This is a genomic window from Asticcacaulis tiandongensis (genome assembly GCF_006475605.1).
Classification (GTDB): domain Bacteria; phylum Pseudomonadota; class Alphaproteobacteria; order Caulobacterales; family Caulobacteraceae; genus Asticcacaulis; species Asticcacaulis tiandongensis.
This window is the reverse complement of the sequence record NZ_SSBC01000010.1, coordinates 748,450-861,666: the sequence shown is the minus strand read 5'-3', so window position 1 is coordinate 861,666 and position 113,217 is coordinate 748,450. Positions and strand designations below refer to the sequence as shown.

Here is a 113,217-nt window from a genome sequence, read left to right as displayed (position 1 = left end):
AATACGAAGCGTCACCTGAACCGTTCCGCAAGGTGCAAAAGATTTCCAGACGATAGTGAGTGCGTCCATGCGTTTGGCTGTATTTGATGTAGATGGCACCCTGATCGACAGTCGGGCCTCTATCTTTCGGGCGGCGGTTGAGGCGGCGCACCGTATCAATATTGAGCCGCCGACCTATGATCAGGTGCGTGGCATTGTTGGCCTGTCTTTGTTTGAGGCATTGGAGGCCATGCGGCCAGACCTCGATCCGGAAACCATTGCCGCCTATACGCGTGAGTTTCAGAACGCCTTTATCACCTTCCATGCCGAGCCGGATTTCAGTGAAGACCTCTATGCCGGTGCGCAGGAAACCCTTTTGCGCCTCAAAAATGATAACTGGCTGATCGGCATGGCGACAGGTAATTCGCGGCGCGGGGTGACGCGGATACTGGCGCATTATGGCTGGGAAGATATTTTCGATGTCACCTTCTGCGCCGACGATGGGCCGTCAAAGCCCCATCCGCATATGCTGGAATGTAATATGAAGGCGTTGGGCGTCGGGGCGCACCAGACATTGATGATCGGCGATGCCACCTATGATATCCGTATGGCGCGGTCCGCCGGTGCCTATGCGGTGGGCGTGTCGTGGGGCTTTCATACGGTGTCCGAACTTGAGGCCGCAGGCGCGCATGAAATTGTCGATGATTATACGGCGTTGAACCGGACGCTGGATCAGTTTTCATCTGAAGTTCTGAAAGCAAGTCTCTGATATGACTGACTATAAGGCCGAAGCGCCGTCAAAGCGTGTGGATCAGTTGGGCAATCGCCCGAAGCGCTTCTGGAAAGAGGTAGCCTTTGCTGCCATCAGTGGCGGGTTTGCGGTGTCACTTGATAAACGTGCAGTCAAAACGCCAAAGGGCGAAGTGCTGAGCCTGCCCAATCCGGCGGTAGCGGCGCTGGTGGCGCGTGAGTGGGAAGCGGTTGAGGACTATGTGGACTATGCCGCCATGCCCCTGACGCGGCTGGGATTTGCGGCTATTGATCACCTTAAGGACGCAGAAGGCGCGGTGGCCGAGGCGTCGCGTTATGCGGAAACCGATCTGGTGGCCTATCCGTCAGACTATCCGCAGGCGCTGATTGAGCGGGAAGCGGCGGCGTGGGAGCCGGTCATTGGCTGGCTTAAGGCAGAACTGGGACTGGAGATCGTTCAGAACCGCTCGATTATGCATAAGCCGCAACCTGAGGCTACGGTTGCCGGTATCGGGGCGTTGGTTGCGGCGGCGACGCCCTATGAGCGGGCAGGGCTGATGGCGGCGACGCCCTTACTCGGGTCCGTGGTGCTGGCGATTGCCCTGTGGAAGGGACATTTGAGTGGAGAGGCGGCCTTTGAGGCGTCGCGCGTCGGTGAGGCCTTTCAGGTCGAAACCTGGGGCGATGATGCCGAGGCCCGTCAACGGGCCGAGTCGCACAAGGCCGATGTGATTAGCCTTGAGGCGTGGTTTAAGGCCTTACGGTAAGAATACCCAGCCGTCCTTTAAAAATCCTCCTCCCCATCGCAGGCGACAGGGGGGAGAAAAAATCAGAGGGCGACCTCATAGGCGGCTTCGGTGCTGGCCGCGATGTCCTCAAGCGTCACATCGGGGGCCAGTTCGATCAGGCGCAGGCCTGAGCCATCGGGTTTGACCTCAAACACCCCAAGCGTGGTGATAATCAGGCTGACGACGCCGGTGCCGGTCAGGGGCAGTTCGCAGGCCTTAAGCACCTTGGATTCACCGTGTTTGCTGGTGTGTTCCATGACCACAACGACGCGTTTGACGCCCGCCACCAGATCCATCGCTCCGCCCATGCCCTTGACGAGCTTGCCGGGTATCATCCAGTTGGCGATATCGCCGTTTTCGGCTACTTCCATCGCTCCTAAAATGGTCAGGTTGATGTGACCGCCACGGATCATGGCGAATGAGTCCGATGATGAAAAATAGCTGGTTTCATCCAGTTCGGTGATGGTCTGCTTGCCGGCATTGATCAGGTCGGGATCGACCTCATCATCATAGGGAAAGGGCCCCATGCCCAGCATGCCGTTTTCCGATTGAAAGGTGACGGTCATGCCTTCGGGGATATGGTTGGCCACAAGGGTCGGAATGCCGATCCCCAGATTGACGTAATAGCCGTCCTGTAATTCTTTGGCGGCGCGTTTGGCGAGGTCGTCTCTTGTCCAGACCATTATACACTCTCCTTTTGTGCGCTGTTATCTTGTGCTAACGCTTCGCTTCTTGAGCGCGTGGTGCGCTGCTCAATACGTTTCTCGAACGTGCCCTTGACGATGCGATCGACATAGATGCCCGGTGTATGGATGTGGTCAGGATCAATTGAACCCGTGGGTACGATTTCCTCGACCTCGACGACCGTGACCTTACCGGCAGTGGCCATGATCGGGTTGAAGTTACGTGCCGTCTTACGGAAGATCAGATTGCCGCGTTCGTCGGCCTTCCAGGCCTTGATGATCGACAGGTCAGCCACAAGGCCGGTCTCAAGGATATAGCGGCGTCCGTCGAAGGTCTTTTCTTCCTTGCCTTCGGCCACCAGTGTGCCGACGCCTGTAGCGGTATAGAAGGCGGGGATGCCCGCACCACCGGCACGGATGCGCTCGGCCAGAGTCCCTTGCGGGTTAAACTCAAGCTCAAGCTCACCCGACAGGTACTGACGCTCAAATTCCTTGTTTTCGCCGACATAGGACGAGATCATCTTTTTGATCTGGTGGGTGTTGAGAAGCTGACCCAGACCGAAGCCATCGACACCGGCATTGTTGGAGATAACCGTCAGGCCCTTGACGCCGGAATCGCGTACCGCGGCGATCAGGTTTTCCGGTATGCCGCACAGGCCAAAGCCACCGGCCATAATCGTCAGGTCGTCGCGCAGAAGTCCTTCGAGGGCCTCCGCAGCGGAATTGTATATCTTGCCGGATGTTCCCATCAGGGCGCTCCTCCACAGGTCGTAATTTGACTTGCACCGAGCCTAGTCCCGCATTGAAACTCTGTCATCCTAAAGATGATGCGGTGCAATAAAAATAAATGAAATGCATATTTGGAGAGTAGAGGATGGAAAGCACACGCTTCACCATCCTCATAGAATTCTAGTTTTTCAGATCGAGATAGTTGATCGGGCCGTCCGGCGTTGAGGTGTTGCCGGTATCGCTGGTGTCGGGCACATAGCTGACCACCATGCCGCGTTGCAGATCGGCATAGGGGGTAAGCGGCGCGGTGCCGCCATTGACGCGGGCGCGATAGACCTGCGTATTTTCCATGACGCGCATCATATAGTTGCGCGTCTCGGTGAAGGGGGCGCATTCGATGAACCACAGAGGATCGGCTTGAGCACCGCGCGGATCGCCGCAGTCATTGATCCACTGGGCGGGACGTCCGGGGCCTGCATTATAGCCTGCGGCAGCCATGATGTAGGAGCCGCCGAAACGGTCAACCAGTTCCCCTAAGTGATAGGCCCCGAGCGACATATTATATTCCGGCTCATAGAGCATGGCGTCGGAATAGCTTAAGGACATGCGCCGCGCTACGGCACGGGCGGTCGGCGGGATAAGCTGCATCATGCCGCGCGCATTGGCGTGTGAGCGCACATTGGGGTCGAAGCCCGACTCCTGACGGGTGATCCCGAGGACAAAGGCGGCTTCGGGGGATTTTACAGCAGGAATGGCGCGGATCGGGTAGGCGCGTTCAGGTAGATAAAAGCCGCGCTGCATCGAGACACGGGCGACACGCATAGAGACGTCCGGTGAGGTATTGGCCTTGGTCAGATCATAAAGAAGCGCCATTTCTTCGGTATTGGGCAGCATGTCATCAAGCGCCAGAACCATGCTGTTGAACAGGTCGCGCTCACCCGATTGCGCCAGCAGACGCGCGGCCTTGACGAGGTCACGGTTCTCAAAACGGGCACGGTCTTCGGGTGTGGGGACGGGGTCCTTACCGATATCAAGGGTTTTGATGCCTGCTTTTTCCGCAGCCAGCTGACCGTAGAAGGCATAGATGAATTGGCCACCTGCGGCATAGGCCTGATGGGCGAGGACAGGATCGCCCGCCTGACCGCGGGCCTCATAGGCGCGGCCAAGCCAGTAATATGCCCGTCCCTGTGTGATCGGGGTGGTGCCGGCCTCACGGATTTTCTCGAAATGACCGACCGCCAGATCGGGGCGGTTGAGGCGTGTCAGGGCGATCCAGCCAGCGAAGAATTCGGCCTCGGCTTTTTTCTCACCATTGGGGAAACCGCCGCCTTTCATGGAATCGTAGGCGGCCTGATAGTTGCGGTTTTTCACGGCGCTGCGGAAATAGCTCAGGCGCTCGGTCCACAGGTTGTTAATGGCTGCAGTCGAGGCCGGGGCTTCGGGCAGGTCGGCCATCAGGCCATAACCGAGCGTTTCCATCTTGGCGCGGCGTAAGAAACGCGCACGTTCATAGGCGAGCACCGGATGGCGGGGATTGGCGGCTGAGGCCGCTTCATAAAGGGTTGTGCCACGGCTTGAGCCGGAACGCAGGGCCATTGCGGCTTCGGCCACCTGACGGGAGCGGTCATCGACATAGGCCAGCATGCCTTGCGTGGCCGGGCCTTGCGCGCCCAGAAGCAGGGTGTTGAGGCGGGCCTTATGGTCATCGGCGCTCAGGTGGCGACTGAACTGGGTATAGAAGCGATCCTGATCGGCGCGTTCAAAGGCCTGATCGCGCCACCAGGATTTGGCCAGCGCCTGCGCCTCTGCGGTCTTGCCTTCACGCTCATAGGCGCCGATCAGGGCAATGGCGCCGTCAACGCTCTGGGGCGGAGCACCGGTAAACCAGTCGATGATCTGGGCGCTGGTCAAACCGGAGACAATAATTTGTTTTTCGGCGGCAATCTGGCGTTTTGATTCGCGTGGCCAGCCCCACAGGTCGCGGCGGGCGGCATCAAGGGCGGCAAAACCGTAGATATTGGCCCCGTCACCGTCGATAATGGCCCACTGGATGATCTTGCGGGCGACCGGATCGGGCAGGGAGGCGCGATAGGATTCGGCCAGTGTGAAGTTCTTTGATTTTACCGCCGCCAGAGCCGTGGAAAAACTGGCATTTTCGGCCTGTGCGGCCTGAATGGCCTGATAGGGTTGCGGGCCAGAGGGCAGAACTGGGGGGGGGGCTTCCTGCGCGGAAACAGGCGTCATGGCCATACCCGCCAGAGCGGTTACCAGCAGGGCCTGACGGTAGTTTTTAGGCGCAGAGAGTCTGAAAATCATGGTTTTAATATCCGTATTAATGCCTGATCAAATTATGGGTTTTAGCTGTCTATAAAGGCCAAGAATGGGCAGGTTTGGCAAAAAGCGCAATGAGATGTGTCGTCTTGTACCTATTTCCTGTACAAAGTCGTTGCAGCGCGTTCAGGGAAGTCTTAAGGCAAGGGACATATGCTTTGCTGCTTAACGGAATAGGTCTTATGTCCAGCGCTCACACTCCACTGTTTCATGGCGTCATTACCGCTATTGTAACGCCCTTTAAGGACGGACAGGTGGACTATGCGGCGTTTAAAGCGCTGGTGGAACGCCAGGTTCAGGCCGGTGTGCACGGGATTGTGCCGGTCGGGACGACCGGTGAGACCTCGACACTCAGCATGGAAGAGCACAAGGAAATCGTGCGCCTGTGTGTTGAGACCGTGGCCGGTCGCGCAAAGGTCATCGCCGGTGCCGGTTCTAACAATACGGCTGAGGCGCTTGAACTTAGTCATTATGCCAAGACGGTCGGAGCCGACGCGGTTCTGGTGGTTGCGCCCTATTACAACAAGCCGTCGCAGGAAGGGCTTTATCAGCACTTCAAGGCGATCAATGATGCCGTGCAGGTTCCCATTCTTTTGTACAATGTACCGGGGCGTACGGTCGTCGATATTTCCAACGACACCGTAAGCCGTCTGGCGAAGTTGCCTAATATTGTCGGCATCAAGGACGCAACCGGCGATATGGTGCGCATGAGCCAACTGCGCCTGACGGTCGAGGAAGGTTTCTCGTTCATATCGGGCGATGATCCGACGCTCTTGGGCTATGTGGCGCATGGTGGGCATGGGGTCATTTCGGTGACATCGAACGTCGCCCCTGAAGCTATGGTGGCATTGTATAATGCCTGCGTGGCCAATGATTTTGCCGAGGCGCGGCGCATTCAGGATCAGCTGATTACCCTGCATAAGGTGTTGTTCAATGACGCGTCGCCGTCACCGACCAAATATGCCCTGAGCCGTTTGGGTCTGACAACCGATGAGGTGCGTTTGCCGATTACGCCGTGTGCCGAAGCCGTGCGGCCTCAGGTTGATGCGGCGCTGAAACTGGCAGGGCTGTAACATTGGCTGAAAAAGACCAGAGCAATTACAAGATCATCGCCGAAAACCGTCGCGCGCGATTTGACTACTTCCTTGAGAACTTTACCGAGGCAGGGATCGTGCTTACGGGCACCGAGGTCAAGTCGCTGCGTCAGGGGCGGGCGAATATCGCCGAGTCCTATGTGTCAGTTGAGGCGGGTAATGAACTGTGCCTGATCAATGCCGATGTGCCGCATTACGGTTTTGCCAACCGCTTCAATCATGAGCCGCGCCGTATCCGTAAGCTGTTGCTGCACCGGCGTGAGATTCACCGTTTTATCATTGCGGTGCAGCGCGAAGGCATGACCATCGTGCCGACCAAGCTCTATTTCAACGATAAGGGCATGGTGAAGGTCGAAATCGCGCTAGCCAAGGGCAAGAAGCTGCACGACAAGCGTGAAACCGAAGCCAAACGCGACTGGGGCCGCGAAAAGGCGCGCATCCTCAAGGATCATGGCTGAGCAGGGTCGCGGACCCTGCACCCGTTAGACCAGAGGTTAAACGCAGGTCATCTGTATATGTTCGGGTGTGTGTATGACGTTGGGTTTTCCCCCTCCGTCGCGGACTTCGCGCGCCCAACGCTGGCGAAAGCTGTAATTTCGCTGGCGCTATATCACTGTAAACGGGGAGGGGGGTAACGAATGGAAGATGTCACATACCTCGGGGCAAACGGGTGCAGGGCCTGAGGCCCTGCTAGTCTTCGAACTCGTCAACAAATTTCGGGGTTGAGCCTTGTGCGCCGCCACCGGCCTGGCGCGGGCGACCGATGACACCGGCCAGATCGGCCAGATCGATGAAGGTATCGGCCTGACGGCGCAGTTCATCTGAGGTCATGGGGGGCTGGGATTTAACGGTAGAGATAACCGTGACGCGGCAGCCTTTGCGCTGGACGGCTTCGATCAGGCGGCGGAAGTCGCCGTCACCGGAAAACAGCACCAGATGGTCGGCGCTTTCGGCGATTTCCAGCATGTCGCAGGCGATTTCAATATCCATATCGCCGCGCCAGCGTTTACGACCTTGCGCGTCTGTATATTCCTTGGCGGTTTTGGTAATCAGGGTGAAGCCGTTATAGTCAAGCCAGTCCACCAGCGGACGGATGGGGGAGTAGTCGTCACCTTCGACCAATGCTGTGTAATAATAGGCGCGGATAAGAATGCCCCGCTTGCGGAACTCATCGAGGAGCTTGCGATAGTCGATGTCAAAATTAAGCGCCTTGGCGGCCGAATAAAGATTGGCGCCATCTATAAATAGGGCAATTTTGTCCGTAGGATAGAAACTCATCTTAAATTACTTTCTTAAAAATAAAACCGGATAAAATGTCCCTAACCCATTACCATATAACACCGGATTCTGAACAGGGTATTTTCATCGCCTATGGTGCAAATTTGCCCTGGGGGGGGCATTCTGCAATGCAGGCATTGGTTAATGTCGTCAAGCAATTACAAAGCGAAAATATTAGCGTAAAAGCAGTATCAAGTCTGTGGCAATCCGAGGCCTGGCCTGATCCAGCAGACCCACCCTATATGAATGCAGTGCTCAAGGTGGAAACCTCTGATTCACCGGAACAGCTTCTGGAATATTTGCATAAAATCGAGGCAGAGGCAGGGCGTGTACGCTACACATCTGATCACAAAAACGTCAACGCACCTCGTACCCTCGATCTCGATATGATCGCCTATCATGATCAGGTGATCTCAGGCGACGGGTTGATCGTGCCGCATCCGCGCGCCCATGAACGCGGCTTTGTCATGGGGCCGCTGGCGGAGATTGCGCCTGACTGGGTGCATCCGGTGCTGAAACGCACCGCATCCGACCTTTATGCTGAGGTAACGGTCGGACGTGATGCGCATATTGCCGAGACGACGGACGAGATCAGAGTTTCATATTCCTGATGCGCAGGGCGTTGGCGATAACTGAAACTGAGCTTAAGGACATGGCAACCGACGCAAGGATGGGCGACAGCAACAGACCGAAGGCCGGATAAAGGATTCCTGCGGCAACAGGTACACCCAGCGCATTATAACCAAAGGCAAACCACAGGTTCTGACGGATATTGGTCATGACGCCGTGACTCAGTTTACGGGCGCGGACAAGGCCGTTCAGGTCTCCTTTGAGCAGGGTTATGCTTGCGCTTTCCATAGCGATGTCGGTGCCATTGCCCATGGCGATGCCAACCGTCGCCGCGGCAAGGGCAGGGGCGTCATTGACCCCGTCACCGGCCATGGCGACCTTGCGGCCCTGAGCGATAAGCGATTGCACGACCTCGGCCTTACGGGCGGGCAGGACATCGGCTTCGACGGCGTCAATCCCCAGTTCACGGGCTACAGCACGCGCAGTCAGTTCATTGTCACCGGTCAGCATGACGATATGCAAACCTTCGGCCTTCAGCGCTTTCAGGGCTTCGGCCGTGGTCGCCTTTATGGGATCAGCGACGACGGCAATGCCTGCGGGCCGGTTGTCGGCCAGTACATAGATGACGGTCTGACCGGCTTCGCGATAGGGGCGTGACAGGTCTTTGAGGGCCTTATCATCGTGACCGAAATCGCTGAGCAGGGCGGCATTACCCAGCGCCAGTGATACGCCCTCGACGATGCCAGTGACGCCCTTGCCGGTAGGGGAGTCGAAGTCCTGAGCTTCGTGCAGCGGCAGGTTTCTGGCCTTTGCCTCCTCGACAATGGCGTTGGCAATCGGGTGTTCGCTTAACCGCTCAAGCGAGGCGATCAGCGACAGCAGATGGTCTTCGTCACGGTCGCCAATGGTTTTGACGGCGATCAGTTTGGGCTTGCCTTCGGTCAGGGTGCCGGTCTTGTCGATCAGCAGGGTATCTACGCTTTGAAAGGCCTCAAGCGCTGCAGCGTCACGGATCAGGATGCCGGCGCGGGCCGCGCGGCCTGTACCTGCCATGATCGACATAGGCGTCGCCAGACCCAGCGCACAGGGGCAGGCAATAATCAGAACGGCAATGGCATTAAGCAGCGCAAAGCTTAGTTTCGGTTCCGGCCCGACCCACCCCCAGATAGCAAAGGTCGCTATGGCAATAGCGATGACGGCGGGGACAAACCACGCAGACACCTTATCGGCCACGCGCTGAATGGGGGCGCGGGAGCGTTGGGCCGAAGCGACCTGAGCGACGATTTGCGACAGGAGGGTATCGCCGCCGACGCGAGTGGCGGTCAGGGTGAAGCTGCCCATCTGGTTGACCGTGCCGCCGGTGACGTGTTCACCTTCGGACTTTGATACCGGCATGGATTCGCCGGTAATCATCGACTCATCGACATGCGTCCGTCCGCTGAGGATTTCGCCGTCGGTCGGGATTTTTTCGCCCGGCCGGACGCGTAAAATATCTCCGGCATGGACATGACCGAGGGGTATGGTTTCCTCAAGGCCGTCCTTCAGGCGTGTCGCGGTTTCCGGTGCCAGACGCAAAAGGGCGCGGATAGCGTTGCCGGTCTGGGCGCGGGCCTTAAGCTCCAGCACCTGACCGAGCAGGACAAGGGTGGTGATGACGGCGGCGGCTTCAAAATAGACATGGGTAGTCTGCCCTGTGCCGGAAAAAAGATCGGGGAACAGGGTGAGCATGACGCTATAGGCCCAGGCCACCCCTGTGCCGATAGCAATCAGGGTAAACATATTCAGATTGCCGGTGCGGATAGACTGCCAGCCCCGCTGAAAGAAAGGCGCACCGCCCCACAAAACCACTGGCGTGGCCAAAATCAGTTGCCCCCAGTTCGACAGGCTGTGGCTTATATGGTGTTCCCAGCCAAAGACGTGTGACCCCATGACCCATATGAGCACCGGCAGGCTTAGGGCGGCGGATACCCAAAATCTCAGGGTCATGTCCTTGAGTTCAGGATTTTCCTGCTCTTCGAGGGTCACGACATCCGGCTCCAGCGCCATGCCGCATTTCGGGCAGGTGCCGGGGCCAAGCTGACGCACTTCGGGGTCCATGGGGCAGGTATAGATCAGTTCATGGGCATTGGCCGGTGGGGGCGCGGCGGGTGTGGCGTGATGGCCTCCGCAGCAGGACTTGACCAACTCAGGCTCAGGTGTGTGACAGCTATGGGACTTGGGGTCATGTGACATCAGGACGGGCCTATTCGTATTTTCTGAGGAGCGACAGGATTTCTTCGATCTTCTGATCGCGCTGGGCATCGTCATGGCCTGACTGTTTCAGGCAGGCGTGCATGTGGGTTTCAAGCACCGAAAGCTCGATGGTTTTCAACGCGCTGCGCACGGCCTTAAGCTGCGTCAGAATATCGACACAGTAGCGGTCTTCCTCGATCATACGTTTGATGCCGTCGATTTGCCCTGAGGCGCGGTTCAGACGCGAAAGCTGGGATTTATGAGACGGATGTGCGGCCAAGATAACGGCTCCTGATTATACCCTTGGGGGGTATATGGGCCGTTAAGGCGCAAAAGGCAACCGGTCGTTTTGACGCAGCAGGTCAGCTGTCGTCGGAATGTACCGGCAACCAGCCGTAATCAGTTAGGGATTCCAAAGGTTTATAGCGCGCCTTGTAATCCATCTTGGGGCTGTTCTTGACCCAGTAACCCAGATAAACATAGGCATAGCCAGAGCGCTGGGCCTGAGCGATATGATCAAGGATGATGAAGCGTCCCAGTGAGCGGCTCATGTGTTGCGGGTCATAGAAGCTATAGACCATCGACAGGCCGTCATTAAGCGCATCAACCAGAACCGCACCGACCAGACGCCCCTCAAGCCGGTATTCGATGATGTGGGTACGCACCAGTGTGTCTTCGATCATGGCCACCAGATCGGGCCAGGTCATGTCCATCATGCCGCCGTCAGGGTGGCGCGAGGCCAGATAGGCCTGAAGCAGTTCATAATGTTCGCGGGTGGCTTCGGCCTCAACGAAGTGGCGGGTCAGATCGCTGTTGCGTTTGACGATGCGCCGGTCAGTGCGGGTGAGGCTGTAGTCCTTGACGGGGATGCGCACCGACTGACAGGCGCGGCAGGCCGGACAGGCGGGACGATAGGCAATGTTTTGTGAGCGGCGGAAACCTATGGCCGACAGCTGGTCGTTGACATTGATAGCCTCAAGCGGCGGCAGGTGGACAAACACCTTCCGTTCTTCCTGACCTTCCAGATAAGGACATGGCCCCGGAATGGTCAGATAATATCTGAGCTTTCGTCCGGGAAAATGCTCACTCATGATAAATCAAATACCTCATGGCCCGCGAGACGAGTCTGCGCTCTGACGACATCAGGCCATGAGAGCCTAAATTCGGGCTTCTGAGAAGTGTCTTTGAACAGTCTTTTTTATAAATAGTCCGTTACAGGCGCGGATTATCCGGCAAAACGGGCGCTTCACGCAACAGGACGATAGTAATGCGGCGGTTGCCGGCCAGAGTCGGGTCGTCGGGATAGAGCGGTTCCTTGGCGGCCTTACCGGATACCTGATAGATGCGATCCTGATCGACACCTGAGGCTTGCAGGATCGAGCGGGCGGCATTGGCGCGGTCAGCAGACAGTTTCCAGTCCGAATCGGCTGAGGCGGCGTTTCGGCTGGCGCTGGTGTGGCCACTGATGGTGACGCGGTTAGGGAGTTGGTTGATGACCTGAGAGACTGCCCGCAGCAGGGTCTGGGCATGGGTATTGGGCTGGGCGGCGTTGGCACGGAACATCGGTCGGCCTTCCTGATCGATGATCTGGATACGCAGGCCCTCGGGGGTCTGATCAACAAGAATGTTTTTGGACAGCTCCGTCAGTTCGGGCATGTCCTGAAGCGCCTGACGTAAGGATTCGGCGGCTGACCGGAATGAGGCTTCCTCCCGCTTTTGCAGTTCTTCGCGCAACAGGTCTTCGGGGGTTTGCGACAGGTTGGCGTTATGAGCTGCGGTGCCATCGCGGTCCTGCGCATTTGGGGCTTCGGGGGCCATTTGCTCGATAAAGGCCATGGAACCTTCGGATTTCACGCCATCCTGTCCGATGGCCGTGCCACCCAGAATCCCGCCTGAACCGCTGGTCGACTGAGAGACGCTGGCGGGTGCAAAATAGTCGGCAATACCGCGCTTCTGTTCGGGGGATGTCATATTGATCAGCCACATCAACAGAAAGAAGGCCATCATTGCGGTCACGAAGTCGGCATAGGCGACTTTCCATGCGCCGCCGTGGTGCCCACCACCGACGACCTTTTTAACTTTTTTGATGACAATCGGATTGTCGCGCGCGGCCATGAGCAGTTCTGTTTAAGGTTTATATGGCTAAACTTATGCAATATTAATCTTAACAGGGGGTTGACCGGCAGGCCTTCGGCAAGCTGTGATGGTTTTGCGGCCATCTCTCTGTAGCCAATAGGGAAAACGCCGCCTATATTGGTATGAACGCGCCTGAGGCTGTGACCTTGTGCGTATGGAAAACGGCAAAGAGGCACGTATTGAGCAGCGCAGACCATCCGGTGACGGAACGCCCCTTAACGGATCATCTGGCCTATCGTCATGTGCTCGGCACCTTTGCCACGGGCGTGGCGGTGGTGACGGTGCTGACACCGGACCCTGAAGGCAATGACCGGGTCATGGGTATGACGATCAATTCTTTTGCGTCAGTGTCGCTTGAGCCAAAACTGGTGCTGTGGTCGCTGGGGCTTACGTCCGAGCGCTATAAAATCTTTGCCGAGGCTAAAAGCTTCGGTATCAATATACTTACGGCGGATCAGCAACCTCTCGCAGACCGTTTTTTCCGGGAATATCCGTTTGTGCGAGATAATGAGACCCTTACGCATCCTGCCGAACCTTTGCATCTGCATGAGTCTCTGGCCTGGGTGAAATGCCGCCAGTATGAGACGCGCGTGCTGGGGGATCATCTGGTGATTGTCGGTGAGGTTGAACATTTTGCCCAGTCCGAGCAACATTTTGGCGGGCATGGCCTGACCTATTTCCGTGGACGTTACGGCCAGACCCATCCGGTTAAATCCTAAAAGAAAAAGGCATTCCATGCGTATTCTGTTTGCGGGCTTAGGCGTCATGGGGGCGCCCATGGCTTCTCATCTGCTGAAAGCCGGTTTTGAGGTCGTGGGCTATAACCGCTCACCCGCCAAGGCCGAGTCGTGGGCGCAGGCTTCGGGGGCTGCCTGTAGTGCGGATTTCGAAGCGTTGGTTGAAACGGCGGATGTCCTTATTTTGTGTGTCGGGCGTGACGAGGATGTGCGCGATCTGGTGACACGCGCCTTACCGCGACTGAAGGTGGGGGCGCTGATTATTGATCACACCACAACCTCGGCCAGACTGGCGCAGGAACTGGCGGTTCTCAGCCGCGAAAAGGGGCTGCATTTTGCTGATGCGCCGGTGTCCGGCGGTCAGGCCGGTGCCGAAAGCGGCCAGTTGAGTATTATGGTCGGCTCAGAAGCGGCGCAGTTTGAGCGCATCGTCGAACTGACAAAACCCTACACCAAATCGATTATCCGTATTGGTGAGGCGGGGGCTGGACAGATGGCCAAGATGGCCAATCAGATTGCCATTGCCGGTGCCGTTCAGGGTGTCGCCGAGGCGCTGCATTTCACCAAAAGTGCGGGACTTGCGCCTGATCTGGTGTTTCAGGCGATTTCAGCCGGTGCGGCGGGGTCATGGCAGATGTCGAACCGCTGGGCGAGTATGGCCGAAGACAAATATGACTTCGGCTTTGCCGTTGACTGGATGCGCAAGGATCTGGGGATTGCGCTCGATGAGGCGCGCTTAAACGGGGCGCATCTGGCGGTCGCCGCTCTGGTCGATCAGTTTTATTCCGAGGTGCAGGCCATGGGCGGGGCACGCTGGGATACATCCGCCCTGCATGCCCGCCTTGAGGCCAGAAGGTCTAAGTAAGAGGGGTGCTCTAAGCCTGAGGGTTGAGCAGGTTTTGCGCCTTGGCGCGGTCTTCTACGGTGAGTTTGGGTTCCATCGCTTTTAAGGCCGCGTCGGCGTTTTCGTGTCCGCTTTGTTTGGCAAGGTTGAACCACACATAGGCCATGGCGTTGTCAACATTGCCGCCTTCGCCGTTCATCAGCATAACCCCAAGGTTAAACATGGCGTCAGGTTGCCCGCGTAAGGCGGCCTGTTCAAACCATTTGCGGGCGGCGAAGGGATCCTTGTCTAGACCTTCACCGGAATAAAATGAAGCGCCAATGGCGTTCAGGGCATCGGGCTGACCCTTGATGGCGGCTTCCTTGTAATAGACCAGGGCCGTTTCCGGATTATGTGGCAAGCCGCCTTCACCGAGATCATAGCGATGCGCCATCTTGTACAGGGCCTCGGCGTGGCCGTTTTTGGCTGCCTCCTGATACCATCCACTGGCCAGTTCTTGATCAGAGGTGACACCATCGCCGGCCTCATACAGTCGGCCCAGATTGTATTGTGCCGGGCCGTAACCCAGTTTTGCCGCCTGCTCATAGGATTTAAAAGCGCGCTTAATATCTTTAGGGCCGCCGTAGCCGGATTCATACATGCTGGCGACTGTATTCCCTGCGGGGACAAAGCCTATATATTCGGCTTTTTGATACCACTTGCGTGCCTCTGCGGAGTCTTTGGGAACGTCATGCCCGGTCATATAGATGCGCGCAAGCGTCGTTATAGCGTCTGCCCGAACGTCCATATAGTCTGGATTTTCAGGGTCAAAACCATGACGGTCCTTTTGCGGATTAAACGGAATATTGGCGACGGCCTTAAACCATTTGATGGCTTCGGGCGTGTTTTTTTCAGTGCCCATGCCCATCAGGTGCATCTTACCCAACATGAAGGCAGCGTTCTGATAGCCGATCTTATCCCACGCGGCTTTAAATAGTTTCAGCGCCGCAGGGTAATCTTCGGCATCAAAGGCAGTAAAAGCGTCGCGCAAAGTGGTGTCGTTGCGCTGAATAAAGTTGCGTCCGGCGGCAAACGCTCTATCGGCAGGGCCGCAGGAAGATATCGTGGCGGTATCGTCCGAAGACATTACGCTATTTTCGACATCTGTCGTTGATTGGTAATTTGGATTGCGAGATACATCGCCGTAGGGACTGGATTCCCTGAAGCGGCCCGTACCGTCGTTGTACTCCGACTCCAGATGTCCGAAACTTTGAAGGTAGTTGAGCATCACGTCATCCTGATTTGGATTGTAATCATCCATGAAGGCACAGGATCGCGAAATGTTTGGCGATATCATCAGCTCTTTGGGGTCGGTAGAGGGCAGGGCCTTCTTTCCGACAATCGTGACCTCAGCCGTCGTATCCGACGGCGCGCCGGTCGCAGTCGAGTTTTGGGACAGAGCAGGCAGGGGTAAACACAGGGCAGCGAGCACAGTCGCGCCAGTGAGGTGTCTGAAAATATGCATGGTCCCCTGCCTTGGCTTATACTTTGTTGTTTATCAGCAGACTTAAAGGCAGGGTTGTGCTGACGTCAAGCGGAATTGGCTTTATGTGCACATAGATGATTATTTCATCTTTTCAGCCGCGTAACGCGCAAAATAGGTCAGAATGCCTGAGGCTCCGGCACGCTTGAACGCCAGAAGCGTCTCAAACATCGCCTTGTCATGGTCGGCATAGCTTTTTTCCACGGCGGCCTTGATCATCGCATACTCGCCGGACACCTGATAGACAAAGGTGGGCACGCGGAAAGTCTCGGACACGCGCTGAACAATATCGAGATAGGGCAGGCCAGGCTTGACCATAACCATATCGGCGCCTTCTTCAATATCCATCGCCACTTCGCGCAGGGCTTCGTCGCTGTTGGCTGAGTCCATCTGATAGGTTTTCTTGTCACCTTTCAGAGCATTGGTGCCGACCGCATCACGGAAGGGGCCATAAAAGGCCGAAGCGTATTTGGCGGCATAGGACATGATCAGCTTGTCGCCTAGACCGCGCGCCTCGAAGGCTTTGCGGATTTCACCGATGCGCCCGTCCATCATGTCCGACGGGGCGACGATATCGGCACCGGCCTCGGCCTGAACAATGGCTTGCTGGATCAGGATTTCAATGGTTTTTTCGTTGTGTATCCGTTCCCCCTCAAGGATGCCATCGTGGCCATGTGAGGTGAAGGGATCAAGCGCGACGTCGACGATCAGGCCAATATCCGGCACGGCAGCCTTAATGGCGCGGCAGGTTTGCGCGATCAGACCGTCAGGGTCGTAAGCGGCCTTTGCATCGTCACTGCGCAGGCGGGCATCAATATTGGGGAACAGGGCAATGGCCGGAATACCGAGATCACGGGCATCGCGGGCGTCCTTGACGGCCTCAGCGATGCTCAGGCGGTCAACACCGGCCAATGAGGCAATCGGGTCACGGGCCTTATCCTTATCGTGGACAAAGATCGGCCAGATGAGGTCGGCGGGCGACAGGCGTGTTTCGGCCACCAGATCGCGCACCCACGGACTTTGACGCAAACGACGCGGGCGGGCCAGAGGATAGGCACCGGTGATCGGGGAAAACGTCATGAACTCAACCTCGTAAAACTTAAGGTCGATCTAGGCTTTGACGAAGCGTTTGCCAATGGGTTTGTGATCATTAAGGCGTAAAAAGCCACGAATGGACGCGAATACCATCCACAGTGTTGCCAGTACGGTGAGGCCTGCCGAGATGCAGAAACCGGCAACAATCGCCAGCATGCCCGGAACAGACAGGCGGCTCATATCAAGACGGGTGAGGTCAAATTGCAGGGTCTGCCAGTTGGCGATGCCAGTCTGGCTTAAGATCAGATTAGCAAAGCTGAAGATGGTGAAACCGGTACAGAGCACGGCGATGAAGGTGGCCAGTGCCCAGATGACAAAAGCGACCCAGAAGCTTTTGATTTGATACCGAAAATGGGTCTGTACAAAGGTCGAGCAATTATTCTTTTTGATATAGGCCAGTCCGACGGCAATCAGGGCGGTCAGGCCCAGTGATAGCGGGCTTAAACACATAAGCACATAGATGATAAACGCGAGATTGCGTTCATCTGTTTCCAGCGCACTCAAGGCGTCGACACGTTGTGAAAACGGATTGTCCATAGTGGCTTTAGGTGAGGAAACGCTCATTGTACGGTGTCCTTTTGGGGGCTACGCGTAGATTTAACAATCGCGCATAATCGCAAAAAAAACGCCGCATGGCAAATGCGGCGTTAATTATGGGTAGGGTGGAACGGATTTAATGGTATGATTTAACCGTTTCTACCTCTTCGCGCACCCCAAGAACCACGCCGGTGCGCTGATGCAGGCTATGGGGTACGATATCAAGAATCCGGTCGCGGCCATCGGTGGCCATGCCGCCTGCCTGTTCAATCAGGAAAGAAAAGGGCGCTACCTCATAGAGCAGGCGCAGCTTGCCATTTTCAGAGCCTTTGCGTGTATCGGTCGGGTAAACAAAAACACCGCCACGCGTCAGGATACGGTGCAGGTCGCCAACCATCGAGGCCAGCCAGCGCATATTGAAATCCTTAGCGCGGGGGCCGGTCTTTCCGGCGAGACATTCCTCGACATAGCGACGTACAGGCGGATGCCAGTGGCGCTGATAAGCCATGTTTATGGCAAATTCAGCGGTTGATTCGGGCAGGCGTACCGACGGGTTGATCAGCACCCACGCACCGGTATCGCGGTTAAGCGTAAAGGCGTGCACACCCTGACCCAATGTAAACAGCAATGTCGTCTGCGGGCCATAGATGGCATAACCGGCGGCCACCTGTTCCTGACCGGCTTTCAGGAAGTCGGCTTCGGTCACTTCGCCTGAGGGGGATGGCAGAACGGAAAAAATAGTGCCGACCAGACCGTTGACGTCGATATTGCTTGAGCCGTCAATCGGATCAAAGGTCAGGAGATAATCGCCTTTTGACGGCAACGGGTAGATAGTGTCCATCTCTTCGGAAGCCAGCGCGCTGACGAGGCCATCCCAGCGGGCGGGCTCAAGCATCAAGTCATTGGCAATGACATCCAGTTGCTTCTGGACTTCGCCCTGCACGTTTTCCTGTGCCAGTTCGCCCTGAAGATTATTGAGGGCACTGTTATTGACCGTCTGGCCAATGTCGCGGCAGGCCTCGGCAATGTTGATGATCAGCTGGCGAAGGCTTGCGGGAGCCTCAAGGGTATCAAGGAAGGCGGGCAGATATGTGGGCATTTTTATTATCGCTGATGAGGAAAGATTTGGCTGAGGCTTACACCAAAGGCCAAAGGATTGCACCCGTATTGCACCTATGTCAGAGCGGAATGTCTCTCAAGGCGCGGATTTGCTGGCCACTGGCGTCAAAATTGGCCGGATCAAGCCAGGTTTCGAGGCGGGCGCGTACCTGTGGCCATTCTTCGGCAATGACGGAATACCAGGCGGTATCACGGCGACCTTCGCGGGCCACCTGTGCGTTGCGGAAAACGCCTTCGAAGGTAAAGCCCAGACGCTGTGCGGCGTGGCTTGAGGGCCAGTTCAGCTGGTTGCACTTCCATTCATAGCGGCGGAAACCGTGATCGAAGGCGTGTTTCATCATCAGGTACATGGCTTCGGTGGCGGCGGTTGAGCGCTGAAGCAAGGGTGAGAAGGTCACGCCGCCGATTTCGACACTGCCGTTATGCAGGTCATAGCGCATGAAGCTGGCGTGGCCCACGGGGGTGTTATCTTTCAGTATAGTGAAGGTCTGCAGGCCCTTATTGTCCTGCCAGTCCATGATGCCGTTATGAACGTCTGAGGGGCTTTGATAGGGGCCATAGGGCAGATAGCTCCACATGCGCCCGTCATCGCGTGCGTAGGCCTTATACAGGTCGTCAGCATGGTCAATGGCATAAGGAATGACGCGGCAGGTGCGGCCTGAAAGGTCCGTGTCCGGCAGGCGCGCACAGCCTTTCCAGTCCGGCACTGCCTTGCCGATCGGGTCGCCAAATTGGTTTTCACGCACGCCGAGAGACGGGCTTAGGGTGTCATAGTTTAAGGGCATGAAGCGTTTCCGGTTATTATGGAGCGGCTTTTACCGTCCGGGCGACAGGCTTGCAATCTGTTGCGGAGCAAATTCAGAATGATTTGCATGAGCTAAATTAAGGGTTTGCCTGCGTCATTATGCGCACGGTTCAGCGACAGAAAAAACAGGCGAAAGGCGTTTGTTTATGGCATAAGCCCTGTTCAAGGTAGGGATAAAAGCCTATATCCTGACCTTAAAGATCACGGGCTATAAGCCCGATAACGATGTACCGAGGGCCTGTGGACGTGAAAACGCCCGCGGGTATAGATCGCAAATGGATTACTCTGCCGCCTTTCAGGCCGCTGTTGATACGGTTCGTTCCGAAGGCCGTTACCGCGTTTTTGCCAACCTCAAGCGCAAAAACGGTGATTTCCCGCGCGCCACATGGGCAAAGGAAGACGGCACGGAGCAGGACGTGGTTGTCTGGTGTTCCAATGACTATCTGGGGCAGGGGCAAAACCCTGTCGTCCTTGAGGCCATGCACACAGCCATTGATGAAACCGGTTCGGGTTCCGGCGGAACGCGTAATATTTCAGGCACCACCTGGTATCACAATGAACTTGAGGCCGAACTGGCCGACCTGCATGGCAAGGAGGCCGCGTTGGTCTTCACCTCGGGCTATGTGGCCAATGATGCGACCCTTTCGACGCTCTATAAGGTTCTGCCGGGGCTGATCATCTTTTCGGATGCCTTCAACCACAATTCGATGATTACCGGCATCCGTAACGGCGGCGGACAAAAGCACGTCTATCGTCATAACGATCTGGAACATCTTGAGGAACTGCTTAAGGCGGCTCCGGTCAATGCGCCCAAGCTGATTGCCTTTGAGTCGGTCTATTCGATGGATGGCGACATTTCGGACATTGCCGGTACGATTGCGCTGGCGAAGAAATATAGCGCCCTGACCTATATCGACGAAGTGCATGCGGTGGGCCTTTATGGTGAACGCGGGGCCGGTGTGGCCGAGCGCGACGGCGTCATGGATCAGATCGACATTATCGAAGGCACATTGGGTAAGGCGTTTGGCATGATGGGCGGCTATGTTGCCGGTTCAGCGGCCTTTGTTGACGCCATGCGTCTGTGGGCACCGGGTTTCATCTTTACGACCTCTCTGCCGCCTACGGTCATGGCCGGTGCCACGGCGTCGGTGCGTTACCTGAAAGAACATAATGAGCGCCGCGTTGCCCATCAGGAACGCGCCCAGACATTGATGCGTCGCTTCCGTGAATGCGGCATTCCGGTTCTGCCGTCGGTGTCGCACATCGTGCCGGTGCTGGTCGGTGACGCCAAGCACTGCAAGATGATCTCGGACATGCTACTCAATGATTTTGGTATCTATGTTCAGCCGATCAACTATCCGACCGTGCCTAAGGGCACCGAGCGTTTGCGCTTTACGCCGTCGCCTGATCATGACGATGCGATGATGGATGCGCTGGTTGAGGCTATGGACAAGCTGTGGGCCCATTGTAATGTGGCGCGTATGCCTGCGGTGGCCTAGAGACTATTTCAAAAGATCGTTTTCTGGCCTGCAAAGACGCATCTTCTGCGCTTCCGATGCTCACGTACTCAAGTACGCTGCGCTTCGGTTCTCGAAGAAACGCCTTTTAGTCACAGACTCCAAACTTTTGAAACACTCTCTTAAACAACCGATAGATTTTTTGTTTCTGACTCCGGTAAATGACATGACCTGTCGTTTGCCGGAGTTTTGCTATGCGGGCCTTGATGCTTATGGGCGTGTTATCGTCATTAATGTGCGCCTGTTCGCCGCGCGATGATACGGAAACGGTGGTCAGCAGCGTGGCGGTGCCTGACGCGTCTCAGGTGGCCGAGGCCGTATGGCGGACTGAATCCGTCCCTGCGGAATGGCGTGGTCTGTGGGCTGCCGGTAAATCAGACTGTGAAACAGGTGAAAGCCGTCTGGTGATTGAGGGTGACAGGCTCATCTTCTGGGAAAGTTCGGGGCGGGTCATCCGTGCGACCGGACAGGGGGATCAGATCACCATAGAGGCGGAGATGACGGGGGAGGGAGAGGTCTGGAAAGACAGTTTCCGGTTTGTAAAATCCGCTGACGGGCAATATATTGACATGCTGCTGGACGATGGGGCCGCTTTCAGGCGTCATCGCTGTTAATTGAACGGTTGCTCCGATGTCCGAAATATTGCTCGAATATCATCGTAACGGCGCCTACCTGAAGGTGATCGCGGTTGACGCTGAAACCGGTGAGGAGGTCAGCGCCATGGGGCCTGCCAATGATCCGGTGTCGGTCAAAAATCTGGCGATACAGAAACTGAAAAACAAGCTTCAGACACTTAAGCCGCCGCGCACCGGATATTGGGCCTGAGGGGCTGAAAATTAGGCTTGGAATCGTGCGCGTATAGGCTATACAGGCCGCAATTTCGCGTTACCAACGCTATATATAGCGTTGCCACACCCTAACATACAGGATTATGCCCGTGACTAGTTTTGTCCCCAAAGGTTATTTCAGCAATGATCTGGCGACTGCCGATGCCGATGTTCTGGCGGCGATTACGGGCGAACTGACGCGTCAGAAGGATCAGATTGAGCTGATCGCCTCTGAAAATATCGTCTCGAAAGCCGTCCTTGAGGCGCAAGGTTCGGTGCTTACCAACAAATATGCCGAAGGCTATCCGTCACGCCGTTACTATGGCGGTTGTGAGTATGTCGATGAGGTTGAGCGTCTGGCTATTGAACGCGCCAAAAAGCTGTTTAACTGTGCCTATGCCAATGTGCAGCCGCACTCTGGGGCCAATGCCAATCAGGCGGTGTTCTTCACGCTGCTGCAACCGGGCGACACCTATATGGGCATGGATCTGGCCTGTGGCGGTCACCTGACGCACGGTTCGCCCGCCAACCAGTCGGGCAAGTGGTTCAATGTTGTTCCCTATGGTGTGCGCGAAGACAACCACCTGATCGACTATGATCAGGTCGAAGCTCTGGCCAAGGAACACAAGCCGAAGCTGATCATCGCCGGTGCCTCGAACTACAGCCGTCACATTGACTTCAAGCGTTTCCGCGAAATCGCCGACAGCGTCGGGGCCTATCTGTTTGTGGATATGGCCCACTATGCCGGTCTGGTGGCCGGTGGTCAGTATCCTGATCCGCTGCCGCACGCCCACGTGGTGACAACGACGACCCATAAAACCCTGCGTGGCCCGCGTGGCGGCCTGATCCTGTCCAACGACGAAGCACTGGGCAAGAAGATCAACTCGGCGGTATTCCCCGGCCTTCAGGGTGGGCCCCTGATGCACGTCATCGCCGGTAAGGCCGTGGCCTTCGGTGAGGCGCTTCAGCCGGAATTCAAGCAATATGCCGCTCAGGTCGTGGCCAATGCCCGTGCACTGGCCGAAACCCTGATCGAACGCGGTCTGGGGGTTGTTTCCGGCGGCACCGACAGCCACGTCCTGTCGGTTGATCTGCGCCCGAAGGGTCAGACCGGCAAGGCGACCGAAGCGGCCCTTGAGCATGCCTTCATCACCTGCAACAAGAACGGTATTCCGTTTGACCCGCAACCCTTCACCATCACCTCAGGTGTGCGTCTTGGGACGCCTGCGGGCACAACGCGTGGCTTCCGTGAAGACGAGTTCCGCACCATTGGTAATCTGATTGCCGATGTCGTGGACAGCATGGCCTCCAACTCCGGTCAGCCGGATGAAGCCGTTGTCGCAACGGTACGTGAAAAGGTAAAGGCCCTGACCGCGCGTTTCCCGATCTATAGCTAAAGGTAAAAACTGATGCGCTGCCCTTTCTGCGGACATCCTGAATCTCAGGTCAAGGATTCCCGTCCCTCCGAGGATGGGGCAGCCATTCGCCGCCGCCGTTCCTGCCCGGAATGTGCCGGACGCTTTACGACGTTTGAGCGCGTGCAACTGCGTGAGCTGATGATCGTCAAGCGCTCAGGCCGCCGCACGCCCTTTGACCGTGAAAAACTGGAACGCTCCATTGCCATCGCTACGCGCAAGCGTCCGGTGGAGCAGGAGCGCGTCGACCGCATGGTGTCGGGCATTGTCCGCCAGCTTGAGAGCCTCGGTGAGACCGATATCGGTTCCGAAGTGGTCGGCGAACTGATTATGAAAGCCTTGCGCAGCCTCGATGAGGTGGCCTATGTGCGCTATGCTTCGGTCTATCGCGACTTCCGTCAGACCTCGGATTTTGCCGATTTCCTTAGCCACGAAGGCTTCGATAATGAGACGCCGGACGGGCCGTCCCAGATCAAACGCGGCTTAGGCGAGCAGGATCTGTCGCCCACGGATGATGCATAGGCGGTGGAGGCTCTGAACCGCCCCTTTGTCACGCTGAAACTGGCGACGACGCTTGACGGACGTATTGCGACCCACACGGGCGACAGCCGCTGGATTACCGGCGAAGAGGCGCGGCGCTGCGTGCATGAATTACGCGCCAATCATGATGCGGTTCTGGTGGGTATTGAAACCGCCCTTAAGGATGATCCTGAACTGACGGTGCGTCTGGCGGGCTATGAGGGCTATCAGCCGACGCGGGTTATTCTTGATTCCAAAGGGCGTCTGCCCCTGTCTTCCAAGTTGGTGCAGACGGCACGGGTTATTCCGACCTGGGTGATTACGACCCATGATCTGGCGCCTGAAATACTGGCGGCCGGTGTGCGTCAGATCAAGGTAGCCTCTCATCACCAGCGGGCCGACCTGATGGCGGCGCTTGATGCCCTGTGGCAGAACGGTATTGAACGTCTGTTTGTTGAAGGCGGGGCGGTGGTCGCCACGGCTTTTGTCAAGGCTGACTGCGTGGATCGTCTTGAATGGTTCCGCGCCCCCTCTATCTTAGGAGGGGACGGGCGCGCTGTGTTCGGTTTTCTGGATATTGCGGCGATTGCCGATGTGTTTCGTTTCACACGTGTAGGGCTTCAGGCCGTCGGCAATGACCTGTGGGAAAGCTATGAGCGGGAAGAGTAGATGTTTACCGGCATAATCACGGATGTAGGCGAGGTCGTTTCTATTGTACGCCATTCCGGTGGCGCACGCTTTGAAGTCAAAAGCGCCTATGATCTGAGCAGCATCGATATTGGGGCGTCCATTGCCCATGCCGGGTGCTGCCTGACGGTGGTCGAAAAGGGCAATAGCCGCTATGCGGTTGAGCTGTCGCACGAGACATTATCACTCACGACGCTCGATAGCTGGAAGGTCGGCCATAGGGTTAATCTGGAACGCGCCCTGAAAATCGGTGACGAACTGGGCGGGCATGTGGTCGCCGGTCATGTGGATGGCGTGGCGGAACTTGTGTCGATTACGGTTGATGGTGACAGCCATCGCCTTAAGATACGTGCGCCGAAGCCCTTGCATCGTTATATTGCCCCCAAAGGCTCTGTGACGCTGGATGGCATATCCCTGACAGTCAACGAAGTTGAGGATGATGTGTTTGGCGTCAACATCATTCCGCATACCTGGGCCTATACGACACTGGGACAAATGCGCGAGGGCGGTAAACTAAACCTTGAGATTGATCTGATGGCGCGTTATGCCGCCAGATGGCGCGAAACGGCCTGATCCTATGCGTTCACGCATTTTGGGCGCTCCGGAGATATGAGTACTATGAGCTTTCCCCCATTGACCACCGGCGAGGTGTCGTTTGATCCCGAAAATCCCATTTCGGCGATTGAAGATATTCTTGAAGACGCGCGCAACGGACGTCCCTATATTCTGGTAGATGCCGAAGATCGTGAAAACGAAGGGGATATCTGTATTCCCGCCCAGATGGCCACGCCTGCCGTGGTCAATTTCATGGCCCGCTTCGGGCGCGGCCTGATCTGTCTGGCCCTGACGGGTGAGCGGGCCAGAACCCTGCGTCTGCCGCCGATGGCTGCGGAAAACGGGGCGCGTAACGGCACGGCCTTTACGGTGGCGATTGAGGCGAAGGAAGGCATTACGACCGGTATTTCGGCCCATGACCGTGCACACACCGTGGCTGTGGCCATTGATCCGACCAAAGGCCCCGATGATATCGTTAGCCCCGGACATGTGTTTCCGCTGGTGGCGCGTGACGGCGGCGTGCTGGTGCGCGCCGGCCATACCGAGGCGGTCGTCGATATTTCGCGCATGGCCGGACTTTATCCCTCTGGGGTTATCTGTGAGGTCATGAATGATGACGGGTCGATGGCGCGTCTGCCCGACCTCATTCAGTTCGCCCAGCTGCATGGCCTGAAGATTGGTACGATTGCCGACCTGATCGCCTATCGCCGCCGCACCGAACGCTTTGTCGATCGGGTGCTTGAGCGCAGTTTCGAGAGCCGCTGGGGCGGGACGTTCCGCCTGTTTGTCTATCGTAACCGCCTTGATAATTCTGAGCATCTGGCGCTCGTCAAGCATCAGCCGACCCCGAACAAGCCGACACTGGTGCGCATGCACCAGCTTGATATTGCTTCGGATGTCTTGGGGGCCGTCAACGGGGATCGTTCCGGACGGGTCGAAAAAGCATTGGAAAAGCTGGCGGAATATGATGGCCCTGCGGTCATGGTCATGCTGCGTGACCCTGATCCGACCGTATTGTCGGCACGGTTTTCCGTGGACGGGTCTGAGGGATCAGGCTCAAGGGGCTTGCGCGATTACGGTGTTGGTGCGCAAATCCTGCTTGATCTTGGTGTGCGGGACATGATCGCGCTCAGTGATTCCAACCCGCGTCCGGCCGCTCTTGAAGGGTATGGCCTTAAAATTATTGACTGGAAGGCTTTGGGTTAAACCATGACCATTGAAACCCCTTTGCGTGTTCTGATCGTGGAAAGCCGTTTTTATAACGACATTTCCGATGAACTTTTGTCGGGGGCCAAGGCGGCCCTTGAGGCCTATGGTGCCGACTATGATGTCGTGACGGTTGCCGGTGCTTTTGAGGTGCCCGCCGCCATTTCCATGGCCGAGGAAGCCTCGCGTCGCCCCGCAGGCCGGGCCTATGACGGCTATGTGGCGCTCGGTTGCGTTATTCGTGGTGAAACCACGCACTATGATTATGTCTGTAATGAATCGGCGCGCGGGCTGATGGATCTGTCGGTGCGTCAGCTATTGTGCATCGGCTATGGTATCCTGACGGTTGAGGATGAGGCGCAGGCCTGGGCGCGGGCGCGTCGCTCCGAAGGCGATAAGGGCGGCACGGTCGCCAAGGTGTGTCTGGATATGATTGGCCTCAAGAAGTCCCTGATGAGCGGAGGCGCACATGGCTGAGGCGCCCCAAAGTCTTCAGGCGGTTATTGAACAGCTTAATGCCGCAGACAAGAAACACTTGAGCCTCAAGGACAAGCGCGCACGCACCGTGGCGCGTCTGGTGCTGGTGCAGGCGCTGTATCAGATGGAACTGGCCGGAACCGGCGTTGAGTCTGTCATCCGCGAATTTTCGGATTTTCGCTTTGATGGCGATATCGAGGGCGAAACACTCGGGGCCGCAGATGAGGCCTTCTTTGCCGAAGGCCTGCGCAGCGTTGTTAAGGAACAAACCGAAATCGACGGTCTGATTTCCGAGCATCTGGCGTCCAACTGGCGGCTTGAGCGGGTGGATACCACGGTGCGGGCGATTTTGCGCGCCGGTACATGGGAACTGAAGTTCCGCACCGACATTGGCAAGGAAGTCGTAATCAACGAATATGTTGAAATCACCAAAGCTTTTTTTGGCGATCACGAAGCCCCCTTTGTCAACGGCGCATTGGATGCTATAGCCAAGGTTGTACGTACGTAGCCATGATCTGAATGTGTGGTTCAGGTCGGAGGATGTCGTTATGGAACCCGATCACAGCGAATTCGGTATTATAAATCAGCTCTTTAAACCTCTGGCGGGCATTAATGCCGAGGCGAGGGGGCTGATCGATGATGTCGCCGTCCTCAGTGCGCGCGAAGGGTTTGACCTTGTGGTCACCACCGATGCCATGGTTGAGGGCGTGCATTTCCTTTCGACCGATCCGCTGGATCAGGTGGCGCGCAAGCTGTTGCGGGTCAATATCTCCGATCTGGTGGCCAAGGGCGCGGCCCCTTATGGCTATCAGCTTCTGACCGCCTGGCCACGTGGGATGTCCTATGAGGCCAAGGCCCTGTTTGCCTCAGGTCTTAAGATCGATCAGGAACTGTTTGATTTTGATCTGTTTGGCGGGGATACGGTTGCCACTGACGGGCCATTATTGCTCTCCATTACCGCCTTTGGCCATGCCCCCAAGGGGCGTACCCTGTCACGTGCGGGGGTGAAAGACGGCGACCACCTGCTTGTGGCAGGAAATATCGGCGACGCGCATCTGGGCTTACGTGTTCTGAGGGGCGAATTTGATGAACTGAGTGAGGCCGATCAGGAAGAACTGGTGCGGGCCTATCGATTGCCGGAACCACGCGATGATCTGGCGGATATTGTGTTACGTCATGCCCATGCCTCGATGGATATTTCCGACGGGCTTCTGGCGGATGCGGCGCATCTGGCGAAGGCCAGCGGTGTGGATATCACTATCGATCTTAATCGGGTGCCGACCTCGCTGGCGGCCCGGGCGGCTATCCGGCTTGGGGCGTCACCGCTTGATCTGGTCAGCGGCGGTGACGACTATCAGATATTGTGCAGCGCCAACACCAAGGGGGCCGAAGTTCTGCGCGCGGCAGGATTTACCGATATCGGCGCTTGCGTAAAATCCGAGACGCCTGTGGTACGGCTTTATTCGGATAACCGGCTGGTGGACACCGATGTCATGGGTTTTGTTCACCCCCTTTAGAGCTTTTCAACCATTAAGGTCTAAGCTTGCGGCATGAGCCGATTTATAGACCGCCGTGCCCTGATGATGGCTTTCGTTGCCCTGTGTCCCTTAGGGGCGCATGCCGCAGCCCCTCCGAAGAAAGAGGGCGCGGGCAACAAAAAATATGTACGCCTTGCCCCCGTCGCCTTGCCGGTCGTTTTTGACAGGCGGGTCGTCAACTATGTGTTTGTCAGCATTGATGTACATCTGACGCCCAAGGCTGATCAGATGAAAATAACCACGCAGGAACCCATGTTGCGTGATGCGCTGATACGCGCGGCGCATCGTCATTCTTTTGCAACGCGGGAAAAGCGTGACCGGATCGACGAAGCCTTGTTTGAACCGGTGATGATCGGTGAATTCAGCCGTATTACCGGTAAAGGCACGATTAAATCCGTTGAAATCACGATGCAGAACCCGCAACGCCGCCAGCAATAGGTGTTTCCGTTTGCGGGTTTATTGCTGCAATGCAGTAATAAATGATCTCAATTTCCACTGATTATTATTTAAATTCCACGACTTGCGCCACTGCATAAGTTTTGGCACTCTCGCGCACCGGTCACGGAGCGTAATGGGGCGACTCATAAACTCTGTGCGGCTAGTAAGTCCTGAGTTTTAACGGTGATCTCTATCGATTTTTGCCCGAAAGACTTCAGAAAAAGTATGTGTTGCGTGTTCAGGCCTTTCGAAAGCGGGATGACCTTCATAGAAATAACCATCCTGTTTTGAGTGTTACACAAAAAAGTATGGTGGCAATCGAATGTCACCGCATACATACAGGGGTTTAGAATGTCCAATCAGTTATCGCTGGTCATTGTGGCCGGTTTGATCGGTTTGCTCTATGGCGTTTTTCAGACATTTCGTCTGCTGAAACAGCCTCAGGGCAGCGACCGGATGCGTGAAATTGCCGCCGCCATTCAGGAAGGCGCTGCGGCCTATCTCAAGCGGCAATATACGACCATCGCCATTGTGGGGGTGGTCATTTTTGTATTGGCGTGGGTGTTCCTGGGCCGTTATGCGGCCTTTGGCTTCCTGATCGGCGCGGTACTGTCCGGTGCGGCGGGCTATGCGGGAATGCTCATTTCCGTCCGCGCCAATGTCAGAACCGCCGAGGCAGCCTCAAAAAGCCTTGCGGGCGGGTTGAACCTCGCCTTTTCCGCCGGTGCGATAACGGGGCTGTTTGTCGCTTCGGGCGCATTACTGGGCGTGGCGGGCTATTACGCCGTTCTGACGGAGGGACTTGGGTTTGATACCTCAAGCCGTACCGTGGTCGATGCGCTGGTGGCGCTGGGCTTCGGGGCATCGCTTATTTCGATCTTCGCGCGTCTGGGCGGCGGTATCTTCACCAAGGGCGCCGATGTCGGCGGCGATATGGTCGGTAAGGTCGAGGCCGGTATCCCCGAAGATGACCCCCGTAACCCCGCTACCATCGCCGATAATGTCGGTGATAACGTCGGTGACTGCGCGGGCATGGCGGCGGATCTGTTTGAAACCTATGCCGTGACGATTGTGGCAACCATTGTTCTGGCGACCATCTTCTTTGCGACGTCTGATGCCTTGCAGCCTCTGGTGCTGTTGCCTCTGGCTATTGGGGGGGGCTGTATCCTGACCTCTATCGCGGGGACATTCTTTGTGCGTCTGGGTAAATCTCAGAACATCATGGGGGCCTTGTATAAGGGCCTGATTGCCACGGGAATTTTATCCATCGCAGCACTGGCGGCGGTGATCCATTATCTGCCCGGACTGGGCTTTGATCGGGTCATCGAATATACGGCGGGCGGCGCAGCCCACAGCTTTACCGGCCTGCACCTGTTTTACTGCGGACTGATCGGGCTAGCGGTGACGGCGGGCTTTGTCGTGGTGACCGAATATTATACGGCCACGGGCAAGCGGCCTGTGGTGTCGATTGCGCAGGCCTCCGTCACCGGTCATGGCACCAATGTTATTCAGGGGCTGGCGGTATCGATGGAATCGACAGCGGTTCCGGCGCTGATTATCGTCGGCGGGATTATTTCCTGTTATCTCATGGCAGGGCTGTTCGGGATTGCCATTGCGACCACCACCATGCTGGCGCTGGCGGGCATGATTGTGGCGCTTGATGCCTTCGGGCCGGTCACCGACAATGCCGGTGGTATCGCGGAAATGGCAGGACTTGATAAGGAAGTGCGCCATACGACCGATGCGCTCGATGCGGTGGGTAACACCACCAAGGCGGTCACCAAGGGCTATGCCATCGGATCGGCAGGACTTGGGGCGCTGGTGCTGTTTGCCGCCTATACCTCCGATCTTGGCTATTTCGCGGCCAATGCCGAACCGGGCAGTATCTTTGAAGGGCTGGGGGAACTGACCTTCTCACTGTCTTCGCCGTGGGTCGTCGTAGGGCTGCTGATCGGGGGCTTGCTGCCTTATCTGTTTGGCGGCATGGGCATGACGGCGGTGGGCCGCGCCGCGCAGGCCGTCGTTGAGGAGGTCAGGCGTCAGTTCCGCGAGGACAAGGGCATCATGGCGGGCACCTCAAAGCCTGACTATGGTCGTGCCGTGGACATGCTGACCAAGGCGGCGATCCGCGAAATGATTATTCCGTCATTGTTACCGGTATTATCTCCGCTGGTGCTGTTCGGGGTGGTTTACTGGATTGGTGGCGCGGTGCCGGCGTTTGAAGCGTTGGGCGCTATGTTGCTTGGGGTGATCGTCACTGGTTTGTTCGTGGCTATTTCGATGACCTCGGGCGGCGGTGCCTGGGATAATGCCAAGAAGTCCTTTGAAGACGGTTTTGTCGATAAGGACGGCGTCAGGCACCTTAAAGGGTCTGAGGCGCATAAGGCTTCGGTGACCGGTGATACGGTCGGTGATCCCTATAAGGACACGGCGGGGCCTGCGGTCAATCCGATGATCAAGATCACCAATATTGTGGCGTTGTTGTTGCTGGCGGTGCTGGCACATGGTTGAGCCACACTGGTGGTCTGCAAATAATCATCTTCCTGCGAGACGCTGCTCACGTACTTAAGCGCGGCGTTTCTCGGAAGCTAATCATTTTCGCCACACCATTGTGGCTCAACGAAACAGCCTCCGGAGTATTCCGGAGGCTGTTTTCTATTTTAGCCAGTTTTCGATATCCTTGATGGCGCGGAGGCTCATCAGGCGTTTTTTAGCGCGGCCGCGATCCTTGGGCGGGATTTTCTTGCCGTCTTCGTCGACCTTGGGGGCCTCAAGCGGCGGCAGCAGACCGTAATTGATGTTCATAGGCTGGAAAGAAGACTTTTCATCCGCCAGATGACCGCCGGTGATGTGACCCACCAGCGCGCCCAGTGCCGTGGTTTCCGGCGGGGCCTCAAGCGTTTCACCCTTGGCTTCAGCCGCCGCGAAACGACCCGCCAGAAGCCCCATAGCCGAACTTTCGACATAGCCTTCGACGCCGGTAATCTGACCGGCGAAACGCAAGGCAGGCAGGGATTTCAAACGTAAGCTTCGATCCAGAACCTTCGGCGACTGGATAAAGGTGTTGCGGTGCAGGCCCCCCAGACGGGCGAACTGGGCGTTTTCAAGGCCCGGTATCATGCGGAAGACATCGGTTTGTGCGCCGTGCTTCAGCTTGGTCTGGAAGCCGACCATATTATACAGGGTGCCCAGCGCATTATCCTGACGCAACTGGATGATGGCGTGGGGTTTGACCGTCGGGTTGTTCGGATCGGTCAGGCCGACCGGCTTCATTGGACCAAAACGCAGGGTTTCGCGCCCGCGTTCGGCCATGACCTCGATCGGCAGGCAGCCATCAAAATAGGGGACGTTTTCCCATTCCTTGAACTCAGCCTTGGGGCCATCGAGCAGGGCATCGATAAAGGCTTCGTACTGGGCCTTATCCATCGGGCAATTGATATAGGCCGCCGTTTCACCTGACGGGCCTTCCTTATCGTAGCGCGATTGCTTCCAGGCGATGTCCATATTGATCGAGTCAAAATGAACAATCGGTGCGATAGCGTCAAAGAAGCTCAGGTGGTCGTGGCCGGTGAGGGCGGCGATCTCTGCCGACAGGGCATCGGAGGTCAGCGGGCCGGTGGCGCAGATGACGCTATGCCATTCGCCGCGCTCGATCTTACCCTTAAGGTCGGTGACTTCTTCGCGCGTGATGGTTACCAGCGGGTGGGCCTCAAGCCTTTGGGTCACGGCTTGTGAAAAGCCGTCACGGTCAACGGCTAAGGCCCCGCCCGCGGGTACCTGATGGGCATCGGCGCAGGCCATGATCAGCGAATTGGCCTTGCGCATCTCCGCGTGCAGAAGACCAACGGCGTTATATTCCCAGTCGTCGGAACGGAAAGAGTTGGAGCAGACCAGTTCCGCCAGACCATCCGTATGATGCGCGTCGGTGCCACGCACGCCACGCATCTCATGAAGAATAACCGGCACGTCCGCCTGAGCCAGTTGCCAGGCGGCTTCGGAGCCTGCAAGGCCGCCGCCAATAATATGTACAGGGTTTGTCATGCGCCACCTCATAGCCTTTGGAGGTGAGGGGGGCAATAATCAAAAGCAGACGCGCATCTTTATCCAAAAACCGTTTCACACTTTTTGGGATGCGCTTTACAAGCGAAAACGGTTGTACAAATACAGGCAATGAGTGTCACTATGCAGTCTGCGGCTACGGGGCTTTGGGGGAAGATGAGTTTCGCAAAATCGTTTAATCTGTGGCAGGCGCTGAAAGCCTCGGTGGCCTTCGTGCCTAAGGCATGGGGGCAGGCCTGGCTGGCGCTTGTGGTTCTGTTTGCCCTCGTGGTTGCCGGACAGACGGCTTTTGTTGCGGCGGGCGGTGTCTGGGGGCAGAGAGCCATCATTCTGGCCGTGCTGGTCTTTCAGTTTGTCGTCACTGGCGCGCTCTATCGTATCGCTCTGTTTGGCCGTTATGCCAGAACCGAAGGGCTGGGATTTGGCGGTGTGCAATTCGCCAAACCTGAGTTGCGACTGATCGGGGCGGGGATTCTGGTCAGCCTGTTCTGGCTGATGGTGTTTGTCATGCTCTGTGTGGTGCTGGCGCTGTTCCTCAGTGCAGCGGGGCTTGCGGAGCGGGCAGGCTCGCTTGAGGGGCTGATGCGTGAGTTTGTCACCGGTCCCCAGCCACAGGGCGCTATTCTGCTGATGACCGTCGTTGTTATCATGTTTGTGTTGATCACCCTGTCAATCAAGCTATGGCTGCATCAGGCGGCGACCATTGGTGAGCGTCAGGTGGTGTCGCTCAATGCCTTAAGCCTGTCTTCGGGCCAGACGCTAAAACTGTTTGCCGGTTATTTTCTGCTGACCCTGCCGTTTGTGCTCATTGGCGCGGTCGTACCGGCCACATGGGGACAGGTCAGCGTCTGGTTCAATCTGGCGCTGGGGATCGGCCTGTTCTGGCCGCTGACGGTGGGTTTTTTCGCTTCGGCCTATCAGCAGATCGTTGCCCTTCGGACAGACGCCGCAGACTAACCGCCGATGATATGCAGCAGGTCGCGACCATTGCGGGGCTGTGCCGGACGGGCATTGCTGCCTATCAGGCGCTGATAGACGTCAATCTGTTCAGGGCTGATGCTCAAAGGCGAGGCCGCGACAAGCCATGTCACTTCTTCGGTGCAGGGCGGGGCGGTCAATGACCCCGCATAGGCGTAAAATTCCTCGGTCGCTGGCATCAGGTCGCGGGCATTGAGGAGTACGTCCGGAATGGCCACCGGTGCCCCCGGATCGGTGGGCAGGAACGTCCAGATGGGGGCCAGCATCGGGTCGGCTACGCCAATATCGGACATAACTGAGACGATCAGGGTCTGGCCCTTATCGTTTTCATGCACGAATTGGGTCTCAAGCGCTGCCCGATGACCATTGATGATGTGTTCGGACGGTGTGCGGAAATGGAAGCTTTTGAGCTTGTAGCTGATCTTGTCCATCACCAGTGCGCCGCCGTTTGACGGGCTTACCTGAATGAAGCGTCCGGTGTTCTGGATAGTGGCGGTTGAAGACAGATAATCCAGCGTCAGCTCGGCGACCTTTGCCGGTGGAAAGCCGGTCAGATCAATCGGCGACTGACGTTTTCCCTGACCGCAGGTGACCGAATCGCCGCCGAGGCGCGCCCAGTGTTCGGGGCCGTTGTCACCTGAGTAACTCCAGTCATCCAGTCTGGGGCCAGCGGGGGCGGTGCCTTGGGCCTCTGTGGCCTTAGGCGCATCGGGCTTGCTACAGGCGGTAAGGGCCAGCAGACAGACAGCGGTGGCCATAAGGGCAGGGCGCATGGAGAATTTCCGACTCAGGTAAGGGTTCCTGACCAGTAATGCCGCAACAGGGTTAATGAGGCGTTAGAGGCGGACGGTTTGCCCCCTCCGCCTCGACAAGCTCGGCACCTCCCCCGTTCGCGTAGCTCACAGGGGAGGATAAAGAGATCACGCTTCGGCGTTCGCGGTTTCACCTCTGGGCAATTGGGTGCAGGGCTCTAGGCCCTGCCGGTCGCGGTGGCGGGCGAGGATGTCCTTAAGGTATTTGCCCGTCCATGACGCGGGGTTATTCGCCACCTGTTCCGGTGTGCCGAAAGCGACGATTTCACCGCCACCGTCACCGCCTTCGGGGCCAAAATCGAGTATCCAGTCCGCCGTCTTGATGACATCGAGATTGTGCTCGATGACCACGACTGTATTGCCGTTGTCCGCCAGTTCATCAAGTACCTCAAGCAGCTTACGCGTATCTTCGAAATGCAGGCCGGTGGTCGGTTCATCGAGGATATAAAGCGTCTTACCGGTCGCGCGTTTGGACAGTTCCTTGGACAGCTTGACGCGCTGGGCTTCACCGCCGGACAGGGTCGTCGCCTGTTGGCCGATCTTGATATAACCAAGGCCCACCCGTTGCAGGGTTTTCAGCTTGTCGCGGATCGTCGGCACGGCCTTGAAGGCCTCGGCCCCTTCGTCCACGGTCATATCCAGCACATCGGCGATGGAATGGCCCTTGAAGGAAATATCCAGCGTCTCACGGTTATAGCGCTTGCCCTTACAGACATCGCAGGTGACATAAACATCCGGCAGAAAGTGCATCTCGATCTTGATCAGGCCATCGCCGGTACAGGCTTCGCAGCGCCCGCCCTTGACGTTGAAGCTGAAACGACCGGGGCCATAGCCGCGCGCCTTGGATTCCGGCAAGCCTGCATACCAGTCACGGATCGGGCCGAAAGCACCGGTATAGGTGGCGGGGTTGGAGCGCGGGGTGCGGCCAATCGGCGACTGATCGATTTCCACGACCTTATCGAAATGCTCAAGGCCTTCAATGCGGTCGTGCGGGGCCGGATTGGCGGAGGCATTGTTCAGGCGACGCGCCGCCGCCTTGTGCAGGGTTTCGAGGGTAAAGGACGACTTGCCGCCGCCTGATACGCCAGTGATACAGGTAAAGACGCCGACGGGAATCTCACCCGTCACGTTTTTCAGGTTGTTACCGCGCGCGCCAATCACCTTGAGCATCTTCTTTTTGTTGATCGGGCGACGATCCGGTACGGCGATTTCACGCTTTCCGGTAAGGTATTGACCGGTAAGAGAGTTCGGGTTGGTCTTGATGTCTTCGGGCGTGCCTTCGGCGACGACCTGTCCACCGTGCACACCGGCGGCCGGGCCCATATCGATGACATAATCCGCCGTCAGAATCGCGTCTTCGTCATGTTCAACCACAAGTACGGAGTTGCCAAGGTCACGCAGGCCCTTGAGGCTTTCCAGCAGGCGGTCATTGTCGCGCTGATGCAAGCCGATGGAGGGTTCATCAAGCACATAAAGCACGCCGGTCAAACCCGAACCGATCTGTGACGCCAGACGAATACGCTGTGATTCACCGCCGCTAAGGGTGCCGGAATTGCGCGACAGATTAAGGTAATCCAGACCCACCGCATTGAGGAAGCTCAGGCGATCAAGAATTTCCTTGAGGATGCGCCGCGCAATATCCATCTGCTTTTCGCTTAAGTGGTTTTCCAGATCGGCGAACCATTCGTGAGCGTGACGGATCGACAGTTGCGAGATTTCGGCAATGTCGCGCGCCGTGACCTTGACGGCCAGTGCTTCGGGCTTCAGGCGTTTGCCGCCGCAGGCCTCACACGGGGTTTCGGCCTGATAACGGCTCAGGTCTTCGCGCGCCCATGAGGAATCGGTTTCGCGCCAGCGGCGTTCCATATTGGGGATGACGCCTTCAAAGGGTTTGGAGACGTCATAGCGGCGTGAGCCGTCCTCATACACGAACTTGATCTTTTCGGAGCCGGAACCGTACAGGATCACCGCCTGCACACCGTCGGGCAGGGTGTCCCACTTGGTGCTGACATCAAAACCGTAATGCACCCCAAGGCTTTGCAGGGTCTGGGCATAGAGGGGGGATGAGCCTTTCGACCAGGGCGCAATGGCTCCGTCTTTTAGAGTGCGTGACGGGTCAGGCACCACAAGGTTTTTATCGAAGCTGAGCTTGACCCCCAGACCGTCACAGGTCGGACAGGCACCAAACGGATTATTGAACGAAAACAGGCGCGGTTCGATCTCGGCAATGGTAAAGCCCGAAACCGGACAGGCGAATTTTTCCGAAAAGATAATGCGCTTAGGCTCGTCTTCACCTTCGGCCTTGTCGGCAAATTCGGCCACCGCCAGACCGTCGGCCAGACGCAAGGCCGTTTCGAGCGAGTCGGCCAGACGCTGCATTAACCCGTCTTTGATGACCACGCGATCAACCACCACGTCGATGTCATGCTTGTATTTTTTATCCAGCTTCGGAGCGTCTTCGATGGCGTAATATTCACCGTTTATCTTCAGACGCTGAAAGCCCTGACGCTGAAGATCGGCAATTTCCTTGCGGTATTCACCCTTACGGCCACGCACAAAGGGGGCCAGCAGGAGGATACGTGTGCCTTCGGGCAGGGCCACCAGCTTATCGACCATCTGGGAAATGGTCTGGCTTTCAATGGGCAGGCCGGTGGCAGGCGAATAGGGGACGCCGACCCGTGCCCACAGAAGGCGCATATAGTCGTGGATCTCGGTGACCGTGCCGACGGTTGAGCGCGGGTTTTTCGAAGTCGTCTTCTGCTCAATCGAAATGGCAGGCGACAGGCCTTCGATCAGGTCAACATCAGGCTTGGACATCAGCTCAAGGAACTGACGCGCATAGGCCGACAGGGATTCCACATAGCGGCGCTGACCTTCGGCATAGATGGTGTCAAAGGCCAGAGACGACTTACCCGACCCTGAAAGGCCGGTCAGCACCACCAGTTGCCCACGCGGAATATCGACATCAACCCCTTTGAGGTTATGTTCACGCGCCCCTCTGATTTTGATGAAATCCTGTGATGGCCCCTTGAAACTGCTATGCGGGGCGTCGTGCGTGGCCATGTCTGATCCGAAATCCTGATTACTTAAAGCCCTATATAGAAGCTTATACGGCATCTAAAAAGTGTCAGCAGAGCGGAAAAGTTTTCCATATGTTTTGTATAGCAAAAAAATACCCCGACGCGCGGGCATCGGGGCAGTTACAGGAGGTTGGGTAAAATCTTTATCGCGTCAGGCGGATATTGGTCAGGGACGCACCGGCTGAGGCTTCGACCTGACCGCTGGCTTCGGGATCAAGCCGCCATTTGGTCTGATTGAGCGTCAGTTGCCATGACACCAGCGTCATATGGTGGCTGCTCATCTGAGATTTGGAATTATAGGTGACGCGGCGGCTGGGCAGCCAGATCAGGCCGTTCATTTCGTTGGAGCGGGCGTCATTAAGAATGAAGTCCGAAGTACCAAGGCCCGGCTTTTCGAAGATCAGTATATTCTTGTAGGTGCCTGATGACGGCGCTTTGAGGTTAAGTGCCACATCCGAATTGAACTGGATTTTCGACTGGTCGGCAAAATAGAAGGTCACACCATCGCCGGTCCAGTTGCCGCCATTGACGTTCCAGCCGCCATTTTGAATAACATAGAGGCCGGGGTTCAGCTTAATGTTGGGGCCGCCATTGAAATTCGTCCAGCCGCAATAGGTGCCCGGATTGAGGGTCTGGGTGCCACCATTGATATTCAGATTGCTATGTTGGCAGCTTCCGGCATTTACGGTCGGCAGCTTACCGGCATAGGGGTCGGGATGCGCATCGCATTTCAGTTCAACATTTTTCAGCCCGCGATGATTATCGAGCACGGTAGAACTGGCGACGCAGATTTTCTTGAAATCGAGCTTGATGCCCGAATTGAAAACCGCGGCTTCGCGAGCTGTTGAACGAACATGAATCTCACATTCAGGTGCCACAATATCAGGGCCTGAGTTGACGCGCAGAGTCTGAGAGCCATTCGGATCAAGCACATAGACGCACGGGCCTGCGGTCTTGCCCTTTACCGGCGTGCCCTGAGCGGTCGCGGTGACACTTAAGGGGATGGACTTAATCCCCAATAGGTTCAGGATCGTCGTCGGTGACTCAAATGACGCATTGCCGGTCAGGCTGTTTTCTCCGGGGGTATAGCGGGGGGTTATGCCACTGATATTATCCGGCAGATTGGTCTGGAATACCTTTGCCGCCTCGGTCTGACGGTTCGCTTCGGGGTGACGCAAGCCGGTTAAAACCGAGGCGTCCATCGCATCCTGAAGCTTGCTTTTAAGATTAACCGCCGAATAGTAATCGAGCGCACCGCCCGCAAGCCCCAGAAGTGACATGGCAGATATGCCGAAAATAATGGCAACATTGCCCTTATCGGATGCTTGAAAACGCTGGATTATACGGGGCAGACGCAGACGCATGTGTGGTATCCGGATAAGGTTGATGCATATCAATTATCCGAACGTCATGAAAAACCGGTTAAGCCCTATGGTTATAAATAAATTAAAAATTCTTAATAGGCATCAGGCCTTGTAGCCGCCAGTTAGCGAATGCGACTTCGCTGTTTTCGGCGTGGCGGCTGGGCCATAGCCTGTGGCGGTGCGGCCCTTTTCCCCCATGTCTTCGGCAATGGCCAGTAATATGCCTTCGGAGATGGTTTTAGCGGCCTCAACGGCCTGGGCATGGCGAGCGGATATATCCATGAAGGTTTCGGTCGCGGCCTTGAGGGCGGCCTTGTTTTCCGCGCTGATGTCGGCCAGCAGGGACGGATTGTTCTTAAGACGCAGGGTTTCCTGACGATAATGCGACGACAGGGTGCGGGTATCTTCGACCGAGCCTGCCAGTTCCTGCGGTTTGTGCGCCTCAAGAAGGTCGATTTCAATTCGCAAGCGTTCGCTCAGGCGCTGCGTCAGCAGAATAAGATGTTCGGCGCGTTCATTGGCGGAAGACATGCTTAAGACTCCTGAAGGGCTAAGAGCTGCTTTTGTACCTGATCGGCGATGCCTATGCCGCCGGAACGTACCATCTGCTGGGCGATGGCATCGATATAGAACGAGCGGAACATTTCCTCGCCATTGCCGCCACCGAACATACCGTCTGTCTCGAGGCCTTCAAACATCGGACGCAGCATATTCGACAGCACCATGGTTTCAAACTCAGTGCCGGTCTGTCTGGCCCCTTTGCGTTGCAACTGGGAGGCCTGAAGGTTCAGTGAGGTGTCGGCGGTTACGGGGCTTGAGTAGCTCATATTACATCACCTCTATGTCGGCCTGAAGCGCACCGGCGGCCTTAAGGGTTTGCAGGATCGAGATCATGTCGCGTGGTGACACTTCAAGCGCGTTCAGACCCGCCACCAGATCGGACAGCGCGACCGTGTCATCCAGTATATGCAGTTTGCGCCCGCGCTCTTCTTCGACAGAGACCTGACTGTCGGGGACAATCGCCGTCTGCCCCTGTGAGAAGGGGCCGGGCTGACTGACAAAGGGTTGTTCGTTAATACTGACCGTCAGATTACCCTGCGCAATGGCGACGCGGGAAACGCGGACATTACCGGTAATGGCGATGACGCCATTGACCTCGTCAATCACCACCTTGGCAGGCGTATCAACCTGTATCGGCAGGGCTTCAATTTGCGACACAAAGCCAGACATCGAGGTGTTGGCCGGTGCGCGAATGGCCACAATGGTCGGGTTTTCCGCATAGGCTGTGCCGGGGAAGCGGCCATTAATGGCCGCTGCGATGCGCTGGGCGGTGGTGAAGTCGGGATTTTTTAAGGTCAGGCGCACAATCGGCAGGGCATCAAGCTGAAAGCCAAGCTCGCGTTCGATGACACCGCCCGAAGCAATGCGACCGGCCGTCGGCACGCCCTTGATGATGCTGGAACCTGAGGCCCCACCGGCTGAGATGGCACCGGTCTGAACCGTGCCTTGCGCCACTGCATAGGCTTCGCCATCGGCCCCGAGCAGCGGGGTCACCAGAAGCGTGCCGCCCAGAAGGCTTTTGGAATCGCCCATGGCTGATACGGTCACATCAATGCGTGACCCCGGCGCAGCGAAGGGCGGCAGTTCCGCCGTAATCATGACGGCGGCGGCATTTTTGGTATTCAGATTGGCGTCGCGGATATTGACGCCCATGCGCTCCATCATGCCCTCAAGGCTTTGTTTGAGCATAGGCGAGTTACGGACTGTGTCACCTGTGCCGTTCAGGCCGACGACAATGCCATATCCGATCAGCTGGTTTTTACGCACGCCCTCGACGTCGACAATATCCTTAATGCGTGAGGCCGCCTGCGCCTGATAAACAGGCGTCAGCATCAGCAGGGCAGACAAAAGGGCGGCTATAAAGCGCATGTCGGGTTTCCGTTCGGACGTTAACCATAATGGTGCGCTAAGGGTATGCAGGGAGTGTGCCACAGAAAAATGTTCATTTTCCTAAATAAAATCAGTGGAAAAATTAGTTAATGTGCCTGGGGGTGGGTGGCTGTGCCGGGTATCGGATTCCCATGGGAAGAAAATGCCGGGCGTTAACCGCTGATCAAGTATGTTGTGGCATTCTTAATCTATTCCGCGCGACAAAACCTGCGCATTAAACGCCAGAATGGCCCTGTTACCCGCTATGTCATCCATATATGGGGCATCCATGTCGCTTAAAATAAACGGCCTGACAGGAGCCGGCGTTGCATCGTCGGCTTCCGGCACGGCTAAGGCTTCCGGTAATTTTTCTCTTAAAGGCGCAGCGAGCGCCCGAAGCGCTTCGGCACCGTCTGCGGCCTCAGCTGCTATGAGTCTGGGGGGCATTGACGCTATTCTGGCCTTGCAGGGCGAAGATGATGTACTTCAGGGGCGCAAACGCCGTCAGGTGCGCCGCGCCGGTGATATTCTCGACAAGCTTGAGGAGTTGAAAATCTCGCTTCTCGGGGGCGTGATCAATGACCACGCGCTGATCACCTTGCAGAAAATGATCGAGGCAGAACGTGAAGAGGTTGATGATGCCCGCCTTCAGGGGGTGCTGAATGAGATCGAGACTCGCGCCTATGTAGAGCTTGCAAAGCGCAAGTTAATGTAATCTATCTTTTCTGAACGGTTGGTTTTTCACAAAATCTTGATTGTACGCCTTTGATTCACGGGCTATAAGCCGCGCGAAACCTCATGGCCTGTTTCTTGCTGAGTATGTGGCAAAAACGGCATGAACACATATAATGCGGGGCGTGGTAATTGAGATGAGTGCTGACGACATTTCCAAGCCGGTGGATACCTATCGTCCGGCAGACGACGAAGACTATATGAACGAGCGTCAGCTCGCCTATTTCCGTAAAAAGCTGCTGACTTGGAAAAACGAGATTCTCGCCGGTTCGAAAGAGACGGTTTCCGTGATGCAGAAGGAGACGGAAAATCATCCGGATCTGGTGGATCGGGCGTCTTCGGAATCGGATCGGGCGCTGGAGCTGCGCACCCGTGACCGCCAGCGCAAGCTGATCTCCAAAATTGACGAAGCCATTTCGCGCATTGACGACGGTTCTTATGGTTTCTGCGAAGAAACCGGTGAGCCGATCGGTCTGGGTCGTCTTGAGGCGCGACCGACCGCTACCTTGTCGATCGAAGCCCAGGAGCGTCACGAGCGTTCCGAGCGCGTCCATCGCGACGACTGAGGCAGGGCCTCAGGCTCTGCACCCGTAACAAAGATCAGGTCAGGGTGGATGATGCCGCGCATCAGAAACCAGACCTTTTCTCTTTTAGTCATTGGGCGTATGGAGAGCACCTCTGTGCGCCTTTTTCTTTTCTGGACTTGTACCCATGACCGTTAAGGTTCGTTTCGCCCCTTCGCCCACCGGCCGTATCCATGCCGGTAATGTCCGTGCCGCCCTGATCAACTGGTTGTATGCGAAGAAGCATCAGGGCGTGTTCGTCCTGCGGATCGACGATACCGACCTTGAGCGCTCAACGCAGGAAAACGAAGATCTGATCGAAACCGACCTGAAGTGGCTCGGTCTTGAGTGGGGAGAACGCTATAACCAGTCAAAGCGGTTTGACCTGTATCAGAAGGCGGCCGACACGCTGAAGGCGGCAGGGCGTTTGTACCCCTGTTATGAAACGGCGGATGAACTGGATCGTCGCCGCAAGGTGCAGCTGTCGCGCGGCCTGCCGCCGGTCTATGACCGCGCCGCGCTGAACCTGACCGATGCTGAAAAAGCCGCCTTTGAAGCCGAAGGCCGCAAACCCCATTGGCGCTTCAAGCTTGAGGGCAAGCGCGTCGCCTGGGAAGACCTTGTGCGAGGTCATTGCGAAGTCGATACGACGTCGATGTCCGATCCTGTACTCATCCGCGAAGATGGCGCATTCCTCTATACCCTGCCGTCGGTGGTTGATGATCTGGATATGAAGATCACGCACGTCATTCGCGGCGAAGATCACGTCGCCAATACCGGCACTCAGCTTGAGATTTTTGAAGCGCTGTCGGATTTCTTTGGTGCCGCCAACCTGCCGACCTTTGCGCACATGACGCTTCTGGTTGGCGCGGACGGGGAGGGGCTTTCCAAGCGTCTGGGGTCTTTGTCGATTTCGGAAATGCGCGCACAGGGCTATGAGCCGCTGGCGGTGACCTCGCATCTGGCGAAGATCGGCACTTCTGATCCGGTGGAGCCTTCGGAATCGCTTGAGGCTCTGGCGGCCTTGCAGGATTTCAGCAAGATGGGCCGCGCACCGGCGCGTTATGACCTTGAGGAACTGTTGCGTGTAAATGCTGGCATTTTGCAAGCCATGGCCTATGCGGAGGCGAAACCACGCCTTGGGGCGGTAAACGCTGATCTGGGTGAACTGTTCTGGGACACGGTGAAGCCGAACCTCAGCCTGTTTAAGGATGTGGCCGAATGGGCCAATATCGTCAGCGGTGAGATTGCGCCGGTGATTGAGGATGCTGAGTTTGCCGCAAAGGCGCTTGAGTTGCTGCCCACTGACTATGGCCGCGACAGCTGGAGCGCGTGGACAGGCGCCATCAAGGACGCGACAGGGGCCAAGGGCAAATCCCTGTTCATGCCCCTGCGTCTGGCCCTGACCGGAAAGCCGCATGGGCCGGATATGGGCGCCATAAGCTTCCTGATCGGGCGTGAAAAGATCGCTGCGCGTCTCAAGGGGTAAAGCGTTGACCTCCCTCCTGCCGTGCGGGAGGGAGATAACAAAGACCTAAAGCATCTTGCGCGTGTCGATGCTTTCGTCGTGGCAGCTCATTTCTGAAACCGCATCGAGAATCTGTTCGACCGTCTCCACGCTCATATAGGTGTGCCGGAAAGCCTCAGGCGTGAAGCCTTTTTCTATGGTGTGGTTGACCAGCGCGAAGAAATCTTCCCAGAAGCCGTTGCTGTTAAGGAAGATGATCGGCTTTTTATGCAGATCGAGACGACGCCAGCTTAACAGTTCGATCACTTCCTCAAGCGTACCGACCCCGCCCGGCAGCACGACAAAGGCGTCAGCTTCGTCAAACAGACGCATCTTGCGTTCGTGCATAGTCTGAACGACTACGGTTTCCACATCATCATAAAGCCGTTCGCGGCTGCGCAGAAATTCCGGCATGATGCCGATAACGCGCCCGCCGTTTTCATGCGCCCCGCGCGCACATTCGCCCATCAGGCCGACACCACCGCCGCCATAGACAAGCCGCAAACCGTTTTCAGCAAAGGTCTTACCTAGCGTATAGGCCTCAATCTTGAAACGCGGTTCCACATTATCGGATGAGCCGCAATAGACGCAGATGGAGCGGATCGGGCGTTGGGCTGAACAGGGGGACGGCAGGATGCCGGGAGGAATCTGAACGGGTTTGGAGCCTGTGTCGGCCATGTAAAATCTATCCTGAATATATGCGGCGTCCGTAGAAAACGGCGATAGTATCATCACCTTGATTCTATGGACATTATAACGTCCATAAGCTTATATGGCTTTGGTTGCAAAAATTTGAAGGGGTAATTTACCCCGCCTATGGCCCGTAAATATGGCATTTCCTCCGCTGAAACTGAGCCCCGCCTTTCTCCTGACGGCCTTTGGTCTCCTGACGGCCTGTGGCCTGCTGACCCTGGCGGGCTGCGGGCCATCGGGGGCTCAGGCCGATAAAGATACGCCCTATCTCGCGACGTCCATGGGCTATAGCCGCACGCCTGAGATCACCCATATCGTCATAAACCCCGAAGGTGAGTTACAGGTAAGTGGCATTGCCGTGCCGCAGGGGCGGGTGCGCCTTGTGGCAGCGGATGGCCGTGCCATCGGCGTGACGGCGGATGCGCAAGGGCGGTTTACCGCTGAAGTGCCGCAGGGCCCGGGCGGAAGTCTTTATACGCTGTTGATGGAAAGTGGTGGGCGTTTGATTCAGGCCGAAGGCACCGTCTTCGTTCCGGCACAGTCTGCGGCCACCGATGATCCGGGGGCGGTCTTCTTACGCGAAGGGGCCGCGACCTTACCGATGTCGGCGCGCTCAGGGCTTCTGGCGGCGCTTGATTATGATGCGGGCGGTGGCATGGCGGTGTCTGGCCGTTCCCTGCCGGACATTGTCATTGAAGTGCTGGTCGATGGCCAGACGGCGGCGCGCACCCGTACCGATGCGACAGGGCTTTATCACGCGCTCATCCCGCCCGCTAACCGCAGTATCGGCAGCCGGTTTCAACTGAGTGTGCGTGGGGCGAATAATACTGAAAACCGCATGGTCACCCTAAAGGCGCCGCAAGCCAACCGTATTGAGGCTGAGGACGGCCAGTGGTATGTACACCGCGGCCTGTCCGGCGGCGGAGCCCAGACAACCGTGGTGTTTTAGGGGCTGCATTGATCCCGTGGGTTCATGTGCAAACGCCACCCGTCCTGCTGTGCCGGATTATCTGTAACTATCGGGTGAGAGATTTCGGAGGCTTGCCTCAACGATCTGCTTCTGAAAAAGAATGGCTCCCCGGACAGGACTCGAACCTGTGACAAGTCGATTAACAGTCGACTGCTCTACCAACTGAGCTACCGGGGAACATCAGCAGCGTGGTGAGCGCCTATAGCAAGCCTTTGATCCGGAACGCAAGTGCCTTGCGCAAATTATCCACGAATTATGCCAAAATAAGAAAAAGCCCGAAAAAAAATCTTTCGGGCCTTAAAAGTTTGGTGATGGTGGTGTCTTCAAAAAATCTAAAGACAGCCTGTGATCGCCTGATTTGCGTTAATGTAAGGTTAATTTGTATCCCTGTTATGTGAAGCGTGTTCAGAACTCCTTAACCGGTTCATTTTCTAAGTACGGCGTGGACTGAAGTAACCGGATCAAGTTTATGACATTGCCGCCGATCAAAGCCCGCATCAGGGGGCTGTTTGCTGTATTTCTTATTGTGCTGGGGGCTGTCGCTGTTATGGCGCTGTCGCATCAGGCATTTGTCATCAGTGAGCTGGAGGCTCTAAGGGATGGCAATGCGACGGGGGTAGGCGGGATTGAGGCTGTCTTGGCGCAGTCGCAACAGTTTTCGGCAGGCATCTGGGTCGTGGCTGTTGCGGTTGGTCTGACGGGGCTTGTGGCGGCTGTTTATTTTGACCGTGAGGTCTTTACCGCCCTTGAGCGTATGAGCCGTCACATGTCGCGCTTTGCCGAGCGCGACTTCAGTTCAGACATAACCGGCGCACACCGCAGCGATGAGATTGGTGCCATGGCACGGGCCTTGGGTGTGTTTCGTGAAAATGGCCAGTCCCTGATGGCGCATGAAGCGGAAAATGCCCGCCGTGCTGAGGTTCAGGCAGCGGAACGTCAGGCCGTGCTTCGGGACATGGCTGAAAGCCTGCAATCTCAGGTCTCGGTGCTGATAGCTACCCTGCGTCAGGTGTCGGCTGAGATGAGCGCTTCGGCCGGTCAGATGAGCGGATCGGCGCTTACCGCCATGCAGCGGGTTGAAAACGTCACCACCACCGCCGAAAGCACATCGGCCCATGCGCGGCATGTGGCGCAGACGGTGCAGGGCCTTTCTGATACGGCTGCCGATATCGCTCAGGCGACCGAAGCCTCATCTGATGTGTCCTCGCGCGCCTCCGAAGAAGCGCAGCAGACGGCGGAAATGATGGCGCGACTTGGCCGCAGTGCCGATGAAATCAGCGCCGTAGTCGATATTATTTCGGGCATTGCCCGCCAGACCAATCTGCTGGCGCTCAATGCCACCATCGAAGCCGCTCGGGCCGGTGAGGCAGGGGCGGGCTTTGCCGTTGTCGCCTCAGAGGTAAAGACGCTGGCGCAGGAAACCGAAAAGGCGACGCGCGACATAACCGATAAGGTGCAGCACATTCAGGCCAATACGCTTGAGGCGGTGACCGCGATTGATAATATTGTGGGCACAATTCAGACCTTGCGCGCCTCATCCGAAGATATCGCCCGCTCGGTAGCCGGTCAGCAGGCGGCCACGCGTGAGATTTCAGAAACGGCGGACAATCTGGCGGCGGGCTCACGTTCTGTCGGTCAGGACATTGAGGCGGTGCAGCATGTGGCGTCGGAAACCCATGATGCCGCTGAGGCCGTCAGCCGTCAGGCCGAGGCTGTGCGCGCGGCCTCTGAAGGGGTAAGTGCGGCCATTGATGATTTTATCCGGTCGTTAAGGGCGGCCTGATTGTAGTCTGAACTGCGGCGTTTTAACGCTTATGTCAGTTTTCTGTAGAAATTTTCAGCAAAGGCGTTGCGGTGTCGTGGCTGATCTGATAGCTGGACGAACCGCAAAATTTGCCGCCTTCGGGGCGGGCAGATACAAGTGAGGCCTGATGGCGGAGCGGTTACGCAGCGGATTGCAAATCCGTGTACCCCGGTTCGAGTCCGGGTCAGGCCTCCATTCTTACTCAGCAAAATAGTTATCATGAAAATTTGCTACGGTTAGGTGCGCCTGTATTGCCGCCGCCGTCCTGACCGCCTATAAGCGCCTCAAGCCGTCATTAGTAAGGGATCCGGTCGGATGGATTATTTCACAGCACGTCAGCACATGGTCGAATCGCAGGTGCGGGTTAATGACGTTACCGATCCGGCCCTGCAAAAAGCCATGCGTCACATTGAGCGTGAGCGCCTTGTGGCTCCGTCTCAGGCCTTTGCGGCCTATGCAGAGGTAGAGGCCCAGATCGCCCCCGGTCGCGCCCTGATGCGCCCGCGTGATATCGCCAAGCTGCTGCACGCTCTGAAACCCGAAGCAGGTCAAAAGGTTCTGGCCATTGCCGCGCCCTATGCCGCAGCGGTGCTGGCCCATGCCGGTCTTAAGGTCACCGCACAGGAAGGCGATGCCCGCGTGCTTAGCGTGATCGAGCCTTATCTGACCGAGCTTGGGGTAGAGACGGTCACGCAGGACCTGAAAACCGCTGCCGAAGGGGCTTATGACCTGATCATCTCCGAAGGGGCTGTCTCAGAGGTTCCGGCGGGCTGGACTGATGCTCTGGCCATGGGCGGGCGTCTGGCGGTCGTGGTGCGCACCAGTGCCATTGGCAAGGCGAAGCTCTTTAGCCGTATCGCCAGCGGTGTGTCGGAAACTGACGTGTTTGATTCGTCGCCGTCCATTCTGCCCGGTTTCGAAGCAAAGCCCGCTTTTGTATTCTGAAAAATCCGTAACTCGCCAAAGCGGATTTGTTCTGTCATTAGTGCTTGCGGTAATAACAGGGACACTCTCATGCAGGGCGCAAGACATAACCGGCTGAAATTCAAATGGCAGGGGGCTTTGAGCCTGCTGGCGCTGATGAGCGCTATGGCGGTATCGCCTGTTAATGCCGAAAGTCTGGCTGACGCCATCGCGCAGGCCTATGCGCAGAACCCGACCCTGCAACGCGCGCGTGCCCTGCAGCGGGCCAATGACGAAAACTATGTACAGGCCCGTTCCGGTCTGGGGCCATCCCTTAGCCTCGGGGCCGATATCGGCTATCAGGACCCGGGGCTACAGGGTACGAAATCAACCACCGGTCTTAGTTTGTCCGCCAGCCAACCATTGTTTAGCTCAGGCGGCCTGACCTCTGGCCTGAATGCGGCCGAAGCTGACGTGCGCGCTGGTCAGGAAGACCTGCGCACCATCGAATCACAGGTGCTCCTGCAGGTCATAGACGTCTATACCGCCGTGCGCCGCGATCAGGAGGCCCTGCGCATCCAGCAGGAAAGCTATGCGGTCCTCAATCAGCAGCTTGAGGAAACCCGCGCCCGTTTTGAGGTCGGTGAACTGACCCGCACCGATGTGGCGCAATCCGAAGCGCGTCTGGCCGCAGCCTCGGCGGCTGTATCGGCGGCGCAGGCGAAGCTTGATGCCAGTCGTGCCGCCTATGTGGCGATTGTCGGTCAGTCACCGGTTGCCCTTGATCCTGCACCGGCCTTACAGGTGCCAAACGATTTCACGCAGGCCCTTAACCGCGCCGAAAACAACAATCCGTCCTTGCGTGCTGCGCAATACAGCGAAGCCGCCGCACGGTCACGTGTCTCTCAGGCCCGTTCCGGTCTGGGGCCGAATGTCGGTTTGACGGCCTCCTATGGCGTCAATGCGCCGACCAATGATTTCCGTGATTTAGGAAGCCGTGATGTGGCGACCGCAGGCATACGCGTCACCGTGCCTTTGTTTACCTCGGGACTCAATAGTTCACGTGTGCGTCAGGCATCGGAAAACTATAATGCCCAGCGCATTTCGGTCGAACTGAGCCGCCGTGAGGTTGTGCAGCAAACCGCGACCAACTGGGGCAATATGAATGCCGCCCGCGCCGGTGCCTCGGCTAATCGCGAGCAGGTGCGCGCCGCCTCTGTCGCTGCCGAAGGGGTGCGTCTTGAGCAGGGTGTGGGACTGCGCACCAATATCGAAGTACTGAATGCCGAGCAGGAACTGCGTCAGGCGCAACTGGCGCTGATTGATGCCGAACGCTCCGAATATCTGGCCTCGGCGCAGCTTCTGGCGGTCACCGGTGACCTCAGGGCCGATGCGCTGGTGGCGGGGATTGAAACCTATGATCCAGCGGCGAATTTCGACGCGGTCAAAAATAAAGGCGCCACACCGCTGGAGCCTTTGATTCGCGCCGTCGACGGTCTGGTGGTGTCTGGCGAATAGGGTCGGCGAGCCTTAGGGGCGTTTACAAGCCTGTTATACATAGGAAAATAACCTGTAAGGCGAACTTCCCCGCCTGAAATCGCGCTTAAAGGTTGCCAAAAACCCCCAAGCCATGTCTTTATGACGCAGGTTTATTCTCATTCGAGTGATTCACGACATGTCCGATCAGTCCGCGCACGAACCTACTATGGAGGAAATCCTCGCTTCCATCCGCCGGATTATTTCGGAAGATGATGCCGCGCCCGAAGACGAGGCACCGGAAGCCGTTGAGGACACGCCTGAGCCTGCCGTGGAAGCGGCCCCTCAGTATGAGCCGGAGCCACAAGAAGAGGTGTCTTTTGACGCTGCACCTGAGGACGAAGACGTGCTGGAACTGACGACACCTATCGAAGACAGCCGCCCCTCCATGTCTATTGGCGATATTGACGCCTATGAGCCTATGGCCGCCGCTGCCGCCGTGGCCGCGACCGCTTCGGCCAGCAGCCTCCTGTCGGAACGCTCGGCCGCTTCGGCGATTTCGGCCTTTGGTCAACTGACCTCCTCAAGCGCCCTGCCGCGCGAAGGCCGCACCATAGAAGACCTGCTGACCGAGCTTCTGCGTCCGATGCTGAAAGACTGGCTTGACTCAAATCTGCCTGCCGTGGTCGAATCGGCGGTGCGTGAAGAGGTGGAGCGGTTGGCGCGCCAATCGCGTCGCTAGATTATGGCACGACGTTAAAATCACGCTTTCACTCTGTTAAGTTCACGGCGTCCTGTGTTAAGGACGCCGTTTCTGTTTGTACTCTTACGCCTGGTTAATACCCGATGCTGGAAAAAAACTTCGATCCGAAAACCGTTGAGCCGCGTCTCTATGAGAAGTGGGAACAGTCTGGCGCGTTTAAGCCGCGTGAGGATGAAGAGGCCGAACCGTTTTCCATCGTCATTCCGCCCCCCAATGTGACAGGATCGCTGCATATCGGCCATGCGCTGAACAACACGCTTCAGGACGTTCTGATCCGCTTTGAGCGTATGCGTGGTAAGGCGGCCCTTTGGTTGCCAGGTACCGACCATGCAGGCATCGCGACTCAGATGGTCGTTGAGCGTCAACTGGCGGCAGGCAATATGAACCGCCGCGATATGGGCCGCGAAGCCTTTGTCGAAAAAATCTGGGAATGGAAAGCGGAATCGGGCGGCGCGATTGTGCGTCAGTTGCGTCGTCTGGGGGCGTCGTGCGACTGGTCGCGGGAACGCTTTACGCTGGACGAGGGCCTGTCGGATGCGGTGCGTAAGGTGTTTGTCACCCTGCATAAGCAGGGTCTGATCTATCGTGACAAGCGTCTGGTCAACTGGGACCCGCATTTCCAGACGGCGATTTCCGACCTTGAGGTCGAGCAGAAAGAGGTCGATGGCCATTACTGGCACTTTGCCTACCAACTGGCGGATGGTCTGACCTATCAGCATCCGGTTAAGGATGAAGAGGGCAATGAGACGTTTGAGACGCGCGACTATATTGTCGTGGCGACGACGCGGCCTGAAACCATGCTGGGTGACACCGCTGTGGCCGTGCATCCTGAGGATGAGCGGTATAAGCATCTGATCGGTAAGGACGTTATCCTGCCGATCGTTGGTCGTCGTATCCCTATCGTTGGCGACGACTATGCCGACAAGGATAAGGGCACCGGCGCGGTCAAGATCACACCGGCACATGATTTCAACGATTTCGGCGTTGGCAAGCGGCATAATCTTGAGGTCATCAATATTCTGACGCCCTTCGCTACCCTGAACGATGAGGTTCCCGAAACCTATCGCGGCAAGGATCGTTTTGTTGCGCGTAAGGAAATCGTTGCCCGAGCTGAGGCCGAGGGCTGGCTGAAGGGGATCGAGAAAACAAAGCATATTGTCCCGCACGGCGACCGTTCCGGCGTCGTCATCGAACCCTTCCTGACCGATCAGTGGTATGTCAATGCCGCCGAACTGGCCAAGGAAGCGCTGGCGGCGGTCGAGGATGGCCGCACGGTGTTTGAGCCTAAGAACTGGGAAAAGACCTATTTCGAATGGCTGCGCAACATTGAGCCGTGGTGCGTCTCGCGCCAGCTATGGTGGGGTCATCGCATCCCCGCATGGTTCGGGCCGGACGGGCATATCTTTGTCGAAATGTCTGAGGCAGAGGCTAATGCTGCTGCCATTGCCCATTATGGCAAGGCGGTTGAACTGACTCAGGACGAGGACGTTCTCGATACCTGGTTCTCATCGGCGCTGTGGCCGTTTTCGACCATGGGCTGGCCCGATGAAAACGCGCCGGATTTCCAGAAATTCTATCCGACCCACACCCTGATTACCGGTTTTGACATCATCTTCTTCTGGGTTGCCCGCATGATGATGATGGGCCTGCACTTTACCGGCAAGGCTCCGTTTGAGCGCGTCTTCATCAATGCCCTTGTCCGCGACGAGAAGGGGCAGAAGATGTCGAAGTCCAAGGGCAATGTGCTCGACCCGCTGGTGCTGGTCGATGAGTATGGCGCTGACCCGCTCAGGTTCACGCTGGTGGCCATGTCAGGGCAGGGGCGTGACATTAAGTTAGCCAAGCAACGCATTGAAGGGTATCGTAATTTCTCCACCAAGCTGTGGAATGCGCACCGCTTTGCCCAGATGAACGAATGCGCCACGGTTGACGGGTTCGATCCCGCGACGGTGAACCTGACGCTCAATCGCTGGATACGCGGCGAGACGCACAAGACCATCAAAACGGTCACCGAAGCCCTTGAGGCCTGCGCCTTCGATGACGCGGCCAATGCGCTCTATAAGTTCGTGTGGAACGTCGTCTGCGACTGGTATGTCGAACTGTCAAAGCCAATTCTTAATGGCGACGATGCGGCAGCTAAGGCCGAAACGCAGGCCATGACGGCCTGGGTGCTCGATCAGTGCCTGATCCTGCTGCATCCGGTCATGCCGTTCATCACCGAAGAACTGTGGGGGGCGACGGGTACAAACCGTGCCAATGATCTGATTACCGAAAGCTGGCCCGTTTATGACGCGGCGGCTATTGATGCGGCGGCCGATAAGGAAATTAACTGGCTGATCGACCTGATCTCGGAAGTCCGTTCGGTGCGCTCGGAAATGAACGTACCGGGTTCGGCCAAGGTGCCACTGAGCCTGACCGGTGCCAATGGTGATACGCAAAACTGGATCGGCACGCACCGCGACCTGATCCTGTTTCTGGCACGTCTGTCAGAGGTGGGTGTTTCCGATAATGCCCCTGCGGGCTCCATACCGTTTGTGATTTCTGAGGCTACGGGGCAACTGAGCATTGCTGAATTCATAGACCTTCAGGCCGAGACCGCACGTCTCGCCAAGGAAATCGCTGCGTTCGACAAGACTATCGACGGCACGCGTCGCAAGCTTGATAATCCTGAGTTTGTGCGCAAGGCACCTGACGAAGTCATTGAAGAAAACCGTGAGCGCCTCAGCGATGCCGAAAACGGTAAGGCCCGCCTGAGCGCGGCGCTGGAGCGGCTCAAGGCGGCCCTTTAGGCTCTATCATCCTCCCCTGCAAAAAGCGGGGGAGGACGCGGCTCTATCCGCCGCCACTACTCTTGATAAAGCTCTCCACCAGAGAGCCGCAAACCAGATACCAGCCGTCCACCAGCACAAAGAAAATCAGCTTGAACGGCAGGGAGACGATGACCGGCGGCAGCATCATCATCCCCATGCTCATCAGCACCGAAGCAACCACAAGGTCGATGACCAGAAATGGCACGAACAGCAAAAAGCCGATTTCAAACGCCGTCTTAAGTTCGGAAATCATGAAGGCGGGGGTGACCACCGACAACGGCAGGTCAATGGCCTGAGCCGGACGTTCAGTCTTTGACAGGCGCACAAACAGGTCAAGATCCTTAGGCGAAACCTGTGACAGCATGAAGACCTTGACGGGTTCGGACGCTGCATCAAACCCCTGCGCCAGTTCCATTTCCTGATCCATCAAGGGACGGATACCCTGATCATAGGCCTGCTGATAGGTGGGGGCCATGACGATGGCCGACAAAAACAGGGCCAGTGAAATCAGCACGGCATTGGGCGGGCTTTGTTGCAGGCCAATGGCGGTTCTGAGCAGCGACAAGACGACCACAATGCGCACAAACGACGTGGTCATGATGACAATGGACGGCGCAAGCGACAGAACCGTCAAAAGACCGATCATCTGAATGACGCGCGCGGTCAGGGTGCCGCCTTCGCCGAGATCAAGATTGATCGACTGCGCCAATACATCGGTCGGGAAAATCATCAGGGTAAAACCGGCTATGCCTGCCAGCAGGATCAGCAGATAGGTCAGTTTTGACGGCGATTTAGGCGGCGTTTTAAGGGCGCGGACGGCGGTCATTATTGCACCGGCCCCTTCGACGTAACTGTGGGCGGGGCGGGGGGACGTGGCTTAGGCAACTGACGTGGTTCGATAAGTTCACGGCCTTCCCCCAGAAGCAGCAGGCGCTCCTCATCGTCGATGCGCACCAGAACCACACGCCGTGCCGGATCAAGCACAAGGGTTTCGACAATCTGCATACGCCTCTGGCCGCGCTCAGCCTGAAGCTTGGCCAGCCATTGCGGCGCATAACGGCGCAGCACATAGGCCAGACCGACAATCAGCCCCAGAACAATCGCCAGTGCGAACATGCCGCGTAAAATAGACAGAAAATCCATCTGGGCAGGGCCCCCTTCAGACAGTGGTCATGGTTAATGCGGAATTAATCTTAAAGACTTCGTTAACCAAAGGATGGGCATTATTTGCCGAATAAGCCTAGTTAGGCTGAGTCGCCGTTTTCAGGTAAGGAGGGTATAGCGTGAATCTCGACAAGATTGGTCTGTTCGGCGCCCTGCAAACCAAGATGGGCTGGCTGGGGGAGCGGCAAAAGGTGGTGGCGCAAAACGTCGCCAATGCCTCAACGCCGGGGTTTCGCCCGCGCGACCTCAAGCCGGTGGATTTTGCCGCCGTTCTGGCTGGCGACACCCAGAATAATTCAGTGCCTTTACGCCTGACCAATGCCGGACATATGGACATACAGGGCGGGTCGTCAGCGCATCGTTCAGTCATATCGCCTGATTCGGAGACCACTATGGACGGAAATCAGGTCGTCCTTGAGGAGCAGATGCTCAAAATGGCCGAAAGCCGGATGCAGTTTGAAGCCGCTATCGGTTTTTATCAGAAATCACTTGGCCTGATCCGCATGGCGGGCAAGGCTCCCGGTAGGTAGAGGTTAAGATATGGCCATCAACAAGACCCCGCCGTCCAATCCGGTCATGTCCGTCGCCGCCAGTGCGCTTAAGACGCAGCAGGCGCGGATGCGCATTGTCGCGGAAAATATCGCCAATGCCGATTCGACCGGCCTGACACCGGGGGCTGACCCTTACCGGCGGCGGATTCCGGTCTTTGAGACGCGCAATATCGACGGGGCCATGGGCGTCAAGCTGGCTCAGGTCAGGCCCGATGATTCGTCCTTTACACTGGCCTATGACCCGAGCCATCCGGCCGCTGATGAAAACGGCTACGTTAAGAAACCCAATGTTTCGACCCTGATCGAATCGATGGATATGCGCGAGGCGCAGCGCGCCTATGAGGCCAACCTCAATGTCATCGAAACCGCGCGTTCGATGGATCAGAAAATTCTCGACCTGCTGAGAAGGTAAGTAAATGACACCGCTTTATGCTGCCAAAGCCTATGGGGCCGTTATGGGGCAGGTCTCTCCGTTAGGGGGGACGGCACAGCCGACACAGGTCGCTTCTGATTTTTCAAAAATGCTTCAGGGTGCGATTGAGCAGACCCAGAAAACGACGGCTCACGCGGAAAACATGATGTTGCAGCAATCGCAGGGCAAGGCCGAACTGATTGATGCGGTCACCGCGGTAGCCTCGGCAGAAGCCTCATTAGAAAGTGTCATTGCTATTCGTGATCAGGTGATTTCCGCCTATCAGGAAATCCTCAGGATGCCGATTTAGCGATTTATTAATGGCGTATTAACCATTGAGTGGGTAAAAACTGCCTATTGGTTTTTGAGTCTCCAGCGGCGGGTCAGCGGTTATGACAGGCAATGAAGTTTTAGGGGTAGGGCGCGACGCGATCTGGCTGGTAATCCAGTTATGTGCGCCGATCATGCTTGTCGGTCTGGTCATCGGTGTGGTGGTCGGCCTGTTTCAGGCCCTGACCCAGATTCAGGAAGCGACCCTTGTATTCGCCCCAAAGATCATCGCCATCTTTGTGGCTCTGCTGCTGTTTCTGCCGATGATGGGCGTATTGCTGTCCGGCTTCATGACCGAAATGGCCACCAAGATCGCCAGTATGTAAACCCCTAGAATCGGCGCAAGACAATGGTTATGATACCCCTTGCGCCCACGCCTGATTTCGCCACTGAGGTGACATCGTTTTTTGGCTCGTCCCAGACTGTCTGGGGCGCAGGGCTGGTGTTTTTACGGATCGGGGCGATTGCCATGCTGCTGCCCGGCATAGGCGATCAGGCCGTACCGCCGCGGGTCAGACTATCCTTTGCCTTTCTGTTTACGCTTATCCTGCTGCCGGTCCTCAGGCCGCTGATTCCGCCCTTGCCGCCGACCATGGGGGCAATGGCCGGACTGGTTATCCATGAACTGGTTATCGGCCTGATGCTCGGGATGCTGATACGGGTGTTTATTGCGGCTCTGGCCATTGCCGGTGAGATCGTATCGCTTCAGACGGCCCTGTCCTTTTCCCAGACGGCCAATCCGGCACAGGCCCAGCCGGGCACAACCTTGTCGACCTTTCTGGCGCTGCTGGGGCTGGTGCTGATCTATGCTACAGGTCTGCACCATCTGTTCATCATGGCCATGGCCGATTCCTACAAGATTTTCTCCATCGTCAAGCCGGTGATGGTTGGTGATGCCAGTAACCTTATGGTGCGCACCATGTCCGATACGTTCTTGCTGGCGGTGCAGCTGACGACCCCGCTTCTGGTGTTCGGGCTGGTGTTTAATATTGCCGCCGGTTTCATAGGCCGCATCATGCCGGCCTTTCCTATCTTCTTCGTCGCCGCCCCTTTAAGTATCCTGTTTGGCCTGAGTATTTTCGCCATGGGCCTCGGGATTACCGGCGTGGTGTTCATTGAGCATTACGAAGAATTCCTCAGACTGCTGGTCAGGAGTTAGGCCATGGCTGAGGAGAACAAGGACGATAAAACAGAAGAGGCCTCGCCACGCAAACTTGAGCAGGCGCGGAAAAAAGGCGATGTCGGCAAATCCGCCGACCTGCCGCAGGCACTGTCCCTGATCGGCGCCTGCGCCATTATCGCCTTTTATGGGGATATGATTACCCTGTCTCTGGCTGAGACGCTTCAGGTGTTTCTGGCCATGCCGCATCAGCTGCTGGGCAGCCTGAGGGGCGATGGCGGGCTGGCGATCACCCAGCATCTGGTGTGGAAGGTTATGCCCCTGATCGGGCTGGTCATGCTGGCGGCCATTCTGTTGGGGGTCGGAGGCAATGTGCTTCAGATCGGCTTCCTGATGGCGCCCGAACGCATCAAGCCGTCATTGAAAAAGATAAGCCCGATCGGCGGATTTAAGCGGCTTTTTGGCGTCGATGCTTTAATTCAGTTTGGTAAGACACTGATTAAACTGATTGTGGTTGGCTTTATCGCCTGGCTGATTCTTAAGGGACGGGCAACGGATATGGCGGGCCTGACGGGGGCGTCGCCGCTTATGGTGCTGCCCTATGCGCGCGATGCCTTTATGGCTCTGGCGCTGGCGGTCTGTCTGTTTTTGCTGGTCGAAGGCGGGCTTGATTATTTCCTGCAAAAATACCGCTTTATGCAACGGCAAAAAATGTCGATGACCGAAGTGAAGGACGAATACAAGCAGACCGAAGGTGATCCGCACGTCAAGGCGCGTCTGCGCCAGATACGTATGGAGAAATCACGCCAGCGTATGATCGCCAATGTCCCCAAGGCAACAGTGATCATTACCAACCCGACCCATTACGCTGTGGCACTGCGCTATGATGCCATGGATGCCCCGACACCCTTATGCGTGGCCAAGGGCGTGGACGCACTGGCCCTGAAAATCCGTGAGGTTGCTGGTGAGCACGATGTACCGATTGTCGAGGACCCGCCTCTGGCGCGCGCGCTCTATGCGGCGATCGATGTCGATGAATTTATCCCCGAAGCCCATTTTCAGGCGGTGGCGAAGATCATTGGTTTTGTCATGGTGCGCAAGCGGCGCGGCTATTGAGATAAGCTAAGGCGCGGCATGTGTGCCAAAATGGGCTAATATGATCCGTGATTCGTTTATTAAGGGCTTGAGCTTGACCACGACACCGCAATCCGCCGCGAAAACGGCTTCATTTTCTGAGCGCTTGCAGGAAATGGCCAGTCCCCTGACGCTAGGGATTATTGCCGCGGTTGTGGTGACGGCCTGCGCCGCGTTCTGGCTGGTGTCGGGCGTTCTGCCTGCGGGGGTTATTATTGCCGTGCTGCTGATCGCTGTGGCGGTGGTGGTGTCCTTTGGCCTGTTTGCCTTTTCGACCGATGACGGTTTTGCCGCCGACGAAATCAAGCTGCAAAATCTGGCCGATGCGCTTCTGGAACCGGCAGTGATCGCAGGCTTTGACGGTCGCATACTGGCGGCTAATACTGCCTGGCGCGATGCGGGCGGTCAGGTGCGCCGCTTACCCAAGGGGGAGGAGGCTCCGGCCCTGTTTGTCGCCTTACGCGAAGCCAAGTCGCTCGGCACGGGACGGGCGCTGGTACGTCTCGGCGGGTTTGATTTTGAGATGATCGCCTCGCGTCTGGGCGAAGATCAGGTGCTGGTGCGGGCCGCTTCCCAAGGTGTCTTGGGTAACGGGCTTCTGCTCGGCCACGAACAGGCATCTGTTGTCGATGAAACCCCGCCGATAGAGGCTTTTCCGGCCCTGTCTGAGCCAGGACCTACGCTTTCCGCGCCTGCTTTTGAAGGCTATTCAGCACCCTTTGGACAGGCCCTGCTGAAGGGCACCGATGTCTTTGGTGCGCGCATCGTAACGGTCAACAGCGTTTTTGCACACCTGCTGGGTAAGCCTGAGGCCGAACTGATCGACCAGCCATGGGGCGCCTTGCTGGAGGCTGCCTCACGCGAAGAAGCCCAAAGCCGTCTTGACCTCGGGAAAACCGGGCCAATCGACATCAAACTTCAGAGTCATTCTGACCTGCCGCTTCAGATGTTCGTCGCTCAGGCCAATGACAGCTATATGATCTGGCTGTTTGATGTGTCCGAACAAAAGCAGTTAGAACAAAGCTTTGCACAGGTGCAGAAGATGCAGGCCATCGGACAGTTTGCCGGTGGCGTTGCCCATGACCTGAATAACCTGCTGACCGGCCTTAAGCTGCGCGTCGAAGACCTGTTACATAATCACCCGCTGGGTGATCCGTCCTATACGGGCCTGAATGAAATCCGTCAGATCAGCGTGCGGGCCGAAGACCTTGTACGCAAGCTTCTGGCCTTTAGCCGCAAGCAGACCGTGCGGCGTGTAAACCTCAATATCGGTGAACTGATTTCGGAATTTGAGGTTCTGCTGCGTCGCCTGATGCGCGAAGATGTCAGGCTTGAGACGGAATATGGCCGTGACCTGCCCGACATCCATGCCGACAAGGGGCAGATGGAAATGGCGGTCATGAACCTTGTGGTCAATGCGCGTGATGCCCTGCACGCCACAGGCGGGGGCAAGGTTAAAATCCGTTGTGGCTCTCTCTCGCAATCCGAAGCCATAGCGCAGGGCTGGGCCGATGCCCCGCCACAGGGCGCGGCGCTCATTGAGGTAACGGACAATGGCCCCGGTATCACGCCGGACATCATGACCAAGGTGTTTGAACCGTTCTTTACCACCAAGCCGTTGGGCGAAGGGACGGGGCTGGGGCTGGCGACGGTCTATGGTATTGTCAATCAGGCCGATGGCCATATTGGCCTGAGTTCGGTGGTCGCCCCCGAAGACGGGCATGGCGCGACGTTCAAAATCTTCCTGCCGATCCGTATTGAAACCCACAAACCGGAGGCGGCTCAGGCACCGATTGTCGAAAAGCCGAAAGTCACCCCCAAAGACCTGTCGGGGGCCGGGCGTATCCTGTTCGTCGAGGATGAGGAAATCGTGCGCGGCATTGCTGCCCGTCTTCTGCGTCAGCGCGGCTATGAGGTCACCGAGGCTGCCGACGGCGAAGAGGCACTTGATATCATCACAGACGGAGAAAAGTTCGACCTGCTGATTTCGGATGTCATCATGCCGGGCCTCGACGGGCCGTCCATGCTGAAGAAGGCCCGTCCGCTGCTGGGGGATATTCCGGTGATGTTTATCTCAGGCTATGCTGAGGCCGAATTCTCTGATCTGCTTGAGGATGAGCAGGGGGTGTCTTTCCTGCCTAAACCCCTGGATATAAAAACCCTGGCCGAGCGGGTTAAGGAGCAGCTTTCAGTTTAAAACGACTGCTATTCAGCCCGCTTGCGGGCGCGTTCGTCAGCCCATGCGGTGATAACCTCAGAGATGATGCTCAGCACGGACGGAAAACGTGTCGCCAGTACACCGGCGATGACGGCCGCCACAGAGGCAAGCACGGGGGATTCGCCCTTGAAGGCGTCAATAATGCGCGAAATATGTACGACTGAGGACTGTGTGTAGGCGGCCTGTGCCTGCTGGTTCATGAAGGCCTGCCGACGCTTCTTTTGTGCCTTGTTCAGGTGGTTGACCACCACATAGATAATCAGGGGCACGATCATGCCCGCCCCAAGCGCCACCGGCCCCCATACAGGCCCGAGCCAGATTTTCAGGGCGTTGAACAGGCCGATGCTGGCCCATCCCAATCCGATAACGGCAGCGGCCACCACCAGCGCCATCGTAATCAGGCTATCGCGGAGGTCGCTCAGTTGTTCGGAAAGATTAAACATGACAAGCCCTTATATGTTCGGATAAATATGCGCTCATTCTGCCCCGAACAGATAAAAAAACAATAATCAAGGATCAAAAAACCAATGAAAACCTTGGGTGCCGGTCTGTGGCACATGCTGGGCGTGCTCAGTGGTGTGGGCTATTGGGTGTTAAATCTGCTGTTCATCTGGGGCGGCTTTATCCTGCTGGGCAGTGAGCCGCCGGTGGGGCAGGCGACACTGGCCTTTGTTGTCGCTCTGTTTGTCATACGCCTCTATGTCGCCCGCAAGGTGCCTGTCAGGGTGCTTAATGTCCTTAGCTGTCTGGCCTTTGGTCTATTCGCCCTTGGGGTGAATATCTATCATCATCACAATAGTGCCTGCGGCGTGGCGATACATCCGGACGGGCGGCAAGAGCGTATCTGTCTGTAGAAACTACATTGACAGCCTGTTGTTTTCGCCTATCACCCCAAGCTCATGAAGCCGCCCTCCAGACAGTCTACCCGTAAAAACCGTAAGGCCATCGCCCGCCAGTCGCCGCAATATAAGGCGGCCATGGAGGCGCGTGAGGCGTCAGGCCGCGTGAATTACAAACAGCCGCGCAAGCTGAAGGCTATCGATAAGCCCATTCCGCTTGGTGATGAGGAAATCGTCTGGGTCAGATCGATGCTGGTCTATGAAGACGCCTCGGTGATGGGCTTTAACAAGCCGACCAATCTGTCGTCTCAGGGCGGGCGTGGCAATTTCCATAATCTCGATGATTTGCTATGGGCCTTTGCCAAATCCAACGGCAAGAAACCACGGCTGGTGCATCGCCTTGATCGCGACACCTCAGGCATTATTGTCGCGGCTAAAACCAAACCGGCGGCAGCCTTTTTAGGCCATGCCATTGCGTCGCGTCAGGTGCATAAGACCTATCTTTGTGTCGTCGGAAACCCGCAAAACCTCAAGGACGAAGGCCGCGTTGATGTGGCCTTGCGGCGTGAAGAAGAGGGGCGTGAAGCCTATAGCCGCGTCTGTCCGGCCGATCACCCCGATGCCCTGACAGCACGCACGGACTACCGTGTGTTAAAGCGCACCCCTGAGGCGGCACTGGTTCTGTGTGAGCCCTTTACGGGACGCATGCACCAGATACGGGTGCATATGGCGCATCTCGGTAGTCCAATCGCCGGTGATGTGCGTTATGGCGGGGCCTTGTCACTGGGGGGGATGGCTATACCGCGTCTTTTGCTGCATGCGCGTGGCTTTGCCTTCCCGCATCCTGACGGCGGTCATAAGCAGCTTGAGGCCCCCTTAAGTGCCGACATCCGCCGCATTTGCCTTGAGTTTGATCTGCTGGATCAGACCGATATCTGGTAAGCCATAAACGTGAGATCTGTTAACCACGCCTTTTTTTCAAAAATTAAGCCCGTCCGCCTATAGATAGTAACGGCGGGTATTCCCTCTGAGTTCAGAAAAAAGGCCTGAATATAGTTTTTCAGGCTGGATTTATGGTGAGCAAGGCTCTGATTTATCAGGGTAATGCTGGCCCTGTTTTTGCTGTGTGTGCGTTAAATGACGGCAATTGTCCCATTATCTTTGCGGAAAGCAAAGCTGATCGGCGCAATAAAAGGCATAATGGAATGGGAAAAAAGCAGTTCTCCGGCTTTTTGACGCGGCTTAATGAAGGCTATGGCGCGCTGAAGGCAGAGCAAAGGGGCAATGCGGCCCTTATATTTGGCCTGTCGGCAATGGTGGTCTGTGCGGCGGCAGGGGGCGGTATTGACTTTGCCCGTGTTCAGACCGAACGCAGTCATATTCAGGACGCTGCCGATGCGGCGGTGCTGCGGGCCACGGCCATGCCGAGAGCCTCTCAGACAGAGCAGGAAGCCGCCGCCAATCATGTGTTCCACACTACTTTTCTGGGTGAGCAAAAAAGCCGTGCCCATGTGGAAATCACTAAAACAGAACTGACAAAAACCACTACGGGTAACCGGACGGATATTACCTATACGACCCATGCGCTTGTGACGCCTTTATTTCTGGGGCTGATCGGTATGGGCGAAGGCTTGCCGGTTACGGTGGTGTCCAAAGCACAGGCGCAACTGCGTAAATCCGAAATCGTTCTGGTACTTGATACGACCGGCTCGATGGCCAACAATAACCGCATGACCAATCTGAAATCCAGTATTGGTACGGTTCTGGCGGGTATGCTGAGCGAAAAGGGCACCAACACCAGCGGCACCAAGGTCGCGGTCGTGCCGTTCAGCACACAGGTGAAAATTGCACCGGCAACGGATTTGAGCTATATTGATTACGGTCAGGTGAGCGCCAGTTGCACGAACCTCAATGATAACTATTGCGAATCCATGCATCGGGCCTTGTCAGAGATTTGTGACGATGCCAGCAATGTTTCGAGCTGTAAAAGCACGGCACGCTTTTTTACGCGTGAAGTTAAAAACGGTTCCCGCATAGACTACTATGTGATCGTCAAGGCCAACGAGAAATCGGGTAAGAACTACAAGATATATACCTATAACCGTACCGAGCGTGTTCAGAACGGTACGCGTACCGTAACAGAGGATGCGGGGTCGGTGGTCACCAAAAGTAGTCTTAACGATTACAACTCAAATCCCAGTAATTTCAATCAGATATCGTCGTCCAATGTCGCCGTTAAGGCTGACAATAGCACGGGCTATGATGCCACGCTGGCCAAAGCGCCATTCCCAGCCCTATCGGCCAACCGATCGGCCTGGACAGGCTGTGTTTCCGACCGTGAGCAGCCTTATGATGTGTCCGAGGCCTCACCGACCGTCGGTGTGGCGGCGACCCGCTATCCGGCGCGCGCCTGTAAGGATGCCGGCGATACCAAGCTGAAGCCGATTATGGGACTTACCGAAGACATAAAAAGCGTAAGCGATCATGTGAATTCCCTGCAATCGGATGGCTATACCAACATCTCCATTGGTGTGCAGTGGGGCATGGAAGTCCTGTCCCGCAATATGCCCTATAGCGAAGGCGTCAATTTCAGGGATGAAGAAACCCTGAAATACATGATCCTCGTCACCGACGGGGAAAATACGGAAAACCGTTGGGAATCGCGGAGTGGGGGCAGTACATCGAAGATCGATGCCCGTACCAAGCTTGCCTGCGAAGCGGCACGGGCCCAAGGGATCACGGTCTTTGTTGTCCGCGTGATGGAAGGCAATACCAAACTGCTGCGCGAATGTGCCTCAAGGCCGGAATATTTTTATGATCTCAAAAGCGCGGATCAGTTAGGTCAGGCCTTGCTTGATGTTTTCAACACCATGAAAAAGACCCGCCTGACACAGTAAGACCTTCAAAAAGGCGGCTGAGGATGTTAATCGAAAAACGGTGCGGGTGAGCCTGCGCCGTTTTTTGTTTTGCGGAGCCGGTGTATGAGTCAGAAAATTGACTGGAACGAACTGTTCTTTTCGTCGCATGGGCGCATACGCCAGACGCCGTTTATTATCGCTCTGGTTCTGCTGTTGCTGGCGGTCTGGCTTTATGAGGCCGTTGCCGTCGATGCCCTCAGGCTGCTGACCTTCTGGATTGTCTATCCGTTCCTGTTCTATGTCGCCGCCAATGTGCTGTCGAAGCGCCTGCATGACCGCGGGCGTTCCGGCTGGTGGTCAGCCGTGATTCTCGTTGCCTTTATCATGGTCTGGCCGGTGCCGTCGACGGTGTCCGATGCGCTGGGTGTGGCCGTGCTGTTGTGGGCCTTTGTTGATCTGGTGCTGATGCCCGGTGAGCGCGGCTTTAATCGCTATGGCCCGCCGCTGCGTCCTGAGATAGTGCTGGAAACGATTTAAGCCTCTGAGACTGGCCCGAAACGGGCCACAAAGCTTTGTTTCAGGGCGTAATCCACCTCATCCATCGTCACCGGCAAGCCCAGATCCACAAGGCTGGTGACCCCGTGCTCAGAAATACCGCACGGCACTATGCCTGAGAAATGGCTGAGATCGGGTTCAACATTCAGGCTGATGCCGTGGAAGCTGACCCAGCGCCTGAGCTTGATGCCGATAGCGGCAATCTTGTCTTCCGGTGGCGGTATGATCCCGCGATCGCGACGCTCGACCCACACCCCGACACGACCGTCACGAATATGGCCTTCGACATTAAAGGCCGACAGGGTGTCAATAATCCACCCCTCAAGCGCCTGCACAAACGCCCGCACATCCTTGGTGCGGCGATTGAGATCAAGCATCAGATAGACAACCCGCTGACCCGGCCCGTGATAGGTGAATTGCCCGCCGCGCGCGCTCTCGAACACGTCGAATCGCTCAGGCTCCAGCAAATCCTCACGCTTGGCCGATAGCCCCGCCGTATAGAGCGGCGGATGCTCAACCAGCCAGACCAGTTCCGGTGCATCGCCTTTGTGGATGGCCTCAACGCGTGCCTCCATAAAGGCCACCGCGTCGGGATAGCTGACCTTATCGCGCGCCACGCGCCATTCCGGCAAGGCGGCGTCTGAAGATTTTAAGAAAAAATCAACCTTGTTACCAAGGTTTAACCTGTCATCAAGCATGTTGGTCAAGAATGGTTTTTCGCGGAGCATCAGGCTCCCTTATATGGTGGTTTGAAACCCTTATGTCGAGTGTAATGTCAAATCAGGTCAGTGCGGTGCCGGTCGAAATATCCGTGCTTCTGGGGCGTAGCGTCCTGCCGATGCAGCAATTGCTGCGCATGGGTCGTGGCGCCGTGATACCGCTTGATGCGCGTGAGCACGACGAGGTGTGGATACTGGCCAACAACCATCCGGTCGCACGTGGCGAAATCCAGATTTTTGAAGAAAAAATCTCCATCGTCGTTACCCGTCCGGCGGATGTCTATGACTTTATGGCCTTGGGAAGTTAGGTTCCGATTCAAGGCCGTAAGAAAAAAATATCATCAAATTCGGGGATAAGCTGTTTTTGGTGCTTCACAAACACTACAATGATTGGTACATGGCGCGCCTTCCGATACGTGCGGTCGTGGCGGAATTGGTAGACGCGCAGCGTTGAGGTCGCTGTATCGCAAGATGTGGAAGTTCGAGTCTTCTCGACCGCACCATTCGGAAGTTAAAGAAAGCGCCTGACAAGGGCGCTTTTTTTGTGCCCAATATGCTGGCAACAGGGTGCGTAATGATGAAATTTTTTATACCTATTTTGGCTGTGGCCAGCTTGCTTATAGGCGATATGTCTGTCGCGCAGGCTGAGGGCGATACTCAACGGGGTGTTGATACTTCGGCCGTAATTGACATGGCGGAAGCCGGAAATGTCTGCGCGCAATATGTGGCGGCTGTTTTATATAGTGAGGATGCGTCAGAGTTTGCTGACTCTGAGGAAGAGCTTTGGCTTATTAAGGCGGCTGATAACGGAATGGCCAGGGCTCAGTACAGGCTGGGATTACTATACCTGGCTGTAGCGAACACAGAGGCGGACGGTGAAAAAGCGCGCAAATATTTGCATCAGGCGGCAGAGGGGAGAGAGGTTCAGGCTCAACGTTTTCTGGCTGGCTACTATGACGCTCCGCACATAGCCAGACATGAGGAGGCCACCTATTGGTGGCGTAAAGCTGCCGAGCAAGGCTTAATAATAGCGCAAACTGAACTGGGGCTGCGGTATGAAACAGGCACCCATGTAACCCAAAGCTATGAGGGGGCAGCAAAGTGGTACCTTGAGGCCGCCAGTCAGGGAGATGTAACGGCTATGGGGCAACTGGGGCAGATGTACTTAACCGGTACAGGTGTAGATAAGAATGAATCTAAAGGACGTGAACTGATAGCGGCCTCCCAGTCGGAAGAAAACTACCGTAAATCAATAATTTTAAGCTTGGGGAGCACCGAAGCAGATGTTGATTTTTTAGCTCGTTACGCCGCTATGAAGGCGGACGACACTGAAGAATCCCAACAATCGGTATTTAATGAGGTGAGAGCTGAAGCCGAGAAGGGCGCATCAATGGCGAAGTTCATGCTCGGGCGAATGTACATTTCAGGTTTTGGGACGGAACAAGATATTGGTAAAGGCGTGTCTCTGATCTGTGAAAGTGGTGTTTAGGTGTAAATTTGGTCTTGGTTATAATTCTTAGTTAAGCATAGAGATCCTCGTCACAGAGTGATGAAACAGGTTGCAATCTTTGAAGATTCAGGTGATTCTGACAAAGATTTTAATGCCTTATTTTTAAGCCTTTCAGGGGAGGGTGGTTTCATGTCTCAAAAACCCGGCCCTGAAACACTCGATCATAGAACACCTGACCATAAACCAGATGACGACCTGCGTTTCATTTCGCTGAAAAGCCTGACGGAGGCGGAAATCGCCGAAGCGCGGCTTCAGGATGATGATCTGCCGCCGCTCAATACCCCCGAAGACATCGAAGATTTCGCCCTTCAGGACGACTACGCCCTTAATCCGCAATATATCGCGCTGGTGATCGATTCGGCGGATCGCGGCGACGGGATGCGTCTGCGTGAACTGCTTGATGCGCTGCATCCGGCGGATATTGCCGATCTGATGGGCTTTTTGTCTGCCGATTATCGTGAGCAGGTGATCCCGTGGATACCCGCCGACCTGCTGGCTGAGGTCTTGCCCGAACTTGATGACGGCATCCGCGAAGAGGTGGTCGAAAACCTCCGTCCCGATGATCTGGCCGAGGTGCTTCAGGAACTCGATTCCGATGACGCCGCAGCGGTCTTTGAGGACATGGAAGCCGATCAGCAAAAGGCGGTTCTGGCGGCCATGACCGAGGCTGATCGTGAGGCCATGGTCACGTCCTTGTCGTTCGAGGAAGAAACCGCCGGTCGCCTGATGCAGCGCGAAGTCGTGGCGGCGCCTGATTTCTGGGATGTCGGTCAGGCCATAGACCATATGCGCGCCCATGCCGCCGATCTGCCGGAACTGTTTTTCGACGTCTATGTGATTGATCCCGGTCATCGGCCTATCGGGGCCTTGCCGGTGTCGCTCCTGATGCGCACCGCCCGCGATACGCCCTTGTCGGCGGTAATGGAACCGGTGACCGAAATTCAGGTCGATGTCGATCAGGAAGAAGTCGCCTATATTTTCGGTAAATATCACCTGATTTCCGCTCCGATCGTTGATGCCGGCGGGCGTCTGGTCGGTCAGATCACGGTCGATGATATTGTTAATATCATTCAGGAAGAAAGCCGCGAAGACATTCTGGCGCTGGGTGGGGTTTCCGAAAGTGAAGGCCGTGACGCCGATCTCTGGGAAATGGTCAGGGCGCGTCTGCCGTGGTTGTCGCTCAATCTGCTGACGGCGTTTTTTGCCTCATGGCTGATTTCTTTGTTTGAGGCCGAGATCACCAAACTGGTGGCTCTGGCGGTTCTGATGCCGATTGTGGCCTCTATTGGCGGTAATTCAGGCACGCAGGCCCTGACGGTTTCCGTGCGCGCCCTGTCGTCACGTGAACTGACGACCGCCAATGCCATAAGAACCGTATGGCGCGAGGTGCGGGTGGCTCTGGTCAATGGTGTGGCTATTGCCCTGTTGCTGGGGCTGGTGGCGGGACTGTGGTTCCACAGTCTGCTGTTGGGGCTGGTGATTGGTCTGGCGGTGGTTATCACCCTGACCGCGGCAGCATTGGCGGGCACGCTGGTGCCCCTGACCCTGTCGCGTCTGGGGCGTGATCCGGCGGTCGCCTCGCCGATTTTTGTGTCGGCGGTAACGGACTGCATGGGATTTTTCAGTTTCCTGGCGCTGGCGGCAATAATTCTGTTGTAAATCGGCGCGACCCTATGGTCAGTTGCAATGGTTAACCCTGAATCCGAAGCGTGGCGTGCAAAGGCCCATGCCTTGCTATAGACAGGGCTTAACCTGTAGGGGTGTTCCGTTTTGGGTCAGGATGAGTGATGAGAGCGCGACATAAAGTCTCCCGCGCCGGAGTCGAGCTGATCAAGAGTTTCGAGGGGTTGCGTCAAAAGGCGACACGTCTGGTCGACGGTCGCTGGTCTATCGGCTATGGCCACACCTATTCTGCCCGCGAAGGCGCAAACGTTACCGCCGAAGATGCCGATGCCCTGCTGCGCTTTGACCTGTTGCCTGTGGTCGATGGTCTGAATAATCTTGTGCATACGCCGATCAATCAGAACCAGTTTGATGCGCTGGTGTCCTTTGCCTTTAATATTGGCATCGAAAATCTTGTGACATCGGATGTGTTGCGCCGGATCAATGAGGGGCGCATCACCGAGGCCGCTCAGGCCATGGATAATTGGACAAGTGCGGAATATAACGGTCAGACCTATGTGCTGGCGCCGCTGGTACGGCGTCGGGCGGCGGAAAAGACCCTGTTTCTGACGCCTGATGACGGTGGTGTTGAAATTGACGCCGATATGATCGCACCGGGGGCCATCAGACCGTCCATGCCCGCGCCCACAGCTCCGGTGTCGCCGCCCGTGAAGCCCGTTATTGTACGCGTGGCCGACATTGCTGAGACCCCTGTTCAGGACAGTTACGCCGCCCGTCGTCAGGCCGATCAGGACGCCGCCCTTCAGGCCGAGTATCTGCGTCTTGAGGCGCAGAAAGCGGCGGAGCTGAGACAGGCCGAACGGCTCAGGGCCGAAGCGCAGCAACGCGAAGACGAGCAGCGCCGCTATGAGGCGCAGCGCTTTGAGCAATTGCGGCTGGCCGAGGAAAACCGCATCCGTGAGGAGGTCTTAAAACGCGAAGAGCTGTTGCGGCAGGAAACCCTGCGTCAGGCGCAGGCACTGGCGGCGGCGCGTATCGCTGAGGAGGCCCGCCTTGAGGTGCTGCGCCGTCAGGAGGCCGAACGGATTGAGCGCGAACGCTTTGCCCGTGCAGAGTATGAGCGTTTAGAGCAGGCCCGTTTAGAGGAAGCCCGCTTGGATCAGGAACGCCTTGAGGCTGAGGCCCGTCTGCGTGCCGAGCAGGAGGCACGTGAGCGTGACCGACAGGTCGCCGAAGCGCAGGCTGCCGAAGCTCTGAGACTTGAGCAGTTGCAGGCCGAAGAAGCCGCTCAGGAAGCCGCCGCCCAAGAAGCGGCTCAAGAAGCGGCACAAGAGGCGCAAAGGCTTGAGGCTGAGCGTCTTGAAACGGAACGTCTCGAAGCTGAACTTGTGGCGGCGGAAAATCTGGCCCGCGAACAGGCGGCGGCAGACGCTGCGCAAAAGGAAGAAGAGGCCCGCAAGGCCGAGGCGGCCGCGGCTTTGATGCGCCTCTATTCGCCCTATGCCAATATGGGCGGCACACTCGTTAAGCTGCATAATGACGGGGATAAACCGGACCCTGTACCGGCCCGGATACTGTCAATGACCATGCCTGCGCCATCAGTCGCCCAAACACCGGAAATCCAAACAGATTCGCAGCAAGCGGCGTTTGAACTGTCGGCGCAACCGCTGACGGATGCGGATTCCGGCGCAGAGACACAGGTTGATGTGGTCGCGCCGGCATCCAAACCGGTTATTCCTGTGCCTGCCGATATACCTGTTGTGCCACACTGGCGCGATCAGTTGCAGCGTCCCTTGCCCGGCCAGACAGCGCCAGAGTCAGCGCCTGCATCACAGGTAACCGAGGTGCCGGCACCGGAGCGCACCTCCCTGATGGTGGACTATGTGCCGTCCATGTCGGAGCAAACCGATCCGGTATTTGATGACGATGACGACTGGATAACCGAAGACGGGCGTGTGGCCCTGTCGGCGGATGAGGCCAATGAGGAGGGAGGGGGCCAAAGCGTCTGGAAGATGTTTACCTCGACCCTGTTGTGGATCATCAGCTCGGTGGTCGGTCTGGCGGCGCTTGGGGGGGCGACAGCGTCCTATTATCAGTCTCAGAGCGACGTCAATATAGGGCAGGGGCAGAGTGAGCAGTTCACCGTTATCTCAAGCGTTCTGGCGGTCATTGGCATTATCTGCGTCTGCGTTTCGGTCTATCTGATCCTGAAACGTCTGGGGGGCCTTAAGGATTAAGCGACACGCAGGCAGCAACAAGGCAAAAAAAACGGCGGAGACTGATCTCCGCCGTTTTCATTTTTTAAGCGCCCATATAGGCAGGTAACCAGCTTTCGTGCGCCTGTTTCAACGCCTCAAGCGAAAGCGAGGCCGCACCGGCCAGCACCAGATCGGTTCCCGTCGCAACGCCGACCGTCTGGGCCGCAACACCGGCCTCAGCGGCCCGTGCCAGCACCAGATGTGCCGAAGCTTCATCAACTGCCACCAGATAACGTGCCTGATCTTCGGCAAAGGCAAATACGTGGTCTTCGAGGTCAGTCGGGTTTTTCAACTCGATGCCGACATTTGACGCCGCCGCCACATCAAAGGCTGCCGTCAAAAGCCCGCCGTCAGACAGGTCGTGGACGGCCTTGGCGGTTTTGGTGTGGATCAGGCTGCGGACGAAATCACCGTTCAGCTTTTCCAGTTCCAGATCGACCGGTGGCGGTGCGCCTTCCTCAAGGCCATGCACTTCACGCAGATAGATGGATGAACCAAGCTCACCCTTGGTATCACCAATGAGGATCAGGACCTGACCGTTTTTCAGGCTGTTGAAGCCGATACGGTTCTCATAGTCTTCGATAAGACCCACAGCACCAACCGTCGGGGTTGGGGGAATAGCGACGCCGTTGGTTTCATTATACAGCGACACATTGCCCGACACGACGGGGAAATTCAGCACGCGGCAGGCTTCGGCCATGCCGTCAATCGCGCGGACGATCTGGCCCATGATCTTCGGACGCTCAGGGTTGCCGAAGTTCAGATTGTCGGTGATGGCGATCGGGTCAGCACCCACGGCGGTCAGGTTGCGCCACGCTTCGGCCACGGCCTGCTTGCCACCCTCATAAGGATTGGCCTGAACATAGCGCGGTGTGACGTCAGACGTAACCGCCAGCGCCTTCTTGGTGCCGTGGACGCGTACGATACCGGCATCGGCACCGGTGGCGGAATCGGCCAGCGTGTCAGCCATGACGTGACGGTCATACTGCTCCCAAAGCCAGCGCTTTGAGGCCATGTCAGGGCTTTTGAGGATGGTCAGCAAGGCATCACCGACGGGAGCCACCGGCACGCGCGTCAGAGGCGCCTGCGTGTCAGGCTCGACCCACGGACGGTCATAGAGCGGCGCATCGTCCGACAGCGGACCCAGCGGCAGATCGCAGACGACTTCGCCCTTATGCGTCAGGACAATATGGCCAGAAGTATTGGTTTCGCCGATCACGGCGGCATCCAGACCCCACTTTTTGAAGATACGATAACCGTCTTCTTCGCGGCCGGGCTTGAGGATGGCCAGCATGCGTTCCTGAGATTCCGACAGCATCATCTCATAGGCGGACATGTTTTCTTCGCGCTGCGGCACCTTGTCGAGATCAAGCGTGATCCCCAGTCCGCCCTTACCGGCCATTTCGACCGATGAAGACGTAAGACCGGCGGCGCCCATATCCTGAATGGCGGCAACGGCACCTGAAGCCATCAGTTCAAGCGTCGCTTCAATCAAAAGCTTTTCAGCGAACGGATCGCCAACCTGAACCGTCGGGCGCTTTTCTTCGGAGTCCTCGGAAAATTCAGCCGAAGACATGGTCGCACCATGAATGCCGTCGCGACCGGTTTTCGAGCCGAAATAAACCACCGGCAGACCGGGTTCCGGCGCAGCAGAATAGAAAATCTTGTCGGCATCAGCCAGACCCACGCACATGGCGTTGACCAGACAGTTGCCATTATAGCCCGAATGGAAGTTGGTTTCACCGGCGACCGTCGGCACGCCGACACAGTTACCGTAACCGCCAATACCCGCGACCACGCCTTCGACGATACGCTTGGTTTTGGGATGGTCAGGCTCACCGAAACGCAGGGCGTTCAGAAGCGCCACCGGACGCGCACCCATGGTGAACACATCACGCATGATGCCGCCAACACCGGTGGCTGCGCCCTGATAGGGTTCGATATAGGACGGATGGTTGTGGCTTTCCATCTTGAAAACACAGGCCAGCTTCTGGCCATCGGGGCCTTCACCGATATCGATAATACCCGCATTTTCACCGGGACCGCAAATGACCTTGTCGCCCGTGACGGGGAATTTCCTGAGGTGCAGCCGTGAGGATTTGTACGAGCAGTGCTCCGACCACATGACCGAGAACACCCCCAGTTCAACATAGTTCGGCTCACGGCCCAGACGGTCGAGAATGACCTGATATTCGTCGGGCTTAAGACCGTATTCGGCGGCGTATTCAGCGATGGTTTTGGTGGTGCTCATGATGGTCAATTGTCTCGGAAACTCAGGCGCTTTGCAAAAGACGTTGCAGGCTGTGGAACAGGGGGGCCCCGTCGGCCGAACCCAGTGAGGGTTCAAAGGCGCGGTCAGGGTGTGGCATCATACCCAGAACATTGCCCGCCTTGTTGACGATACCGGCAATATTGTTGATCGAGCCATTAGGGTTTTCCACATAGCGGAAAACGACCTGACCATTGTCTTCGATGCTCTGAAGGGTGTCGGCATCGGCAAAGAAATTGCCATCGGCATTGCCTTGCGTCATCCAGATCGTCTGTTCGTCGCCATAGGCCGACGTGAAGCGCGTATTACGGTTTTCAATCGTCAGTTCAATCGGCTTGCAGATATATTTCAGACCGGCATTGCGCAAAAGCGCACCGGGCAGAAGCCCGCTTTCACACAGGATCTGAAAACCGTTACAGATACCTAAGATTGACACACCGCGTTCAGCCGCCTTAGCGACCTCGGCCATGACCGGTGATTGCGAGGCCATCGCCCCGCAACGCAGATAGTCGCCATAAGAGAAGCCGCCGGGAACGACAATCAGATCCAGACCTGAGGGCAGGGCGGTTTCCTGATGCCAGACCATATCGACGTGACCACCGGTAGTGGTTTCCACCGCTACCTTACAGTCGCGGTCACAGTTCGAACCGGGGAAAACGAGCACGGCGGCTTTCATATTACGCAACCTCAATACGATAGGATTCGATAACCGTGTTGGCCAGAAGCTTTTCGCACATGGCCTTGACCTCGGTTTCGGCGGCGGACTTGTCGGACGCCTTCAGATCGAACTCAAGCACCTTACCGACGCGAACGTTTGACACGTCCGTCCAGCCGAGGCCACCGAGTGCGCCCTCAACGGCCTTGCCCTGAACATCCAGAACGCCATTTTTCAGAAAAATATGAACCTTAGCCTTCAGCGTCATTGCCAAAGCCTCCTTCAATAACGCGGGGCATGTCGCCCATGATACCTAAACGCTTGGCCACTTCGGCATAGGACTCGATAACATTACCCATGTCGCGACGGAAACGGTCCTTGTCGAGCTTTTCGCCCGAGGTCGCATCCCACAGACGGCAGGAGTCGGGGCTGATTTCGTCCGCCAGAATAACGCGTGAGAAGTCGCCTTCAAACACACGGCCATATTCGATCTTGAAATCGACCAGAGTGATGCCAACTGCCGCGAACATGCCCGACAGGAAGTCGTTGACACGTAGGGTGGTCGCCAGAATGTCGTCAATTTCCGGTGTCTGCGCCCAGTTAAAGGCCGTGATATGCTCTTCGGTGACCATAGGGTCTTCGAGGGCATCGTTCTTATAATAGAATTCGATGATCGACCGCGGCAGCTGCTGGCCCTCAGGGATACCAAAGCGCTTGGCAATCGAACCGGCGGCGACGTTACGGCACACGACCTCAAGCGGAATGATCTCGACTTCGCGGATCAGTTGCTCACGCAGGTTCAGGCGCTTGATGAAGTGGTTTTGCACGCCGATATTCGTCAGCTTGGTCATGACGAATTCGGAAATGCGGTTATTGATGACGCCCTTACCCTCAAGCACAGCTTTTTTCTGTGCGTTAAAGGCGGTGGCATCGTCCTTGAAATATTGCACAAGGGTGCCTGGCTCAGGACCTTCGTACAGGATCTTGGCCTTGCCTTCGTAGATTTTTTTGCGACGGGTCGTCATAACGGCCATCTCCGGTCAATGGGCTGAAAGGGATCACGGGGCATTCCGAACTGTCCGTAGTCGTCATATAGTGACGACAGGGATTTTACGAAAGCTGATCCGGAAAGAGCCTTTCAAACGGCTGGGGGCATCCTAAGGGATGCGGACTGAGGCTGCAAATAATCAAAATCTTTTACGATGTAAATGACGGTTTGTGTTGCTTATGGACTTTGCGCAGATTAAAACCATCAATGTAACTGAGGTTTTATCGCTATGACTACATTTGATGATCGTTCCAAGGGTTTTGAGGCACAGTTTGCCCATAGCGCGGAGCTTGAGTTTAAGGCGGTTTCCCGCCGTAACCGGCTGGTAGGCCTGTGGGCCGGCGAAAAAATGGGTCTGACCGGCGACAGCCTTGAAAACTATGCCAAGGCCGTCGTGCGCGCCGATTTTGAGCAGCCCGGCGAAGAGGATGTGATTCGCAAGGTTCTGGGCGACCTTAAGGCCTCGAACCTGACGGTGTCCGAAGGCGAAGTCCGCACCAAGGTCGCCGAATATCTGGCGCAAGCCCGCGAAGCCCTTAAGGGCGAGCAAGAAGGCTAAGTTTTTCGCTAACTGGATTCTAAAAAAGGCTCCGCAATGCGGAGCCTTTTTGTTATGTGTTTGGCTCTCATGCTCCCCCAACAAGTTAGGGGAGCATGAAAGATTCAACAGTCACTGTCGTTTGGTCTTTATCCTGAAAAGCACCGTCTACCTCGGGGCTGACGGGTGCAGGGCCTGAGGCCCTGCCTAGCGTTTCTTCTTTTTACCCTTTGATTTTTCGGTCACGCCCTTGGGGCGACCACTTTTACCCTTCGGCCCACCTTTGCCGGGGGTACGGCGGAGTGTCTCGGTGCGTGACCTGACCCCCAGGCGTGGACGGGGGGCATTGGGATCGGGGGCTTCCGGCTCGGAAAGGGCCGTGAAGACCAGACCGCCGGTCATGGGCATGGCCTCTTTCAGTTCCACCTCAATCGTCCGCCCCAGCCGCCAGCGGCGGTGATGGCGTTCCCCCACCAGCGCATGGGCCTTGTCGTCGTGAATGTAATAGTCGTCATGCAGGCTGGAGGCCGGAATGATGCCGTCCGCACCGGTCTCCAGCAGCTTGACAAACATACCAAAGCGCGTGACGCCGACGATGCGGCCCTCAAAAGTCGCGCCGACCTTGTCCTCAAGGAACGAGGCGACATAACGCTCAATGGCTTCGCGTTCGGCCTGCATCGACCGCCGTTCGGTGGTGGTGATATGTTCCGCCGTATCAGCCAGCGTCTTCATCTCATAGTCCGTCAGGCCATCATCCCCAAGCTTCAGTGCGCGGATCAGGGCGCGGTGCACCGTAAGGTCGGCATAGCGACGAATAGGTGAGGTGAAGTGCCCGTAACGGTCGAGATTAAGCCCGAAGTGACCGGCGTTTTCCGCCGAGTAATGGGCCTGCATCTGGGTGCGCAGAACGACTTCGTTGATGATGTCGGCGTGCGGCCCGTCCTTTTGCGCATCAAGCAGCTTGTTAAACCGGTCGGTACGCGGCGGTTCGCCCTTGTTCCACGGCAGACCCAGCGTCGACAGAAAGTCAGCCAGATTGCCGACCTTTTCCAGCGAAGGCGGCTCATGCACGCGGTAAATCAGCGGCGAGCGGTGCTTCTCAAGCGTTTCTGCGGCCGAGACATTGGCCTGAATCATCATTTCTTCGATCAGGCTGTGGGCCTCAAGCTGGACGCGCGGCGTAATGGCAATGACGTTGCCCTCAGGATCCAGTTGCACCTTGCGTTCGGTTGAGGTGATGTGCAGCGGCTGACGCACCTTGCGGCCCTTCGACAGGCAGGCGTGCGCCGCCCATAAAGGTTTCAGAAGCGGCTCAAGCAGCGGCGCGGTCTTGTCGTCGGGGTTACCGTCGATGGCGCTTTGGGCCTGTTCGTAACTCAGCTTCGCCGCCGAACGCATCAGGCCACGCACGAATTTATGGCTGATTTTCTTACCCGAAGCATCAAACACCATGCGCACGGCTAATGTAGCGCGATTTTCGCCTTCCTGCAGCGAGCACAGCCCCGCCGACAACACATGCGGCAACATCGGTTCCACGCGATCGGGGAAATAGGTCGAATTGCCCTTTTCCCGCGCGTCACGATCCAGTGACGAGCCTGATTTCACATAATGGGCGACATCGGCGATGGCCACCCAGACAACATAACCACCCGCATTGGCCGGATCATCATCCGCATGCGCATAGACGGCATCGTCATGGTCCTTGGCGTCTTGCGGATCGATAGTGATGAACGGCAGGTCACGCAGATCGGTACGCTTGCCCAGATCAGGCGCTTTCGCCTCTTCAGCTTCTTTGACCGTCGAGGTCTGAAAACCGACCGGCAGGCCGTGCGCATGGATAGCCATGATCGAGGCGATGCGCGGACTGTCTTCCTGTCCGATCACCTCAAGCAATTTGGCCGGTTTTGGGCCATAACGATGGGTGCCACCTTGCGGCGACGCCATGACGACATCGCCGTCCTTCAGGTCATCCAGATTGCCGGCCACCAGCACAAAACTATCGCGCGATTTGCGATCCACGCTTTCGAGGCGGTACTCCTTGATCTTGCCACGCTTGCCGATACGCACCACACCGACCAGCTTCGGCGCGCCCTGATCAAGAATTTTCACCAGATGCGCAATCCATTCGTCGTCGGCTTTCTCAAACCGCACATAGATGCGGTCGCCGAGCGTTGGCGGAGTCTGGGCGACAGATTTTTTCAGCGGTGCCAGCCGGGCCAGAGGGGCCTTGCCCGCCTCATCCTTGCCCCAGCGCACCCAAAGTTCGCCATCGACATCGCGTTCCACGACCTCGGCCACGCCGGTTTCCGGCAGGACGCCAACGGCTGAGAAGGTCTTGCGGCTCTGTTTGTCGATCTTACCTTTTTCGGCCAGCGCTTTCAGGCGGTGACGCAAGAGGCGGCGTTCTTCGCCCTTAAGGCCGAAATGTCTTGCCAGCGCCGATACATCGACATCGCGTGAGGTTTTCAGCACCTCAAGCAGGGTATCATCATCGGGTAAGCCCTGAGGGCTGCGCGGCATAAGGGGAAGTTTACTCATGAGTCGAAGTGTACAGACTTTGCCTCAAAGACGATAGCTATTTTGGCAGGGCAGGGTCTTGGACCCTGCACCCATCAGCCCCGAGGCAAGTGGCGCTTTCCAAACCAACAAAAACCCCCGCCGGATTGCTCTGGCGGGGGTTAATTGTATTCAAGGCTGACACCTGCGCCCTGTTACGGGTGCAGGGTCGCGACCCTGCTTACTGGACGATTTTCGCCACGACGCCGGCGCCGACGGTACGGCCACCTTCACGGATAGCGAAGCGCAGCTTCTCTTCCATGGCGATCGGGGTGATCAGTTCAACATCAAGCTCGGCGTTGTCGCCTGGCATGATCATTTCCACGCCTTCCTTCAGGTGAACGATACCGGTCACGTCCGTCGTACGGAAGTAGAACTGAGGACGGTAGTTCGTGAAGAACGGGGTGTGACGGCCGCCTTCTTCCTTGGTCAGGATGTAGGCTTCAGCAACGAACTTGGTGTGCGGGGTGATCGAACCTGGCTTGCAGAGAACCTGACCACGCTCAACGTCTTCACGCTTCGTACCGCGCAGCAGAACGCCAACGTTATCGCCAGCTTCACCTTGGTCAAGCAGCTTGCGGAACATTTCAACGCCCGTGCAGGTCGTCTTCTGAACCGGACGGATGCCGACGATTTCGACTTCTTCACCGACCTTAACGATACCGCGCTCAACGCGACCGGTCACAACCGTACCACGGCCCGAGATCGAGAACACGTCTTCAACCGGCATCAGGAACGGCTGGTCGATAGGACGTGCAGGTTGCGGGATGTAGTCGTCAACCGTTTGCATCAGCTCGAGAACGCGCTGCTCGCCGATTTCAGGGTTCACACCGTCGGTAGCGGCCTTAGCCGAACCCTTGGTGATGGGGATATCGTCGCCTGGGAACTGATAGGAAGACAGAAGTTCACGAACTTCCATTTCAACGAGTTCAAGCAGTTCTTCGTCGTCAACAAGGTCAACCTTGTTCATGAACACGACCAGAGCCGGAACGCCAACCTGACGGGCCAGCAGGATGTGCTCGCGGGTCTGAGGCATAGGGCCGTCAGCAGCCGAAACCACCAGAATAGCGCCGTCCATCTGAGCAGCACCGGTGATCATGTTCTTCACGTAGTCGGCGTGGCCCGGGCAATCCACGTGGGCGTAGTGACGGTTAGCCGTCTCATATTCCACGTGTGCGGTGTTGATGGTGATGCCGCGTGCTTTTTCTTCAGGAGCCGCGTCGATGTCGGCATAGTTCTTGGCGACGGCGCCGCCGGACTTTGCCAGCGTCATCGTGATCGCTGCGGTAAGGGTCGTCTTGCCGTGGTCAACGTGACCAATGGTCCCGATGTTACAATGCGGCTTCGTGCGGTTGAATTTTTCCTTCGCCATAGGACAAGGCTCCGTATCGCCCCATAAGGGCTAAGGTTAAATCTAAAAATGATATGGAGCGGGTAGACGGGATCGAACCGACATCCTCAGCTTGGAAGGCTGCTGCACTACCATTGTGCTATACCCGCCTGATTGCAGGCTGTGATTTGCAGTCTACGGTTCGGTTTCTCTCGGTCGTGCGATGGTGGGGGAAGCAGGACTCGAACCTGCGAAGCTTACGCAGCGGATTTACAGTCCGCCCCCTTTGCCGCTCGGGACATTCCCCCATACGCACGGCGATTTTTAAAACCGGTCGCTCTTTAACTCAACCTTTTGAAAAAGGACAAGTGCAAAAACAAAAAAACGTTTGGGTTTCTGTGGATGCCCGTAATAAGAGAGCCACTTGTTCCCAATGTTTCGACCTTAGCCTCAAATCGGAGCGCGTCTTATAGTGGCCATTAAACGCGAACGCAACGACCCCGCAGCGCGTAATACGCAAAACTTCGGAAAAAAATCACAATTTCAGGGGAAAAGCCGTCAGGCCCCTCCACCAAAAGGTAACGAAGGTCGCGAAAAACCGCAATCTTTTCATAAGCCTAAGGTGTCCGAAGAGGGCTGGGTATGGGGGCTTCATGCCGTTGAGGCGGGCCTGAAAAATATGTCCCGCAAGGGGCCGATCCGGCTCTATCTGACCGAAGACCGGCAAAAAAGCCTGCCTCAGACCCTGCTGAAGCGTTCCGATCTGCATATGCGCGTCACGCCGATGGCCGAATTCAATGCCTTTTTACCGCAAGGGGCGGTGCATCAGGGAATCGCTTTTAATGCGCCGCCGCTCGAAGGCACGGATATTGATTCGCTGATGGAAGCGGCTCTGTCGCGTGACGTGCCAGTGCTGGTCATGCTCGATCAGGTCACTGATCCACAGAATGTTGGGGCGATTTTCAGAACCTGTGCCGCCTTTGGGGCCTCAGGCCTGATCATGCAGGACCGCCATTCACCGGTTATGCAGGGCGTGCTGGCCAAAACGGCGGCCGGTGCTGTGGATGTCGTACCGTTTGCGAAGGTGACGAATCTGTCACGCGCTCTGGAACGACTGGCTGAGGCCGGTTTTGTTTCGCTCGGACTGGCAGGCGAGGCCGAAGGCACGCTTCAGGAGGTTCTGGAAACACAAGGCTGGCGTAAGTCCGCAGGCCCGCGTGGTCTGGTGCTGGTGATGGGGTCGGAAGGGGAGGGCCTGCGCCGCCTCGTGGCCGAACATTGCGATCATCTGGTGAAAATCCCCATGCCCGGTGGCTTTGAAAGCCTGAATGTCAGCCACGCCACCTCTATATCCTTATATGAGGCACTTGGCCGAAACTATTAAAAACAAAAAATTCGGATTATCGGAAAAATCCGGCATTTTCAAACGTCATATATAGATATCGGGCGTAGTGGTTGCCTGTGGCGTTAAATGCAGGCATTGAGTGCGAATGCGAATAGTTTTGAATTTGTTGGGACTGTTTTTTGTGGCGCTCGGGGTGATCGGGGCGTTCCTTCCGGTCATGCCGACAACCATTTTCCTGATTATCGCGGCCATTATCTTTGCCAAAAGCAATCCGGCATGGGAGGCGCGAATCATGGCGCACCCGCAATTTGGCCCGCCGGTACGCGCCTTCCGCGAAAAGGGCGTGATCGGCCCCAGAGCCAAGATGTTCGCCGTCGGCGGCATGACCGTAAGCTCCGTCATCAGCTACTTTCTCATTGACGGTTACTGGGCCTTTGCGCCTGCCATCGCCTGCGGTCTGTGTGCGATTTATGTGCTGTCGCGGCCGTCCCGATAAAAAACAGACCTTTTCACAGTTGTCTTCGCCTTAAGCCTTGCTCTTGGGTCAAAGCGCTGATAAACGGCTGCCCTCTCAGGTGGTTGTGTGATTAAAAACATGTCCTGAACCTGAATACAGGGGTATAGCTCAGCTGGTAGAGCGCCGGTCTCCAAAACCGGAAGTCGTGGGTTCGAGTCCCTCTGCCCCTGCCATTTTTTATAATCGGGGCTTGAAACATGGGTTTCGAGCCTCATTTCTGTTGTTTAAAAGCCTTTTGGTTCTCTAAAAAGTGCCCGAAATGGCTTTAAGAAACGAACAATAGCAAACCGGAAACCGCGCCCAATGGTGAAAAAAACTCCGAATAAGCCTGTGGTGGAAAGCGCCCGTAAGGGCTCAGACATCGCCAAAGCCGCTTTGAAAACAGCGGGCGCAGGCTCAGGTACGACTGGCGGCGCGTCAGCCGAGGCCGCGCCGAAAAAGCGCACAAGCCCCGGAAAATTCATCAATGAGGTCCGTCAGGAAGGTCGCAAGATCAGCTGGCCATCGCGCAAGGAAACCTGGATCACCACGGTAATGGTTCTGATCATGGTTTTGATTGCGGCGGTATTTTTCTATATTATTGACGGTGGCCTCGGATTCGCGGTCAACTACCTCATCAGTATCGGGCGCTAAGGAAATAACTATGGCCGAAACTCTGGAAGCCACTCTGGCCCCCAACCCAAGACATAAGTGGTACATTGTCCACGCCTATTCCAACTTTGAGAAAAAGGTGGCCGAGGCTTTGCGCGATCAGGCGAAAGCGCAGGGGCTTGAGGACAAGTTTTCTGAAATTCTCGTCCCGACCGAAGATGTCGTTGAAATCCGCCGCGGTCGCAAATTCAACTCTGAGCGCAAATTCTTCCCCGGCTATGTGCTGGTAAAGATGGAGCTGACGGACGAAGCCTACCACCTTGTGAAGAACACCCCCAAGGTTACCGGCTTCCTCGGTTCGGCCTCAAAGCCTATTCCTGTTTCGGAAAAAGAAGTTCAGCGCATTATCGGCACCGCCGATGTTGCCGCCGAGAAGCCCAAGATCGTTCTGTCCTTCGATATCGGCGAAAAGATCAAGGTCACCGACGGCCCGTTCGCCAGCTTCGACGGTGTGGTTGAAAGCGTCGATCAGGAGCATGCCCGCCTTAAGGTATCGGTATCGATCTTCGGTCGTGCCACACCGGTGGATCTGGAATTTGCTCAGGTCGAAAAGACCGTCTGATATTTCAGACAGGTTCATAAGAATATCAAAAGCGCTCCGGTTGTTCGGAGCGCTTTTTCTTTGGCCTTGCAGCGGCATAAGCTGTTAGAGCGTTTTCCCATCAAATAGAATTATTTGATGGATAAGAAAGAGCGACAAAACTAAACCTAGAGCAAAATTTCGGATCAATCTGATCGAAATTTTGCTCTAGGCTCAATGGGCGCAAACACAGACCAGACGGGGACTTAGTGCTTAAGAAGATAATCATTGGTGTGCTGGCGGTTGTTGTGTTGCTGACTGTGACCGGGGGGCTTTATATTGCCTCGGTGATTGAGACGCGTCCGGAAGAAACCCCAGCGGTAACCTCCGTGACCTATGTGGACACCTATGCACCGGCAGGGGTAGCGGCAGCGGACTGGCTGGAAACCCTTTATCATGAGCACACTGTGCCCTCGGTGTCGGCGGCAGTCGGCATAAACGGACAGCTGGTCTGGGCCGGAGTCATCGGCTACACGGACATAAAGGTGCTGCACGCCGCCAGACTGACCAGCACCTACCGCGTCGGCAGCATCTCAAAATCCCTGACAGGCGCTGCGGTCATGCGTCTTGTCGAAAACCGGCAGATCGAACTGGACGCCTCGGTTAATACCTATGTGCCGGATTATGCCGATGGCAAGGCCGACTATACGATCCGGCAACTGTTGTCGCATCAGGCTGGCATCCGCAGTTATTCTTCGGATATTTCTGAACTTTTTAGCTTCAAAACCTACACCAGTACGCGCGAAGCGGCGACGATCACCGAGAACGATCCCTTACAGTTCACACCCGGCACAGGCTATGAATATACCACTTACGGCTACACGGTTCTGGCGCTGGCTATGGAAGGTGCGACCGGCAGGCCTTATGAGCAGATCATGTACGAAGAGGTGCTCAAGCCAACAGGCATGAGCCTGACCCACGTTTATCGGGCGGATGCGCTGGTCAAACCGGCCAAGCCCTACATGCTCATCAGCGGCGCCCTGATCGAAGCCCCCGAAGATAATATCAGCTATAAACATGCCGGTGGCGGCTATGTCTCGACGCCGTCCGATCTGGTGCGTTTTGGTAATGGCCTGTTGTCGTCTGCCTTCCTGTCCTCAGCCAGTCGTGACGCTATGTGGACACAGGTGCCGTTTGCAAACGGAGCGGTAAACCCTCACAAATACGGTCTGGGCTTTCAGGTGGGCGAGGGCGCGCAAGGCCGCTATGCCTATCATGGCGGCACGGCCAATGGCACCTACAGCTTTTTGCTGATCTATCCGGATACAGGTGTGGTGGTGGCGCTGGCGTCCAACTATATGCCCACCGGCAACGGCTTTGACCGGCTGGCTGAGGCCGAACGGCTTGCGGCCCTGTTCCGGCAATAGTTTTTAGGTTTAAGGGCTTGTCGGATCAGCCCATTTAGACTATAGGCACCCGTTCTGCCTCAAGGGGTAGATTAAATCCGTGGCAGGGGTTGCCCGCACCACGGCTCTATATATCTGGAGATACATTCAATGGCTAAGAAAATCCTGGGCTACATCAAGCTCCAGGTGAAGGCTGGCTCGGCTACGCCTTCGCCCCCCATCGGCCCGGCACTGGGTCAACGCGGCGTTAACATCATGGGTTTCTGTAAGGAATTCAACGCCCGTACCGAAAACGTCGAAAAGGGTACGCCCCTGCCGACGATCATCACCGTTTATCAGGACAAGTCGTTCACCTTTACGACCAAGACGCCGCCTGCAACCTTCTTCATCAAGCAAGCGCTTGGCCTGAAGTCCGGTTCCAAGCTGCCGGGTCGTGACAGTGTTGGTCAGATCACTCGCGCCCAGCTGCGCGAAATCGCCGAAAAGAAGGCGAAAGACCTGTCCGCACACGACGTTGAAAACGCCGCCAAGATCATCGAAGGCTCTGCGCGTTCGATGGGTCTGAAGATCGTCGACTAAGGGGAATTCTGATGACCAAAATTGCAAAGCGTATCAAGGCGTGGGACGTCGATTCCGACAAGCTGCACGGCCTGACCGAAGCTCTTAACGTAGTTAAGGCAAACGCCAAGGCGAAGTTCGACGAATCCGTCGAAATCGCTATCAATCTGGGTGTTGACCCGCGTCACGCTGACCAGCAGGTTCGCGGCGTCGTGCAACTGCCGTCGGGTACCGGTAAAGACGTTCGCGTCGCCGTATTCGCCAAGGACAAAAAGGCTGAGGAAGCTCTGGCTGCCGGTGCTGAAGTCGTTGGTGCTGAAGACCTCGTGGAAAAGATCCAGGGCGGTTTCTTTGACTTTGACCGCGTTATCGCGTCTCCGGACATGATGGCTTTGGTCGGTCGCCTTGGTAAGGTGCTTGGCCCGCGCGGCCTGATGCCTAACCCCAAGGTGGGTACCGTGACCCCGAACGTGGCTCAGGCCGTTAAGGACGCAAAGTCCGGTGCCGTTGAGTTCCGCGTCGAAAAGGCCGGTATCGTTCATGCCGGTATCGGCAAGACTTCCTTCACCGTTGAACAACTCGAAGCCAATGCCCGTGCCCTCGTGGACGCGCTGGTTAAGGCCAAGCCAACCGGTGCCAAGGGCCAGTACGTAAGACGCATCTCGCTGTCTTCGACCCAAGGCCCCGGCGTAAAGGTTGATCTGGCTTCTGCCCAATAAGGCAGGGGCTCAGCCCCTGCACCCGTTAGCCCTGAGGCAGACGGGACGATCCATATATAGAAACCCCCGTCGGTTTACCGGCGGGGGTTTTTGTTTTCTCCTCCCTATCGCGTGCGATGGGGAGGTGGATTTTTTAGCGTCAGCTAAAAAAGACGGAGGGGTACTAACGCATGGGACGGAAGACAAAATAAGACCCCGTCAGTTACAACACTGACATTATGGACCTTGCCCCACACCTCGGGTCAAATGGGTGCAGGGCCTGAGGCCCTGCGGCCCTGCCTGTCAGTCCTTAGGTTCGGCGACACAGGGGCCGCCATCGGGGCCTACATTGCCGGTGCACTTACGGGTCATCAGGGTGGGTTCTTTCAGTTCCACCAGACGGTTGGTGCCGTTACGCTGACGCTCCAGATCAAAACCGTCATAGAGCTTGCCCGACGCCGTATAGGTGCGGAAAGCGATCTTTTGCTTTGAAACGTCCACGATCTGATAAAGCTCGGTGGCTTCGGCAACCTTGTCAGGCTGATGGCCTGCGCGGTCGTTGAGGCCATACATCTTGGAACCGGCAACCGACACCAGATAGACAGGGCCTTGCGCTTCGCCACGTTTACGGGCGGTGAGACCAGCGGCGTGACCGGCTTCGGACGACAGGCGGCTGTAGCAGTGATCGTGACCTTGCAACACCAGATCGACCTTGTGCTTATCGAACACAGGCTTCCAGGCAGCCTTCAGCACCGGCGTGTCGTTAGGACGGGCGCAGGTAAAGATCGGCTGGTGGAACAGAACGACATTCCAGTTGGCCTGACTTGAGGCAAGGGTCTGCTCAAGCCACTGGGTCTGGGTGTCCAGCTTACCAAGATCAAGTGCAGCCGTGCCATCCAGAATGATGAAGCGCACGCCCTGATAATCGACGAAATAGGTGGTTTCCTTGATGGTCTCCGCGCCATTGGCGGGCAGGGCGAACTGCACCGGCCAGTGCGGGCCGAGGATGCGCGATTCTTCACCATCCGGCAGGATCAGGTCGGCATATTCATGGTTTCCGGTAGCCGGAAGCTGCGGCACCATGGCGTAGTTATAGCTGCCAGCCTGCGTCCATTCACCCCATTCATCGTCGTGATCGAGGTCGTCACGCTGGGCCACCAGATCTCCGGCATGAACCACCAGCGAAATCTTGCCTTCATGGAAGCCCTGACGGATGACGCGCGACGCGAAGGTCAGAATGCCGTTCTGGGTGTCACCCAGATAGAGGAAGCGGAACGGCTTGTCTTCGGCGGCCGCCGTTTTGAACTGGTGCCACTCGCTGTAACCGGCGTGGCCCTTAACGCGATAGGCATAGACGGTGTCGGGCTTAAGGCCGGTGAAACGCACCTGATGATAGTGCGCCAGACCGTTGGAGGACGGGAAATAGGTGGTGACACCCGTGACGGTCTGCGCCTGATGCTCTAAGGTGGGGCCATCAACGGCGACGGTGATCTGGGCCTCGGCGGTACGCTGCTGGCTGTCGGTGCGGAAAGACACGGCCATTTCTGTTGACGGATCAGCGCCTGCCGTCAGGACGACGCGATCTGGAATGGACTTCACGGCATAGGGCAGACCAGCGGTGCGCGGCACTTCCAGCGGCGGCAGGTCGTCTGCGAACACAGGCGCGGCAATAACGCTCAGGGCGGCGGTGCACAGAAGGGTTTTAAGCAACTTCATAAACATCCCTTTCAGGAAAAAAGGGGCAGTCATCCTGTCGTACCAGAATGCTGCCCCACCATTTTTCAATACACAGATCAATAGTTGAATTTCACGCCGAACTTGGCGGTCCAGCTATATTCTTCGTATTGCAGCAGGCGCTTGCGACCGCCGTAGTTATTATAGGCGGTGTAACTTGCGTCATTCAGGTTCACCAGTTCACCGAACAGGCGCAGATTCTTGTTGATGCGGTACTTGGCCGACAGGTCAATCTGCGTGTGCGGACGCACGTAACGGTCGGTGTCCGCGTCATCAAGATCGCCCAGTTCATCCAGATAGCTGGAACGATATGAGGCAGCCGCACGCAGTGACAGCGGGCCTTTTTCGTAACCAAGCACGAAGTTAGCCGTGTGCTTGGCCGAGTTCGGCAGCGAGATCGAGCGCGTCGCGGTTTCATCGATCAGGATGTCACCCTCGGCATCGGTGTAGGTGTAGTTGACGTTGACCAGCAGGCCATCCCATGGCGACGGCAGGAAGGACAGGGCCTGCGAATAGGCCAGTTCAAAGCCCTTCACATCAGCTTCTTCACCGTTAACGGCGAATTCGGCTTCTTCATAGGCAATGCCATGATAGGTGCCAGCCTGATCGGTTTTGTACGTAACAATGAAATCCTTGATCTTCTTAAAGAAGAAGCCACCCTGAATAACCGCTTCAGGGGCAAAATAATATTCCAGAGTCAGATCAAGATTGGTTGCCTTGTAAGGATCAAGGTCGGGATTGCCGAATTCACCCTCAAGGTCCTCGTTGATGACGTAACGCGGGGCCAACTTGCCGAAGCTTGGGCGCATCAGCGATTGCGACGCCGCGACACGGGCCACCAGTTTGTCAGAGACATTGTAGCGCACATTCACGCTGGGCAGGACGTCCGTATAATCGCGACGGACCTCAACCGGTGTAATTTCGAGCGTGTCATCATTGACGTTGGAACCGTTGAGTTTCAGCTTTGTCTGCTCGATACGCACACCACCTATAACCCGCAGGGCACCATTGTCATAACGTCCCAGAACATAGGCGGCATTGATATCTTCGGTCGCGCGGTAATCTTCGATGGTTGACGCCAGAAGGCTATCGTCATCGTTATATTCAAAATCACCGAAACCATTGGCGTTGATGAAGTCCTTTACCTTACCCAGATCCGGCACGACGCCCATGTCCGCCAGACGATAGGTCTGTGTACCGGCGACGTCCGCAAGGGTAAAGCTTTCGCTGCCTTCATACGAGTCATAGACGTCGATGGTCATGTCCAGCTTTTTGTCGCGCTGGCGCAGCTTGGCACCGAACTTCAGTTCAAATGAACCGGAATCCAGATTGAAGTTGCGGGCGGCGTCAAACTTGGCGGACCATTCGGTGTCCTTGGCGTCTTCCTGAGTGGTGCGCTCTAGGACGGTCATTTCGTAAGAGGCGGCATTGTTGAAATTACCCGGCGCGCCAACCACTGAGTAGGCCGGTTTCTTCATGTCGCTGTAGTCGAATTGCAGAACCAGCGGATTGCCGCTGTTGAAGCGGTTGCGGAAGCGGATCGGATCAACCGAACCTTTTTCCTGCTGATCAGCCTGAGAGAAGGCCAGATCATAGTTGAATTTCCAGGCACCGGTGAAGGTCTTGCCGCCAAAGGCCACGGTGCGGATGGTCTGCCATTCGCCACGGTCTTTCAGATCGCGACGTACTTCGATGCGGCTATCTGCCGAGTCGAAGGTTACGGTATCGCCGGATGCGTCAGATACTTCGTCGAATTCAGTGATCAGCACCAGACGACGACGCAGTTCGGTATCATCGAACTTGGAATAGAGCGTGCGCAGATACATCGACGAATTTTCGCCGAGACGATAATCAAAGTTCAAGGTCGCGCCATAGCGCTCGCGACGGACATCGTAATCTCGGTAATCGATTTCTTCGGCAAAATCGACGCCATTATCGTCTGTCGCCCATGAACCGACTTCGACATTGTCCGATTCAAATTTGCGATTGTAATAGCTCAGGCCACCGGCAACCCCCAGGTTGTCCGTCAGACGCGTTGAGAAATCAAAGCTGCCCTTGGGCGAGGTTTCACCGCTCAGGTCATTATAGGAGCTTTCGAGCGAAGCCGAGACAAATCCTTTTTTGCGGTCAAAAGCAGAGGTGGTGTTGATCTCGATCGAGGCACCGATGGTGTCAGCATCCATATCCGGCGTCAGGGATTTTTTGATGTCAATCGATTCAATCAGTTCCGCAGGTACGACATCTAGCGCGACCGCGCGCTCATCACCACCGGTCGCCAGAATGCGGTTGCCGTTCAGCGAGGCCGAGTTCAGGTTCGGATCAAGACCGCGAACCGATACGAAGCGGCCTTCGCCCTGATCGTTCAGGACATTGACGCCGGGGGCGCGACGAATGGACTCGGCGACGTTCTGATCGGGGAACTGACCGATAGAGTCACGCGACAGGGTGGTTTGTACGCCGTCTGCCGAACGCTGACGCGAGATGGACGAGTTCAGATTGGCGCGCTGACCAATAACCAGAATAGTGTTGCTGTCCGTACCATCGGCCGGGGCCAGCAGGACATTGGCGCTGACATCGCCGGTAGCGGGAACGCTGATGCTGACCAGTTCCGTACGGGCACCGGTATAGGTGACGCGCAGCGTATAGTTACCGGCAGGAATGTTGGTGAAACGGAACTGACCGTCACTATCAACCGTATGGCTCTGGTTCAGTTCAACCAGCGTAACTTCCGCGCCCCGCAGAACGGCACCAGTGTCGGTGGCGTCGGTGACGGCGCCGGTCACATTACCGGCGTTTGCCGCCGCAGCGGACACCAGAGCCGTGGACGCCAAAAGAATGGCGGTCAGACGGCGGGAGGAGGTCTTGGTAAACATTAACTACCCTATCAGTTTTGATAATCGATAGGGGCGCTACCTAGTCAGGCTCTGTGACAGTTTAATAACAGGCTGTCTTTGGACGTTAATAATTGTGACAGTGCCTAAGGTGGTGTGTCAAATATATCGCCGTTTAAGTTTGGAAATACTTTAATGTGACGGTTTTATTTCAGTTTTATATCGAATTTATGTCAATCAAATACTGAGCATAGATGTGGATCTATTTTAACGCTCACCGTTTCATTGCGCGCAAAAGCCGTCAGGCTTGAGACGTGGGCATGGGCCTTCGCCCCATCGGCAGCCTCTAGCATCAGGTCACTATAGGCCCCGTGATAGCGGCTTTCGGTAATGCGCACGGCGACCGCCTCAGGCGTGTCCGCCGCCACGACATGAAAGGCCTCGGGGCGCAGGCACAGGGTTACGTCCCTTGCCTGACCGCTGTCGGCTTTGCTGATCCGGCCAAAGCCGGACACAACGACGCCGTTTCCAAGACGTGCAGGCACCAGATTGGTTTCCCCGAGCAAACGTGCCGCGGCAATGGACACCGGATTGAGGTAGCAGGCCTGAGGCGTGCCGGTCTGGATGATCTGCCCCTTATCCATCAACGCCAGACTATGGCCCATCGACAGGGCTTCCTCGGCATCATGCGTCACCACTAAGGCTGCGGCCCCACTGTGCTCAAGCACATTGAGCGTGGCTTCGCGGACTTCGGATTTCAGGTGGGCATCAAGGCCGGAAAACGGCTCATCGAGCAAAATCAGACGCGGTTCACGGGCGAGGGCGCGGATCAGGGCAATGCGCTGCTGCTCACCACCGGACAGGGCGGCGGGATATTGCTTTGCCTTGTCGCTCAGGCGCACCATGTCCAGAAGCGTCGCAATGCGTTCGTTACGCTCTGCCGAAGCCAGATGCCTTAGGCCAAAGCCGATATTTTCCGAAATAGTCAGATGCGGGAACAGGGCATAGTCCTGAAAGACAAAGCCAATACCACGGTTTTCCGGCGGCACATGGGTACGTGGGCCGGACAGCACCGTCTCCTGACGGCTGATAGTGCCCTCATCAAGCGTCTCAAGGCCAGCAATCATGCGCAGAAGCGTCGATTTTCCGCAGCCTGACGGCCCTAGCAGGCAGGTAATCTCCCCCTCCTTAAGCGTCAGGCTGGCCTGATTGACAGCCTTTTGCGCCCCAAACTGGCGGACAACCTTATCTATATGCAGCAGATCGGACATGTTTCAGCTTTTATTTTGGCCGGAGCGCTCGATCCGGCGGGAGAGATAAAGTGACGGCAGGATAGATACGGCCAGTATGATGAGGCTTGGCCAGGCCGCCTGCGCCAGACGTTCATCATTGGCATAACGATCGGCCATGACCGCCAGACTTTCAAGCTCGAACGGACGCAGGATCAGCGTGGCCGGAAGCTCCTTGGCGATATCAACAAACACCAGAAGCGCCGCCGTCAGGAACGTCCCGCGAATAAGCGGTAATTCCACGCGCCTCACGGCTTCGGTCTGGGTCGCCCCTAAGGTGCGTGCCGCCAGAGCCAGATTGGGCGTCAGACGCGTCAGACCCGCCTGTAACGGCTCGTAGGCCGAGGCCATCAACCGTGCCGCATAGGCCAGAAGCAATAGCGTAAAGGCCAGCCACAGGCTTGAGGTCAGGGCAAACTGGTTCCAGAACAGACTTGCGGGCACCAGCAGCCCAATGGCCATAACCGCGCCGGGCGTCGCATAACCCAGACTCATCAGATAGCCGATCAGGCGGTTTTTGCGCATCCCGAACACCACGAGGGTGGCCAGCAATAAGGTCAGGGCGGTGCCGCTGGAGGACAGCAAAAGGGTGCTCTGGGCGGCGGAAATCAGGCGCGGCCAGTCGGGGCTGATATGGACGGCCTGCGCTACCAGCCAGACCACCGGAATAAGCATCCCGAGCATCAGAAGCAGCGTGCAGAACAGAACCGCCGCGATTTTGCCGCCTGTGGACAGGGGTAGGGGGGCCTGTTTCCGCCATCTGGCTGTACCGGCGGCAAAGCGCTTGCCGCGGCGCAGGAAACGCTCGGTCACAAGGAACAAAAGCGCGGCCCCGATCAGCACCAGCGCCAGCTTGGCTGCCAGAGCGGTTGAGCCAAAAATCGACCATGCCCGTACCACGCCCATGGTCAGGGTTTGCACACTGAGGAAATTGACGGCCCCGTAATCGGCGAGCGTCTCCATCGTCGTCAGGGCCAGACCGGCAATCAGGGCCGGACGGCTCAGGGGCAGGGCGACGCGCCAGAAAATCTGGTGCGGCTTAAGGCCCAGAAGCCGCGCCGCATCGAACATATCAGCCGACTGGCTCAGGAAACTGGCGCGTAAGGTCAGGTAAATATACGGAAAATAGGCAAAGGACAGGACGAAGATCGCGCCCCACAGGCTGCGCATATTCAGCGGCAGATCAAACCCGAACGCCTCGCGCCAGCCTGAGCGCAAGGGAGAGGCGGCATCGAGAAAATCCGCCCAGCCATAGGCCAGCACAAAAGCCGGACATGCCAGCGGCAGAACCAGCGCCCATGAGAAAAACCGCCGAAACGGAAACTCATACAATGTCACCAGCCAGGCGGAAAACGTCCCGAGCACCAGCGCGACCACGCCGACACCAATAACCAGATAAAGACTGGTCGTCGCATAACGCCAGAACGGAAAATCGGGCAGATCAGGCGCAGGAGCCAGTGCCTTATAAACCACCGCCACCAGTGGCGTCAGTGTCACCAGAACGGCAATAAGCGCCCCGAGCTTCAGCCAGAAAACGCCATAACCCCGCCGCGATGCACGCAGCGGGGCCAGAGTGTCTTTAGAAGACTGAGGTGTCGGTGAAGCCGGAGGTGTAGTCACGCTTATTTCCAGCCTGCCTGATCAAGCAGCTTTTGCGCTTCGGCCTGACGGGTACCATAGGTCAGAACGTTCACCGGATCAGCCTTGAAACCATCCAGCGCCTTGATGTGCTCAGGCGTTTCCGACGTCGTAATCACAGGGAACTCGTTGTTATATTTGGCAAAGATCGTCTGCGACGCATCATTGGTCATATACTCAAGGAACTTGACAGCATTGTCGCGGTTCGGCGCATGTTTGGCCAGACCACCGCCCGAAATATTGACGTGCGTCCCCTGACCGGCCAGCGACGGGAAGGCCATGGCGGTCTTATCGACCACCGCCTGATCCAGTTCATCGGCATTATGCGTCATGCGCAGGTAATAATAGGTGTTGGAAATCGCTACCTCACAGATACCGGCGGCCACGGCCTTGATCTGGTCGCGATCCCCACCCTGAGGGTCGCGCGCCATATTGGCCGTCACGCCTTTGGCCCATTCGAGCGCCTTTTCCGGCCCCAGATGCTCAATGACCGCAGCCATCAGCGACAGGTTATAGACATTATCCGATGAACGAACGCAGATCTTGCCCTTGAAGCGCGGCGTCGCCAGCGCCTCGTAGGTCGCCACTTCTTCAGGCTTTACCTTCGCCTTATCGTAAATGATCACGCGCGCGCGGCGCGAAAAACCGAACCACTGACCCGAAGGCTCCCGCAGATTGGCCGGAATTTTTGCATTGATAACATCTGATTGCAGGGGCTGATAAAGGCCCGCATCCTGCGCCTTCCACAAGGCACCGGCATCGGCCATCAGGATCACATCGGCGGGACTTGAGGCCCCTTCGGCCTTCATGCGCTCAACAAGCTGTGCGGCCTGCATCTCAAGGCGGTTGACCTTGATGCCGGTCTCTTTTTCAAACGCCTCATAGATATGGGTGTCGGCATCATAATGGCGCGAGGTATAGACATTGATCGAACCGTTGTTCCCAGCCTTCTGGTCTTCAGCCTTCTGGTCTTCAGCCTTCTGGCCGTTACAGGCCACCAGAAGCGCACCAAGGGCGGTGAGGGTGGCCAGGACGCCAACGGCTTTACGAACAGGCGTGCGGAAGCGGGGAGTTTGGATCATCGAATCACCTTTAATGGGGCAGGGGCAAAATACAAACCATCAATGGCTTACCCAGGTGGGGATAAGGCCGGTTTTGTGATCTGTCTGGCATGTTTGAGAATAATTCGCAAGGTCTGGGCTAATAAAACGGTGCTATAGTTGGGCGTGACAGCTTTAGGGCTGTGTTTCTATTGCCCGTGTCCCTATTGTATGTAAACCCTGCGGGCCTTATTGTCAGTGGCACTAAATGTCGCGTACCGGTTGCTACGATAGCTTACACTCACCCCCCCTCCAAGAGGTCAGATGCCAAAAGGTCAGATGCCCAAAGCCGATTTTGCCCTTAAGACCTCAGACGGTGCCGAAGCGGCGCGTTTGCTGGTGCTGACGGGGGACTGGACGGCGACCGGCCTCAGGGATGTCGCTGAACGACTGAAAAAAGCCCTGACCCGCGCTCAGGACGTGCAGGTGGACGTGGCTGACATCGGACGCTTTGATACGGCGGGGGCCTATGCGCTTAAATACGCCCTTGGGGACAGGGCGTCGCCGGAAATCTTTGCCGGTCACGAAAACTATCGCCGCATTTATGAGCTGATTGACGGCATTTCCCCTGAGGTGCAAACCCAGATCAGCGAAAGCGGGCGTTCGGCGTCGCCGCTGGTTAATTTTCTGAGCGGCATTGGCCAGAAAACCTTAAGTTTTCTCGATGATGCGCGCCGCTTTACCCGCTTTTTGGGTGAGACGGTTACCTTTATCTTTCTGACTATACTCAACCCTGGGCGCATTCGCTGGACACCTCTGGTGGCGCAGATGCAGCGCACGGGGCTTGAGGCGCTGATCGTGGTCGGTGTGGCCAATTTCTTTGTTGGTGCTGTGGTCGCTTTTCTCGGGATACTTCAGCTCAAACAATTCGGCGTCTCCGTCTTTGCCGTTGAACTGATCGGTATTGCCGTCTTACGCGAATTCGGGCCCGTAATTGCGGCGGTGCTTATGGCCGGTCGCTCGGCCTCAAGCTTTACGGCCGAGGTGGGCGCGATGAAGATGAATCAGGAAATTGACGCCATGAGGGTCATGGGCATCAATCCGTTTGATGCGCTGGTCCTGCCGCGTCTGTTCGCCATGATCATCACCATGCCGCTGGCGACCTTTTTCGGCATGATGGCGGGTCTGTTTGGCGGATTTATCGTCGTGTGGACGACGCTGGGCTATGGCCCCAACTTCTTTATACAGCGCATGACCGACTATGTACCGTTCGTGAACTATTTTGTCGGCCTGATCAAAGTCCCGTTCTTTGCCGCGGCCATTGCCCTTATCGGCTGCCGCATGGGTATGGAGGTGAAGGAAGACGTTATTTCACTGGGCAAGCAAGTGACGTCTTCGGTGGTTCAGGCCATTTTCGCCATCATCACCATTGATGCCATTTTTGCGATCATGTTCAACGGGTTTGACTTCTGATGCGTGAAGAGATCAAACAGGATATGACCACCGATACCGACTATTCCCAAACCCCGATTGTCGTCAGGGGGCTGCGCAATCAGTTTGGCAAACATATTGTCCATGACGGGCTTGATCTGACCGTCAGCAAAGGCAAGATCATTGGCGTGGTCGGCGGTTCGGGCACGGGCAAGACGGTTCTGCTGAATGCCATTCTCGGCCTCAGGCCGCCGACGGGGGGCAGCATCCACCTCTTTGGCGAAGATGTCCTTAAACTCAGTGAGAAAAAGCGCCGCCCGCTTCAGGCCCGTTTCGGGGTTCTGTTTCAGTCAGGCGCCCTGTTTTCGGCCCTGACGGTGGTGGAAAACATCTGCGTGCCCCTGACCGAGTATGCAAATCTGTCACCGAAGCTGATGCGTGAAATCGGCCTGATGAAAATGACGCTGGTCGGCCTGCCGCTGGATGCCGCCGACAAGATGCCTTCGGAACTCTCGGGCGGCATGATCAAGCGGACGGCACTGGCGCGGGCGCTGGTGCTTGACCCTGAGGTCTTGTTTCTCGATGAACCGACCGCCGGACTTGATCCGATCGGGGCGGCGGCCTTTGATAAGCTGATCCGCAGCTTAAGTGACAATCTGGACCTGACGGTGTTCATGATCACCCACGACCTGGATAGTCTTTATGCGATCTGCGATGAGGTGGCCGTGCTGGCTGATCGCAAGGTGGTTGAAATCGCGCCGCCAAAGATACTGGAACAATCGACGCATCCGTGGATTCATGAATATTTCCACGGGCCGCGCGGGCGCAATGCCCTGACGAAAGGAAGCTGACAATGGAAAGACAGGCTCATTACGCCTTTGTCGGAATGGTGACGCTTTTGCTCGCCGTGGCGACCTTTGGTTTTGCCTACTGGCTGATTCAGGGCAGCTTTAACGAAAGCTATGTCGAATATGACGTGCTGTTCAACACGCCGGTCAATGGTCTGACCGAAGGCGGTGAGGTGCATTTCAACGGCATCAAGGTCGGTGAAGTGCGCGAACTGCGCCTGGGTAAGGCCAACACCACGCAGGTTATCGCCACCATTAAAATTGATGCCGCGACGCCGGTGCGCGTCGATTCAACCGCCGTGCTTGAACCTTTGGGGGTGACGGGTCTGAACTATGTGCAGATCACGCCCGGTTCACATGATGCCGCCATATTGCGCGATGAATACAAAGGCCCGGGCAACCCCATAATCCATGCCACAGGCTCGACCCTGGACAAGCTTCTGGCCGGTTCGGGCGGGGTGCTTGAAAACGCCTATGAAACGCTGAACCGCATCAACCGGCTTCTGTCGGACGATAATCTCAGGACCCTGAGCCGTAGTATCAACAATCTCGAAAGCATTACACGCAACGTCAGTGACCTGACAGCCGACATCAGAAGCCGGACGCATGTCATTGACGAAGCTGAGAAAAGTATTGTCTCGATTGGGGTGGCCGCAGACAATATGAGTAAGCTGGCGGCCTCAACCGATGTGGTTGTGCGTCAACGCCTGCCGCAAACCCTCGACAAGATCGATGTGGCCACCGCCGAAATTGCCAAGGCCGGTTCGGAAATTGGCGGCGTGGCCAAAGACCTGCGCGAACCCATCCGCGAATTGTCTGACACCACCTTGCCGCAGTTGAATGACACATTGCAAAATCTCGATGATGCCAGCCGCTCGGTGCAACAGGTGGTCGAAGAAGTCCGCTCCAGTCCGCAGGGACTGATCGGCAAGCCTAAGGCCCGTGAAAGAAAGGTAAAACCATGACCCATTCGAACCTGACACGGCCCAATCTTACGCGACCCAATCTTACGCGACCCAATCTTACGCGACCCGATCTTACTCGACGAGCCCTGATGGGCGTTTCCCTGCTGGGTTTGGGCGGGGCTTTAAGTGGCTGTGTCACGCTTTTGCCTGAAACAAAGCCGGTGCAGCTTTACACCATCCGCTTTAATCCGGAATGGCTGGTGCCGCCCGCCGCCGTGGCCCCTGCGGTCACAGACGCCGACTCTATTGATGTCTATGTGTCTGTACCGGCCTTTCCGCGTGCGGCTGCCGGTGATCGCATCCTGACGAGCGAAGGCAATGAGGTGTCCTATGTCTCCGGTGGCCGCTGGGCGACCTCGGCGCAGGGCATGTTCCGGGACGTCCTGAGCGAAGGCTTTGCCCGCGAAGGCAACCGTGTCCGTCTGGCCAATCAGGGGCGCATCGCCGCGAAATACCGTCTGGACGTTGAGGTGCGGCGCTTTGAAACCGCCTATGCCCGCCGTCGTCCGACCGTAGTGGTGACGCTTGATGCCCGCCTGGTGCGCACAGACGACCGTGTGGTTGTGGCCGAACGCTACATCACCGTCGAAGAATCCGTGCGCCGCAATAATGTCGGTGACATCGTTCAGGGCTTTGAAAAGGCCTCGACCCGTGCCGTAGCACAGGTCATCGGCTTTGCCGAAGAGGCGACCGCTGCGGCCAAGAACGCAACGCCCGAAAGCGTAAGCTAAACCGTCTTTCATACCTCCCTGCCTTTGGCGGGGAGGGGATTAGCAGAGGGGGAGGCTTTCCGCCCTGCGTCACACGTCCCCTACACAAACCATTACCTGCCTGTAGCCATTTGTTACCCGCATATATCTATGCTGCATGTGCGAGATATGCTATGACAGCGCTGTCAATCAATTATGTTTGTGGAGAATGACAATGGAAAAGATGTTTGAACGTTTCGTCGCCGGTCTGGTCGCCGTGGCTCTGGCCCCTTTTGCTGCCTTTAACTAAGAGGCTATCCAAAGTGTCGTTTTCTGGCCTGCAAAGGCCGGTCTTCTGCGCTTCCGTTGCTCACGTACTTTGAGTACGCTGCGCTACGGTTCTCGAAGCCCCGCTCTCTGAGCTTGGCCTTTTCGTCTCAGACTCCAACCCTTTTGAAACGCCTCTAAGCCTTTTTAAACGGCGAGTTCTCGGCCTCAAGGTCGCGCATAAGCCCGATTATATGCCCCTGTTCCTGCGCGAGAAAATGCGCGACAGGCTGGCGCAGGGCCTTATCGGCGACAAAGTGCGCCGAATAGACCGCCTGCGGCAGGTAGCCGCGTGAAATCTTGTGCATGCCCTGCGTTCCGGCCTCGACGCGTTTCAGGCCGTGGGCAATGGCATAGTCAATGGCCTGATAGTAGCAGACCTCGAAATGCAGGAACGGCACCTCGCGGCCACAGCCCCACTGACGGCCATAAAGCGTGTCTGCACTTCTGAAATTGATGGCACCGGCTACGGCTTCCGGCCCGTCATAGGCAAACACCAGCACGATCTGGTCGCGCATGCGCTCGGTAATCAGCGAAAAGAAATCCCGCGCCAGGTAGGGTTGCCCCCATTTGCGGTCATAGGTGTTTTCAATAAACCCATAGAGCTGATCAAGATGGGCTTCGGTAATGTCAGCACCCGTTACAATACGCATCTGTAAGGCGGCGTTGATCTCGCGCCGCTCCCGGCGGATGACCTTGCGGCGATTGGCCGTCAGGGCCGACAGAAAATCCTCGAAATCCCGATAGTTCTGATTGTCCCACCAGAATTGTTGATCGACGCGTTTAAGCCAGCCCTGCGCCCCCATCTCTTGCCACTCAGGCTCAGTCGGAAATAAAACATGTAAGGACGAGAGGCCATTCGCCTGACATAAGCCTTTGGCCGTCTCAATCAGCGCGGCCCTGACTTCAGGATCAGGCGACAGAAACCGTGCACCGGTGACCGGCGTAAACGGAGAGGCGGATACCAATTTCGGATAATAGGCTCCGCCCGCGCGTTCATAGGCCTCGGCCCAGCCCTGATCGAAGACATATTCACCCATGGAGTGGGTCTTGAGATAAAGCGGCATCACGCCTTTTATGCCGTTATCATCACCTAGCGAAAGATGATGCGGATACCATCCCGTTTCCGGCCCGACACACCCCGTCAGCTCCAGCGCCTCAAGATAGGCATGGGCGGTGAACGGGTTATCATCCGGCCTAAGCCCGTCCCACACCTCGGGCGCGATATCGGATATCGACCGGTGCAGAACGGGTGTAAGCATCATGGCTTAGTCTGCAACCTCAATGGTGGCGTCGATTTCGACGGCAAAGCCGAGCGGGATCTTATACATGCCTACGGCTGAACGGGCGTGTTTACCGGCATCCCCAAGCACCTCGACCATCAGGTCTGAGCACCCATTGATCACCTGCGGGATGTCATAGAAATCCGGCCCCGCCTGAACGAAGGCATTCAGCTTCAGGACGCGCACGACCTTATCGAGGTCACCACCCGCCGCCGCCTTCATCTGCGCCAGAAGATTGATACCGGCCAGACGCGCCGCCTCAACGCCTTCCTCTAAGGTCACATCGACCCCCAGCGTGCCCTTGATGCGGCCATTGCCGTCATTGGACAACTGACCGGAAATCTGCACAATATTACCGGAGCGGGTAAAAGGCACATAGTTGGCGACAGGGGCAGCCGGAACGGGCAGGGTGATCCCCAGTTCCTTAAGACGGGCTTCGGTTTTTGACATTGAAACGCTCTCTGAAGTCATAAAAAGATGCCCGTTTATAGGGCAGTCAGGCCCTGTGCGTCGATAGGTGATTTTTACCTTTTGTTACCTTCCCCTTCACCTCACCTTAAGACAGTCAGGCTATGATCCCGGCTTGAAACAGACAGGTGTTTAAGACTTATGCGTGCGAAAAAAGTCCTGATCGTTGAGGACAACGAACTGAATATGAAGCTGTTTCATGACCTGCTTGACGCGCAGGGCTATGAAACCCTGCAAACCGGTGAGGGGCTGTCGGCGCTGGCTTTGGCGCGTAAGCACCGGCCCGACCTGATTCTTATGGACATTCAGTTGCCGGAAATTTCAGGCCTTGAAGTCACCAAATGGCTTAAGGAAGACGAGGAACTGTCGCATATTCCGGTGGTGGCCGTAACCGCTTTTGCCATGAAGGGCGATGAGGAGCGCATCCGCGAAGGCGGCTGTGAGGCCTATATTTCCAAGCCGATATCGGTGTCACATTTTCTGGATACGGTACGCCGGTATCTCGGGTAATTTGCCTTCCGTCAGCGAGTAGAAAACTCCATGAGTGCCAGGGTCCTTGTTGTAGATGATATGCCTGCCAATGTCCGCCTGCTACAGGCGCGGCTTGAGGCGGAATATTATGAGGTGCTTGTCGCCCATAACGGGGCCGATGCCCTGCGTCTGGCGCGTACCGAGCAACCGGACATCGTGCTGCTTGATGTCATGATGCCTGAGCTTGACGGCTACGAAGTAACTCGCCAACTCAAAAGCGACCCCGAAACCCGCCATATTCCGGTTATTCTGGTCACCGCTCTTGATGGCCGCGATGACCGCCTGTCGGGCCTTGAGGCCGGTGCCGATGATTTCCTCAATAAGCCCGTCGATGAGGTGATGCTCTTTGCCCGCCTCAAGGCGCTGGTGCGACTCAAACTGATGTTTGACGAACTGCGCCAGCGTGAGGTCTCGGGCCGCAAGGCAGGCGTCTTCGACCCCGCCCAACTGCAACGCCAGATCGAAGCCGTGGGTAATGTGCTGGTGATTGACGACAACGAACGTCAGGGCATGCGCATGCTGCGCCAGCTTGGCCGCACCCACCGCTGCGCCTTTGAGACCGATCCTCAGAAGGCGCAGAAAATTGCCTCAGGTCGTGTTGATCTTCTGGTGCTGAACCTGACGGCCAAAAGCTTTGACCCCCTACGTTTTGTGGCGCACCTGCGCTCCACCGAAGCCACGCGCCAGACGCCGGTTCTGGGCGTCTATAGCGCCGAAGGGCGCGACATACTCCTTAAGGCGCTTGAACTCGGCGTCAATGATGCCCTGCCGCGTCCGGTCGATGCCCAGGAACTGATTGCCCGCGCCCATACCCAGATCAGACGTAAACGCTATGCCGATTACCTGCGCAACAGCCTTGACCGGAGTCTGGAACTGTCGGTCACCGATCCGCTGACGGGGCTGAATAACCGCCGCTATATGGACATGCAGTTTATCAACCTGCTGCCACGTCACCTTAAGGCCGGTGAGCCTCTGTCGCTGCTGATGCTTGATATCGACTATTTCAAACGCGTCAATGACAGCTATGGCCATGATGCGGGCGACGAGGTGCTTAAAGAGTTTTCCCGCCGCCTGACCCAGAGCGTGCGTGCTGTTGACATGCCCTGCCGTTTGGGCGGTGAGGAATTTGTCGTCCTCATGCCCGGTGCCGACAGCGAGGATGCCCGCCACATCGCCGAGCGTGTACGCCTTCAGGTGGCCTCAGCCGCCTTTAACCTCAGTACAGGCCATGCGCTGAACATTACCGTTTCGGTCGGTGTGTCGACCTTAAGCGGCACCGGCGATTCCGCCGAAGGGCTTCTGAAGCGCGCCGATGAGGCTGTCTATGAAGCCAAGCAAGGCGGGCGCAACCGCGTCATCCTGCACGCCGCCTGATCCTTTTTCTCCTCCCTGTTGCGTAGCAATGGGGAGGGGGACCGCGCCCGAAAGGGCGTGGTGGTGGGGTGTTTTTTCTCTTTCCCTGTCGCCGCTAGCCAAACACCAGTGACTGATGCAAGCTGGTGCCCGCCACCATGCCACCGGCAACCGCCAGAGCCACCGAATGGCGCATATGCGTAATGTCACCGGCGGCATAGACACCGGTGACCGTGGTTTGGCCCGAATCATCGACACGCAATACCGGCCCGTTCAGGCTGTCATCATAGGTGCACCCCAGTTGCGCAGCGATATCCGAGGCCGCTTCAAACCGCACAGCCGCCAGCATGGCGCTGGCCGCAATCACCTTGCCGTCCGTCAATACGACTTCCGACAGATCAGGTGCGTTACCTTTCAGGTGGCTGACTGGGGCGGTCTCGACCACAATGTTTGCCTTCCGCAAGCGATCAAGGTCATCCTCTGGCAATGTTTTCGCCCCATTGGTCAGTAATGTCACCGGCCCCCATTGTGACACCAGAAGCGCATAATGAGCAGCCATATCGGAACCTGACATCACCGCAATCGGGGCTTGATTGATCTCATAGCCATGACAATACGGGCAATGGCCGATGGACTTGCCCCAGCGTTCGGCAAAGCCGTCAATATCCGGTAATATATCCCGTACGCCTGTCGCCAGCAAAAGCCGTCGGGCGTGATACAGGCTGTCATTACCCACTGTAATGGCAAAGCCCTCAGGGGTTTGAGTGGCTCTTAATGCGTAACCGGTCACAAAGCTCACGCTCGGATAGGCCAGCAACTGGGCGTGGGCGGTCTCCAGCATATCAAAGGGCGATGATCCGTCCTGTGTCAGGAAGCCATGCGACGCAGCGGCAAAGCGGTTGCGGGGTTCGCCGCCATCGATCACCAGCACCTTAAGGCGGGCGCGGGCCATATAGGTGGCCGCAGAAATACTGGCAAAGCTGCCGCCGATAACAATCGCATCAAACATCGGATGTTCCTTTCGGGGAGGGCGCGGGGTGTCTTTTCAGCATGTCTTCAAGTGTCAGGTGGCCTACACGCTCGCTAAGCCCCGCATGGAAACCGGCCCCCAGATCGGCGAGGCTTATGGCTTTGAAACGCGCGATCAGCAGCGCTTCAGCGTCCTCGATGGCCTGATTGAGCGCGGCATTAACCGTCGCCTCGACCAGACAGGCCGGATTGTGATTGCGATGGCCAATGGAAATCAGCGCCGGTGAGCCCAGCGCCTGATGAATGTCATAGAGGCTAACCTTCGCCGGATCACAGTCGATGACCCAGCCGCCACCGTGGCCTTTTTCCGAACGCACCAGCCCCGCGTCACGCAGTCCGGCCAGTGTCCGTCTCACGACCACAGGGTGCGAGGTGAGCATCTGCGACAGCTCATCTGACGTCAGGGGTTCATCAAGCTCAATCATATGCAGCAGCACATGTAAAACGGAGGAGAGTCGATTATCGGCTTTCATGTAACTTTAAATGTTGCATGATACGGCGCGCGTCAAGAGGCAGGCGTAAAAAAATCCGCTACGGGCGAACCGTAACGGATTTTTGAATAGCAGCGCTAAGGGCCGATCTTACTTGATCTTGCCTTCGCGGAATTCGACGTGCTTGCGTACAACAGGGTCGTACTTCTTCAGCACCATCTTTTCAGTCTTGGTGCGGGCGTTCTTCTTGGTTACGTAGAAGAAGCCGGTGTCCGCCGTTGAATTAAGACGGATCTTGATGGAGGCGGGCTTAGCCATGGTGATAGCCTTTTAATCGGTTGGGCCGCTACCAAACTAAGGGCTTGGGCCTTGGTAAACTTTAAGAAGCGCGGAAAATACGCATCCTTGCTGCGAAGTCAATGACAAATCGGGACGAAAGCAAAGTTTCCTGTCCTTAGGCGACCTTTAAGGCGCGTTCAAGGGCGGCAATAAGGTCTTCTACGTCCTCAAGCCCGATAGAAAGCCTTAAAAGCCCACCGGAAATGCCTGCGGTCGCCTGCGCCTCGGGCGACATGGCCGCATGAGTCATTGAGGCCGGATGCACGATCAGGCTCTCAATGCCCCCCAGTGATTCGGCCAGCGAAAACAGATCGACGACATCAAGAACCCGTTTGACCGCTTCAATCCCGCCCTTAAGCTCAAAGCTCATCATGCCGCCAAAACCCTTTTGCTGGGCCTTAGCCAGTTCATGCTGCGGATGGGATTTCAGGCCCGGATAGTTGATGCTGGCCACCGCCGGATGGCCCTCAAGATATTCGGCTATCTTCTGAGCGCTTTCCTGCTGCTGGCGCACGCGCACCAGAAGCGTGCGCACCCCGCGCAGTGTCAGATAGCTGTCGAATGCCGATGGCGTACACCCTAACGCATTGGCCCACCAGTTGAGCCGCACCGCTTCTTCGGCATCTTTGGTGACAATCGCACCGCCGACCACGTCCGAGTGACCATTGATATATTTGGTCGTCGAATGCACCGCATAGTCTGCCCCGAAGCTGATCGGGTTTTGCAGGGCAGGCGACAGGAAGGTGTTATCAACCGCCACCCGTGCGCCCGCCGCGTGCCCAAGCTTGATGAGCTTTTGCAGGTCAATCAGCCGCATCAGCGGGTTCGATGGCGTCTCAAGCAACAGAAGGCCCGCAGGCTTCGACAGAGCCGCGGCAATTGCCGCTTCATCGCCCTGATCGACATAGTCCACTTCGATCAGCCCCTGACGCGTCCGCGCATTCAGAAGCCGCTGCGTGCCGCCATAACAGTCATGCGGCACCACCACGCGGTTGTTGGGCAGTTCCTGCCACAACAGATCAAGCGCCGCGAGGCCCGATGAGGTCATGACCGCACCGGCCCCGTGTTCCAGCCTGGTTAAAACCTCGGCAATGACAGCGCGGGTCGGATTGCCGGAACGCGCATAGTCATAGGTGCGCTTCTGGCCGAAGCCTTCGAACGTATAGTTCGACGACAGATAGATCGGCGGCATGACTGCGCCATGCACAGTGTCTGTGTCGATACCGATATTGACGGCCTTGGTGGCGTCCTGTGCGGTTTCAAGATAGGCTTTTTTGCTCATTCTTCCAAAGACCGTTTAACAATGGCGGACACTGTACTGATTTCCTTAAGGAAAGCATCGTGGCCATAAAGGGAGGGAAACTCAATAAAGACGCTGTCGGCAAGGGCTTCATGCAGGGTTTTCATATCGGCATAGGGCACCAGCCGGTCGCTTGGGACGGCGGCTAAAAACACTTTTGCCTTTATATTGGCCGGATCAACACGGTGACGATCAAGGCTGTCTGACATGGAAATCCAGCGATTGGCATCGGTGGCATAGGCATCGCCGCGTGACCTCAGATAACCGCAGACCGTATAGTTTTCACCGGCAGCCTCTGGCGGCGGGCCATCAAAGCGCTCGGAAAACTCATCGTCTGACCGGTAAGTGGTCATCGACAACTGCCGCGCCAGAGAAATACCCTCTTTTTCGTTGCCGGTCTCAAGCCCGAACCTGAGGATGCGGCGCTGAATGCCGCGCATGGCCGTGGCCATCGGGTGTGAGCGGTGGGCGGCGGATATCACGCACAACCGCTCAACATAGTCCGGATAAAGCTCGGCAAAGGCCAGACCGATCATCGCCCCATAGGACGCGCCAATAAAATTATAGACCTTCTGCACCCCAATATGATCAAGGATCAGCCGCACCAGTCGCGCCTGATCGTGGGTGGTGATGGTATATATCTGTGAGGTCGGCAGACGCGGGGCAAACTCAATGCTCAACACCCGCCAGCGATTAAGATCCAGCGCCTCATTCGGGCCAGCGACCCCTTCCCACCATCCGGGCGCGGTGTCGGTCGTGTCTTCCTTGGCAAACAGGATGCGTCCGGCCGAAATACCGCCTGCCGCCACCACAACAGGGGCGTCGGCAGGGCCATAGAGACGGGCCACGACATCGGTCTGCTCCAGTTTCTGACCGCTCATCAGGCGGAAATCATCCGGAATATCGACACGTATGTCGGTACCAATAAGATCAGGCGCAGCAGGGTTCGGATATGAGGTCATAAATCTGGTCTTCGGGTGCACAAATCAGGCTACTCAGGACCAGTCGGAGAAAGGACGCATGGATATGATCCGCGACGTCACGTCTCTCATCTGTCGAAGTCCGAAATTCGGAACTCCGCAGGAGTTGGCACCATACGTAAAAGCCTGAACTCAGGCTCTTAAGCGGTTGCCCCAGCGTCGTCGGGCCTGTCCCTCGGCTGGTCTCGATGAGTATGGGGTCTTATGTGATGATTTAACGCCGGTCGTCAAGGGGCTTGTCCCTTGTCAGGGGGTATCAAAAGATTATGCCGTTGAAACCGGATTTGTGCAGGTGCGAAAAAGTGGTTGTAAAGGTTCCGGTTTTTCCACTTTTAGGCTTATATATCGCCCGTTCGGTGTAAAATTACGCACCACAGGTTGTGCGTCTCGCATAATCTGTTAGGGTTTTGTTAGGGTTTGCTGCCTAACACTTGGGTGCCAATAGCCTTGGCGCCAGTAGATTTCCTTAAATTTTTGAACCATTTACAACCTGCCGGGGGACTGCCGTGGGGGATAAACTGTTTTATAGCCTCATAGGGGGCTGTCTGCTGGTGCTTGTGACATCAGCTCTGATCCTGTGGCCAGAATCAGTGAGACCTGAATCGGCAAAGCCTGAGCCGGACAAGGGCGTATCGGATGTTTATGCGCATAACGCTAAACTGTGAGACGTCGTTTCCGTCTCACAGGTGCCTGATGACCCAATCATTTTGTCCTGACCGGCGTATAATACTGGCCGGTGCCGTCGCGTTTAGCCTTATGCCCTTGTCGGTGCGTGCGTCCTTGAAAGACGGGCCGAAATCGGTTGTTTCCGATGCCCAAAAGCTGGGCACGGGTCGCTTCAGCTATCTCGGCATGACGCCGTTTACCGTGACGCTGTATGCCCCCGAAGGTCAGTACACACCAGATAATCCTTTCGCGATTCAGCTTATATTCCAGAGAAAAATCAAGGCCAGCCGCATCGTTAGCGTCTCCGTCAACGAAATCAAACGTCAGGGCTTCAAGGATGCCGCCAAACTGGCTGAATGGCGTACCCAACTCGAAAGCTTTATGCCGACTATGGAAAAGAACGGCGACATTACCGGTGTGCGCAACGCTCAGGGCCATGCGATTTTCTATCTTAACGGTAACCAGATAGGGGCCATCAGGGACGATCAGTTCAGCCGGTATTTCTTCGGGATATGGCTGTCTGAAAAAAGCCGCTCACCGGCCCTCAGGCGGCAGTTGCTGGGCGTGTAAGACGCGACCCTTCCGCCAGTATGATCCCGCCAACCACCAGTGCCAGCGCCACGAAATGAAAGCTGTGTAAGGCTTCGCGCAGGATCAGAACCGACAGGATCACCCCGAATAACGGGATGGTATTGATAAATAATCCCGCGCGGTTAGCCCCGATCAGGCCAACGCCTTTGATGAAACACACCTGTGAGATCAGGGACGGGAAAATGGCGGCATAGATGACCACACCCCAACCGGTCGCATCGGGCCAGATGATGCCGGTGTCGCGCGACACCCAAAACAGATAGGGCAGGCAGGCGGCAACGGCCCCGATGGTCGGAATAGCCATCATCGACTTCCAGTGGATCGGCGGCTTCCACCTCAGGCTGATCGTATAGCCGGCATAGATCAGCACATTGATCAGCATCAGCGCGTCACCGATATTCAGCTCAAGCGCCGCCAGATTGCCAATCCGCCCATGACTGGCGGTAACGATGACACCGGCGAAGGTGAGGATAAACCCCGCCACCTGCGCCCAGTTGGCCCGGACGCGAAACAGCGCAAAATTCAGCAGAAAAATGGTCAAAGGCATGGCGGCATGCTCAATGACTACATTCAGCGTGCTGGTGTGCACCAGAGCCGTGTACATAATGGTATTGAAGACCCCGAAGCCTATGAACCCATAACCAAGTAAAAGCGGCAGATGACGTCTGATCACCGGCCAGTCGGCTTTGATTTCCTTAAAGGAAATGGCAAAAATAATCCCCATGGCCAGTACCCAGCGCAAGGAATTAAGCATGGCCGGGCTGATGTGGCCTACGGCAATTTTTCCGCCCACCATATTGCCCGCCCAGAACAGGGTCGCCGTCATCAGGCAGAGATAGGCGGTAAGCGAGGATTTATCGGCTACGCGAAGGGACACGGGCTTTCACCTCAGAAGGTCAGGCCGCGATAGCACAAAAAAACCGGTGCGCGTATTCTTTTTGCTTTGACTTTGTCCGAAAGCCTTATAACCACCCACGCTTATTAATTATTTTTGGCCTGCCGTATGGGCGAAGATCGGGACGGATGTAAATGACCACGCTTGTCGTAAAATTTGGCGGTTCGGTGCTGGTGTCGGAAGCGGCACTACAGCGGGCGGTTTCGGAACTCTACCGTTATGTGCGCGATGCCCATAAGGTGATTGCCGTGGTGTCGGCCTTCAAGGGCGAAACCGATCAGCTTCTGCGTCAGGCCGTAAGCTACACCCAGGCCTCAAGTTCCTCCGCCACGCCGCATCTGATTGGCACAGGCGAGGTCAAGGCCTCATCACTTCTGGCCATGGCCTGTGAGCGTTCGGGCATTGTGACGCGTTATCGTTCCGCCAGCGAAATCGGCCTGATTGCCGAGGGCGATCATTTCAGCGCCAATCCGGTATCGCTCAAAACCGAAGTCCTGACCGAAGACCTGAAAACCGTCGATCTGGTCGTGGTGCCGGGCTATCAGGCCGAAACCGCTGCCGGTCAGCCGGTTCTGCTTGGTCGCGGCGGCTCGGACCTGAGTGCCGTCTTTATCGGCAAGTCCCTTAAGGATGCGGGCCATGACGTGCGCGTGCGCCTGACTAAGGACGTAGATGCGGTCTACGACACCGACCCTGCCGCCTATCCCGACACCGCAAAGCCTTATGCGTCGCTCAACTGGGACGAAGCTGAAAAGATCGCCTTCCCGATCGTTCAGGCCAAGGCCATGCGTTACGCCCACGAAAATGACCTCATCGTCGAGGTGGCGGCACTGGCCAAAGGCTATGAAACCGTTCTCGGCACCGAAACAAAGCTGCGCAACAAGCCGGTTCTGAAACGTAAAATCCGCGTCGCTGTTATGGGCGCAGGCGGGGTAGGGGCTATGTTCCTGCAACGCGCTCAGGAATGGTCTGACCTCATTGAGGTTGACCGTATTCTGGTGCGTGATCCGGCCAAGCGTCGTGATCATCCGCTGTCTGCCAAATTCACCGCCGATGCCCGCAGCTTTGCCCGCGCGGATGTAGACGTGTTTGTCGATATTGGCACCGGCGTGTCGCCTTCGGCAGAACTGCTCGAAGACTTCCTGAAACTCGGCGTTGGTGTAACCTCGGCCAACAAACAGGCCGTCGCCGCTGCGCAGGACAAGCTGAAAGCCGCCTCCAAGGCTTCCGGCGCACTCCTGACCTATTCGGCCTCAGTCGGCGGTGGGGCACCGATCATCGAAGCGCTTCTGCGCGCCGTAAAATCACATAAGATCAAATCGATTGCCGGTGTGGTCAACGGTACGTCAAACTTTGTCATCGATCAGGTCGAAGCCGGTAAAACCTTCGATGCGGCGATGGACGAAGCCCGTCGTCTGGGCTTTGCTGAACCCGATTCAACCGCGGATCTTGATGGTACGGATGTTGGCGCGAAGCTGAAACTGCTGCGTGAGATTGCCTTCCCCGGAATCACACCGAACCATGTCGAAGTCGGCGCCATCACCGAAGAGTCACTGGTCATCCCTGAGGGCAAGGGCCTGCGCTATGTCGCCCGCGCTATCATGACCGACAAGGGCCTTGAGGTGTCCATGAAGCTCGAGGTTCTGCCGCTGGATAACTATCTGGTCGGGGCGAAGGGCGAGCAGAACCGCGCCATCATCGAACTGGATAATGGTGAGTTCTGGTATGTAACCGGTAAGGGCGCAGGCGCATGGCCGACCTCCGAAGCGCTTTTGGCGGATGTGCTGCTGATTGCCCGTGATGGCAATCTGAAGGCCTGATGACGCCCGAAGCCTGCAATGCTTTCTGCGCGGCCCTGCCGGTTGCCACCCATGTGGTGCAATGGGGCGGGGCCGACGTCTGGAAAGTCGGCGGCAAGGTGTTTGCAATTATTGGCTGGGGTGACAATAACCACTTAAGCGTCAGCTTTAAGGTCACGTCCTTAGTCTTTGAAATTTATCAGGATCATTCTGACTGTCGGCCTGCGCCCTATCTGGCGTCGCGTGGCATGTCATGGATACAATATTATCAGGGCGAGACACTCAGTGATGATGACCTGAAAGGGCTGATCACTGATTCCCATAAACTGGTCGCCGCCGGTCTCCCTAAGAAAACGCAGAAAGAGCTTGGTCTGATATGAATTATCGTCACGGCTTTCACGCAGGTAATTTTGCCGATCTGGCGAAACACGCGGTCTTGCTCGCCTTCCTCAAAGACCTGCGCACGGCCGAAAAGCCGCTACGGGTGATTGATACCCACGCGGGCGCAGGCCTTTATGACCTGTCCGACCCGCATTTTGCCCGCTCCAAAGAAGCCGAGGCGGGCATCAAGTTCCTGCTCGAACAGGACGCCCCCGACAGCCTTAAGCCTCTGGCGGACTATGTGCGTGCCAAAAACGCTGCTGCAGGCTTCAGGTCACGCATTGGCCTCTATCCGGGATCGCCGCTGATGGTCGTCGATCATCTGGGGTCTGAGGGCGACTATATCGGCTGCGAACTGCGCGAGGATGACTTTGAGCGCCTGAAAGACACCATTGGTCGCCGTGGCGATGTCGATCAGGCCGATGGCTACAAAACGGCCCTGAAGCGCAGCGACACGCCCAAAAACCTGTTGTGGCTGATCGATCCGCCGTTTGAACGCGGGGATGACTATGACCGCATTTGTGAAGTGCTGGCCGAAGGCCTGAAACTAAGGCCGGACCTCATGGCGCTGGTGTGGTTACCGCTCAAGGATCTGGAAACCTATGACCGCTTCCTGCGTCATCTCGAATGTGCGCTGTTCGAGGATATTTCCGATCATGGCCCTGAGGTTGAGGCGGCGCAAATCCGCCTGCGTCCGCTGATTAACCCGTTGAAAATGAACGGCTGTGCGCTGGTGACCGTCAATGCCCCTGCGGCAGGCTCAATCGCCCTGTCTGCCGTGGCCAGGGACGTGGCCGCCCTGTTTGGTGACGCAGGCTCTAAGGCCGTCATTCAATCGATAGATTGACGCGCTGCTGCCATAATCTGGCTGTGTTCCGACGGATAATCGGGCCAGATATTTACGGAGGACAGCCCTGTGGAAGCCAATGAAATTCATCGTGGACGCCTGATTGATCATATTCAGTTGGTGGTTAAAGACCTGCCTGCCAGCCACCGGTTCTATCAGGCGATATTAAGCGTGCTGAAAGTGCCGATGGGGGATTATATCGAAGGCGATTATTTCTGGGCCGATGAACTGTTTGTTTCGTCCAAGGACAGTGTTGCGGCGCAGGGGCATCTGACGGGCCGTCATCATCTGGCCTTTCAGGCCAATAGCCGCGAACAGGTTGAAGCCTTTTATCAGGCGGGACTTGAGGCGGGCGGCACAGATAATGGCGCACCGGGTGAACGACCCTATCATCCCGGCTATTATGCGGCGTTTCTTATTGATCCTGACGGCAACAATATCGAAGCCGTCTATCATGGCGAAGCCAACCGCTCGGCGACGTCGGTGAAGATTACGTTCTAGAAGGCCTTTACAACCTTGCCTTTATCTCACGGCGTGTCAGTTTAGCGTGCAGGCTTTGTAGGTAATGGGCAGACCGATGGATTCTTATGCTTGAACTAACTGATTATGGTTGTGGGACGCATCATTTTCCGTATGCCTGCTTCGTGTGCCGGAAGTCCTTTAAGCGTCCCTTGGTAAGCCTCAAAAAGCAACGAGGGTTAAACAGGGTGGCGACACTAAAGGCTGAGTTGGCGGCGAAAAGATTTGAACGGACTTTTCGTCACAAATGCCCTCAATGTAGTGGATTATGTCACTTCATGGGGCGTGACTTTAAAGCGCCCAAGACAATGGACAAAAAAGGATGGGCACGGGTTGAGCGGTTTATTTACTCAGGACGTACCTATCACCATGGTACGCCTGTTGATGACGTTAAGTGGCCATTACGTAAACAGGTGAGGCGAACTTAGGCATGAGTGGAAAATTTTCCGAACGCAGTGAGGCAAGCGCGACGGCGCGCCGCGGCCTATGCCGCGCCCTAACGGAGCGGTGAGCCAATAGCGCCCGCGACAAGCGGGTGCGGCGAACTTAAGCGTGAGTGGAAAATAATGGTGCCGGTTACAAGATTCGAACTCGTGACCTGATGTTTACAAAACAACTGCTCTACCAACTGAGCTAAACCGGCATAATCGGCCCGAAAGGCGATCAAGGCGGCCCTTATGCCAAGCTGTTTCGCTAAAGGCAATCGTCTGAATAAGATTTTGTTGTGAAAAACTGACAAGGGAGTGTTTTCGCCCTGCGGATTGGTTTAAGAGATCACGGCGTTTTCATTGTCAGCCACCAGAAAGCCTTATGTCCCGCATCCTCATTACCTCCGCGCTTCCCTATATCAATGGCATCAAGCATCTGGGCAATCTGGCCGGTTCCATGTTGCCAGCGGATGTCTATGCGCGCTTCAAGCGGGCGAGGGGCGATGAAGTACTGTTTATCTGTGCGACCGATGAGCACGGCACGCCTGCGGAACTGGCGGCAGCCAAGGCTGGTCAGGATGTGCGCACCTATTGCGCCGAACAGCATGACATTCAAAAAAGCGCCGGTGAGGCCTATGGCTTAAGCTTCGACTGGTTCGGACGGTCTTCATCGACGGAAAACCGTGACCTGACCCAAAGCTTTGCGCAGGCCCTTGAGGACAACAACCTGATCGAAGAACGGGTAGATCGCATGATCTATTCGATCGATGACGGACGTTTTCTGCCCGATCGTTATGTCGAAGGCACCTGTCCGCACTGTAAATTCGAGAAGGCGCGCGGCGATCAGTGCGACAATTGCGGACGCTTGCTTGATCCGACCGACCTGATTGATCCCTATTCATCCGTGTCCGGTTCTCGGAACCTTGAGGTGCGTGACACCAGCCATCTCTATCTGCTGCAAACCAGGGTCGAACCTGAACTGCGGGCATGGATCGACACCAAATCAGACTGGCCGCAACTGGCGAAATCCATCGCTCATAAACACCTAGAGGAAGGCCTGATTGATCGCGGCATTACCCGTGACCTGAGCTGGGGCGTGCCGGTGGCCTATGAAGGCACGCCGCGTCCGGGCTTTGAAAACAAGGTCTTCTACGTCTGGTTTGATGCGCCGATTGAATATATCGCGGCGACACAGGAATATTTCAACCAAAAGGGTGATCCCGATGGCTGGAAGCGCTGGTGGCGATTGGATCAAGGGGCGGAAGACGTCAACTATGTCCAACTGATGGGCAAGGACAACGTCGCCTTCCACACCGTGAGCTTCCCCGCCACGATCATCGGCTCCGGCCAGCCGTGGAAGCTGGTCGATACCCTTAAGGCGTTCAACTGGCTCAACTGGTACGGCGGCAAGTTCTCGACCTCGATGAACCGCGGCGTGTTTATGGATCAGGCGCTTGAGCTTTTGCCGGCTGATTACTGGCGCTGGTATCTGATTGCGCAATCGCCCGAAGGCTCGGATTCGTCCTTTACGTGGGAGCAATTCCAGTCAACGATCAACAAAGACCTTGCCGACGTTCTCGGCAATTTTGTTAACCGTATCGTCAAATTCACCGAGTCCAAATTTGGTGGTATCGTCCCCGAAGGTGGTGAGGCAGGCCCACTGGAACAAAAGCTCTATGCCGACCTGTCGGCGCTGCTGACTGAGGCCACAGAGGCTTTTGAAGCCATTGAGATGCGTAAGGCGGCGCAAGCCGTGCGTCGTATCTGGGTGCTGGGCAACGAATACCTTCAGGAAGCGGCCCCATGGACGGCCTTTAAAACTGATCCTGAACGCGCCGCTGTGATCGTCCGTCACGGGCTTAATCTCGTGCGTCTCTATGCGGTATTGTCTCAACCATTGATTCCCTTTGCCGCCCAAACCATTGCCGACAGCGCGGGCTTAAGTCTGCCGCAGGACTGGCCGACAACGGACGCCCAAACCGAACTGTCAAAACTCACTGCCGGAACCACAGTGAAATCCGGTGAGGTGCTGTTCAAAAAGATCGAAGACGACCAACTCACGACATGGGCAGAACGTTTCGGCGGCGCCGAAGCCTGACCTTGCCTCTCTCCTCCCTATGCGGAGCATGGGGAGGTGGATCGGCGCGACAGCGGCGAGACGGAGGGGTTTCTTCTTTGCGCCTTCGAAACCTGCATAAATTGTCACACCGATCTGATCCCTACTGGAAATTTATAAGGGTAAATCTATGCTGCCCTCAATGATTGACTTCTCTAAGGATTAAGCGGGGCTTTCCATGAATATTGCCAAGGCATTATTTAGTTTTGACGGGCGACTGAGACGCCGTGATTTCT

The 113,217-nt window shown here is 56.6% G+C and carries 111 protein-coding genes, 7 tRNA genes and 1 riboswitch (2 of these 119 cut by a window edge); of the genes, 70 read left to right on the top strand and 48 right to left on the bottom strand.

All coding sequences use genetic code 11. The features are described from left to right. The 3 genes in view from E5201_RS08125 to E5201_RS08115 are tightly spaced (at most 11 nt apart) and all read left to right on the top strand, a layout consistent with a single transcriptional unit that may run on beyond the window. A protein-coding gene (locus E5201_RS08125) for an RluA family pseudouridine synthase (protein WP_140985544.1) crosses the window boundary here: on the top strand, positions 1-56 show its 3' end. The gene continues 952 nt to the left of window position 1, outside the view; the window shows 56 of its 1,008 coding nt (coding positions 953-1,008); the start codon falls outside the window, past its left edge; its stop codon occupies positions 54-56. An 11-nt stretch (positions 57-67) separates the two neighbouring features. After that, positions 68-748, top strand: coding sequence for an HAD-IA family hydrolase (locus E5201_RS08120; RefSeq protein WP_140985543.1), 681 nt, complete (start codon positions 68-70; stop codon positions 746-748). A 1-nt stretch (position 749) separates the two neighbouring features. Further along, positions 750-1,496, top strand: coding sequence for an ATP12 family chaperone protein (locus E5201_RS08115; RefSeq protein ID WP_140985542.1), 747 nt, complete (start codon positions 750-752; stop codon positions 1,494-1,496). Positions 1,497-1,558: 62 nt separating this feature from the next. Here the strand turns inward: E5201_RS08115 and E5201_RS08110 are convergent, their stop codons facing one another. The 3 genes from E5201_RS08110 to E5201_RS08100 all read right to left on the bottom strand — a co-directional run bounded on the left by E5201_RS08110 (position 1,559) and on the right by E5201_RS08100 (position 5,245). Beyond that, positions 1,559-2,200 carry a 3-oxoacid CoA-transferase subunit B gene (locus E5201_RS08110; RefSeq protein ID WP_140985541.1) on the bottom strand — a complete coding sequence of 214 codons (642 nt, stop codon included), beginning with the start codon at positions 2,198-2,200 and terminating at the stop codon, positions 1,559-1,561. After that, positions 2,200-2,949 (bottom strand): CoA transferase subunit A, encoded by a 750-nt coding sequence (locus E5201_RS08105; protein WP_140985540.1) that lies wholly within the window; start codon positions 2,947-2,949, stop codon positions 2,200-2,202. Before E5201_RS08105 ends, E5201_RS08110 begins: the two co-directional genes overlap by 1 nt. 160 nt (positions 2,950-3,109) lie before the next feature. Continuing rightward, positions 3,110-5,245 carry a lytic transglycosylase domain-containing protein gene (locus E5201_RS08100; protein ID WP_140985539.1) on the bottom strand — a complete coding sequence of 712 codons (2,136 nt, stop codon included), beginning with the start codon at positions 5,243-5,245 and terminating at the stop codon, positions 3,110-3,112. Positions 5,246-5,442: 197 nt separating this feature from the next. Between E5201_RS08100 and dapA the strand changes: the two genes are divergently transcribed. Beyond that, complete coding sequence (dapA, locus tag E5201_RS08095; protein WP_140985538.1) at positions 5,443-6,333, top strand: 4-hydroxy-tetrahydrodipicolinate synthase; 891 nt, start codon at positions 5,443-5,445, stop codon at positions 6,331-6,333. A 2-nt stretch (positions 6,334-6,335) separates the two neighbouring features. Beyond that, positions 6,336-6,812 (top strand): SsrA-binding protein SmpB, encoded by a 477-nt coding sequence (gene smpB / locus E5201_RS08090; RefSeq protein WP_140985537.1) that lies wholly within the window; start codon positions 6,336-6,338, stop codon positions 6,810-6,812. Between the two features lie 232 nt (positions 6,813-7,044). Here the strand turns inward: smpB and E5201_RS08085 are convergent, their stop codons facing one another. Beyond that, positions 7,045-7,632 carry a LabA-like NYN domain-containing protein gene (locus E5201_RS08085; protein WP_140985536.1) on the bottom strand — a complete coding sequence of 196 codons (588 nt, stop codon included), beginning with the start codon at positions 7,630-7,632 and terminating at the stop codon, positions 7,045-7,047. A 35-nt stretch (positions 7,633-7,667) separates the two neighbouring features. On the opposite strand from E5201_RS08085, the gene folK reads away from it, so the two are divergent. Then, positions 7,668-8,243, top strand: coding sequence for a 2-amino-4-hydroxy-6-hydroxymethyldihydropteridine diphosphokinase (gene folK / locus E5201_RS08080; protein WP_140985535.1), 576 nt, complete (start codon positions 7,668-7,670; stop codon positions 8,241-8,243). Here the strand turns inward: folK and E5201_RS08075 are convergent. The 4 genes from E5201_RS08075 to E5201_RS08060 all read right to left on the bottom strand — a co-directional run bounded on the left by E5201_RS08075 (position 8,224) and on the right by E5201_RS08060 (position 12,549). After that, entirely contained in the window at positions 8,224-10,434 is a 2,211-nt protein-coding gene (locus tag E5201_RS08075; protein ID WP_181404568.1) for a copper-transporting P-type ATPase, read from the bottom strand. The genes folK and E5201_RS08075 overlap by 20 nt on opposite strands. 10 nt (positions 10,435-10,444) lie before the next feature. Further along, positions 10,445-10,714, bottom strand: a complete 270-nt coding sequence (locus E5201_RS08070; protein WP_140985534.1) for a metal-sensitive transcriptional regulator — start codon at positions 10,712-10,714, stop codon at positions 10,445-10,447. 82 nt (positions 10,715-10,796) lie between these two features. Beyond that, the gene (locus E5201_RS08065; RefSeq protein WP_140985533.1) at positions 10,797-11,525 is read right to left on the bottom strand and encodes an arginyltransferase; all 729 of its coding nucleotides are present in this window, start codon (positions 11,523-11,525) and stop codon (positions 10,797-10,799) included. A gap of 121 nt (positions 11,526-11,646) precedes the next feature. Beyond that, positions 11,647-12,549 (bottom strand): flagellar motor protein MotB, encoded by a 903-nt coding sequence (locus E5201_RS08060; protein ID WP_140985532.1) that lies wholly within the window; start codon positions 12,547-12,549, stop codon positions 11,647-11,649. A 200-nt stretch (positions 12,550-12,749) separates the two neighbouring features. Here E5201_RS08060 and E5201_RS08055 point away from each other — a divergent pair, with 200 nt between their 5' ends. Both E5201_RS08055 and E5201_RS08050 read left to right on the top strand, forming a co-directional pair. Continuing rightward, positions 12,750-13,289 carry a flavin reductase family protein gene (locus tag E5201_RS08055; protein WP_246050496.1) on the top strand — a complete coding sequence of 180 codons (540 nt, stop codon included), beginning with the start codon at positions 12,750-12,752 and terminating at the stop codon, positions 13,287-13,289. After that, on the top strand, positions 13,273-14,172 hold the full coding sequence (locus E5201_RS08050) for an NAD(P)-dependent oxidoreductase (protein WP_342774732.1): 900 nt from the start codon (positions 13,273-13,275) through the stop codon (positions 14,170-14,172). The genes E5201_RS08055 and E5201_RS08050 overlap by 17 nt, the downstream gene beginning before the upstream one ends. A gap of 10 nt (positions 14,173-14,182) precedes the next feature. On the opposite strand, the gene E5201_RS08045 is transcribed toward E5201_RS08050, so the two are convergent. The 5 genes from E5201_RS08045 to E5201_RS08025 form a co-directional block, all read right to left on the bottom strand. Next, positions 14,183-15,655: an SEL1-like repeat protein gene (locus tag E5201_RS08045; protein ID WP_140985529.1), complete on the bottom strand. Its 1,473-nt coding sequence runs from the start codon at positions 15,653-15,655 to the stop codon at positions 14,183-14,185. A 99-nt stretch (positions 15,656-15,754) separates the two neighbouring features. Continuing rightward, complete coding sequence (gene hemB, locus E5201_RS08040) at positions 15,755-16,753, bottom strand: porphobilinogen synthase (RefSeq protein ID WP_140985528.1); 999 nt, start codon at positions 16,751-16,753, stop codon at positions 15,755-15,757. Between the two features lie 30 nt (positions 16,754-16,783). Next, positions 16,784-17,332, bottom strand: a complete 549-nt coding sequence (locus tag E5201_RS08035; RefSeq protein WP_140985527.1) for a hypothetical protein — start codon at positions 17,330-17,332, stop codon at positions 16,784-16,786. A 109-nt stretch (positions 17,333-17,441) separates the two neighbouring features. Beyond that, complete coding sequence (locus E5201_RS08030) at positions 17,442-18,404, bottom strand: class 1 fructose-bisphosphatase (RefSeq protein ID WP_140985526.1); 963 nt, start codon at positions 18,402-18,404, stop codon at positions 17,442-17,444. A 79-nt stretch (positions 18,405-18,483) separates the two neighbouring features. Further along, a complete protein-coding gene (locus E5201_RS08025) occupies positions 18,484-19,209 on the bottom strand; it encodes a GNAT family N-acetyltransferase (RefSeq protein WP_140985525.1) in 726 nt (241 codons plus the stop codon). Positions 19,210-19,504: 295 nt separating this feature from the next. Between E5201_RS08025 and hemA the strand changes: the two genes are divergently transcribed. From hemA to E5201_RS07960, 13 genes are all read left to right on the top strand, one after another. Next, positions 19,505-20,728, top strand: a complete 1,224-nt coding sequence (gene hemA / locus E5201_RS08020; protein WP_140985524.1) for a 5-aminolevulinate synthase — start codon at positions 19,505-19,507, stop codon at positions 20,726-20,728. Positions 20,729-20,940: 212 nt separating this feature from the next. Beyond that, complete coding sequence (locus E5201_RS08015; RefSeq protein WP_140985523.1) at positions 20,941-21,360, top strand: hypothetical protein; 420 nt, start codon at positions 20,941-20,943, stop codon at positions 21,358-21,360. A 16-nt stretch (positions 21,361-21,376) separates the two neighbouring features. Beyond that, positions 21,377-21,571 carry a DUF6898 family protein gene (locus tag E5201_RS08010; protein ID WP_140985522.1) on the top strand — a complete coding sequence of 65 codons (195 nt, stop codon included), beginning with the start codon at positions 21,377-21,379 and terminating at the stop codon, positions 21,569-21,571. A 106-nt stretch (positions 21,572-21,677) separates the two neighbouring features. Next, the gene (gene glyA / locus E5201_RS08005) at positions 21,678-22,970 is read left to right on the top strand and encodes a serine hydroxymethyltransferase (protein ID WP_246050494.1); all 1,293 of its coding nucleotides are present in this window, start codon (positions 21,678-21,680) and stop codon (positions 22,968-22,970) included. A 12-nt stretch (positions 22,971-22,982) separates the two neighbouring features. Next, positions 22,983-23,510, top strand: a complete 528-nt coding sequence (gene nrdR, locus E5201_RS08000; RefSeq protein ID WP_140985520.1) for a transcriptional regulator NrdR — start codon at positions 22,983-22,985, stop codon at positions 23,508-23,510. 3 nt (positions 23,511-23,513) lie between these two features. Further along, a complete protein-coding gene (locus E5201_RS07995; RefSeq protein ID WP_246050492.1) occupies positions 23,514-24,176 on the top strand; it encodes a RibD family protein in 663 nt (220 codons plus the stop codon). Continuing rightward, the gene (locus E5201_RS07990; protein WP_140985519.1) at positions 24,177-24,767 is read left to right on the top strand and encodes a riboflavin synthase; all 591 of its coding nucleotides are present in this window, start codon (positions 24,177-24,179) and stop codon (positions 24,765-24,767) included. A gap of 45 nt (positions 24,768-24,812) precedes the next feature. Further along, positions 24,813-25,955: a 3,4-dihydroxy-2-butanone-4-phosphate synthase gene (ribB, locus tag E5201_RS07985; protein ID WP_140985518.1), complete on the top strand. Its 1,143-nt coding sequence runs from the start codon at positions 24,813-24,815 to the stop codon at positions 25,953-25,955. Positions 25,956-25,958: 3 nt separating this feature from the next. Then, entirely contained in the window at positions 25,959-26,432 is a 474-nt protein-coding gene (locus E5201_RS07980; protein ID WP_140985517.1) for a 6,7-dimethyl-8-ribityllumazine synthase, read from the top strand. Next, positions 26,425-26,940, top strand: a complete 516-nt coding sequence (gene nusB, locus E5201_RS07975) for a transcription antitermination factor NusB (RefSeq protein WP_140985516.1) — start codon at positions 26,425-26,427, stop codon at positions 26,938-26,940. The genes E5201_RS07980 and nusB overlap by 8 nt, the downstream gene beginning before the upstream one ends. 40 nt (positions 26,941-26,980) lie before the next feature. Further along, positions 26,981-27,949, top strand: a complete 969-nt coding sequence (thiL, locus tag E5201_RS07970; RefSeq protein ID WP_140985515.1) for a thiamine-phosphate kinase — start codon at positions 26,981-26,983, stop codon at positions 27,947-27,949. Positions 27,950-27,982: 33 nt separating this feature from the next. Then, positions 27,983-28,408, top strand: a complete 426-nt coding sequence (locus E5201_RS07965) for a hypothetical protein (protein WP_140985514.1) — start codon at positions 27,983-27,985, stop codon at positions 28,406-28,408. Between the two features lie 351 nt (positions 28,409-28,759). Further along, positions 28,760-30,919 (top strand): sodium-translocating pyrophosphatase, encoded by a 2,160-nt coding sequence (locus E5201_RS07960; protein ID WP_140985513.1) that lies wholly within the window; start codon positions 28,760-28,762, stop codon positions 30,917-30,919. A gap of 144 nt (positions 30,920-31,063) precedes the next feature. Here E5201_RS07960 and trmFO read toward each other — a convergent pair whose 3' ends face one another. Further along, positions 31,064-32,461 carry a methylenetetrahydrofolate--tRNA-(uracil(54)-C(5))-methyltransferase (FADH(2)-oxidizing) TrmFO gene (gene trmFO, locus E5201_RS07955; RefSeq protein WP_140985512.1) on the bottom strand — a complete coding sequence of 466 codons (1,398 nt, stop codon included), beginning with the start codon at positions 32,459-32,461 and terminating at the stop codon, positions 31,064-31,066. A 129-nt stretch (positions 32,462-32,590) separates the two neighbouring features. Here trmFO and E5201_RS07950 point away from each other — a divergent pair, with 129 nt between their 5' ends. Next, the gene (locus E5201_RS07950; protein ID WP_219993578.1) at positions 32,591-33,424 is read left to right on the top strand and encodes a hypothetical protein; all 834 of its coding nucleotides are present in this window, start codon (positions 32,591-32,593) and stop codon (positions 33,422-33,424) included. Here E5201_RS07950 and E5201_RS07945 read toward each other — a convergent pair. The 6 genes from E5201_RS07945 to E5201_RS07920 all read right to left on the bottom strand — a co-directional run bounded on the left by E5201_RS07945 (position 33,421) and on the right by E5201_RS07920 (position 40,630). Continuing rightward, positions 33,421-34,218: a carbonic anhydrase gene (locus E5201_RS07945; protein ID WP_140985510.1), complete on the bottom strand. Its 798-nt coding sequence runs from the start codon at positions 34,216-34,218 to the stop codon at positions 33,421-33,423. The genes E5201_RS07950 and E5201_RS07945 overlap by 4 nt on opposite strands. 147 nt (positions 34,219-34,365) lie before the next feature. Further along, a complete protein-coding gene (gene uvrA / locus E5201_RS07940) occupies positions 34,366-37,320 on the bottom strand; it encodes an excinuclease ABC subunit UvrA (RefSeq protein ID WP_140985509.1) in 2,955 nt (984 codons plus the stop codon). A gap of 160 nt (positions 37,321-37,480) precedes the next feature. Continuing rightward, positions 37,481-38,701 (bottom strand): TadE/TadG family type IV pilus assembly protein, encoded by a 1,221-nt coding sequence (locus E5201_RS07935; RefSeq protein WP_246050489.1) that lies wholly within the window; start codon positions 38,699-38,701, stop codon positions 37,481-37,483. Positions 38,702-38,803: 102 nt separating this feature from the next. After that, positions 38,804-39,232 (bottom strand): flagellar basal-body protein FlbY, encoded by a 429-nt coding sequence (locus tag E5201_RS07930; RefSeq protein ID WP_140985508.1) that lies wholly within the window; start codon positions 39,230-39,232, stop codon positions 38,804-38,806. 2 nt (positions 39,233-39,234) lie between these two features. Next, positions 39,235-39,528, bottom strand: a complete 294-nt coding sequence (locus E5201_RS07925) for a rod-binding protein (protein ID WP_140985507.1) — start codon at positions 39,526-39,528, stop codon at positions 39,235-39,237. A 1-nt stretch (position 39,529) separates the two neighbouring features. Further along, positions 39,530-40,630 (bottom strand): flagellar basal body P-ring protein FlgI, encoded by a 1,101-nt coding sequence (locus E5201_RS07920; RefSeq protein WP_140985506.1) that lies wholly within the window; start codon positions 40,628-40,630, stop codon positions 39,530-39,532. 289 nt (positions 40,631-40,919) lie between these two features. Between E5201_RS07920 and E5201_RS14775 the strand changes: the two genes are divergently transcribed. From E5201_RS14775 to gltX, 3 genes are all read left to right on the top strand, one after another. Beyond that, entirely contained in the window at positions 40,920-41,345 is a 426-nt protein-coding gene (locus E5201_RS14775) for a flagellar assembly protein FliX (protein WP_181404567.1), read from the top strand. 154 nt (positions 41,346-41,499) lie between these two features. Then, positions 41,500-41,928 (top strand): RNA polymerase-binding protein DksA, encoded by a 429-nt coding sequence (gene dksA, locus E5201_RS07905; RefSeq protein WP_140986087.1) that lies wholly within the window; start codon positions 41,500-41,502, stop codon positions 41,926-41,928. A 145-nt stretch (positions 41,929-42,073) separates the two neighbouring features. Beyond that, the gene (gene gltX, locus E5201_RS07900; RefSeq protein WP_140985503.1) at positions 42,074-43,414 is read left to right on the top strand and encodes a glutamate--tRNA ligase; all 1,341 of its coding nucleotides are present in this window, start codon (positions 42,074-42,076) and stop codon (positions 43,412-43,414) included. A 45-nt stretch (positions 43,415-43,459) separates the two neighbouring features. Here the strand turns inward: gltX and E5201_RS07895 are convergent, their stop codons facing one another. After that, complete coding sequence (locus E5201_RS07895; RefSeq protein WP_140985502.1) at positions 43,460-44,110, bottom strand: LOG family protein; 651 nt, start codon at positions 44,108-44,110, stop codon at positions 43,460-43,462. A gap of 151 nt (positions 44,111-44,261) precedes the next feature. Between E5201_RS07895 and E5201_RS07890 the strand changes: the two genes are divergently transcribed. Beyond that, positions 44,262-45,074, top strand: coding sequence for a hypothetical protein (locus E5201_RS07890; protein ID WP_140985501.1), 813 nt, complete (start codon positions 44,262-44,264; stop codon positions 45,072-45,074). Between the two features lie 122 nt (positions 45,075-45,196). On the opposite strand, the gene E5201_RS07885 is transcribed toward E5201_RS07890, so the two are convergent. Further along, positions 45,197-45,272: transfer RNA gene (locus tag E5201_RS07885), tRNA-Asn, on the bottom strand. Between the two features lie 292 nt (positions 45,273-45,564). Between E5201_RS07885 and E5201_RS07880 the strand changes: the two genes are divergently transcribed. The 6 genes from E5201_RS07880 (at position 45,565) to E5201_RS07855 (ending at position 52,830) form a co-directional block, all read left to right on the top strand. Further along, positions 45,565-46,878: a methyl-accepting chemotaxis protein gene (locus E5201_RS07880; RefSeq protein ID WP_140985500.1), complete on the top strand. Its 1,314-nt coding sequence runs from the start codon at positions 45,565-45,567 to the stop codon at positions 46,876-46,878. Positions 46,879-47,020: 142 nt separating this feature from the next. Beyond that, positions 47,021-47,094: transfer RNA gene (locus tag E5201_RS07875), tRNA-Cys, on the top strand. Between the two features lie 120 nt (positions 47,095-47,214). Further along, a complete protein-coding gene (locus E5201_RS07870) occupies positions 47,215-47,844 on the top strand; it encodes a protein-L-isoaspartate O-methyltransferase family protein (protein WP_140985499.1) in 630 nt (209 codons plus the stop codon). 69 nt (positions 47,845-47,913) lie between these two features. Next, the gene (locus E5201_RS07865; protein WP_140985498.1) at positions 47,914-49,320 is read left to right on the top strand and encodes a TolC family outer membrane protein; all 1,407 of its coding nucleotides are present in this window, start codon (positions 47,914-47,916) and stop codon (positions 49,318-49,320) included. 157 nt (positions 49,321-49,477) lie between these two features. Beyond that, positions 49,478-50,020, top strand: a complete 543-nt coding sequence (locus E5201_RS07860; RefSeq protein WP_140985497.1) for a DUF2497 domain-containing protein — start codon at positions 49,478-49,480, stop codon at positions 50,018-50,020. A gap of 104 nt (positions 50,021-50,124) precedes the next feature. After that, positions 50,125-52,830, top strand: coding sequence for a valine--tRNA ligase (locus E5201_RS07855; RefSeq protein WP_140985496.1), 2,706 nt, complete (start codon positions 50,125-50,127; stop codon positions 52,828-52,830). Between the two features lie 43 nt (positions 52,831-52,873). Here E5201_RS07855 and fliP read toward each other — a convergent pair whose 3' ends face one another. Together fliP and E5201_RS07845 are read right to left on the bottom strand one after the other, a co-directional pair. Further along, positions 52,874-53,677, bottom strand: a complete 804-nt coding sequence (gene fliP, locus E5201_RS07850) for a flagellar type III secretion system pore protein FliP (RefSeq protein ID WP_246050487.1) — start codon at positions 53,675-53,677, stop codon at positions 52,874-52,876. Continuing rightward, positions 53,677-53,994 carry a flagellar biosynthetic protein FliO gene (locus tag E5201_RS07845; RefSeq protein ID WP_140985495.1) on the bottom strand — a complete coding sequence of 106 codons (318 nt, stop codon included), beginning with the start codon at positions 53,992-53,994 and terminating at the stop codon, positions 53,677-53,679. Before E5201_RS07845 ends, fliP begins: the two co-directional genes overlap by 1 nt. A 140-nt stretch (positions 53,995-54,134) precedes the next feature. Here E5201_RS07845 and flgB point away from each other — a divergent pair, with 140 nt between their 5' ends. The 7 genes from flgB to cckA all read left to right on the top strand — a co-directional run bounded on the left by flgB (position 54,135) and on the right by cckA (position 59,759). Further along, positions 54,135-54,545, top strand: a complete 411-nt coding sequence (gene flgB, locus E5201_RS07840; RefSeq protein WP_140985494.1) for a flagellar basal body rod protein FlgB — start codon at positions 54,135-54,137, stop codon at positions 54,543-54,545. A gap of 10 nt (positions 54,546-54,555) precedes the next feature. After that, positions 54,556-54,978 (top strand): flagellar basal body rod protein FlgC, encoded by a 423-nt coding sequence (gene flgC / locus E5201_RS07835; protein WP_246050486.1) that lies wholly within the window; start codon positions 54,556-54,558, stop codon positions 54,976-54,978. Between the two features lie 4 nt (positions 54,979-54,982). Then, the gene (gene fliE, locus E5201_RS07830; protein WP_140985493.1) at positions 54,983-55,288 is read left to right on the top strand and encodes a flagellar hook-basal body complex protein FliE; all 306 of its coding nucleotides are present in this window, start codon (positions 54,983-54,985) and stop codon (positions 55,286-55,288) included. A gap of 82 nt (positions 55,289-55,370) precedes the next feature. Continuing rightward, entirely contained in the window at positions 55,371-55,634 is a 264-nt protein-coding gene (gene fliQ / locus E5201_RS07825) for a flagellar biosynthesis protein FliQ (protein ID WP_140985492.1), read from the top strand. A gap of 23 nt (positions 55,635-55,657) precedes the next feature. Further along, positions 55,658-56,467: a flagellar biosynthetic protein FliR gene (gene fliR, locus E5201_RS07820; protein ID WP_342774720.1), complete on the top strand. Its 810-nt coding sequence runs from the start codon at positions 55,658-55,660 to the stop codon at positions 56,465-56,467. A 3-nt stretch (positions 56,468-56,470) separates the two neighbouring features. Next, positions 56,471-57,544, top strand: a complete 1,074-nt coding sequence (gene flhB, locus E5201_RS07815) for a flagellar biosynthesis protein FlhB (protein ID WP_140985491.1) — start codon at positions 56,471-56,473, stop codon at positions 57,542-57,544. 73 nt (positions 57,545-57,617) lie between these two features. Next, entirely contained in the window at positions 57,618-59,759 is a 2,142-nt protein-coding gene (cckA, locus tag E5201_RS07810; RefSeq protein ID WP_246050482.1) for a cell cycle histidine kinase CckA, read from the top strand. A gap of 8 nt (positions 59,760-59,767) precedes the next feature. Here the strand turns inward: cckA and E5201_RS07805 are convergent, their stop codons facing one another. Beyond that, positions 59,768-60,223 (bottom strand): hypothetical protein, encoded by a 456-nt coding sequence (locus E5201_RS07805; protein ID WP_140985489.1) that lies wholly within the window; start codon positions 60,221-60,223, stop codon positions 59,768-59,770. 84 nt (positions 60,224-60,307) lie between these two features. Here E5201_RS07805 and E5201_RS07800 point away from each other — a divergent pair, with 84 nt between their 5' ends. The 4 genes from E5201_RS07800 to E5201_RS07785 all read left to right on the top strand — a co-directional run bounded on the left by E5201_RS07800 (position 60,308) and on the right by E5201_RS07785 (position 64,014). Beyond that, the gene (locus E5201_RS07800) at positions 60,308-60,634 is read left to right on the top strand and encodes a hypothetical protein (protein ID WP_140985488.1); all 327 of its coding nucleotides are present in this window, start codon (positions 60,308-60,310) and stop codon (positions 60,632-60,634) included. A 45-nt stretch (positions 60,635-60,679) separates the two neighbouring features. Beyond that, positions 60,680-61,561, top strand: coding sequence for an RluA family pseudouridine synthase (locus tag E5201_RS07795; protein WP_140985487.1), 882 nt, complete (start codon positions 60,680-60,682; stop codon positions 61,559-61,561). Positions 61,562-61,824: 263 nt separating this feature from the next. Continuing rightward, positions 61,825-63,516: a TadE/TadG family type IV pilus assembly protein gene (locus E5201_RS07790; RefSeq protein WP_181404566.1), complete on the top strand. Its 1,692-nt coding sequence runs from the start codon at positions 61,825-61,827 to the stop codon at positions 63,514-63,516. Between the two features lie 84 nt (positions 63,517-63,600). Continuing rightward, positions 63,601-64,014 carry a DUF805 domain-containing protein gene (locus E5201_RS07785; protein WP_140985485.1) on the top strand — a complete coding sequence of 138 codons (414 nt, stop codon included), beginning with the start codon at positions 63,601-63,603 and terminating at the stop codon, positions 64,012-64,014. On the opposite strand, the gene lipB is transcribed toward E5201_RS07785, so the two are convergent. Continuing rightward, positions 64,011-64,730, bottom strand: a complete 720-nt coding sequence (gene lipB / locus E5201_RS07780; protein WP_140986083.1) for a lipoyl(octanoyl) transferase LipB — start codon at positions 64,728-64,730, stop codon at positions 64,011-64,013. The genes E5201_RS07785 and lipB overlap by 4 nt on opposite strands. 74 nt (positions 64,731-64,804) lie before the next feature. Between lipB and E5201_RS07775 the strand changes: the two genes are divergently transcribed. The 5 genes from E5201_RS07775 to E5201_RS15005 all read left to right on the top strand — a co-directional run bounded on the left by E5201_RS07775 (position 64,805) and on the right by E5201_RS15005 (position 70,121). Then, complete coding sequence (locus E5201_RS07775; protein WP_140985484.1) at positions 64,805-65,059, top strand: FliM/FliN family flagellar motor switch protein; 255 nt, start codon at positions 64,805-64,807, stop codon at positions 65,057-65,059. Between the two features lie 110 nt (positions 65,060-65,169). Then, a tRNA-Leu gene (locus E5201_RS07770) sits at positions 65,170-65,254 on the top strand. A 71-nt stretch (positions 65,255-65,325) separates the two neighbouring features. After that, a complete protein-coding gene (locus tag E5201_RS07765; protein WP_181404565.1) occupies positions 65,326-66,240 on the top strand; it encodes a tetratricopeptide repeat protein in 915 nt (304 codons plus the stop codon). Between the two features lie 150 nt (positions 66,241-66,390). Beyond that, entirely contained in the window at positions 66,391-67,920 is a 1,530-nt protein-coding gene (gene mgtE / locus E5201_RS07760) for a magnesium transporter (protein ID WP_140985482.1), read from the top strand. Between the two features lie 128 nt (positions 67,921-68,048). Then, positions 68,049-70,121, top strand: a complete 2,073-nt coding sequence (locus E5201_RS15005; RefSeq protein ID WP_140985481.1) for a lysozyme — start codon at positions 68,049-68,051, stop codon at positions 70,119-70,121. A gap of 64 nt (positions 70,122-70,185) precedes the next feature. On the opposite strand, the gene purL is transcribed toward E5201_RS15005, so the two are convergent. Genes purL through purC form a run of 4 tightly spaced genes read right to left on the bottom strand, consistent with a single transcriptional unit; the run spans position 70,186 to position 74,091 of the window. Then, positions 70,186-72,393, bottom strand: coding sequence for a phosphoribosylformylglycinamidine synthase subunit PurL (gene purL / locus E5201_RS07750; RefSeq protein WP_140985480.1), 2,208 nt, complete (start codon positions 72,391-72,393; stop codon positions 70,186-70,188). A 22-nt stretch (positions 72,394-72,415) separates the two neighbouring features. Beyond that, positions 72,416-73,087 (bottom strand): phosphoribosylformylglycinamidine synthase subunit PurQ, encoded by a 672-nt coding sequence (gene purQ / locus E5201_RS07745; RefSeq protein WP_140985479.1) that lies wholly within the window; start codon positions 73,085-73,087, stop codon positions 72,416-72,418. 1 nt (position 73,088) lies between these two features. Then, a complete protein-coding gene (purS, locus tag E5201_RS07740; RefSeq protein ID WP_140986082.1) occupies positions 73,089-73,328 on the bottom strand; it encodes a phosphoribosylformylglycinamidine synthase subunit PurS in 240 nt (79 codons plus the stop codon). After that, positions 73,318-74,091, bottom strand: a complete 774-nt coding sequence (purC, locus tag E5201_RS07735; RefSeq protein WP_140985478.1) for a phosphoribosylaminoimidazolesuccinocarboxamide synthase — start codon at positions 74,089-74,091, stop codon at positions 73,318-73,320. The genes purS and purC overlap by 11 nt, the downstream gene beginning before the upstream one ends. Positions 74,092-74,343: 252 nt before the next feature. Here purC and E5201_RS07730 point away from each other — a divergent pair, with 252 nt between their 5' ends. After that, a complete protein-coding gene (locus E5201_RS07730) occupies positions 74,344-74,673 on the top strand; it encodes a DUF1476 domain-containing protein (RefSeq protein WP_140985477.1) in 330 nt (109 codons plus the stop codon). A gap of 186 nt (positions 74,674-74,859) precedes the next feature. Here the strand turns inward: E5201_RS07730 and rnr are convergent, their stop codons facing one another. The 4 genes from rnr to E5201_RS07710 form a co-directional block, all read right to left on the bottom strand. Beyond that, positions 74,860-77,190, bottom strand: coding sequence for a ribonuclease R (rnr, locus tag E5201_RS07725; RefSeq protein WP_140985476.1), 2,331 nt, complete (start codon positions 77,188-77,190; stop codon positions 74,860-74,862). A gap of 199 nt (positions 77,191-77,389) precedes the next feature. Further along, positions 77,390-78,580: an elongation factor Tu gene (gene tuf, locus E5201_RS07720; RefSeq protein ID WP_140985475.1), complete on the bottom strand. Its 1,191-nt coding sequence runs from the start codon at positions 78,578-78,580 to the stop codon at positions 77,390-77,392. A gap of 54 nt (positions 78,581-78,634) precedes the next feature. Next, positions 78,635-78,708, bottom strand: a tRNA-Gly gene (locus E5201_RS07715). A 54-nt stretch (positions 78,709-78,762) separates the two neighbouring features. Next, a tRNA-Tyr gene (locus tag E5201_RS07710) sits at positions 78,763-78,846 on the bottom strand. Between the two features lie 164 nt (positions 78,847-79,010). On the opposite strand from E5201_RS07710, the gene rlmB reads away from it, so the two are divergent. The 8 genes from rlmB (at position 79,011) to rplA (ending at position 84,254) form a co-directional block, all read left to right on the top strand. After that, positions 79,011-79,922, top strand: coding sequence for a 23S rRNA (guanosine(2251)-2'-O)-methyltransferase RlmB (gene rlmB, locus E5201_RS07705; RefSeq protein ID WP_246050479.1), 912 nt, complete (start codon positions 79,011-79,013; stop codon positions 79,920-79,922). Between the two features lie 106 nt (positions 79,923-80,028). Continuing rightward, the gene (locus E5201_RS07700; RefSeq protein WP_140985474.1) at positions 80,029-80,379 is read left to right on the top strand and encodes a YbaN family protein; all 351 of its coding nucleotides are present in this window, start codon (positions 80,029-80,031) and stop codon (positions 80,377-80,379) included. 118 nt (positions 80,380-80,497) lie between these two features. After that, a tRNA-Trp gene (locus E5201_RS07695) sits at positions 80,498-80,573 on the top strand. 130 nt (positions 80,574-80,703) lie between these two features. After that, a complete protein-coding gene (secE, locus tag E5201_RS07690) occupies positions 80,704-81,033 on the top strand; it encodes a preprotein translocase subunit SecE (protein ID WP_140985473.1) in 330 nt (109 codons plus the stop codon). Between the two features lie 10 nt (positions 81,034-81,043). Continuing rightward, entirely contained in the window at positions 81,044-81,613 is a 570-nt protein-coding gene (gene nusG, locus E5201_RS07685) for a transcription termination/antitermination protein NusG (protein ID WP_140985472.1), read from the top strand. 227 nt (positions 81,614-81,840) lie between these two features. After that, positions 81,841-82,998 (top strand): serine hydrolase domain-containing protein, encoded by a 1,158-nt coding sequence (locus tag E5201_RS07680; protein ID WP_140985471.1) that lies wholly within the window; start codon positions 81,841-81,843, stop codon positions 82,996-82,998. A 129-nt stretch (positions 82,999-83,127) separates the two neighbouring features. After that, the gene (gene rplK / locus E5201_RS07675; RefSeq protein ID WP_140985470.1) at positions 83,128-83,556 is read left to right on the top strand and encodes a 50S ribosomal protein L11; all 429 of its coding nucleotides are present in this window, start codon (positions 83,128-83,130) and stop codon (positions 83,554-83,556) included. A gap of 11 nt (positions 83,557-83,567) precedes the next feature. Next, complete coding sequence (gene rplA / locus E5201_RS07670) at positions 83,568-84,254, top strand: 50S ribosomal protein L1 (RefSeq protein WP_140985469.1); 687 nt, start codon at positions 83,568-83,570, stop codon at positions 84,252-84,254. A gap of 282 nt (positions 84,255-84,536) precedes the next feature. Here the strand turns inward: rplA and E5201_RS07665 are convergent, their stop codons facing one another. The 5 genes from E5201_RS07665 to E5201_RS07645 all read right to left on the bottom strand — a co-directional run bounded on the left by E5201_RS07665 (position 84,537) and on the right by E5201_RS07645 (position 92,807). Further along, complete coding sequence (locus tag E5201_RS07665; protein WP_140985468.1) at positions 84,537-85,949, bottom strand: purple acid phosphatase family protein; 1,413 nt, start codon at positions 85,947-85,949, stop codon at positions 84,537-84,539. A 77-nt stretch (positions 85,950-86,026) separates the two neighbouring features. Next, a complete protein-coding gene (locus tag E5201_RS07660; protein WP_140985467.1) occupies positions 86,027-88,840 on the bottom strand; it encodes a TonB-dependent receptor in 2,814 nt (937 codons plus the stop codon). 191 nt (positions 88,841-89,031) lie between these two features. Further along, the gene (locus E5201_RS07655; protein ID WP_140985466.1) at positions 89,032-90,069 is read right to left on the bottom strand and encodes an ABC transporter ATP-binding protein; all 1,038 of its coding nucleotides are present in this window, start codon (positions 90,067-90,069) and stop codon (positions 89,032-89,034) included. Between the two features lie 3 nt (positions 90,070-90,072). Beyond that, on the bottom strand, positions 90,073-91,707 hold the full coding sequence (locus tag E5201_RS07650) for an ABC transporter permease (protein WP_140985465.1): 1,635 nt from the start codon (positions 91,705-91,707) through the stop codon (positions 90,073-90,075). Positions 91,708-91,709: 2 nt separating this feature from the next. Beyond that, the gene (locus tag E5201_RS07645; protein ID WP_140985464.1) at positions 91,710-92,807 is read right to left on the bottom strand and encodes an extracellular solute-binding protein; all 1,098 of its coding nucleotides are present in this window, start codon (positions 92,805-92,807) and stop codon (positions 91,710-91,712) included. A 282-nt stretch (positions 92,808-93,089) separates the two neighbouring features. Between E5201_RS07645 and E5201_RS07640 the strand changes: the two genes are divergently transcribed. From E5201_RS07640 to E5201_RS07625, 4 genes are read left to right on the top strand one after another with little or no spacing between them, the layout of a single operon-like run. Continuing rightward, entirely contained in the window at positions 93,090-94,238 is a 1,149-nt protein-coding gene (locus E5201_RS07640; protein ID WP_246050475.1) for an ABC transporter permease, read from the top strand. After that, positions 94,238-95,047, top strand: coding sequence for an ABC transporter ATP-binding protein (locus tag E5201_RS07635; protein ID WP_246050473.1), 810 nt, complete (start codon positions 94,238-94,240; stop codon positions 95,045-95,047). Before E5201_RS07640 ends, E5201_RS07635 begins: the two co-directional genes overlap by 1 nt. 2 nt (positions 95,048-95,049) lie before the next feature. After that, complete coding sequence (locus E5201_RS07630; RefSeq protein WP_140985463.1) at positions 95,050-96,009, top strand: MlaD family protein; 960 nt, start codon at positions 95,050-95,052, stop codon at positions 96,007-96,009. Further along, positions 96,006-96,740: an ABC-type transport auxiliary lipoprotein family protein gene (locus tag E5201_RS07625; protein ID WP_140985462.1), complete on the top strand. Its 735-nt coding sequence runs from the start codon at positions 96,006-96,008 to the stop codon at positions 96,738-96,740. The genes E5201_RS07630 and E5201_RS07625 overlap by 4 nt, the downstream gene beginning before the upstream one ends. A gap of 422 nt (positions 96,741-97,162) precedes the next feature. Here the strand turns inward: E5201_RS07625 and E5201_RS07620 are convergent, their stop codons facing one another. After that, positions 97,163-98,290 carry a GNAT family N-acetyltransferase gene (locus E5201_RS07620; RefSeq protein WP_140985461.1) on the bottom strand — a complete coding sequence of 376 codons (1,128 nt, stop codon included), beginning with the start codon at positions 98,288-98,290 and terminating at the stop codon, positions 97,163-97,165. A gap of 3 nt (positions 98,291-98,293) precedes the next feature. Continuing rightward, entirely contained in the window at positions 98,294-98,758 is a 465-nt protein-coding gene (locus E5201_RS07615) for a RidA family protein (protein ID WP_140985460.1), read from the bottom strand. Between the two features lie 159 nt (positions 98,759-98,917). Here E5201_RS07615 and E5201_RS07610 point away from each other — a divergent pair, with 159 nt between their 5' ends. After that, a complete protein-coding gene (locus E5201_RS07610) occupies positions 98,918-99,286 on the top strand; it encodes a response regulator (RefSeq protein ID WP_140985459.1) in 369 nt (122 codons plus the stop codon). Positions 99,287-99,316: 30 nt separating this feature from the next. Further along, entirely contained in the window at positions 99,317-100,681 is a 1,365-nt protein-coding gene (locus E5201_RS07605) for a PleD family two-component system response regulator (RefSeq protein ID WP_140985458.1), read from the top strand. 94 nt (positions 100,682-100,775) lie between these two features. On the opposite strand, the gene E5201_RS07600 is transcribed toward E5201_RS07605, so the two are convergent. The 5 genes from E5201_RS07600 to metX form a co-directional block, all read right to left on the bottom strand. Beyond that, the gene (locus E5201_RS07600; RefSeq protein ID WP_140985457.1) at positions 100,776-101,669 is read right to left on the bottom strand and encodes an NAD(P)/FAD-dependent oxidoreductase; all 894 of its coding nucleotides are present in this window, start codon (positions 101,667-101,669) and stop codon (positions 100,776-100,778) included. Beyond that, complete coding sequence (locus E5201_RS07595) at positions 101,662-102,162, bottom strand: Rrf2 family transcriptional regulator (protein WP_140985456.1); 501 nt, start codon at positions 102,160-102,162, stop codon at positions 101,662-101,664. Before E5201_RS07595 ends, E5201_RS07600 begins: the two co-directional genes overlap by 8 nt. 108 nt (positions 102,163-102,270) lie before the next feature. Further along, complete coding sequence (rpmG, locus tag E5201_RS07590) at positions 102,271-102,438, bottom strand: 50S ribosomal protein L33 (protein ID WP_004620056.1); 168 nt, start codon at positions 102,436-102,438, stop codon at positions 102,271-102,273. Positions 102,439-102,574: 136 nt separating this feature from the next. Next, the gene (gene metB, locus E5201_RS07585) at positions 102,575-103,741 is read right to left on the bottom strand and encodes a cystathionine gamma-synthase (protein ID WP_140985455.1); all 1,167 of its coding nucleotides are present in this window, start codon (positions 103,739-103,741) and stop codon (positions 102,575-102,577) included. Further along, positions 103,738-104,721, bottom strand: coding sequence for a homoserine O-succinyltransferase MetX (metX, locus tag E5201_RS07580; RefSeq protein ID WP_140985454.1), 984 nt, complete (start codon positions 104,719-104,721; stop codon positions 103,738-103,740). The genes metB and metX overlap by 4 nt, the downstream gene beginning before the upstream one ends. 83 nt (positions 104,722-104,804) lie before the next feature. Then, positions 104,805-104,934: riboswitch (SAM riboswitch) on the bottom strand. Between the two features lie 498 nt (positions 104,935-105,432). Between metX and E5201_RS07575 the strand changes: the two genes are divergently transcribed. After that, positions 105,433-105,975 (top strand): chalcone isomerase family protein, encoded by a 543-nt coding sequence (locus tag E5201_RS07575; protein WP_181404564.1) that lies wholly within the window; start codon positions 105,433-105,435, stop codon positions 105,973-105,975. On the opposite strand, the gene E5201_RS07570 is transcribed toward E5201_RS07575, so the two are convergent. Continuing rightward, the gene (locus tag E5201_RS07570; RefSeq protein ID WP_246050471.1) at positions 105,950-106,873 is read right to left on the bottom strand and encodes a DMT family transporter; all 924 of its coding nucleotides are present in this window, start codon (positions 106,871-106,873) and stop codon (positions 105,950-105,952) included. The two genes, E5201_RS07575 and E5201_RS07570, sit on opposite strands and share 26 nt — an antisense overlap. A 152-nt stretch (positions 106,874-107,025) precedes the next feature. Between E5201_RS07570 and E5201_RS07565 the strand changes: the two genes are divergently transcribed. From E5201_RS07565 to E5201_RS07550, 4 genes are all read left to right on the top strand, one after another. Then, the gene (locus E5201_RS07565) at positions 107,026-108,711 is read left to right on the top strand and encodes an amino acid kinase family protein (protein ID WP_140985452.1); all 1,686 of its coding nucleotides are present in this window, start codon (positions 107,026-107,028) and stop codon (positions 108,709-108,711) included. After that, the gene (locus tag E5201_RS07560) at positions 108,711-109,070 is read left to right on the top strand and encodes an MmcQ/YjbR family DNA-binding protein (protein ID WP_140985451.1); all 360 of its coding nucleotides are present in this window, start codon (positions 108,711-108,713) and stop codon (positions 109,068-109,070) included. The genes E5201_RS07565 and E5201_RS07560 overlap by 1 nt, the downstream gene beginning before the upstream one ends. Further along, on the top strand, positions 109,067-109,918 hold the full coding sequence (gene rlmJ, locus E5201_RS07555; protein WP_140985450.1) for a 23S rRNA (adenine(2030)-N(6))-methyltransferase RlmJ: 852 nt from the start codon (positions 109,067-109,069) through the stop codon (positions 109,916-109,918). The genes E5201_RS07560 and rlmJ overlap by 4 nt, the downstream gene beginning before the upstream one ends. A 69-nt stretch (positions 109,919-109,987) precedes the next feature. Beyond that, the gene (locus E5201_RS07550; protein ID WP_140985449.1) at positions 109,988-110,419 is read left to right on the top strand and encodes a VOC family protein; all 432 of its coding nucleotides are present in this window, start codon (positions 109,988-109,990) and stop codon (positions 110,417-110,419) included. A 585-nt stretch (positions 110,420-111,004) separates the two neighbouring features. Here E5201_RS07550 and E5201_RS07540 read toward each other — a convergent pair. Further along, positions 111,005-111,080: transfer RNA gene (locus tag E5201_RS07540), tRNA-Thr, on the bottom strand. Between the two features lie 167 nt (positions 111,081-111,247). On the opposite strand from E5201_RS07540, the gene metG reads away from it, so the two are divergent. Both metG and E5201_RS07530 read left to right on the top strand, forming a co-directional pair. Then, positions 111,248-112,963 (top strand): methionine--tRNA ligase, encoded by a 1,716-nt coding sequence (metG, locus tag E5201_RS07535; protein ID WP_140985447.1) that lies wholly within the window; start codon positions 111,248-111,250, stop codon positions 112,961-112,963. A gap of 196 nt (positions 112,964-113,159) precedes the next feature. Next, positions 113,160-113,217 carry the start of a DUF805 domain-containing protein gene (locus tag E5201_RS07530; RefSeq protein ID WP_140985446.1) on the top strand. 314 nt of this gene lie beyond the right edge of the window, so 58 of the gene's 372 nt are visible here — the first part of the coding sequence; its start codon is at positions 113,160-113,162; its stop codon lies off the right edge, out of view.

Excerpts from the sequence above, each read along its gene's own strand:
- E5201_RS08035 (WP_140985527.1), bottom strand. The coding sequence starts at position 17,332 with ATGAGCGTTTCCTCACCTAAAGCCACTATGGACAATCCGTTTTCACAA.
- E5201_RS07600 (WP_140985457.1), bottom strand. The coding sequence starts at position 101,669 with ATGTTTGATGCGATTGTTATCGGCGGCAGCTTTGCCAGTATTTCTGCG.
- E5201_RS08110 (WP_140985541.1), bottom strand. The coding sequence starts at position 2,200 with ATGGTCTGGACAAGAGACGACCTCGCCAAACGCGCCGCCAAAGAATTA.
- E5201_RS07660 (WP_140985467.1), bottom strand. The coding sequence starts at position 88,840 with ATGTTTACCAAGACCTCCTCCCGCCGTCTGACCGCCATTCTTTTGGCG.
- E5201_RS07620 (WP_140985461.1), bottom strand. The coding sequence starts at position 98,290 with ATGATGCTTACACCCGTTCTGCACCGGTCGATATCCGATATCGCGCCC.
- thiL (WP_140985515.1), top strand. The coding sequence starts at position 26,981 with ATGGAACCCGATCACAGCGAATTCGGTATTATAAATCAGCTCTTTAAA.
- E5201_RS07655 (WP_140985466.1), bottom strand. The coding sequence starts at position 90,069 with ATGTCCGATCTGCTGCATATAGATAAGGTTGTCCGCCAGTTTGGGGCG.
- E5201_RS07895 (WP_140985502.1), bottom strand. The coding sequence starts at position 44,110 with ATGGCCGACACAGGCTCCAAACCCGTTCAGATTCCTCCCGGCATCCTG.
- flgC (WP_246050486.1), top strand. The coding sequence starts at position 54,556 with ATGGCCATCAACAAGACCCCGCCGTCCAATCCGGTCATGTCCGTCGCC.
- E5201_RS08010 (WP_140985522.1), top strand. The coding sequence starts at position 21,377 with ATGTCCGAAATATTGCTCGAATATCATCGTAACGGCGCCTACCTGAAG.
- E5201_RS08045 (WP_140985529.1), bottom strand. The coding sequence starts at position 15,655 with ATGCATATTTTCAGACACCTCACTGGCGCGACTGTGCTCGCTGCCCTG.
- E5201_RS08100 (WP_140985539.1), bottom strand. The coding sequence starts at position 5,245 with ATGATTTTCAGACTCTCTGCGCCTAAAAACTACCGTCAGGCCCTGCTG.
- E5201_RS07785 (WP_140985485.1), top strand. The coding sequence starts at position 63,601 with ATGAGTCAGAAAATTGACTGGAACGAACTGTTCTTTTCGTCGCATGGG.
- glyA (WP_246050494.1), top strand. The coding sequence starts at position 21,678 with ATGCCCGTGACTAGTTTTGTCCCCAAAGGTTATTTCAGCAATGATCTG.
- nrdR (WP_140985520.1), top strand. The coding sequence starts at position 22,983 with ATGCGCTGCCCTTTCTGCGGACATCCTGAATCTCAGGTCAAGGATTCC.
- purC (WP_140985478.1), bottom strand. The coding sequence starts at position 74,091 with ATGACGACCCGTCGCAAAAAAATCTACGAAGGCAAGGCCAAGATCCTG.
- E5201_RS07990 (WP_140985519.1), top strand. The coding sequence starts at position 24,177 with ATGTTTACCGGCATAATCACGGATGTAGGCGAGGTCGTTTCTATTGTA.
- hemB (WP_140985528.1), bottom strand. The coding sequence starts at position 16,753 with ATGACGTTTTCCCCGATCACCGGTGCCTATCCTCTGGCCCGCCCGCGT.
- E5201_RS14775 (WP_181404567.1), top strand. The coding sequence starts at position 40,920 with ATGTCGCTTAAAATAAACGGCCTGACAGGAGCCGGCGTTGCATCGTCG.
- uvrA (WP_140985509.1), bottom strand. The coding sequence starts at position 37,320 with ATGGCCACGCACGACGCCCCGCATAGCAGTTTCAAGGGGCCATCACAG.
- E5201_RS08065 (WP_140985533.1), bottom strand. The coding sequence starts at position 11,525 with ATGAGTGAGCATTTTCCCGGACGAAAGCTCAGATATTATCTGACCATT.
- ribB (WP_140985518.1), top strand. The coding sequence starts at position 24,813 with ATGAGCTTTCCCCCATTGACCACCGGCGAGGTGTCGTTTGATCCCGAA.
- E5201_RS08030 (WP_140985526.1), bottom strand. The coding sequence starts at position 18,404 with ATGCCCACATATCTGCCCGCCTTCCTTGATACCCTTGAGGCTCCCGCA.
- E5201_RS08085 (WP_140985536.1), bottom strand. The coding sequence starts at position 7,632 with ATGAGTTTCTATCCTACGGACAAAATTGCCCTATTTATAGATGGCGCC.
- E5201_RS07890 (WP_140985501.1), top strand. The coding sequence starts at position 44,262 with ATGGCATTTCCTCCGCTGAAACTGAGCCCCGCCTTTCTCCTGACGGCC.
- dapA (WP_140985538.1), top strand. The coding sequence starts at position 5,443 with ATGTCCAGCGCTCACACTCCACTGTTTCATGGCGTCATTACCGCTATT.
- E5201_RS07925 (WP_140985507.1), bottom strand. The coding sequence starts at position 39,528 with ATGAGCTACTCAAGCCCCGTAACCGCCGACACCTCACTGAACCTTCAG.
- dksA (WP_140986087.1), top strand. The coding sequence starts at position 41,500 with ATGAGTGCTGACGACATTTCCAAGCCGGTGGATACCTATCGTCCGGCA.
- E5201_RS08115 (WP_140985542.1), top strand. The coding sequence starts at position 750 with ATGACTGACTATAAGGCCGAAGCGCCGTCAAAGCGTGTGGATCAGTTG.
- folK (WP_140985535.1), top strand. The coding sequence starts at position 7,668 with ATGTCCCTAACCCATTACCATATAACACCGGATTCTGAACAGGGTATT.
- E5201_RS07920 (WP_140985506.1), bottom strand. The coding sequence starts at position 40,630 with ATGCGCTTTATAGCCGCCCTTTTGTCTGCCCTGCTGATGCTGACGCCT.
- E5201_RS07800 (WP_140985488.1), top strand. The coding sequence starts at position 60,308 with ATGAAAACCTTGGGTGCCGGTCTGTGGCACATGCTGGGCGTGCTCAGT.
- E5201_RS07775 (WP_140985484.1), top strand. The coding sequence starts at position 64,805 with ATGTCAAATCAGGTCAGTGCGGTGCCGGTCGAAATATCCGTGCTTCTG.
- E5201_RS07805 (WP_140985489.1), bottom strand. The coding sequence starts at position 60,223 with ATGTTTAATCTTTCCGAACAACTGAGCGACCTCCGCGATAGCCTGATT.
- trmFO (WP_140985512.1), bottom strand. The coding sequence starts at position 32,461 with ATGAGGTGGCGCATGACAAACCCTGTACATATTATTGGCGGCGGCCTT.
- E5201_RS07930 (WP_140985508.1), bottom strand. The coding sequence starts at position 39,232 with ATGTCTTCCGCCAATGAACGCGCCGAACATCTTATTCTGCTGACGCAG.
- E5201_RS07795 (WP_140985487.1), top strand. The coding sequence starts at position 60,680 with ATGAAGCCGCCCTCCAGACAGTCTACCCGTAAAAACCGTAAGGCCATC.
- E5201_RS08060 (WP_140985532.1), bottom strand. The coding sequence starts at position 12,549 with ATGGCCGCGCGCGACAATCCGATTGTCATCAAAAAAGTTAAAAAGGTC.
- E5201_RS07560 (WP_140985451.1), top strand. The coding sequence starts at position 108,711 with ATGACGCCCGAAGCCTGCAATGCTTTCTGCGCGGCCCTGCCGGTTGCC.
- rnr (WP_140985476.1), bottom strand. The coding sequence starts at position 77,190 with ATGAGTAAACTTCCCCTTATGCCGCGCAGCCCTCAGGGCTTACCCGAT.
- E5201_RS08120 (WP_140985543.1), top strand. The coding sequence starts at position 68 with ATGCGTTTGGCTGTATTTGATGTAGATGGCACCCTGATCGACAGTCGG.
- E5201_RS07935 (WP_246050489.1), bottom strand. The coding sequence starts at position 38,701 with ATGCGTCTGCGTCTGCCCCGTATAATCCAGCGTTTTCAAGCATCCGAT.
- E5201_RS07880 (WP_140985500.1), top strand. The coding sequence starts at position 45,565 with ATGACATTGCCGCCGATCAAAGCCCGCATCAGGGGGCTGTTTGCTGTA.
- E5201_RS07635 (WP_246050473.1), top strand. The coding sequence starts at position 94,238 with ATGCGTGAAGAGATCAAACAGGATATGACCACCGATACCGACTATTCC.
- E5201_RS07630 (WP_140985463.1), top strand. The coding sequence starts at position 95,050 with ATGGAAAGACAGGCTCATTACGCCTTTGTCGGAATGGTGACGCTTTTG.
- fliE (WP_140985493.1), top strand. The coding sequence starts at position 54,983 with ATGACACCGCTTTATGCTGCCAAAGCCTATGGGGCCGTTATGGGGCAG.
- E5201_RS07865 (WP_140985498.1), top strand. The coding sequence starts at position 47,914 with ATGCAGGGCGCAAGACATAACCGGCTGAAATTCAAATGGCAGGGGGCT.
- E5201_RS07595 (WP_140985456.1), bottom strand. The coding sequence starts at position 102,162 with ATGAAAGCCGATAATCGACTCTCCTCCGTTTTACATGTGCTGCTGCAT.
- rpmG (WP_004620056.1), bottom strand. The coding sequence starts at position 102,438 with ATGGCTAAGCCCGCCTCCATCAAGATCCGTCTTAATTCAACGGCGGAC.
- nusB (WP_140985516.1), top strand. The coding sequence starts at position 26,425 with ATGGCTGAGGCGCCCCAAAGTCTTCAGGCGGTTATTGAACAGCTTAAT.
- E5201_RS07700 (WP_140985474.1), top strand. The coding sequence starts at position 80,029 with ATGCGAATAGTTTTGAATTTGTTGGGACTGTTTTTTGTGGCGCTCGGG.
- metG (WP_140985447.1), top strand. The coding sequence starts at position 111,248 with ATGTCCCGCATCCTCATTACCTCCGCGCTTCCCTATATCAATGGCATC.
- purQ (WP_140985479.1), bottom strand. The coding sequence starts at position 73,087 with ATGAAAGCCGCCGTGCTCGTTTTCCCCGGTTCGAACTGTGACCGCGAC.
- gltX (WP_140985503.1), top strand. The coding sequence starts at position 42,074 with ATGACCGTTAAGGTTCGTTTCGCCCCTTCGCCCACCGGCCGTATCCAT.
- secE (WP_140985473.1), top strand. The coding sequence starts at position 80,704 with ATGGTGAAAAAAACTCCGAATAAGCCTGTGGTGGAAAGCGCCCGTAAG.
- E5201_RS07950 (WP_219993578.1), top strand. The coding sequence starts at position 32,591 with ATGCAGTCTGCGGCTACGGGGCTTTGGGGGAAGATGAGTTTCGCAAAA.
- E5201_RS07640 (WP_246050475.1), top strand. The coding sequence starts at position 93,090 with ATGCCAAAAGGTCAGATGCCCAAAGCCGATTTTGCCCTTAAGACCTCA.
- metX (WP_140985454.1), bottom strand. The coding sequence starts at position 104,721 with ATGACCTCATATCCGAACCCTGCTGCGCCTGATCTTATTGGTACCGAC.
- E5201_RS07960 (WP_140985513.1), top strand. The coding sequence starts at position 28,760 with ATGTCCAATCAGTTATCGCTGGTCATTGTGGCCGGTTTGATCGGTTTG.
- mgtE (WP_140985482.1), top strand. The coding sequence starts at position 66,391 with ATGTCTCAAAAACCCGGCCCTGAAACACTCGATCATAGAACACCTGAC.
- E5201_RS07565 (WP_140985452.1), top strand. The coding sequence starts at position 107,026 with ATGACCACGCTTGTCGTAAAATTTGGCGGTTCGGTGCTGGTGTCGGAA.
- purL (WP_140985480.1), bottom strand. The coding sequence starts at position 72,393 with ATGAGCACCACCAAAACCATCGCTGAATACGCCGCCGAATACGGTCTT.
- E5201_RS07965 (WP_140985514.1), top strand. The coding sequence starts at position 27,983 with ATGAGCCGATTTATAGACCGCCGTGCCCTGATGATGGCTTTCGTTGCC.
- E5201_RS07645 (WP_140985464.1), bottom strand. The coding sequence starts at position 92,807 with ATGATCCAAACTCCCCGCTTCCGCACGCCTGTTCGTAAAGCCGTTGGC.
- E5201_RS07845 (WP_140985495.1), bottom strand. The coding sequence starts at position 53,994 with ATGGATTTTCTGTCTATTTTACGCGGCATGTTCGCACTGGCGATTGTT.
- E5201_RS07790 (WP_181404566.1), top strand. The coding sequence starts at position 61,825 with ATGGGAAAAAAGCAGTTCTCCGGCTTTTTGACGCGGCTTAATGAAGGC.
- fliP (WP_246050487.1), bottom strand. The coding sequence starts at position 53,677 with ATGACCGCCGTCCGCGCCCTTAAAACGCCGCCTAAATCGCCGTCAAAA.
- E5201_RS07860 (WP_140985497.1), top strand. The coding sequence starts at position 49,478 with ATGTCCGATCAGTCCGCGCACGAACCTACTATGGAGGAAATCCTCGCT.
- E5201_RS07605 (WP_140985458.1), top strand. The coding sequence starts at position 99,317 with ATGAGTGCCAGGGTCCTTGTTGTAGATGATATGCCTGCCAATGTCCGC.
- E5201_RS15005 (WP_140985481.1), top strand. The coding sequence starts at position 68,049 with ATGAGAGCGCGACATAAAGTCTCCCGCGCCGGAGTCGAGCTGATCAAG.
- E5201_RS07625 (WP_140985462.1), top strand. The coding sequence starts at position 96,006 with ATGACCCATTCGAACCTGACACGGCCCAATCTTACGCGACCCAATCTT.
- E5201_RS07615 (WP_140985460.1), bottom strand. The coding sequence starts at position 98,758 with ATGTCAAAAACCGAAGCCCGTCTTAAGGAACTGGGGATCACCCTGCCC.
- E5201_RS07870 (WP_140985499.1), top strand. The coding sequence starts at position 47,215 with ATGGATTATTTCACAGCACGTCAGCACATGGTCGAATCGCAGGTGCGG.
- E5201_RS07575 (WP_181404564.1), top strand. The coding sequence starts at position 105,433 with ATGACCCAATCATTTTGTCCTGACCGGCGTATAATACTGGCCGGTGCC.
- E5201_RS07610 (WP_140985459.1), top strand. The coding sequence starts at position 98,918 with ATGCGTGCGAAAAAAGTCCTGATCGTTGAGGACAACGAACTGAATATG.
- rplK (WP_140985470.1), top strand. The coding sequence starts at position 83,128 with ATGGCTAAGAAAATCCTGGGCTACATCAAGCTCCAGGTGAAGGCTGGC.
- E5201_RS07945 (WP_140985510.1), bottom strand. The coding sequence starts at position 34,218 with ATGCGCCCTGCCCTTATGGCCACCGCTGTCTGTCTGCTGGCCCTTACC.
- fliR (WP_342774720.1), top strand. The coding sequence starts at position 55,658 with ATGGTTATGATACCCCTTGCGCCCACGCCTGATTTCGCCACTGAGGTG.
- E5201_RS07980 (WP_140985517.1), top strand. The coding sequence starts at position 25,959 with ATGACCATTGAAACCCCTTTGCGTGTTCTGATCGTGGAAAGCCGTTTT.
- E5201_RS08015 (WP_140985523.1), top strand. The coding sequence starts at position 20,941 with ATGCGGGCCTTGATGCTTATGGGCGTGTTATCGTCATTAATGTGCGCC.
- rlmJ (WP_140985450.1), top strand. The coding sequence starts at position 109,067 with ATGAATTATCGTCACGGCTTTCACGCAGGTAATTTTGCCGATCTGGCG.
- lipB (WP_140986083.1), bottom strand. The coding sequence starts at position 64,730 with ATGCTTGATGACAGGTTAAACCTTGGTAACAAGGTTGATTTTTTCTTA.
- E5201_RS07665 (WP_140985468.1), bottom strand. The coding sequence starts at position 85,949 with ATGAAGTTGCTTAAAACCCTTCTGTGCACCGCCGCCCTGAGCGTTATT.
- fliQ (WP_140985492.1), top strand. The coding sequence starts at position 55,371 with ATGACAGGCAATGAAGTTTTAGGGGTAGGGCGCGACGCGATCTGGCTG.
- rplA (WP_140985469.1), top strand. The coding sequence starts at position 83,568 with ATGACCAAAATTGCAAAGCGTATCAAGGCGTGGGACGTCGATTCCGAC.
- E5201_RS08075 (WP_181404568.1), bottom strand. The coding sequence starts at position 10,434 with ATGTCACATGACCCCAAGTCCCATAGCTGTCACACACCTGAGCCTGAG.
- E5201_RS07765 (WP_181404565.1), top strand. The coding sequence starts at position 65,326 with ATGATGAAATTTTTTATACCTATTTTGGCTGTGGCCAGCTTGCTTATA.
- E5201_RS07730 (WP_140985477.1), top strand. The coding sequence starts at position 74,344 with ATGACTACATTTGATGATCGTTCCAAGGGTTTTGAGGCACAGTTTGCC.
- E5201_RS07855 (WP_140985496.1), top strand. The coding sequence starts at position 50,125 with ATGCTGGAAAAAAACTTCGATCCGAAAACCGTTGAGCCGCGTCTCTAT.
- tuf (WP_140985475.1), bottom strand. The coding sequence starts at position 78,580 with ATGGCGAAGGAAAAATTCAACCGCACGAAGCCGCATTGTAACATCGGG.
- E5201_RS08025 (WP_140985525.1), bottom strand. The coding sequence starts at position 19,209 with ATGCCCTTAAACTATGACACCCTAAGCCCGTCTCTCGGCGTGCGTGAA.
- flhB (WP_140985491.1), top strand. The coding sequence starts at position 56,471 with ATGGCTGAGGAGAACAAGGACGATAAAACAGAAGAGGCCTCGCCACGC.
- metB (WP_140985455.1), bottom strand. The coding sequence starts at position 103,741 with ATGAGCAAAAAAGCCTATCTTGAAACCGCACAGGACGCCACCAAGGCC.
- E5201_RS08105 (WP_140985540.1), bottom strand. The coding sequence starts at position 2,949 with ATGGGAACATCCGGCAAGATATACAATTCCGCTGCGGAGGCCCTCGAA.
- nusG (WP_140985472.1), top strand. The coding sequence starts at position 81,044 with ATGGCCGAAACTCTGGAAGCCACTCTGGCCCCCAACCCAAGACATAAG.
- hemA (WP_140985524.1), top strand. The coding sequence starts at position 19,505 with ATGGATTACTCTGCCGCCTTTCAGGCCGCTGTTGATACGGTTCGTTCC.